At 72.9% G+C, this 110,639-nt stretch carries 105 protein-coding genes, 1 tRNA gene, 2 pseudogenes and 1 riboswitch (2 of these 109 cut by a window edge); of the genes and pseudogenes, 51 read left to right on the plus strand and 57 right to left on the minus strand.

The window, feature by feature from the left end; translation table 11 throughout:
* Window positions 1–657, plus strand: partial view of an NHL domain-containing thioredoxin family protein gene (locus ACFYNX_RS20145; protein WP_388662953.1) — the 3' portion only. 1,167 nt of this gene lie to the left of the window's left edge; the window shows 657 of its 1,824 coding nt (coding positions 1,168–1,824); its start codon lies off the left edge, out of view; its stop codon occupies window positions 655–657.
* On the opposite strand, the gene ACFYNX_RS20150 is transcribed toward ACFYNX_RS20145, so the two are convergent.
* The 3 genes from ACFYNX_RS20150 to ACFYNX_RS20160 form a co-directional block, all read right to left on the minus strand.
* Window positions 654–998: a hypothetical protein gene (locus ACFYNX_RS20150; RefSeq protein ID WP_365539726.1), complete on the minus strand. Its 345-nt coding sequence runs from the start codon at window positions 996–998 to the stop codon at window positions 654–656. The two genes, ACFYNX_RS20145 and ACFYNX_RS20150, sit on opposite strands and share 4 nt — an antisense overlap.
* Before the next feature lie 70 nt (window positions 999–1,068).
* Window positions 1,069–2,376: a M18 family aminopeptidase gene (locus ACFYNX_RS20155; protein WP_365539725.1), complete on the minus strand. Its 1,308-nt coding sequence runs from the start codon at window positions 2,374–2,376 to the stop codon at window positions 1,069–1,071.
* Between the two features lie 237 nt (window positions 2,377–2,613).
* Window positions 2,614–4,443, minus strand: a complete 1,830-nt coding sequence (locus ACFYNX_RS20160) for an acyl-CoA dehydrogenase (RefSeq protein ID WP_388662955.1) — start codon at window positions 4,441–4,443, stop codon at window positions 2,614–2,616.
* A 260-nt stretch (window positions 4,444–4,703) separates the two neighbouring features.
* Between ACFYNX_RS20160 and ACFYNX_RS20165 the strand changes: the two genes are divergently transcribed.
* Window positions 4,704–5,204 carry an SseB family protein gene (locus ACFYNX_RS20165; RefSeq protein WP_388662957.1) on the plus strand — a complete coding sequence of 167 codons (501 nt, stop codon included), beginning with the start codon at window positions 4,704–4,706 and terminating at the stop codon, window positions 5,202–5,204.
* 71 nt (window positions 5,205–5,275) lie between these two features.
* Here the strand turns inward: ACFYNX_RS20165 and gcvH are convergent, their stop codons facing one another.
* The gene (gcvH, locus tag ACFYNX_RS20170; protein WP_365539722.1) at window positions 5,276–5,674 is read right to left on the minus strand and encodes a glycine cleavage system protein GcvH; all 399 of its coding nucleotides are present in this window, start codon (window positions 5,672–5,674) and stop codon (window positions 5,276–5,278) included.
* Between the two features lie 212 nt (window positions 5,675–5,886).
* Here gcvH and ACFYNX_RS20175 point away from each other — a divergent pair, with 212 nt between their 5' ends.
* Entirely contained in the window at window positions 5,887–6,849 is a 963-nt protein-coding gene (locus tag ACFYNX_RS20175; RefSeq protein ID WP_365539721.1) for a pirin family protein, read from the plus strand.
* Between the two features lie 227 nt (window positions 6,850–7,076).
* Window positions 7,077–8,189 carry an AI-2E family transporter gene (locus ACFYNX_RS20180; RefSeq protein ID WP_388662960.1) on the plus strand — a complete coding sequence of 371 codons (1,113 nt, stop codon included), beginning with the start codon at window positions 7,077–7,079 and terminating at the stop codon, window positions 8,187–8,189.
* Window positions 8,190–8,192: 3 nt separating this feature from the next.
* Here the strand turns inward: ACFYNX_RS20180 and ACFYNX_RS20185 are convergent, their stop codons facing one another.
* Window positions 8,193–10,313: a SpoIIE family protein phosphatase gene (locus ACFYNX_RS20185; protein ID WP_365539719.1), complete on the minus strand. Its 2,121-nt coding sequence runs from the start codon at window positions 10,311–10,313 to the stop codon at window positions 8,193–8,195.
* A gap of 137 nt (window positions 10,314–10,450) precedes the next feature.
* Between ACFYNX_RS20185 and aspS the strand changes: the two genes are divergently transcribed.
* A complete protein-coding gene (gene aspS, locus ACFYNX_RS20190) occupies window positions 10,451–12,268 on the plus strand; it encodes an aspartate--tRNA ligase (protein WP_365539718.1) in 1,818 nt (605 codons plus the stop codon).
* 61 nt (window positions 12,269–12,329) lie between these two features.
* Here aspS and ACFYNX_RS20195 read toward each other — a convergent pair whose 3' ends face one another.
* From ACFYNX_RS20195 to ACFYNX_RS20225, 7 genes are all read right to left on the minus strand, one after another.
* Complete coding sequence (locus tag ACFYNX_RS20195) at window positions 12,330–12,662, minus strand: hypothetical protein (protein WP_388662962.1); 333 nt, start codon at window positions 12,660–12,662, stop codon at window positions 12,330–12,332.
* Entirely contained in the window at window positions 12,646–17,370 is a 4,725-nt protein-coding gene (locus ACFYNX_RS20200; RefSeq protein ID WP_388662964.1) for a putative T7SS-secreted protein, read from the minus strand. Before ACFYNX_RS20200 ends, ACFYNX_RS20195 begins: the two co-directional genes overlap by 17 nt.
* Window positions 17,370–18,017 (minus strand): hypothetical protein, encoded by a 648-nt coding sequence (locus ACFYNX_RS20205; RefSeq protein ID WP_388662966.1) that lies wholly within the window; start codon window positions 18,015–18,017, stop codon window positions 17,370–17,372. The genes ACFYNX_RS20200 and ACFYNX_RS20205 overlap by 1 nt, the downstream gene beginning before the upstream one ends.
* A complete protein-coding gene (locus tag ACFYNX_RS20210) occupies window positions 18,014–18,568 on the minus strand; it encodes an SseB family protein (protein ID WP_388662968.1) in 555 nt (184 codons plus the stop codon). The genes ACFYNX_RS20205 and ACFYNX_RS20210 overlap by 4 nt, the downstream gene beginning before the upstream one ends.
* Window positions 18,569–18,811: 243 nt before the next feature.
* On the minus strand, window positions 18,812–19,732 hold the full coding sequence (locus tag ACFYNX_RS20215; RefSeq protein ID WP_388662970.1) for a hypothetical protein: 921 nt from the start codon (window positions 19,730–19,732) through the stop codon (window positions 18,812–18,814).
* A 33-nt stretch (window positions 19,733–19,765) separates the two neighbouring features.
* Entirely contained in the window at window positions 19,766–20,614 is an 849-nt protein-coding gene (locus tag ACFYNX_RS20220; protein WP_388662972.1) for a helix-turn-helix domain-containing protein, read from the minus strand.
* Window positions 20,615–20,760: 146 nt separating this feature from the next.
* Window positions 20,761–21,312 (minus strand): ATP-binding protein, encoded by a 552-nt coding sequence (locus ACFYNX_RS20225; protein ID WP_388662974.1) that lies wholly within the window; start codon window positions 21,310–21,312, stop codon window positions 20,761–20,763.
* Between the two features lie 155 nt (window positions 21,313–21,467).
* On the opposite strand from ACFYNX_RS20225, the gene ACFYNX_RS20230 reads away from it, so the two are divergent.
* Together ACFYNX_RS20230 and ACFYNX_RS20235 are read left to right on the plus strand one after the other, a co-directional pair.
* Window positions 21,468–22,310, plus strand: a complete 843-nt coding sequence (locus ACFYNX_RS20230; RefSeq protein ID WP_388662976.1) for a helix-turn-helix domain-containing protein — start codon at window positions 21,468–21,470, stop codon at window positions 22,308–22,310.
* Window positions 22,307–22,516, plus strand: a complete 210-nt coding sequence (locus ACFYNX_RS20235; RefSeq protein WP_388662978.1) for a DUF397 domain-containing protein — start codon at window positions 22,307–22,309, stop codon at window positions 22,514–22,516. The genes ACFYNX_RS20230 and ACFYNX_RS20235 overlap by 4 nt, the downstream gene beginning before the upstream one ends.
* 24 nt (window positions 22,517–22,540) lie before the next feature.
* Here the strand turns inward: ACFYNX_RS20235 and ACFYNX_RS20240 are convergent, their stop codons facing one another.
* Complete coding sequence (locus ACFYNX_RS20240) at window positions 22,541–22,999, minus strand: PPOX class F420-dependent oxidoreductase (protein WP_388662980.1); 459 nt, start codon at window positions 22,997–22,999, stop codon at window positions 22,541–22,543.
* 209 nt (window positions 23,000–23,208) lie between these two features.
* On the opposite strand from ACFYNX_RS20240, the gene ACFYNX_RS20245 reads away from it, so the two are divergent.
* Window positions 23,209–23,547, plus strand: coding sequence for a DoxX family protein (locus ACFYNX_RS20245; protein ID WP_388662982.1), 339 nt, complete (start codon window positions 23,209–23,211; stop codon window positions 23,545–23,547).
* A gap of 73 nt (window positions 23,548–23,620) precedes the next feature.
* On the opposite strand, the gene metG is transcribed toward ACFYNX_RS20245, so the two are convergent.
* The gene (gene metG, locus ACFYNX_RS20250) at window positions 23,621–25,228 is read right to left on the minus strand and encodes a methionine--tRNA ligase (RefSeq protein WP_388662984.1); all 1,608 of its coding nucleotides are present in this window, start codon (window positions 25,226–25,228) and stop codon (window positions 23,621–23,623) included.
* Window positions 25,229–25,327: 99 nt separating this feature from the next.
* Between metG and ACFYNX_RS20255 the strand changes: the two genes are divergently transcribed.
* Window positions 25,328–25,981 carry a response regulator transcription factor gene (locus tag ACFYNX_RS20255; protein WP_365539695.1) on the plus strand — a complete coding sequence of 218 codons (654 nt, stop codon included), beginning with the start codon at window positions 25,328–25,330 and terminating at the stop codon, window positions 25,979–25,981.
* Window positions 25,978–27,069: a sensor histidine kinase gene (locus tag ACFYNX_RS20260; RefSeq protein ID WP_388662986.1), complete on the plus strand. Its 1,092-nt coding sequence runs from the start codon at window positions 25,978–25,980 to the stop codon at window positions 27,067–27,069. Before ACFYNX_RS20255 ends, ACFYNX_RS20260 begins: the two co-directional genes overlap by 4 nt.
* 3 nt (window positions 27,070–27,072) lie before the next feature.
* On the opposite strand, the gene ACFYNX_RS20265 is transcribed toward ACFYNX_RS20260, so the two are convergent.
* Window positions 27,073–28,749 carry a VWA domain-containing protein gene (locus ACFYNX_RS20265; protein WP_388662988.1) on the minus strand — a complete coding sequence of 559 codons (1,677 nt, stop codon included), beginning with the start codon at window positions 28,747–28,749 and terminating at the stop codon, window positions 27,073–27,075.
* Between the two features lie 258 nt (window positions 28,750–29,007).
* On the opposite strand from ACFYNX_RS20265, the gene ACFYNX_RS20270 reads away from it, so the two are divergent.
* A complete protein-coding gene (locus ACFYNX_RS20270) occupies window positions 29,008–31,059 on the plus strand; it encodes a PhoX family protein (RefSeq protein ID WP_388662990.1) in 2,052 nt (683 codons plus the stop codon).
* A 33-nt stretch (window positions 31,060–31,092) separates the two neighbouring features.
* Here ACFYNX_RS20270 and ACFYNX_RS20275 read toward each other — a convergent pair whose 3' ends face one another.
* From ACFYNX_RS20275 to ACFYNX_RS20310, 8 genes are all read right to left on the minus strand, one after another.
* Window positions 31,093–32,082, minus strand: coding sequence for a hypothetical protein (locus ACFYNX_RS20275; protein ID WP_388662992.1), 990 nt, complete (start codon window positions 32,080–32,082; stop codon window positions 31,093–31,095).
* 27 nt (window positions 32,083–32,109) lie between these two features.
* Window positions 32,110–33,591 (minus strand): APC family permease, encoded by a 1,482-nt coding sequence (locus tag ACFYNX_RS20280; protein ID WP_365539685.1) that lies wholly within the window; start codon window positions 33,589–33,591, stop codon window positions 32,110–32,112.
* A 194-nt stretch (window positions 33,592–33,785) separates the two neighbouring features.
* Entirely contained in the window at window positions 33,786–35,744 is a 1,959-nt protein-coding gene (locus ACFYNX_RS20285) for an FUSC family protein (RefSeq protein WP_388662994.1), read from the minus strand.
* A 55-nt stretch (window positions 35,745–35,799) separates the two neighbouring features.
* The gene (locus ACFYNX_RS20290) at window positions 35,800–36,138 is read right to left on the minus strand and encodes a nuclear transport factor 2 family protein (protein ID WP_388663411.1); all 339 of its coding nucleotides are present in this window, start codon (window positions 36,136–36,138) and stop codon (window positions 35,800–35,802) included.
* A gap of 132 nt (window positions 36,139–36,270) precedes the next feature.
* Window positions 36,271–36,507, minus strand: a complete 237-nt coding sequence (locus ACFYNX_RS20295) for a DUF2630 family protein (protein WP_125663395.1) — start codon at window positions 36,505–36,507, stop codon at window positions 36,271–36,273.
* Between the two features lie 18 nt (window positions 36,508–36,525).
* A complete protein-coding gene (locus ACFYNX_RS20300; RefSeq protein ID WP_388662996.1) occupies window positions 36,526–36,705 on the minus strand; it encodes a hypothetical protein in 180 nt (59 codons plus the stop codon).
* A gap of 5 nt (window positions 36,706–36,710) precedes the next feature.
* On the minus strand, window positions 36,711–37,142 hold the full coding sequence (locus ACFYNX_RS20305) for a hypothetical protein (RefSeq protein ID WP_388662998.1): 432 nt from the start codon (window positions 37,140–37,142) through the stop codon (window positions 36,711–36,713).
* A 5-nt stretch (window positions 37,143–37,147) separates the two neighbouring features.
* Complete coding sequence (locus ACFYNX_RS20310) at window positions 37,148–37,648, minus strand: hypothetical protein (RefSeq protein WP_365539676.1); 501 nt, start codon at window positions 37,646–37,648, stop codon at window positions 37,148–37,150.
* 182 nt (window positions 37,649–37,830) lie between these two features.
* On the opposite strand from ACFYNX_RS20310, the gene ACFYNX_RS20315 reads away from it, so the two are divergent.
* From ACFYNX_RS20315 to ACFYNX_RS20330, 4 genes and pseudogenes are all read left to right on the plus strand, one after another.
* On the plus strand, window positions 37,831–38,238 hold the full coding sequence (locus ACFYNX_RS20315; RefSeq protein ID WP_388663000.1) for a hypothetical protein: 408 nt from the start codon (window positions 37,831–37,833) through the stop codon (window positions 38,236–38,238).
* A 57-nt stretch (window positions 38,239–38,295) separates the two neighbouring features.
* Window positions 38,296–39,324 (plus strand): ATP-binding cassette domain-containing protein, encoded by a 1,029-nt coding sequence (locus tag ACFYNX_RS20320; RefSeq protein ID WP_388663002.1) that lies wholly within the window; start codon window positions 38,296–38,298, stop codon window positions 39,322–39,324.
* Window positions 39,321–40,202 (plus strand): ABC transporter permease, encoded by an 882-nt coding sequence (locus ACFYNX_RS20325; RefSeq protein WP_388663004.1) that lies wholly within the window; start codon window positions 39,321–39,323, stop codon window positions 40,200–40,202. Before ACFYNX_RS20320 ends, ACFYNX_RS20325 begins: the two co-directional genes overlap by 4 nt.
* Window positions 40,203–40,206: 4 nt before the next feature.
* Window positions 40,207–40,407, plus strand: a pseudogene (locus ACFYNX_RS20330) (hypothetical protein); the annotation flags it as partial.
* Here ACFYNX_RS20330 and ACFYNX_RS20335 read toward each other — a convergent pair.
* The 4 genes from ACFYNX_RS20335 to ACFYNX_RS20350 all read right to left on the minus strand — a co-directional run bounded on the left by ACFYNX_RS20335 (window position 40,404) and on the right by ACFYNX_RS20350 (window position 43,143).
* On the minus strand, window positions 40,404–40,778 hold the full coding sequence (locus tag ACFYNX_RS20335) for a VOC family protein (protein ID WP_125663420.1): 375 nt from the start codon (window positions 40,776–40,778) through the stop codon (window positions 40,404–40,406). The pseudogene ACFYNX_RS20330 and the gene ACFYNX_RS20335 overlap by 4 nt on opposite strands.
* A gap of 126 nt (window positions 40,779–40,904) precedes the next feature.
* Complete coding sequence (locus ACFYNX_RS20340) at window positions 40,905–41,342, minus strand: universal stress protein (protein WP_388663006.1); 438 nt, start codon at window positions 41,340–41,342, stop codon at window positions 40,905–40,907.
* Window positions 41,343–41,416: 74 nt separating this feature from the next.
* Window positions 41,417–42,058 carry an FMN reductase gene (locus ACFYNX_RS20345; protein ID WP_388663008.1) on the minus strand — a complete coding sequence of 214 codons (642 nt, stop codon included), beginning with the start codon at window positions 42,056–42,058 and terminating at the stop codon, window positions 41,417–41,419.
* 5 nt (window positions 42,059–42,063) lie between these two features.
* Window positions 42,064–43,143 (minus strand): LLM class flavin-dependent oxidoreductase, encoded by a 1,080-nt coding sequence (locus tag ACFYNX_RS20350; RefSeq protein WP_388663413.1) that lies wholly within the window; start codon window positions 43,141–43,143, stop codon window positions 42,064–42,066.
* Window positions 43,144–43,381: 238 nt separating this feature from the next.
* Between ACFYNX_RS20350 and cbiE the strand changes: the two genes are divergently transcribed.
* Window positions 43,382–44,698: a precorrin-6y C5,15-methyltransferase (decarboxylating) subunit CbiE gene (gene cbiE / locus ACFYNX_RS20355; RefSeq protein WP_388663010.1), complete on the plus strand. Its 1,317-nt coding sequence runs from the start codon at window positions 43,382–43,384 to the stop codon at window positions 44,696–44,698.
* A complete protein-coding gene (gene cobM / locus ACFYNX_RS20360) occupies window positions 44,695–45,444 on the plus strand; it encodes a precorrin-4 C(11)-methyltransferase (protein ID WP_365539659.1) in 750 nt (249 codons plus the stop codon). Before cbiE ends, cobM begins: the two co-directional genes overlap by 4 nt.
* 123 nt (window positions 45,445–45,567) lie before the next feature.
* On the opposite strand, the gene ACFYNX_RS20365 is transcribed toward cobM, so the two are convergent.
* Window positions 45,568–45,642 (minus strand): 50S ribosomal protein bL37, encoded by a 75-nt coding sequence (locus ACFYNX_RS20365; RefSeq protein WP_372460710.1) that lies wholly within the window; start codon window positions 45,640–45,642, stop codon window positions 45,568–45,570.
* A gap of 119 nt (window positions 45,643–45,761) precedes the next feature.
* Between ACFYNX_RS20365 and ACFYNX_RS20370 the strand changes: the two genes are divergently transcribed.
* Both ACFYNX_RS20370 and ACFYNX_RS20375 read left to right on the plus strand, forming a co-directional pair.
* Window positions 45,762–46,040, plus strand: a complete 279-nt coding sequence (locus tag ACFYNX_RS20370) for a CopG family transcriptional regulator (RefSeq protein ID WP_388663012.1) — start codon at window positions 45,762–45,764, stop codon at window positions 46,038–46,040.
* Entirely contained in the window at window positions 46,037–46,450 is a 414-nt protein-coding gene (locus tag ACFYNX_RS20375; RefSeq protein WP_388663014.1) for a hypothetical protein, read from the plus strand. The genes ACFYNX_RS20370 and ACFYNX_RS20375 overlap by 4 nt, the downstream gene beginning before the upstream one ends.
* A 14-nt stretch (window positions 46,451–46,464) precedes the next feature.
* Here the strand turns inward: ACFYNX_RS20375 and ACFYNX_RS20380 are convergent, their stop codons facing one another.
* Window positions 46,465–47,589, minus strand: coding sequence for a cobalt-precorrin-5B (C(1))-methyltransferase (locus ACFYNX_RS20380; RefSeq protein ID WP_388663016.1), 1,125 nt, complete (start codon window positions 47,587–47,589; stop codon window positions 46,465–46,467).
* A 12-nt stretch (window positions 47,590–47,601) separates the two neighbouring features.
* On the opposite strand from ACFYNX_RS20380, the gene ACFYNX_RS20385 reads away from it, so the two are divergent.
* Window positions 47,602–48,327 carry a cobalt-precorrin-6A reductase gene (locus tag ACFYNX_RS20385; protein ID WP_388663018.1) on the plus strand — a complete coding sequence of 242 codons (726 nt, stop codon included), beginning with the start codon at window positions 47,602–47,604 and terminating at the stop codon, window positions 48,325–48,327.
* A 1-nt stretch (window position 48,328) separates the two neighbouring features.
* Here the strand turns inward: ACFYNX_RS20385 and ACFYNX_RS20390 are convergent, their stop codons facing one another.
* The 3 genes from ACFYNX_RS20390 to ACFYNX_RS20400 are packed head-to-tail and all read right to left on the minus strand — an operon-like array spanning window position 48,329 to window position 51,809.
* Window positions 48,329–49,837, minus strand: coding sequence for a precorrin-2 C(20)-methyltransferase (locus ACFYNX_RS20390; RefSeq protein ID WP_388663020.1), 1,509 nt, complete (start codon window positions 49,835–49,837; stop codon window positions 48,329–48,331).
* Window positions 49,834–50,484 carry a precorrin-8X methylmutase gene (locus tag ACFYNX_RS20395; RefSeq protein WP_125663439.1) on the minus strand — a complete coding sequence of 217 codons (651 nt, stop codon included), beginning with the start codon at window positions 50,482–50,484 and terminating at the stop codon, window positions 49,834–49,836. Before ACFYNX_RS20395 ends, ACFYNX_RS20390 begins: the two co-directional genes overlap by 4 nt.
* Entirely contained in the window at window positions 50,481–51,809 is a 1,329-nt protein-coding gene (locus ACFYNX_RS20400; protein ID WP_388663415.1) for a cobalamin biosynthesis protein CobG, read from the minus strand. The genes ACFYNX_RS20395 and ACFYNX_RS20400 overlap by 4 nt, the downstream gene beginning before the upstream one ends.
* 575 nt (window positions 51,810–52,384) lie before the next feature.
* Window positions 52,385–52,464: riboswitch (cobalamin riboswitch) on the plus strand.
* 58 nt (window positions 52,465–52,522) lie between these two features.
* Here ACFYNX_RS20400 and cobN point away from each other — a divergent pair.
* Window positions 52,523–56,131 (plus strand): cobaltochelatase subunit CobN, encoded by a 3,609-nt coding sequence (gene cobN, locus ACFYNX_RS20405; RefSeq protein ID WP_388663022.1) that lies wholly within the window; start codon window positions 52,523–52,525, stop codon window positions 56,129–56,131.
* Here cobN and ACFYNX_RS20410 read toward each other — a convergent pair.
* The gene (locus tag ACFYNX_RS20410; RefSeq protein ID WP_388663417.1) at window positions 56,128–57,681 is read right to left on the minus strand and encodes an ABC-F family ATP-binding cassette domain-containing protein; all 1,554 of its coding nucleotides are present in this window, start codon (window positions 57,679–57,681) and stop codon (window positions 56,128–56,130) included. The genes cobN and ACFYNX_RS20410 overlap by 4 nt on opposite strands.
* 265 nt (window positions 57,682–57,946) lie before the next feature.
* On the opposite strand from ACFYNX_RS20410, the gene ACFYNX_RS20415 reads away from it, so the two are divergent.
* Both ACFYNX_RS20415 and ACFYNX_RS20420 read left to right on the plus strand, forming a co-directional pair.
* Window positions 57,947–58,900, plus strand: coding sequence for a DUF1648 domain-containing protein (locus tag ACFYNX_RS20415; protein WP_388663024.1), 954 nt, complete (start codon window positions 57,947–57,949; stop codon window positions 58,898–58,900).
* Between the two features lie 2 nt (window positions 58,901–58,902).
* Entirely contained in the window at window positions 58,903–59,259 is a 357-nt protein-coding gene (locus tag ACFYNX_RS20420; RefSeq protein ID WP_125667408.1) for a GntR family transcriptional regulator, read from the plus strand.
* A gap of 93 nt (window positions 59,260–59,352) precedes the next feature.
* Here ACFYNX_RS20420 and ACFYNX_RS20425 read toward each other — a convergent pair whose 3' ends face one another.
* Both ACFYNX_RS20425 and ACFYNX_RS20430 read right to left on the minus strand, forming a co-directional pair.
* Complete coding sequence (locus ACFYNX_RS20425; protein WP_365539642.1) at window positions 59,353–60,312, minus strand: D-2-hydroxyacid dehydrogenase family protein; 960 nt, start codon at window positions 60,310–60,312, stop codon at window positions 59,353–59,355.
* Window positions 60,313–60,386: 74 nt separating this feature from the next.
* Window positions 60,387–60,752 (minus strand): MerR family transcriptional regulator, encoded by a 366-nt coding sequence (locus ACFYNX_RS20430; protein ID WP_388663026.1) that lies wholly within the window; start codon window positions 60,750–60,752, stop codon window positions 60,387–60,389.
* 104 nt (window positions 60,753–60,856) lie between these two features.
* On the opposite strand from ACFYNX_RS20430, the gene ACFYNX_RS20435 reads away from it, so the two are divergent.
* Window positions 60,857–61,216 (plus strand): hypothetical protein, encoded by a 360-nt coding sequence (locus ACFYNX_RS20435; protein WP_365539638.1) that lies wholly within the window; start codon window positions 60,857–60,859, stop codon window positions 61,214–61,216.
* A 76-nt stretch (window positions 61,217–61,292) separates the two neighbouring features.
* Here ACFYNX_RS20435 and ACFYNX_RS20440 read toward each other — a convergent pair whose 3' ends face one another.
* The 5 genes from ACFYNX_RS20440 to ACFYNX_RS20460 form a co-directional block, all read right to left on the minus strand.
* Entirely contained in the window at window positions 61,293–61,577 is a 285-nt protein-coding gene (locus ACFYNX_RS20440; RefSeq protein ID WP_388663029.1) for an SCO5918 family protein, read from the minus strand.
* Between the two features lie 48 nt (window positions 61,578–61,625).
* Window positions 61,626–61,883 carry a CBS domain-containing protein gene (locus ACFYNX_RS20445; protein WP_388663031.1) on the minus strand — a complete coding sequence of 86 codons (258 nt, stop codon included), beginning with the start codon at window positions 61,881–61,883 and terminating at the stop codon, window positions 61,626–61,628.
* Between the two features lie 164 nt (window positions 61,884–62,047).
* The gene (locus ACFYNX_RS20450; RefSeq protein WP_388663033.1) at window positions 62,048–63,508 is read right to left on the minus strand and encodes a DEAD/DEAH box helicase; all 1,461 of its coding nucleotides are present in this window, start codon (window positions 63,506–63,508) and stop codon (window positions 62,048–62,050) included.
* A 194-nt stretch (window positions 63,509–63,702) separates the two neighbouring features.
* The gene (locus tag ACFYNX_RS20455; protein ID WP_030206327.1) at window positions 63,703–63,906 is read right to left on the minus strand and encodes a cold-shock protein; all 204 of its coding nucleotides are present in this window, start codon (window positions 63,904–63,906) and stop codon (window positions 63,703–63,705) included.
* Window positions 63,907–64,176: 270 nt separating this feature from the next.
* Window positions 64,177–64,926: a class I SAM-dependent methyltransferase gene (locus tag ACFYNX_RS20460; RefSeq protein ID WP_388663035.1), complete on the minus strand. Its 750-nt coding sequence runs from the start codon at window positions 64,924–64,926 to the stop codon at window positions 64,177–64,179.
* Window positions 64,927–65,388: 462 nt separating this feature from the next.
* Here ACFYNX_RS20460 and ACFYNX_RS20465 point away from each other — a divergent pair, with 462 nt between their 5' ends.
* The 3 genes from ACFYNX_RS20465 (at window position 65,389) to ACFYNX_RS20475 (ending at window position 67,462) form a co-directional block, all read left to right on the plus strand.
* Window positions 65,389–66,777, plus strand: a complete 1,389-nt coding sequence (locus ACFYNX_RS20465; protein ID WP_388663037.1) for a glutamate decarboxylase — start codon at window positions 65,389–65,391, stop codon at window positions 66,775–66,777.
* Window positions 66,778–66,843: 66 nt separating this feature from the next.
* Window positions 66,844–67,254, plus strand: coding sequence for a VOC family protein (locus ACFYNX_RS20470; RefSeq protein ID WP_388663039.1), 411 nt, complete (start codon window positions 66,844–66,846; stop codon window positions 67,252–67,254).
* Between the two features lie 28 nt (window positions 67,255–67,282).
* Entirely contained in the window at window positions 67,283–67,462 is a 180-nt protein-coding gene (locus ACFYNX_RS20475) for a hypothetical protein (RefSeq protein WP_388663041.1), read from the plus strand.
* A 77-nt stretch (window positions 67,463–67,539) separates the two neighbouring features.
* Here the strand turns inward: ACFYNX_RS20475 and ACFYNX_RS20480 are convergent, their stop codons facing one another.
* Together ACFYNX_RS20480 and ACFYNX_RS20485 are read right to left on the minus strand one after the other, a co-directional pair.
* Window positions 67,540–68,142 carry a contact-dependent growth inhibition system immunity protein gene (locus ACFYNX_RS20480; protein ID WP_388663419.1) on the minus strand — a complete coding sequence of 201 codons (603 nt, stop codon included), beginning with the start codon at window positions 68,140–68,142 and terminating at the stop codon, window positions 67,540–67,542.
* A 715-nt stretch (window positions 68,143–68,857) separates the two neighbouring features.
* Entirely contained in the window at window positions 68,858–69,289 is a 432-nt protein-coding gene (locus ACFYNX_RS20485; RefSeq protein WP_388663043.1) for a WXG100 family type VII secretion target, read from the minus strand.
* A 256-nt stretch (window positions 69,290–69,545) separates the two neighbouring features.
* On the opposite strand from ACFYNX_RS20485, the gene ACFYNX_RS20490 reads away from it, so the two are divergent.
* Window positions 69,546–69,761: a DUF6243 family protein gene (locus ACFYNX_RS20490; RefSeq protein WP_365539617.1), complete on the plus strand. Its 216-nt coding sequence runs from the start codon at window positions 69,546–69,548 to the stop codon at window positions 69,759–69,761.
* A gap of 316 nt (window positions 69,762–70,077) precedes the next feature.
* Here the strand turns inward: ACFYNX_RS20490 and ACFYNX_RS20495 are convergent, their stop codons facing one another.
* From ACFYNX_RS20495 to ACFYNX_RS20520, 6 genes are all read right to left on the minus strand, one after another.
* Window positions 70,078–72,063: an acetyl/propionyl/methylcrotonyl-CoA carboxylase subunit alpha gene (locus ACFYNX_RS20495; RefSeq protein WP_388663045.1), complete on the minus strand. Its 1,986-nt coding sequence runs from the start codon at window positions 72,061–72,063 to the stop codon at window positions 70,078–70,080.
* 7 nt (window positions 72,064–72,070) lie between these two features.
* Window positions 72,071–73,675 (minus strand): carboxyl transferase domain-containing protein, encoded by a 1,605-nt coding sequence (locus ACFYNX_RS20500; RefSeq protein ID WP_388663047.1) that lies wholly within the window; start codon window positions 73,673–73,675, stop codon window positions 72,071–72,073.
* 14 nt (window positions 73,676–73,689) lie between these two features.
* Window positions 73,690–74,949 carry an MFS transporter gene (locus tag ACFYNX_RS20505; RefSeq protein ID WP_388663049.1) on the minus strand — a complete coding sequence of 420 codons (1,260 nt, stop codon included), beginning with the start codon at window positions 74,947–74,949 and terminating at the stop codon, window positions 73,690–73,692.
* Entirely contained in the window at window positions 74,942–76,153 is a 1,212-nt protein-coding gene (locus ACFYNX_RS20510; RefSeq protein WP_388663051.1) for an aminotransferase class I/II-fold pyridoxal phosphate-dependent enzyme, read from the minus strand. Before ACFYNX_RS20510 ends, ACFYNX_RS20505 begins: the two co-directional genes overlap by 8 nt.
* A gap of 48 nt (window positions 76,154–76,201) precedes the next feature.
* Window positions 76,202–77,104: a 3-hydroxybutyryl-CoA dehydrogenase gene (locus tag ACFYNX_RS20515; RefSeq protein ID WP_388663421.1), complete on the minus strand. Its 903-nt coding sequence runs from the start codon at window positions 77,102–77,104 to the stop codon at window positions 76,202–76,204.
* Between the two features lie 250 nt (window positions 77,105–77,354).
* Complete coding sequence (locus ACFYNX_RS20520; RefSeq protein WP_388663053.1) at window positions 77,355–78,194, minus strand: helix-turn-helix transcriptional regulator; 840 nt, start codon at window positions 78,192–78,194, stop codon at window positions 77,355–77,357.
* A gap of 584 nt (window positions 78,195–78,778) precedes the next feature.
* Between ACFYNX_RS20520 and ACFYNX_RS20525 the strand changes: the two genes are divergently transcribed.
* Window positions 78,779–80,053, plus strand: coding sequence for a M23 family metallopeptidase (locus tag ACFYNX_RS20525; protein ID WP_388663055.1), 1,275 nt, complete (start codon window positions 78,779–78,781; stop codon window positions 80,051–80,053).
* Window positions 80,054–80,339: 286 nt separating this feature from the next.
* Complete coding sequence (locus tag ACFYNX_RS20530) at window positions 80,340–80,729, plus strand: VOC family protein (RefSeq protein ID WP_388663057.1); 390 nt, start codon at window positions 80,340–80,342, stop codon at window positions 80,727–80,729.
* Between the two features lie 70 nt (window positions 80,730–80,799).
* Here ACFYNX_RS20530 and ACFYNX_RS20535 read toward each other — a convergent pair.
* The 3 genes and pseudogenes from ACFYNX_RS20535 to ACFYNX_RS20545 form a co-directional block, all read right to left on the minus strand.
* Window positions 80,800–81,055: pseudogene (locus ACFYNX_RS20535) on the minus strand (hypothetical protein); the annotation flags it as partial.
* Window positions 81,056–81,075: 20 nt separating this feature from the next.
* Window positions 81,076–81,423 (minus strand): transcriptional regulator, encoded by a 348-nt coding sequence (locus ACFYNX_RS20540; protein ID WP_388663059.1) that lies wholly within the window; start codon window positions 81,421–81,423, stop codon window positions 81,076–81,078.
* A 211-nt stretch (window positions 81,424–81,634) separates the two neighbouring features.
* Window positions 81,635–81,705, minus strand: a tRNA-Gly gene (locus tag ACFYNX_RS20545).
* A gap of 167 nt (window positions 81,706–81,872) precedes the next feature.
* Here ACFYNX_RS20545 and ACFYNX_RS20550 point away from each other — a divergent pair.
* The 3 genes from ACFYNX_RS20550 to ACFYNX_RS20560 all read left to right on the plus strand — a co-directional run bounded on the left by ACFYNX_RS20550 (window position 81,873) and on the right by ACFYNX_RS20560 (window position 83,201).
* Window positions 81,873–82,046, plus strand: a complete 174-nt coding sequence (locus tag ACFYNX_RS20550) for a hypothetical protein (protein ID WP_388663061.1) — start codon at window positions 81,873–81,875, stop codon at window positions 82,044–82,046.
* A gap of 68 nt (window positions 82,047–82,114) precedes the next feature.
* Complete coding sequence (gene dcd, locus ACFYNX_RS20555; RefSeq protein WP_137988410.1) at window positions 82,115–82,690, plus strand: dCTP deaminase; 576 nt, start codon at window positions 82,115–82,117, stop codon at window positions 82,688–82,690.
* A gap of 13 nt (window positions 82,691–82,703) precedes the next feature.
* Window positions 82,704–83,201, plus strand: coding sequence for a phosphoribosyltransferase (locus ACFYNX_RS20560; protein ID WP_388663063.1), 498 nt, complete (start codon window positions 82,704–82,706; stop codon window positions 83,199–83,201).
* Window positions 83,202–83,274: 73 nt separating this feature from the next.
* Here the strand turns inward: ACFYNX_RS20560 and ACFYNX_RS20565 are convergent, their stop codons facing one another.
* The 3 genes from ACFYNX_RS20565 to ACFYNX_RS20575 form a co-directional block, all read right to left on the minus strand.
* The gene (locus tag ACFYNX_RS20565) at window positions 83,275–84,204 is read right to left on the minus strand and encodes a Yip1 family protein (protein ID WP_388663065.1); all 930 of its coding nucleotides are present in this window, start codon (window positions 84,202–84,204) and stop codon (window positions 83,275–83,277) included.
* A gap of 139 nt (window positions 84,205–84,343) precedes the next feature.
* Window positions 84,344–86,620, minus strand: a complete 2,277-nt coding sequence (locus ACFYNX_RS20570) for a (Fe-S)-binding protein (protein WP_388663067.1) — start codon at window positions 86,618–86,620, stop codon at window positions 84,344–84,346.
* 267 nt (window positions 86,621–86,887) lie between these two features.
* Entirely contained in the window at window positions 86,888–87,454 is a 567-nt protein-coding gene (locus ACFYNX_RS20575; RefSeq protein ID WP_388663069.1) for a sugar transferase, read from the minus strand.
* Between the two features lie 261 nt (window positions 87,455–87,715).
* Between ACFYNX_RS20575 and dnaK the strand changes: the two genes are divergently transcribed.
* The 4 genes from dnaK to ACFYNX_RS20595 are packed head-to-tail and all read left to right on the plus strand — an operon-like array spanning window position 87,716 to window position 91,870.
* Complete coding sequence (gene dnaK / locus ACFYNX_RS20580) at window positions 87,716–89,560, plus strand: molecular chaperone DnaK (RefSeq protein WP_125656176.1); 1,845 nt, start codon at window positions 87,716–87,718, stop codon at window positions 89,558–89,560.
* Window positions 89,557–90,219: a nucleotide exchange factor GrpE gene (gene grpE / locus ACFYNX_RS20585; protein ID WP_125656173.1), complete on the plus strand. Its 663-nt coding sequence runs from the start codon at window positions 89,557–89,559 to the stop codon at window positions 90,217–90,219. The genes dnaK and grpE overlap by 4 nt, the downstream gene beginning before the upstream one ends.
* 30 nt (window positions 90,220–90,249) lie before the next feature.
* A complete protein-coding gene (dnaJ, locus tag ACFYNX_RS20590; RefSeq protein WP_125656170.1) occupies window positions 90,250–91,422 on the plus strand; it encodes a molecular chaperone DnaJ in 1,173 nt (390 codons plus the stop codon).
* 4 nt (window positions 91,423–91,426) lie between these two features.
* A complete protein-coding gene (locus ACFYNX_RS20595; protein WP_121830304.1) occupies window positions 91,427–91,870 on the plus strand; it encodes a heat shock protein transcriptional repressor HspR in 444 nt (147 codons plus the stop codon).
* Window positions 91,871–91,971: 101 nt separating this feature from the next.
* Here the strand turns inward: ACFYNX_RS20595 and ACFYNX_RS20600 are convergent, their stop codons facing one another.
* Window positions 91,972–92,955: a helix-turn-helix transcriptional regulator gene (locus tag ACFYNX_RS20600; protein WP_185893237.1), complete on the minus strand. Its 984-nt coding sequence runs from the start codon at window positions 92,953–92,955 to the stop codon at window positions 91,972–91,974.
* A 127-nt stretch (window positions 92,956–93,082) separates the two neighbouring features.
* Between ACFYNX_RS20600 and ACFYNX_RS20605 the strand changes: the two genes are divergently transcribed.
* Both ACFYNX_RS20605 and ACFYNX_RS20610 read left to right on the plus strand, forming a co-directional pair.
* Window positions 93,083–93,322: a hypothetical protein gene (locus tag ACFYNX_RS20605; RefSeq protein ID WP_365539568.1), complete on the plus strand. Its 240-nt coding sequence runs from the start codon at window positions 93,083–93,085 to the stop codon at window positions 93,320–93,322.
* The gene (locus ACFYNX_RS20610; protein WP_030206166.1) at window positions 93,319–93,639 is read left to right on the plus strand and encodes a hypothetical protein; all 321 of its coding nucleotides are present in this window, start codon (window positions 93,319–93,321) and stop codon (window positions 93,637–93,639) included. The genes ACFYNX_RS20605 and ACFYNX_RS20610 overlap by 4 nt, the downstream gene beginning before the upstream one ends.
* 120 nt (window positions 93,640–93,759) lie before the next feature.
* Here ACFYNX_RS20610 and ACFYNX_RS20615 read toward each other — a convergent pair whose 3' ends face one another.
* Window positions 93,760–94,164, minus strand: a complete 405-nt coding sequence (locus tag ACFYNX_RS20615; RefSeq protein WP_388663074.1) for a pyridoxamine 5'-phosphate oxidase family protein — start codon at window positions 94,162–94,164, stop codon at window positions 93,760–93,762.
* A gap of 171 nt (window positions 94,165–94,335) precedes the next feature.
* On the opposite strand from ACFYNX_RS20615, the gene clpB reads away from it, so the two are divergent.
* Window positions 94,336–96,930 (plus strand): ATP-dependent chaperone ClpB, encoded by a 2,595-nt coding sequence (gene clpB, locus ACFYNX_RS20620; RefSeq protein ID WP_388663076.1) that lies wholly within the window; start codon window positions 94,336–94,338, stop codon window positions 96,928–96,930.
* A 551-nt stretch (window positions 96,931–97,481) separates the two neighbouring features.
* Window positions 97,482–98,015 carry a YbjN domain-containing protein gene (locus ACFYNX_RS20625; RefSeq protein WP_365539560.1) on the plus strand — a complete coding sequence of 178 codons (534 nt, stop codon included), beginning with the start codon at window positions 97,482–97,484 and terminating at the stop codon, window positions 98,013–98,015.
* A 64-nt stretch (window positions 98,016–98,079) separates the two neighbouring features.
* On the opposite strand, the gene ACFYNX_RS20630 is transcribed toward ACFYNX_RS20625, so the two are convergent.
* Window positions 98,080–99,249 carry a pyridoxal phosphate-dependent aminotransferase gene (locus tag ACFYNX_RS20630; RefSeq protein ID WP_388663078.1) on the minus strand — a complete coding sequence of 390 codons (1,170 nt, stop codon included), beginning with the start codon at window positions 99,247–99,249 and terminating at the stop codon, window positions 98,080–98,082.
* A 100-nt stretch (window positions 99,250–99,349) separates the two neighbouring features.
* Between ACFYNX_RS20630 and ACFYNX_RS20635 the strand changes: the two genes are divergently transcribed.
* From ACFYNX_RS20635 to ACFYNX_RS20680, 10 genes are all read left to right on the plus strand, one after another.
* Window positions 99,350–99,688 (plus strand): hypothetical protein, encoded by a 339-nt coding sequence (locus ACFYNX_RS20635; protein WP_388663080.1) that lies wholly within the window; start codon window positions 99,350–99,352, stop codon window positions 99,686–99,688.
* A 343-nt stretch (window positions 99,689–100,031) separates the two neighbouring features.
* Entirely contained in the window at window positions 100,032–100,550 is a 519-nt protein-coding gene (locus tag ACFYNX_RS20640) for a DUF2617 family protein (protein ID WP_125656061.1), read from the plus strand.
* A gap of 74 nt (window positions 100,551–100,624) precedes the next feature.
* Window positions 100,625–102,286, plus strand: coding sequence for a polyamine aminopropyltransferase (locus ACFYNX_RS20645; protein ID WP_388663082.1), 1,662 nt, complete (start codon window positions 100,625–100,627; stop codon window positions 102,284–102,286).
* Window positions 102,287–102,385: 99 nt separating this feature from the next.
* Window positions 102,386–103,312 carry an SRPBCC family protein gene (locus tag ACFYNX_RS20650; RefSeq protein WP_388663084.1) on the plus strand — a complete coding sequence of 309 codons (927 nt, stop codon included), beginning with the start codon at window positions 102,386–102,388 and terminating at the stop codon, window positions 103,310–103,312.
* Between the two features lie 74 nt (window positions 103,313–103,386).
* Window positions 103,387–104,172: an aldose 1-epimerase gene (locus ACFYNX_RS20655; RefSeq protein ID WP_365539807.1), complete on the plus strand. Its 786-nt coding sequence runs from the start codon at window positions 103,387–103,389 to the stop codon at window positions 104,170–104,172.
* Between the two features lie 26 nt (window positions 104,173–104,198).
* Window positions 104,199–104,738 carry an orotate phosphoribosyltransferase gene (gene pyrE, locus ACFYNX_RS20660; RefSeq protein ID WP_125667891.1) on the plus strand — a complete coding sequence of 180 codons (540 nt, stop codon included), beginning with the start codon at window positions 104,199–104,201 and terminating at the stop codon, window positions 104,736–104,738.
* Window positions 104,739–104,960: 222 nt separating this feature from the next.
* Window positions 104,961–105,983 carry a class II fructose-bisphosphate aldolase gene (gene fbaA, locus ACFYNX_RS20665; protein ID WP_125667890.1) on the plus strand — a complete coding sequence of 341 codons (1,023 nt, stop codon included), beginning with the start codon at window positions 104,961–104,963 and terminating at the stop codon, window positions 105,981–105,983.
* Between the two features lie 83 nt (window positions 105,984–106,066).
* A complete protein-coding gene (locus ACFYNX_RS20670) occupies window positions 106,067–107,227 on the plus strand; it encodes a MalY/PatB family protein (protein WP_388663087.1) in 1,161 nt (386 codons plus the stop codon).
* A gap of 140 nt (window positions 107,228–107,367) precedes the next feature.
* The gene (locus tag ACFYNX_RS20675; protein WP_388663089.1) at window positions 107,368–109,329 is read left to right on the plus strand and encodes an Ig-like domain repeat protein; all 1,962 of its coding nucleotides are present in this window, start codon (window positions 107,368–107,370) and stop codon (window positions 109,327–109,329) included.
* A gap of 92 nt (window positions 109,330–109,421) precedes the next feature.
* Window positions 109,422–110,639: the 5' portion of an MFS transporter gene (locus tag ACFYNX_RS20680; protein ID WP_388663091.1), read on the plus strand. The gene runs 411 nt beyond the window's last position; the window shows 1,218 of its 1,629 coding nt (coding positions 1–1,218); it begins with the start codon at window positions 109,422–109,424; its stop codon lies off the right edge, out of view.

A 110,639-nucleotide genomic window follows, 5' to 3' on the forward strand; every position in this document is an offset into this window, starting at 1 on the left:
CAGGCGCTGTTCCAGCACCCGCTGGGCGTGACCGCCCTGCCCGACGGCTCGGTCGCCGTCAGCGACACGTACAACCACGCCCTGCGCCGCTACGACCCCGCCACCGGCGAGGTCACCACCCTCGCCACCGACCTGCGCGAGCCGAGCGACGCGGTCCTCGTGGACGGGGACATCGTGGTCGTCGAGTCCGCCCGGCACCGGCTGACCCGGCTGCGGCTGCCCGAGGAGGCCGTGCGGGTCGAGGCGGTCGCCCACCGCACCCGGCGCGAGGCCACCGAGGTCGCCCCCGGCCGCCTCCGCCTCGACGTCGTCTTCCGGGCCCCGACCGGGCAGAAGCTGGACGAGCGCTACGGCCCCTCGACCCGGCTCCTGGTCTCCTCGACCCCGCCGGAGCTGCTGCTCGGCGGCGAGGGCACGGGCACGGACCTCTTCCGCGACCTCGACCTGAACCCGGAGGTCACGGAGGGCGTGCTGCACGTCTCCGCGATGGCGGCCTCCTGCGACGACACCGAGTCCGACAGCGGCTCCGCCGCGGGCGCCAACGAGTACCCGGCCTGCCACGTCCACCAGCAGGACTGGGGCGTCCCGGTGAAGGTCACGGACGCGGGCGCCTCCCGCCTTCCGCTGATCCTCGCGGGCATGGACGAGGCCGTCTAGCGCACGAGCCCCTGGTTCCTGGACGGGCGCCCCGCGGCCCCGTCCAGGCACCCCGCCACCCAGGCGGCCGGATCGTGGACGGCCCGCTCGCCGCCCATGCCGTCCCGCTCCATCCGCGCGCACTCCCCGGCGAGCAGCGCCTTCGTCCGCGACCCGTCCACGTCGTACCCGCGGATCCGGGAGGCCAGGATGAAGCCGCCCTCGTACGCGATGTCGGTGCCCCACGGCGGCCGGTCGTTGTACGAGCCGATGAGCAGCCCCGTCCCGGTCAGGACGAGGAGCACGGCGACGGCGACGGACGGGACGAACTTCCGCAGCGGCGGACCCTCATGACGGTGCATGGGGACGAGCCTGCCGGGCGGGACCTTTCGCGGATGTTTCGCGAGCGGCCCCGGCCGGACGATGCCGGGCTCAGCCCTCCAGGAACGCCACCAGCGCGTTCGCGAGGAGGAACGGGTCCTGCGCGCCGCACAGTTCGCGGGCGCTGTGCATGGAGAGGATCGCGACGCCGATGTCCACGGTGCTGATGCCGTGGCGGGCGGCCGTGATCGGGCCGATCGTGGTGCCGCAGGGCATGTCGTTGTTGGAGACGAAGGACTGCCAGGGCACGCCCGCCTTCTCGCAGGCGGCGGCGAAGACGGCCCGGCCGCTGCCGTCGGTGGCGTAGCGCTGGTTGACGTTCACCTTGAGGATCGGGCCGCCGTCGACGCGCGGGTGGTGCGTCGGGTCGTGCCGCTCCGCGTAGTTGGGGTGGACCGCGTGGCCGGTGTCGGAGGAGAGGCAGACGGTGCCGGCGAAGGCGCGCGCCCGGTCCTCGTAGGAGCCGCCCCGGGCGTAGACCGAGCGCTCCAGGACGTTGCCGAGCAGGGGGCCCTGGGCGCCGGTGTCGGCCTCCGAGCCGTTCTCCTCGTGGTCGAAGGCGGCGAGGACCGGGATGTACGGCAGGTCGTCGCGGCCCGCGAGGGAGGCGAGCGCGGCGGTGGCGGCGTGCACGGAGAGCAGGTTGTCCATGCGCGGCCCGGCGAGCAGTTCGCGGTCGCGGCCCAGGTAGGCGGGGGCCTCGACGGCGTGGACCATCAGGTCCCAGCCGGACACGTCCTCGGCGTCGACGCCGGCCTCGGCGGCGACGAAGGAGATCAGGTCGCCCTCGTGGACGTCCCCGATGCCCCACACGGGCTGCATGTGCCGCTGGCGGTCGAGCTTGAGGCCGTCGTTGGCCTGCCGGTCGAGGTGGATGGCGAGCTGCGGGACGCGCAGCAGCGGCCGGTCGACGTTCACCAGGCGGTGGCTGCCGTCGCGCAGGGTGAGCCGGCCCGCCAGGCCGAGGTCGCGGTCGAGCCAGGTGTTGAGGAGGGTGCCGCCGTAGACCTCGACGGCGACCTGCCGCCAGCCCTGCGCGCCCATGTCGGGGCGCGGCTTCACGCGCAGGTTGGGGGAGTCGGTGTGGGCGCCGACGATCCGGTACGGGGTGTGGGCGGCGGCGCCCTCCGGCACGTACCAGGCGATGATTGCGCCGCCGCGGACCACGTACTTCCCGCCGCTGGTCGCGTCCCAGGCCGCGGTCTCCTCGACCCTCCGGAATCCGGCCTTCTCAAGCCGCTCGGCCGCGTTCGCGACCGCGTGGTACGGCGAGGGGGAGGCCGCGAGGAAGGCCATGAGGTCGTCGGTGTGCCCGCGGTCGAAGGGGCCTGCGGCGGTACGGGAAGCTGCGCTGCTCATGGGGTTCACCTTACGCAGGGGGCCGGTGGGGAGGCCGAGGCGCCCGGGGAGGCGGATGCGCCCGGGAGGGCGGAACGGCCGGGAGGCGGATGCGCCCGGAAGGGCGGAGGGCGCGGAAGGCGGAGGGCCGCGAACGGCGGAGAAGTCCGGGAAGGCGGAACGGCCCGCCCCCCTCCCCGGGGACGAGCCGTTCCTTGTATGGACGAGAAGTGCTCTCGGCCGCTGCGAGCAGCGGTCCTAGAACGCGGCCTCGTCCAGGTCCATCAGCGAGCCCTCGACGGACTCGGCGAGCGCGCGCTCGGTGGAGACGCCCGGCAGGACGTTGGCGGCGAAGAACTTCGCGGCCGCGATCTTGCCCTGGTAGAAGGCGACATCCTTGCCGGAGGCGCCGGCGGCCAGCTTCTCGGCGGCGACGGCCGCGCCCCGCAGGAGCAGGTAGCCGACGACCACGTCGCCGGAGGCGAGCAGCAGGCGGGTGGTGTTGAGGCCGACCTTGTAGATGTTCTTGACGTCCTCGCCGGTGGCGGTGAGGTCGGTGATCATCGTGCCGACGATGGCCTCCAGGTCGACGGCCGCCTTGGCGAGCGCGTCGCGGGCGCCGGCCAGCTCCTCGCCGCCGGTGCCGACCGCGAGGAACTTCTTGATCTCCTCGGACAGCGTGTTCAGGGCCGCGCCCTGGTCGCGCACGATCTTCCGGAAGAAGAAGTCCTGGCCCTGGATGGCCGTGGTGCCCTCGTAGAGGGTGTCGATCTTGGCGTCCCGGATGTACTGCTCGATCGGGTACTCCTGGAGGAAGCCGGAGCCGCCGAAGGTCTGGAGCGACTGCGCGAGCTGCTCGTAGCCCTTCTCGGAGCCGTAGCCCTTCACGATCGGGAGCAGCAGGTCGTTGAGGCCGTGCAGCGCCTTGGCGTCCTCGCCGGCCGCCTCCTTGACCGCGATCTCGTCCTGCACGGAGGCCGTGTAGAGGACGAGGGAGCGCATGCCCTCGGCGTACGCCTTCTGCGTCATCAGCGAGCGGCGGACGTCGGGGTGGTGCGTGATGGTGACCTTGGGCGCGGCCTTGTCCATGAAGTTGGCCAGGTCGGTGCCCTGGACGCGCTCCTTGGCGTACTCCAGGGCGTTGAGGTAGCCCGTGGAGAGGGTGGAGATCGCCTTCGTGCCGACCATCATGCGGGCGAACTCGATGATGAGGAACATCTGGCGGATGCCGTCGTGCTTGTCGCCGATCAGCCAGCCCTTGGCGGGGTGCCTGTCGCCGAAGGTCATCTCGCACGTGTTGGAGGCCTTGAGGCCCATCTTGTGCTCGACGTTGGTGGCGTACACGCCGTTGCGGGCGCCCAGCTCGCCGGTCTCCCAGTCGAACTCGTACTTGGGGACGAGGAAGAGGCTCAGGCCCTTGGTGCCGGGGCCGGCGCCCTCGGGGCGGGCGAGGACGTAGTGGAGGATGTTCTCCTCCATGTCGTGCTCACCGGAGGTGATGAAGCGCTTGACGCCCTCGATGTGCCAGGAGCCGTCCTCCTGCTGGACCGCCTTGGTGCGGCCGGCGCCGACGTCCGAGCCCGCGTCGGGCTCGGTGAGGACCATGGTGGAGCCCCAGCGCTTCTCGACGGCGATCCGCGCGACCTTCTTCTGCGCCTCGTTGCCCTCGTTGTGGAGGATGCCGGCGAAGGCCGGGCCGGAGGAGTACATCCAGACGGCCGGGTTCGAGCCGAGCAGCAGTTCCGCGTAGGCCCAGATCAGGGAGCGCGGGGAGACGGTGCCGCCGATCTCCTCCGGGATGCCCAGGCGCCAGTACTCGGACTCCATGAAGGCGTCGTACGACTTCTTGAAGGAGGCCGGGACCGGCGCGGTGTTGGTCTCCGGGTCGAAGACCGGCGGGTTGCGGTCGGCGTCGGCGAAGGACTCCGCGAGCTCGTTCTCGGCGAGGCGGCGGATCTCGTCGAGGATGCTCTTGGCGGTCTCGACGTCCATCTCCTCGAACGGACCGGTGCCGTACACCTTGTCGCGGCCGAGGACCTCGAAGAGGTTGAACTCGATGTCGCGGAGATTCGACTTGTAGTGCCCCATGGCGACGGCTCCGTAAGGCTCGGGGAGGGAGGTTCCTCGTACACGTACCAGTGAGTAGCAAAACGCTCTCCACGATGATGCTACCCGTGGGTAATAAGGGCAACCCCTGACGGGCATCTGTGACGAGACTCGCCTTCATCCCGTGCCTCCCGCACCTCGTGCGCCCCACGCGTCACACGCCTCCGCGGCCACCGGCGGGCGTACCCACGGGTAAGGGGCACGGGCCCCGGCGGCCCCCCGCCGCTCGCTAGGCTGGGGCCATGTACGGATACGGCCAGCACGCGGACGGTAGTGCCGCCCAGCAGCAGTACATCCCGCCCCAGCAGGGCGGGATGCAGGCCGGTGCGCCGGGCGGCGTGCAGGGCGGTTACGGGCAGCAGGCCCCGCTCTACCCGGAGCCCTCGCCGCCCTCCCTCGCGGACGCCGTGCGCGCCTTCACCACCGGCACCCTGGCCGCCGAGGACTTCCAGCAGATCTTCGCCACCTCGAAGGTCTACTGCCCGCGCGGCGACAACCCCGGCTTCCTGGCCCTGCACAACACCCAGCAGCCGGTCATCCCCATGTTCACCTCGCTCAAGGAGCTGCGGCGGTACGCGGGCAAGGAGTCGAAGTACTTCGTGATCACCGGCGCCGAGGTGATCGACCTGCTGCCGACCGGCTACGGCTTCGTCCTCGACATGGAGGGCGACCACCGCATGGTCTTCGACGCGAAGGCCGTGGAGCAGATGGTCGACTTCGCGATGCGGCGGATGTACGGCTGACGCGGGCGGGACCGGACGGGCCCGGCGCCCCCTTCCGGGGGCGCCGGGCCCGTTCGCGCGCGTACCGGGGCCTATTCGGAGGCGTCCTCGGCGACGTACTCCTCGTACTGCGCGGCGCTGAGCAGCCCGTCGAGGGCGCCCGCGTCGTCGGGCTCGAGCTCGAAGAGCCAGCCGTCGCCGTACGGGTCGTTGTTGACCCACTCGGAGTCGGAGTCGAGGTCGCCGTTCACGGCGGTCACCCGGCCGGTGAGCGGCGCGTACAGCTCGGAGACCGCCTTGACCGACTCCAGGGTGCCGGCCGGATCCCCCGCCTCCACCCGGTCGCCCACCTTCGGGTTCTCCACGAACACGATGTCCCCGAGCTGCTTCTGCGCGAAGTCGGTGATGCCGACGCGTACGCGGCCGTCGCCCCGCCTCTCCACCCACTCGTGTTCCTTCGTGTACTTCAGGTGCTCGGGCGTGGACGACATGCGGGCTCCTCGGGCCGTCGGGGCGCCGGGCGGGGCGCCCGGCGGAGCCAGCGTGCCCGAGCGGCCGGGGGAGCGGAGGGCTCCCTCACCCGTACGGATGAACGACTTCAGGACAGCCGGGGAATTCCTCCCCGCCGGGCCGCGTTCCGGGTGGCAGAAAGTTCAGCGTTCAACTAAAGTGGACGTGCAAGGTCGCCCAAGGAGGTCCCGCCATGCCCGCCGTGACTGTCGAGAACCCGCTCACCCTGCCGCGCGTCGCCGCCCCCGCCGACGCCCCGGCCCGCCCCGTGCTCGCCGTGACCACGGCCCCCTCCGGCTTCGAGGGAGAGGGCTTCCCGGTCCGCCGGGCCTTCGCGGGGATCAACCACCAGTACCTCGACCCGTTCATCATGATGGACCAGATGGGTGAGGTGGAGTACGCGCCCGGAGAGCCCAAGGGCACGCCCTGGCACCCCCACCGCGGCTTCGAGACCGTCACCTACATCATCGACGGCACCTTCGACCACCAGGACTCCCAGGGTGGTGGCGGCACCATCACCAACGGCGACACCCAGTGGATGACCGCCGGCGCCGGCCTCCTGCACATCGAGGCCCCGCCGGAGTCCCTCGTCGTCAGCGGCGGCCTCTTCCACGGCCTCCAGCTCTGGGTGAACCTGCCGGCCGCCGACAAGATGATGGCCCCCCGCTACCAGGACATCCGCGGCGGCCAGGTCCAGCTCCTCACCTCCCCCGACGGCGGCGCGCTGCTCCGCGTCATCGCGGGCGAGCTCGACGGCCACGAGGGCCCCGGCATCACCCACACCCCGATCACGATGATCCACGCCACCCTGCGCCCCGGCGCCGGGATCAGCCTGCCCTGGCGGGAGGACTTCAACGGCCTCGCGTACGTGCTCGCGGGCCGCGGCACCGTCGGCGCCGAGCGGCGGCCGGTCCACACCGGCCAGACCGCCGTCTTCGGCAAGGGCGGCGCCCTGACCGTCCGCGCCGACGAGAAGCAGGACGGCAACACCCCGGACCTGGAGGTCGTCCTCCTCGGCGGGCGCCCGATCCGCGAGCCCATGGCCCACTACGGCCCGTTCGTCATGAACACCCAGGCCGAACTGCGCCAGGCCTTCGAGGACTTCCAGGCGGGCCGCCTCGGCACGGTCCCGGCGGTCCACGGGATGGGCGAGTAACGACGCCGGGGGTACGGGGCCGGGGCGCGCGCTCCGGCCCCGTACGCGTACCCGGTCCCGCGCCGGGTCCCGTACCCGTACCCGGTCCTGAGCCGGCCCCGTACCCGTACCCGGGCTTGCGCCGGCCCCGTACCCGGTCCGCACCCGCGACCGTCCGCTGACGCCCCGTCACCCGTACGGACCGTCAGCGCGCGACGGCGTGCCGGGCGGCGTGGTCCGGTGGTCGGGTGCAGACGCCCACCGCCCGACCGCTCCTCCCCGAAGCCGCCCGCCGGGTCGCCGCCTGGTGCGTCGTCCTGCTGCTCGTCGCCGGGGTCGCCGCCGTCGGCATCCGGCTCTGCGTCGTCCTCAAGACGGCCGTCACGCCCGTCCTGCTCGCGATCCTCGGCACCGCCCTCCTCGGCCCCCTCTACCGGCGCCTGCTGCGGATGAAGGTCCGGAAGTCCCTCGCCGCCGGGCTCACCGTCCTCGCCGTCCTCGCGGTCGTCGGCGGCGCCACGTACATCGTCGTCGCCGCCCTCATCGACACCGGCGACCAGATCGTCGCCTCGCTCCGGCAGGCCGCCGAGGACATCGCGAAGCACTTCGGCGCGGCCGGGACCTCCCTCGACGACCTCAGCAGGAACGCCGGGGACCTCCTCAGGAAGTTCGGCGGCACCGCCGCCTCCGGGGTGATCTCCGGCATCAGCGTCGTCGGGGAGCTGATCGCCACCGCCGTCCTCGCGCTGCTCCTGATCTTCTTCTTCCTGCGCGACTCCGACCGGGCCGCCGGGGCCCTGCGCTCCCTCGTGCCCCGCACGACCGGCGACACCGTCGAGGCCATGGCCCGCCGCGCCTTCGAGGCCGTCGAGGGCTTCATGCGCGGCACGACGTTCATCGCCCTCGTCGACGCGACCCTCATCGGCACCGGACTGCTCGTGCTGCGCGTGCCGGGGGCGGTCGGGCTCGCGGCGCTCGTCTTCGTCACCGCGTACATCCCCTACCTCGGCGCCTTCCTCTCCGGCGCGGTCGCGGTCCTCGTCGCCCTCGCGGACCGGGGCTTCGTCATCGCCCTGTGGGCGCTCGGGGTCGTCCTCGCCGTCCAGGTCATCGAGGGGCACCTGCTCCAGCCCGTGGTGCAGAGCAGGACCGTCCACATGCACCCGGCCGCCGTCATGCTCGCGATCACGGCCGGCGCCTCCGTCGCGGGCATCCTCGGCATGCTCCTCGCCGTCCCCCTGACGGCCGCGGCGACGGGGGTGCTGGGGGAGCTGCGGAGCCGGTACGGGTCGGGGGACGGCCGCCCCGACGCACCCCACGGGCCCGACGCCCCCGACGCGCCATACGGGCCCGGGAGCTAGGTCCTACCCGCAGCAGCCCTCCGTCGTCCCCGGCTCGTTCAGCTCGAACCAGATCGACTTGCCCTCGCCGCGCGGGTCGACCCCCCACGCGTGCGCCAGCATCTCCATCAGGACCAGGCCGCGCCCGCTGGACGCCATCTCGCCCGGCCGGCGCCGGTGCGGCAGCTCGTCGCTGGTGTCGGAGACCTCCACGCGCAGCCGCCGGGACGTCCCGTCGCAGGCGACCTCCGCGACCAGGAGCGCGTCGCCGTCCGTGTGGACGAGGACGTTGGTGACCATCTCGGAGACCATCAGGACCGCCGAGTCGAGCTGGTCCTCGTCCGCCCAGTCGTGCAGGAGCTGCCGCACCTGCTCCCGCGCCTCCGCGATCCGCTCCGGCTCCGCCTGGGCGATCGTCATCAGGGTGCGGCGCGGGGCCTCCCGTACGGTCCCGGCGGGGCGGCGGGAGAGCAGCAGGACGGCGATGTCGTCCTCGCGCCGGTCCGCGAGCGGGCCCGTGGTGTGGTGCGAGCCGGGTCCGTGGACGGCCTCCACGAGGATGTCGGCGAGCTCCTCCAGGTCCTCGCCGTCGTGGGACTCCAGGAGCTTCCTGACCCGCTCCCAGCCGGTGTCCAGGTCGTGCCCGCCGGTCTCCAGGAGCCCGTCGGTGCAGATCATCAGGGTCTCGCCGGGGTCGAGCGCGATCCGGGTGGTGGGGTAGTCGGTGTCGGGTTCGACGCCGAGGGGCAGGCCGCCGGCCGTGGGCCGCAGCAGCACCGTCCCGTCGTTCGTCCGCACCGCCGGGTCGGGGTGCCCCGCCCGCGCGATGTCCACCGTCCCCGTCTCCAGGTCGACCTCCAGGTACAGGCAGGTCGCGAACCGCGGCCCGTGCTCGTCCTCCCCGTCGTCACCGTCCGTGATCCCGTACAGGAAGCGCGAGGCCCGGGAGAGGACCGCGTCCGGCCGGTGCCCCTCCGAGGCGTACGCGCGCAGGGCGATCCTGAGCTGTCCCATCAGGCCGGCCGCCCGCACGTCGTGCCCCTGCACGTCCCCGATGACCAGGGCGATCCGGCCCGCGCCGCCCCCGTCGGGGCGCGAGGCGCCGCCGGGCAGCCGGATCATGTCGTACCAGTCGCCGCCGACCTGGAGCCCGCCGCCGGTCGGCACGTACCGCGCGGCCACCCGCAGGCCCGGGATCCCCGGCCCCAGGACCGGCATCATCGTCCGCTGGAGGCCGAGGGACAGCTCGCGCTCCGACTCGGCCACGCCCGCGCGTGCGAGGGCCTGCGCCAGCATCCGCGCCACCGTCGTCAGCACCGAGCGCTCGTCGGGCGTGAAGGCCACCGGGTGCTTGAAGGCCGCCATCCAGGCGCCCAGCGTGCGCCCGGCGACGACCAGCGGCACGAAGGCCCACGAGCGGCGCCCGAAGCGCTGGGCGAGCGGCCAGGTCACGGGGAAGCGGCGCAGGTACTCCTCGGGCGACGGCAGGTAGATCGCCCGGCCCGTGCGGACCACCTCGGCCGCCGGGTAGTCGGTGTCGAGCGCCATCGACGCGAAGGGCCCCTCGTCGTCGTGGCTCTGCCCGTGGTGCCCGATGATCGTCAGCCGGTCGCCCGCGACCCCGAAGACGGCGAGCCCGTCCGGCGAGAAGCCCGGCATGGACAGGGAGGCGGCCACCCGCAGCACCTCGGCCGTCGACCGCGCCTCGGCGAGCGCCCGGCCCGCGTCGAGCAGGAAGGCCTCCCGGGAGCGGCGCCAGTCACCGGTGACCGGGGTGCGGACGGCGGTGCCCGGCGCCGGCTCGGCGACCTCCTGGAGGGTGCCGACGAGCTGGTGGTCGTTCCCCTCGACCAGCGGCCTGGACCGGCTCCGTACGGTACGGATCACCCGCCCGTGCTCGTCCATGATCCGCAGCCGGGACTCGGCGAGGGTGCCCTCGGCGACGGCGAGGTTCACCACCCCGTCGATCTCGTTCCAGTCGACCGGATGGAAACGGGAGCGTACGGCCGCCTCGCTGAGCCGCACGCGCTCGGCGGGCAGCCCGAGCAGCCGGGCCGCCTCGGCGTCGAGCGAGACGGTCCCGGACGCGTTGTCCCAGCGCCACAGGCCGGTCGCGATCGCGGCCAGGACGTCCTCGGTGCGCATTGCCCCACTTTATGAATACCGGACCGCGGGCCGCCACCGACGGTGTCCGGGGAGCGATCCCGGCCCGGCCGGTAGGCTGGGAAACCTTGACACCGTCAAGCCCTTCACCATCGATCCCGAAGACTGGATGAACGACGATGCATCGGTACAGGTCCCACACCTGCGGCGAGCTCCGCGCCTCTGACGTCGGCACCGACGTCCGGCTGAGCGGCTGGCTGCACAATCGGCGCGACCTGGGCGGCATCCTCTTCATCGATCTGCGCGACCACTACGGCATCACGCAGCTCGTCGCCCGGCCCGGCACCGCCGCGTACGAGGCGCTCGACAAGCTGACCAAGGAGTCCGTCGTCCGCGTCGACGGCAAGGTCGTCTCGCGCGGCGCGGAGAACGTCAACGCCGAGCTGCCCACCGGCGAGGTCGAGGTCGAGGTCGCGGAGGTCGAGATCCTGGGCGCCGCCCAGCAGATCCCCTTCACCATCAACGCCGACGACGGCGTCAACGAGGAGCGGCGCCTGGAGTACCGCTTCCTCGACCTGCGCCGCGAGCGCATGCACCGCAACATCATGCTGCGCTCGGCCGTCATCGCCGCCATCCGCTCCAAGATGGTGGCCCTCGGCTTCAACGAGATGGCGACCCCGATCCTCACCGCGACCTCCCCCGAGGGCGCCCGCGACTTCGTCGTCCCGTCCCGTCTGAACCCGGGCAAGTTCTACGCGCTGCCGCAGGCCCCGCAGCAGTTCAAGCAGCTCCTGATGATCTCGGGCTTCGACCGCTACTTCCAGATCGCGCCCTGCTTCCGCGACGAGGACGCCCGCGCCGACCGCTCGCCGGGCGAGTTCTACCAGCTCGACGTCGAGATGAGCTTCGTCGAGCAGGAGGACGTCTTCCAGCCGATCGAGAAGCTCATGACGGAGCTCTTCGAGGAGTTCGGCGGCGGCCGCCACGTCACCTCGCCGTTCCCGCGGATCCCGTTCCGCGAGTCGATGCTGAAGTACGGCAACGACAAGCCGGACCTGCGCACCTCGCTCGAACTGGTCGACCTCACCGACGTGTTCGCGCACTCCGAGTTCAAGGCGTTCGCCGGCAAGCACGTGCGCGCGCTCGCCGTCCCGGACACCGGCGACCAGCCGCGCAAGTTCTTCGACGGCCTCGGCGACTACGCGATCTCGCTCGGCGCGAAGGGCCTGGCCTGGATCCGCGTCGGCGAGGGCGGCGCCCTCACCGGCCCCATCGCCAAGTTCCTCACCGAGGAGAACGTCAAGGTCCTCACCGAGCGCCTGGGCCTGGAGCCCGGCCACGCCGTCTTCTTCGGCGCCGGCGAGTTCGACGAGGTCTCCAAGATCATGGGCCCGGTCCGGGTCGAGGCCGCCAAGCGCGCCGGGCAGTTCGAGGAGAACGTCTTCCGCTTCGCGTGGATCGTGGACTTCCCGATGTACGAGAAGGACGAGGAGACCGGCAAGATCGACTTCTCGCACAACCCGTTCTCGATGCCGCAGGGCGGCCTGGAGGCCCTGGAGACCCAGGACCCGCTGGACGTCCTCGGCTGGCAGTACGACATCGTCTGCAACGGCATCGAGCTCTCCTCCGGCGCGATCCGGAACCACGAGCCCGACATCATGTTCAAGGCCTTCGAGATCGCGGGCTACTCCCGCGAGACCGTCGAGACCGAGTTCGCGGGCATGCTCCGCGCCTTCCAGTTCGGCGCCCCGCCGCACGGCGGCATCGCCCCGGGCGTGGACCGCATCGTCATGCTCCTCGCGGACGAGCCCAACATCCGCGAGACCATCGCCTTCCCCCTCAACGGTAACGCCCAGGACCTCATGATGGGCGCCCCCACGGAACTGGAGGAGGCCCGCCTGCGCGAGCTGAACATCCAGCTCCGCAAGCCGGTGGAGCCGAAGGTGACGGAGGGCCGCCCGGTGACGGAGTCGGTGCATCCGGACGCGGCGCGGTAAGCGGTAGGTCGTACTGACGAGGGGCCCGGAACCGTGGGTACGGTTCCGGGCCCTATGGATCTCAACTGAAGTCGTCATCCGGAATGGCGTCGGAGTATCCGAGAGATTTCTCTTCAAGCGACACCAGTATCGATCCCTCGCTCAGCCCGGCGAGCGGACGGCCCGACAGGTGCACTCGTGCGTTGTGCGGAGGATCGAAGAATTCGACCCTCCTGTTATACCGATCAATTCGTTCCAGAGTGTACCGCTGAGGTGGTCTGTCTGATTCTTCCCCTTGCGCAACAAAAATCTGTCCGACCCGTGCAACGCCGCCGATGCAGCGAACGACGCAGATGCCACCGTCGGCGTTCTCCTGCTCGATAGAGTAAATCTGCAGCTTACTGGTTTCCGGCATGTCGGTACGACTCCTGGATGAATCTGGCTATCTGCTCGGCGGTCAGTTTAGGCACGTCGAACCTGAGAGCATCACTGATGTCCCCGTAGTTTTTAATCTTTGGGACGTGTACACCCATCTCGGCAAGTATGTCTCTGGCGGTATTGGAAGGGATCGTCGCTCCGGCGCGTCCGGCTAGTTCGGCTGCTGGTAGGCCTACCGCAACTTCTGCCTCTGGTGGAATGAAACCGCGTTCTGTGGGAATCCCCTCCAATGCGCTTCTCGGTATGAGGTGCACCACTGCATCTCCGTATTGCTCCGAGTGTCGGGCGAATACCGTTGCCACCCCAGGATCGGTTGACGTAGGAGTGAAACCTGATGCTGCCGTGCCGTCGCTCGCGCCGAATCCTGTGGTCGTACCGCGAAAGAGGTGTTCCTCGGGGGGACATCCGTCAGGCGCGAGCCCCAGCGGGTCGCCCCACGTGTGTGGGTTGTGGACGTACGTGGCCGGGTTCGGGGCCGGGGCGAGGCCCAGAGGGTCCGTGGAGAGATAGCGGGCGCTTTCCGGGTCGTAATACCGGAAGTAGTTGTAGTGGAGCCCCGACTCCGGGTCGAAGTACTGGCCCGGGAAGCGGAGCGGGGTGTACGTCGTGGCGTCTCGGGTCCAGGTGGTCGTGCCCCAGAGGGTGGAGCGGGTGCGCCAGGCCAGGGCGCCGGACTCGTCGACGAGTTCGGTCGGGGTGCCGATCAGGTCGGTGACGACGGCGAAGAAGCGCTCGTCGTCCGTGTCCGTGCGGCGTTCCGTCTGGGACAGGGGCCGCAGCCCCGCGTGGTCCCAGGTCAGGACGACGTTCTCGGTCGTCTGCTCGCAGAGGGTCGTGCCGTCCCACGTGAAGTGGACCGTCTCGGAAGGGGACCGCTTGGATATGCGGCGGCCCAGCGGGTCGTACGCGTAGCTCCAGACCGTGCCGTCCGGCGTCGTCACCGACCTCAGCCGGTCCTCCGCGTCCCACGCGTACCGCCAGGTGTCGGGCTTCCGCGACAGGCGGGCCTTCCGGCGCAGGACGATCCGGCCCTGCTCGTCGTGCTCGTAGCGGACCGCCCCCGCCCGGGTGATCCGCGTGCCCTCGTACGCGCGCGGACCCGTCGCCGAGTGGGCCGGGTGCCCGGACGGCCACTCCGCCTCCGTCTGGTTGCCGGCCTCGTCGTACGCGTACCGCTCCGTCCACCGGTCCGCCCGCACCGCCGTGACCCGCCCGGCCCCGTCGAGGTCGAAGCGGCGCGTCCCCGAGAGGCCGTCCGTGACGGCGACCAGGCCGCCGTCCGCGCGGTAGTCGTACGCGCGGTGCTGGAGACGGCCGCCGCCCCGGACCGACGTGACCTCCTGCGCCGTCAGCCGGCCCATCACGTCGTACGACGACGTCAGCGACACGAAGTCCGCGACCGAGCGCTCCACCTCCCGCCCCAACGCGTCGAAGGAGAAGGACAGTTCGCGCCCAGACGCGGTGAGGCTCGTCCTGCGTCCCGCCGCGTCGTACGCCCACGTGCTGACCGAACCGCCCGGCGTCGTCCTCCCCACCCGCCGACCCGCCCCGTCGTACGCGTACGACAGCGTCCGCCCGTTGACCGTCTCCGACACCAGCCGGCCGTAACGGTCCCGCAGACGTTCCAGCCGCGCGTCCGGGTTCGTCGCCACGGCCAGCTCGTCGAAGACGTCGTACTCGTACGTGCTGACCGCGCCCTCGGCGTCCTTGCGGACGATCCGGCCGAGCGCGTCCCGCTCGAACCGGACCGTCTGGCCGAGGCCGTTCGTCCGCGCCACCAGCCGGCCCGCCGCGTCGTACGCGTACCCCAGAACCCGCCCGTCGAAGTCCGTCTCGGACAGGGTCCGGCCCGCCGGATCGTAGGCGTAGTCCCAGGTCAGACCCTGCGGGTTCGTCACCCGCGTCAGCCGCAGGTCCGTGTCGTGCGTGAACGCGTACCGCACCCCGTCCGGGTCCGTGCGGGAGGTCAGCAGGTCGAAGTCGGTGTACGTGAAGCGGGTCGTGCCGCCCCTCGCGTCCGTGTGGCTCAGGCAGTTGCCCTCGCCGTCGTACGTCCAGGACTCCACCGTCCCGTCGGGCGCGACGCGCCGGGACGGCAGGCCCTCCACCGTCCACTCCAGGCGTGTGACCGCGCCGAGGGGATCGGTGACCCGGACCGTGCGCCCGAAGGCGTCGTGCTCGTACCGGGTCGTGGCCCCCAGCGGGTCGGTGACCTCGACGGGCAGGCCCCGGACGTCAGGGACGAGCCGGGTGGTGGCGCCGAGCGGATCCGTCACCGAGGTGAGCCGCCCCGCCCCGTCGTACGCGAACTCCGTCCGGGCCCCCGAGGGAGCCGTCACCGACGTGCGGTTGCCGCGTGCGTCGAAGGTCTGGCGCACGGCGTTGCCGTCGGCGCCGACGATCCGCACCGGAAAGCCGTCCTCGTCGTACTCGGCCCGCGCCCGCCGCCCGTCCGGACGCTCCACGGACGTCGGACGGCCCTGCTCGTCGTAGGCGGTGCGGCTGACGTGCCCCAGCGGATCCGTCCGGGACAGCAGGCGGCCCCGGCGGTCGTACGCGAAGCGGGTGGCCGCGCCCAGGGGGTCGATCTCGGCGACGACCTTGGAGCGCTCGTCGACGACGAACCGTTTCGTGTGCCCCTGGCCGTTGGTGAGGGACGTCGTCCTGAGGCCGGTCCCCGGATCGGGGTCCTCCCAGGTGAAGCGGGATTCGACGTGGCCGTTGGTGCCCGTCTGGTAGGTGCAGCGGTCCCGGTCGTCGTAGACGTAGTCGAAGCGGCTGCCGTTGGTGTCGGTCCACGACGTGATGCGGCCGTGCTCGTCGCAGCCGAAGCGCAGGGGCCGCCCGGAGGAGTTGACGACCTCGGTCAGGTGCCCGTCGGTGTAGCCGTAGCGCAGGATCTCCTGGTCGGAGCCGTCCGGCGCCGCGCCTGCGAGGTGGAGGGCGGTCACGCGGCCCTCGTCCGTGGTCAGCCTCAGGTGGTAGCCGCCGTGGTGGACGACCGACGTCGGGGCGCCTGCCCCGTCGTACTCGAAGGCGATCCAGTTGCCGTTGCGGTCGTCGATCTGGACCAGGAGCGCGAGCCCGTCGCCGTGGTCGGCGAAGTGCCGGACCGTGCGGGTGTCGGGGTCGGTGATCGTGTAGCCGTCCCCGACCCGGTCCAGCGGCCATCGCCGGCCGTGCGTGGGCATGACCGGGACCCCGGGAGCGGGGTGCGGGTAGGCGAGGAGGCTGCCCTCGTCGCAACCGAAGACGACGCCCTCCGCGTCGATCTCCAGGCGCTGGTCCACCGTCGACGACCACGTCGGGCCGAACCAGCGACCCGAACGGTGCGAGGAGTCGAAGACGCGCCGGAAGACCAGCGGCAGCGAGCCGGGGAGCGCGATGTCCGTCTGCGGCAGCAGGACGCGGCCGGACGCCATGTCCACCGGGTCGCCGTCGCAGACGTTCTCGCGGCACTTGTTGCTCTGGTTGTCCGGGTCCTTCTCGTGGTCCCCGCGGCTGCTCCCCGGCTTCTCCGGTTCGACGGCGCCGCCCGGCTTCCTCGGCTCGGGCAGGTGCCTGGCCCCGTTCAGGCCGAGCCGTACGCCGCTGCGCGCGAGCCCCGCCCCCTTGGTGCCGATCACCTCCGGCACGAGCCGGCCGAGGAACTCCGACGGGTCGCCCTTCGCCGCGTCCCAGGCGTTCTTCAGGGTCCGGTCGGGGTTCGCCGCCGAGGACACCAGGCCGGCGAGCGTCGTGTTGACGCCCTTGTAGTACTCCGCCGGGTGGGTCAGGTTGTACGAGTCCACCGGGCTCACCGAGCGGACGAAGTTGATCAGCCCGGCCGTTCCCTTGACGATGCCGCCGCCGAAGTGGGCCAGTTCGACGCCCTGGCCCACGCCGTAGTCGAACAGCTCCAGCTCGGCCCGCTCGCGGCCCGTCGGCTCCTTCGGCGCGTGGGCGAGCGCCGCGCGGACCGCCGCCGTCGCCGTCTCCCCGGCCTCGTTGCGGGCCTTGCGCGCGTCGTCCAGGACCTCCCGGGCCCGCTGCCGCTTGGCCTTGCCGGGATCCGAGAACGCCTCGGGGCGGGGCAGCGGACTGTCCCCCTCACGGGCCGCGTTGTAGGCGTCGACCTTCTTGTTGTAGGCGTCGACGGCCTCCTTGGAGTCCTTGTCGCCCTCCTTGTACAGCGCGATCGCCTCGCGGGCCTTGCCCTGCGCGCTCACGACCGCCCTGGAGTACGTCTCCAACGCCTTGGCCGCGTCCTCCATCGCGTCCGCCGCGCGCAGCCAGTCGGTCGGCAGGGCCTGGAACCTCTTCCGGAACGCCTCGGCCGCCTCGCCCTTCCAGTGTCCGGCGTCCAGCTTCCGCATCCCGCCGCCGACCAGGTCGAACGCCTTCTGGAAGTCCCGGAGGTTCTTCACCGCCTCCGCGATCTTCTCCGGCTTGCCGTGGACGAGCTCGTCCGCCTCCTCGCTCTGCCCGAGCTGCTGCTCCCCGACCTGCGCGCCGAGGGAGGAGGCGGTCTCGTCGCCCCAGTCCTCGACCGCGTCCGCCCAGTCGTGCGCCCCCACCTTGTCCAGGGCCTGACCGGTCTTGTCGGTCACGTAGTCGACGCCCTCGCCGACGAGCTCCTTGCCCTTGTCGATGCCGTCACCGACCTTGTCGATGCCCTTGTCGAACAGGCCTCCCCAGTCCGGCATCAGCGGTTCTCCCCCCACCGCGGCTGCTCGGCCTGCTCGACCGTCGCGCTGTCGGGATCGAGGGTGTCCTTGAGCTCCTCGTCCATCGCGTTCCGCAGCCCCGGGTCAAGGGCGCCCGAGCGCTCCATCGAGTCGAGCAGCGCGTCCTCGACGTCGTACGCGGTGTTCTTCCAGGTCTGCTTCACCTCCTGGTGGGCGTCGGTGAACGACTCCTTGCTCCAGTCGGCTCCGTCCCAGGCGTGCTGGTCGCGGACGGTCTCCCAGCTCATCTTCTTGACGTCGTCCTCGGAGAGGTGGGGGTTGCCGTTGACCGAGTTCACCCCGATCTTGAACGAGTCCTTGATGTACCGCTCCTGCTCGGCGAACGAGCCGGCCGACAGACCGACGGCCTGGGCGAAGCCGTTGCCCCGCAGGGTCAGGGCGCGTACGCCCCACTCCCACCGGTCGCAGAAGGTCCCGAACTCCGACGTCAGCCCGCCGTGCCCCAACTCGAGGCCCGAAAGGGCGAGATCGGAGAACCCCCGGCCCACCGACGCCTGACCGGTCATGCCGAGATCCTTCAGCTCGGCGTGCGCCAGGTCGATGCCCTTGGCGATCTCCGCGAGCGCCGCCGTCGGCGCCGCGAGCTCGGGTTCGTTCCCGCTCACTGTTCCCCCGCCCCCCTGTCCGTCTCCCCGAGGTCCACCGCGACCTCGTCCGGCACGATCCCCGCGACCGGCGGGAACAGCGTCCCGTCCGCACTGCCCGCGTCCAGCGCGACCCCGCCCGGGCCGGGCAGCATCGGCACCATCACGTCAAGGAGCCGTGCGCCGAGGATCGTCCGGTACGTCCACGCCCGCCCCGCCTCCCCGCGCGCGACCGCGAACCGCGCCAGCGCCTCCTCGTCCGAGAACGCGCAGATCCACCGCACCCCGTTGAAGTCCGCGGTCCACAGACTCTCCCGCTCGTCGAACGGCACCAGGACGGCGGTGCGCCGGAACTCCCCGAGCAAACGCGCAAACGCGCGCCGGGCCACCGCGATCGTGCCGTCCGGCCCGGCCTGTTCCGAAGCGGCCGGAACCGGCTCCGGTGCCGACGGCGCGAGCGTGGCCGGTGCGGGCGGAACCGGCGTGTCCGCCATCTCCGTCAGCTCTGTCAGTCTCGAAACCCGTCGAGGCTTCGGCACGCCGTCCCCGCTGTCATCCCCGTGGTCCCTCACGCCCGCATGCTGCCATGCGCACGTTCACACGAGCAACGAACAGAAAAACGAGCTTGTCATGTCGGGCGGGCGGCGAAGTGACGGTCCAGGGCGACGTGGAGCCAGCCGCACGGAACCGGCACGCGGATGCGGGGCGTGCGGGAGTTCGTGTCCGGTACGGAGCGACGGCCCCGCCGGGGCGGTCGTGACGGAAGGGTCTGAGGAGGGCGTGCCTCCTCAGACCCTTCCGTCCATCCGACCGGACTACTCCTCCGCGAAGATCTCCTCCGCCGAGGCGGCCGTGACGGCGCGGGCCAGCCAGCCGCGCAGCGTCTCGGGGTCGTCGCAGCCGGTCACACGGGCGCGGACGTCGTCGGACACGTCGAGGCCGCGCTGCTCCAGGACCAGCAGTATGGCGTCGGCGCTCGCCTGGGCGCGTCCTTCGGCCTTGCCCTCGGCCTTGCCTTCGGCTTTGCCCTCGGCCCGGCCTTCGTCCCGGATCTCTTCGGCGAGGTACGACTTGTAGAAGGAGAGGTCCACGGCCACCAGGGTCCTCCAGAGGTCCTGGGCTGGGCGCTTGCTCAGCCCTTGTGCGGTGAATTCGATGATCGGGTCGGCGACGTTCTCGGGAACGTCCCGCAGCGCGGTGGACAGTGCCTTCAGTATGGCACCGATGTCCGGATCACCCGCGTGCGTAACGGCCGACAGGGTGGCCAGCGCCAGGTCCTCGGCGGCCTTGGCCGGGTCGGTGATGACGGGCATGTTGTGCGGGCCCACGACGATCGGCCGGACGCTGAGGGTGGGCATGTAGGCGGGCCCGCTGGAGACCGGCAGACCGGCCCACTCCGCGGTGGCCCGGTCCTGGCAGACCACCAGCAGGACGGTCGGCAGCCCGTACTTCGTCCACAGGTAGGAGACGTAGTAGGCCCAGCTCGCCGGCTTGGACGGGTCCTTCCTGCCCTGTGCCTCGATGGCGAGGAGGAGGGAGCCGTCCTGAGCGCTGTCGAGCCGCAGGAGGGTGTCGACGCGGCGCTCGACCGGCCGCGTCTCGGTGAGGTCGTTCGGTAGGACGACCGCCTCGACGGCGTCCGGGAGGGGGAGGCCCAGCACGTCCCTCAGTCGGCTGAAGAGGTGGAGGTCGTGCCGGAAGATGTGGTGCATCGCTTCGTGCGGTGGGTTGACCATGAAGTTCCTCGGGTGTGGTGTCGCGGAGGACCGTCAGGTGCGGCAGGCGCCGCAGGTGCCGGGTCCGGGAGCGCGGAAGGCGCGGTCGCAGGTGTCGCAGTTCTGGAGGGGGTGCCGGGGGGTCTCTGGGTCCCGGGGGCCGAGCGGGGGCAGGGGCGGGAGCCGGTCGGTCAGGCGGTGGGCCAGGAGGGCGGCCGGGCGGTGCAGGGGTTCCTGGGGCAGGGCGAAGGTCAGGACCCGCTGGACGGCCTCCGGCGTGAGGTCGCGCTCCAGCCAGGCGACGACCCCCGGCGCCAGGTGCTCGGTCTCGGCGGCCGACAGGTGCAGGCGGGGATCCTCGCGCCGCAGGCCGGCGAGGACGCCGAGGGCCGTCTCCAGGAGGTCCGGGGCCGGGTACGCGGGCTGCGGTACGGCGGGCAGGGCCCGGCGCGGGGCCTCCGTACGGCGGGCCGGGGCCCTGCGGACCGCCTCCTCGTCGGCGGCCGACCGCCCCGGGTGGTTGCAGGAGATCGTGCGCGTGACGATCCTCCCGGCCTCGTCCCGCTCCCGCTCGCGGCGCAGGTAGCCGTGGGTCTCCAGCTCGCGCAGCCCGCCGGCGATCCGGCACGCCCCCTCGGGGAAGCGCCTGACGAGGCTCTTGATGTCGACGGGCGCCCCGCCGGGCAGCGACTGGATGTGCACGGCCAGGCCGATGGCCACGAGGGACAGCTCGGCGTGCTGGGAGAGGTGGTTGCCGACCACCGTGAACCGGGTGGTGTGACGGACGTTCTCGTGGATGACGCCACCGGCGCGGACGGACCTCATGCCGAGCTTCACGGGGCGGTTTTGCCTGCCGTTGCGGGACGGGGCGTAGGGGCGCGCGCTAGTGTTCTGGGTACCCATCAGGAAGCCTCTAGTTCCTTGGTGGTCAGGCCCCCGCCTTTGGAATGCCAGTTCCGGCGGGGGCCGACGTATGTCTGCGGGCATATGCCGATCGCGCTGAGGATAGAACCGACAACCCACCCTTCAACCAGCGATTTCGGCGTTATTCACTCCTGAGAGTGAGTGCCCGACGGGGCGGGAAGGGGTGGGGTTCGGTGAGGGTTCTTTCCCTCTCCTCGTTCCTTGGGAAGGCGGCCCGACCCACCGGAGCACGGGTTTCCGTGCTCCGGTCGCGGCGCCAGGTCGAGTTCGGCCCAGACCGTCTTCTGCGGTACGGGGCCCGGCTCGACGCCCCACCGGCCGGCGAGCACCTCCACCAGGAGCAGTCCGCGCCCCGACTCGGCCTCCCGGCATGGTTGTTGCGGCCGGGGGAGTTCGTCGCCCCGGGTGTCCGTCACCTCGATCCGCAGAACCTCCGGCGAGATCCGGAGGGTCAGGCGGAAGTCCCGGCCGGCGACTCGCCCGTGGGTGACGGCGTTCGCCGCGAGTTCCGCGACGACCTGTGCGGCGGCCTCCGTCGTGCCGTACGGCAGCTCGTACTCCCGCAGCCACTCGACGGCGAGCAGCCGGGCGAGCCGGGCGCCGCGCGGCGTCGACGACAGGAGGAGGCCGAAGTCGCGCGTGGGGGAAGGGGATCGGGTGGTGTTCTTCTGGTTCACGTCACCGAGCGTGGCCGCCCGTGGCTACCGTGAACAGTGACTCCACCGGTACGTAGGGTGACTGTCCGGAGCTTGTCCACCGCTGTCCGGTCTGTCCGAAGCCCCGCCACGGGTAGGGGCGACGCGGCCGAACAGGACAGACGGAGGGGTGCGGAATGTCGGTGGAAGAGCCCAGTTGGGAGGTCGACCCGGACGATGACTGGGGTGTCGCCGTCATCGCCACCGTGGGGAGGCAGTTGAGGCTGCGGCGGGAGGCGGTGGGCATGCGGGCCGCCGAGTTCGCCGACGCGGTCGGTTACGGCGAGGACATGGTCTACAAGATCGAGGGCGGGAAGCGGATCCCGCGCTCCGAGTTCCTGGACAGGGCGGACGAGATCCTCGGCGCGAGCGGGCTGCTGTCGGCCATGAAGGACGACGTGGCGAAGGTCCGGTACCCGAAGAAGGTGCGGGACCTGGCCAAGCTGGAGGCTCGGGCGGCCGAGATGCAACTCTACGACCCGCTCAACATCCACGGCCTGCTCCAGACGCCCGAGTATGCGCGCGGGCTGCTTCTGATGCGACGCCCCGCGTACACGCAGGACGAGGTGGAGCGGTACATGGCGGCGCGTGTGGCCCGTAAGGCGGTGTTCGGACGGGACCCTGCGCCGGAGCTGAGTTTCGTACTGGAGGAGTGGACGCTCCGGCGCCCGCTGGGTGGGCGGGAAGCGTTGCGGTACCAACTGGAACACCTCTTGGAGGTGGCCGAGTTGCGGCAGGTGGAGCTTCAGGTGATGCCGATGGCGCGCGAGGAACACGCAGGCCTGGCAGGCGGCATCGAGGTGCTGAAGTTCGAGGACGGGTCGGCCGTCGGACGCTCGCCGGCGGTGGCCAATGGAAGGCCGGTGACCGACCTGCGGCAGCTCCGTATCCTGGAATTGCGCTATGGCATCATCCGGACTCAGGCCCTCACGCCCAGTGAGTCCACCGACGTCATCCAGGGACTGCTAGGAGAGACATGACGCACAACACCTCCACCGGGGATGTCTCTGACCTGGAGTGGTTCAAGAGCAGCTACAGCAGCAGCAGTGAAGGCGACTCCTGCGTCGAGATCGCCGTCACCCCCGCCACCGTCCACGTCCGTGACTCCAAGGTCGCGGACGGTCCGCAGTTCGCGGTCGGGCCCGGCGCGTGGGCCGGGTTCGTGGCGTACGCGACGGGCGGTTGAGGCGGCGGGTCGCCGCGTCCGGGTTCAGGCGTTGACGTCGAGTGCCGTCCCGTAGAGGCGGGACACCTTCAGCCGGATGACCACGCGGCGCTCGGCGACCAGTTGGCTCAGGAACGCCTCCTCGTCCTCGGGCCTCATGGACTCCGGGATCATCGCGAGCAGTTCTCGTCCGACGGCGTCCCCCGGGGCGGTCGTGACCTCGGAGACCTCGGCCTCGCCCTCGGCCACGGCGAACGACCAGACGTCGCCGCCCGGGACGTGCACGGCCGCGCGCGGGTCGCGCCGGAGCTGCTTGACCTTGACGCGGTCGGCGGTGGTGGAGAACCGCACGGTGCGCTCCTCGGCGTCCCAGGCGTAGAGCATGGTCGTCAGGTGCGGATGGCCACTGCTCTTGTTGGTGGCGAGGGTGCCGAACCGCTGCGTGCTCAGGAGCTCGGAGAGCGCGTCGTCGGAGAGGGGCCGGGGGCCGGGGTTCTGAGTCATGTCCGGATCAACTCACCTGCCCGGCAGGGGTATTCCGCGTCACGCAGAAGTTTCTTTGCGGATCTTTTCGTCGCGGAGCGCCGGTGGGACGTCGGCGTGGCCGTCGCGGCCCTCGTCGGGCGCCGGCCGTCACACTTCCCCTCCCCGCTCCGTCAGTGCGGTGTCCGGCCCGGTCGGGTCGGGCGCCGGGAGCGTCGAAGGAGCCCGTCATGTCCACCACCGCCACCGTCGTCACCGCCGTCGCCGCGTTCACGGCCGGGTTCTCCGGGGTCGCGGTCCTCGTGCGGGCCGAGTTCGTCGTCGGGCCGCTCGCCGCGTACGGGGTGCCCCGGGCGTGGTGGAACGCGCTCGGCGCCGTCAAGCTCGCCGGGGCCGTCGGGCTGCTCGTCGGGTACGCCGTACCCGTCGTCGGCGTCCTGGCCGCCGTCGGGCTCGTCCTGTACTTCGCCGGGGCCGTGCTCACGGTCCTGCGTGCCCGCGCGTACGGCCACGTGCCCTTCCCGCTGGTCTACATGGCGCCCGCCGTGGCCGTCCTCGCCCTGGTGTGAGGCGCGTACGGCGAAGGCCGCCGCCCCCTGTACGCACGGGGGGCGGCGGCCTTCGTTCACGGTCGCGGGACCGTCAGTCCTTCTTCGGCTCCTCCAGGCGCGGGAACAGCACCGCGCCCTTCGTCACCGTCGCGCCCGCCGGGAGCTGCCCCCATGTGGCGGAGGACTGGACCGGCTGCGCGGCCAGGGCGCCCAGCGACGCCTCGGCCCCCAGGGAGTCCCAGAGCGCCTGCGAGGTCTCCGGCATGACCGGGTTCAGGAGGACGGCGACCGCGCGGAGGGACTCGGCGGCCGTGTAGAGGATCGTCGCCAGGCGGGCGCGGCCCTCCTCCGACTCGTCCTTCGCGACCTTCCACGGCTCCTGCTCCGTGATGTAGCCGTTGACCTGCTTCACGAAGTCGAAGATCGCCAGGATGCCGGCCTGGAAGTCGAGCTCCTCGCCGATCTTCCGGTCGGCCGTGGCGACCGCCGCCGCCAGGCCGTCCTGGACCGCCTTCTCCGCGTCGCCGTCCGCCGCCGACGCCGGCAGCGCGCCGCCGAAGTACTTGCCGACCATCGCCGCCACGCGCGAGGCGAGGTTGCCGTAGTCGTTCGCCAGCTCGCTCGTGTAGCGGGCGGTGAAGTCCTCCCACGAGAACGAGCCGTCCTGGCCGAACGCGATCGCCCGCAGGAAGTACCAGCGGTACGCGTCCACGCCGAAGTGCGAGGTCAGGTCCTGCGGCTTGATGCCGGTCAGGTTCGACTTCGACATCTTCTCGCCGCCGACCATCAGCCAGCCGTTGGCCGCCACCCGGCCCGGGACCGGCAGGCCCTGCGCCATCAGCATCGCCGGCCAGATCACCGCGTGGAACCGCAGGATGTCCTTGCCGATCAGGTGCACGTCCGCCGGGAACGTCTCCTCGAACTTCGCCGGGTTCTCGTTGTAGCCCACGGCCGTCGCGTAGTTCAGGAGCGCGTCGATCCACACGTAGATGACGTGCTTCTCGTCCCACGGCACCGGGATGCCCCAGTCGAACGTCGAGCGCGAGATGGAGAGGTCGTCCAGGCCCTGCTTGACGAAGTTCACGACCTCGTTGCGGGCCGACTCCGGCTGGATGAAGCCCGGGTTCGCCTCGTAGAACTCCAGGAGCTTCGGGCCGTACGCGCTCAGCTTGAAGAAGTAGTTCTCCTCCTTGAGGATCTCCACCGGCCTCTTGTGGACGGGGCACAGCTTCGTGCCGTCCTCCGCCTCGACGAGGTCGCCGGGGAGCTTGAACTCCTCGCAGCCCACGCAGTACGGGCCCTCGTACCCGCCCTTGTAGATCTCGTCCTTGTCGTACAGGTCCTGCACGAACTCCTGCACGCGGTCGGTGTGACGCTTCTGCGTGGTGCGGATGAAGTCGTCGTTCGCGATGTTCAGGTGCTCCCAGAGGGGCTTCCACGCCTCTTCCACGAGCTTGTCGCACCAGGCCTGGGGCGTGACGTCGTTCGCCTCGGCCGTGCGCATGATCTTCTGACCGTGCTCGTCCGTGCCGGTGAGGTACCACACCTTCTCGCCGCGCTGACGGTGCCAGCGCGTGAGCACGTCGCCTGCGACGGTCGTGTAGGCGTGGCCCAGGTGAGGAGCGTCGTTGACGTAGTAAATGGGGGTCGTGACGTAGAACGCCTTCGTCCCCTGCTTCTCGGATCCAGTGGCCGCCATGGTCGAAATCCTAACGGCCCCGTGAAGATCCACTCACATCCTCAACGCCCCGGGCGACCCGGCGGAGGGGAGGCGGTGCGGCTCGGTGAGGATGGGGGGATGCGTGTACTGGTAGCCGAGGACGAGCGCGTCCTCGCCGGGCTCGTCGCCACCGGGCTGCGGCGGGCCGGATTCGCCGTCGACGCCGTCCACGACGGCGAGGACGCCCTGGAGCGGCTCGGCCTCCACGCGTACGACGTCCTCGTCCTCGACCGCGACCTGCCCCGCGTCCACGGCGACGAGGTGGCCCGGCGGCTCGTCGCCGGCGGCTCCCGCACCCGCATCCTGATGCTGACCGCCGCCACGGCCGTCGAGGACCGGGTGGAGGGGCTCGACCTGGGCGCCGACGACTACCTCGGCAAGCCCTTCGAGTTCCCCGAGCTGGTCTCCCGCGTCCGCGCCCTGCGCCGCCGCTCCGCCCGGCCCCTGCCGCCGCTCCTCGCACGGGACGGACTGCGGATGGACACCGTCCGGCGGACCGCCGTCCGCGACGGACGCGACCTCGACCTCTCCCCCAAGGAGTTCTCCGTCCTCCAGATCCTCCTGGAGGCCGACGGCGCCGCCGTCTCCGCCGAGGAACTCCTCGAACGCGCCTGGGACGCCCACGCCGACCCCTTCACCGGAGCCGTGCGCGTCTGCATGAGCAAGCTGCGGGCCAAGCTGGGGGAGCCGGGGATGATCCGGACCGTGCAGGGCGTGGGGTACGTGCTGTGAACGCGGGGAACGGCGGCTGCCTGGGAGCCGGGTCGACCATCCGCACCCGGATCGCCCTCGTGTACGGAGGGGTCTTCCTGGTCCTCGGCGCGCTACTGCTGCTCGTGGTGAACCTGCTGGTCAGGGCCGGTACGGACGGGCAGGCGGACGCGATCGTGGCGCGGGCGGACGGGAGCGGCGGGGTCGCCGTCGTGGAGGCGTACCGGATCGGGGACGACGTCAGCCGGGCCGCGAACGAGCAGATGCTCATGTGGTCCTGCCTGTCCCTGCTCGTGATCGCCTGCGGCGCCGTGGTCGTGGGCTGGTGGACGGCGGGGCGCGTCCTGCGGCCCGTCCACGAGATGACCGCCCGCGCCCGGCGCCTCTCCGAGCGGAACCTCGACGAGCGGCTCGCGGTGCGCGGGCCCGACGACGAGCTGAAGGAGCTCGGCGACACGATCGACGCGCTGCTCGGACGTCTCGAGGCCGCCTTCGACAGCCAGCGGCGGTTCATCGCCAACGCCTCGCACGAGCTGCGCACCCCGCTCGCCACCCAGCGCGCGGCCCTCCAGGTCGGGCTCGACGACTGCGACGTCCGGCGGATCCTCCTCGACACCAACCGGCACAGCGAGCGACTCCTCGACGGCCTGCTCCTCCTCGCCCGCGGCGAACGGGGACTCGCGGAGCGCGAGGACGTGCCCTTCGCCGAGGTCGTGACGGAGGAGTACGAGGACGCGGCCGTCGCGGAGCACGGCGTCGTACGGGGGAGCCGGGTGCTGCTCCGGCAGCTCGTGCGGAACCTCGTCGCGAACGCGGTCGTCCACAACGTGCCCGGGGGCTTCGTGGACGTGCGGGTGGCGGGCGGCGTCCTGACCGTCGTCAACACCGGGCCCGTCGTCCCGCCGGGCGACGTCGAGGGCCTCTTCGAGCCCTTCCGGCGCGGCGAGGGACGCGACCGGACGGGGCCCGGAGCCGGGCTCGGGCTCTCCATCGTCCGGTCGATCGCCGTCGCCCACGGCGGGAGCGTGACGGCGGTGGCCCGGGGCGCGGAAGAGGGCGGCGGGCTCGTGGTGACGGCGACCCTGCCGGTCACCGTCACCCGCCCTTAGGACCTACAGCTCCAGGCCTTCCAGCAGGCCCCGGTAGAAGGCGGCGTGTGCCGTCCCGGCCGGGGCCGCGCCCGGGAAGTACGCGGCGGTACGGGGGGTGCCGCCGAGCTTCCTGAGGTAGTCGAAGGCCTTGTTGTCCGGCTCGCCCCAGGCCACGAACCGCCAGTGCAGCGGGCGGTCGGCCGCTCCGGCCAGCGCCTGCGTGGCGGCCGTCCTGGCGTCCGGCGCGCCGTCCGTCTGGAAGACGACCAGGGCCGGGCGGGCGGGGTCGGTCTTCTCGTGGTGGGCGAGGACCTCCTCCACGGCGCGGTGGTAGTGCGTGCGGCCCAGGCGGCCGAGACCGGCGTTGATCTCCTCGATGCCGGTGGGGGAGAGCGTGGCGGGGGTCAGCTCGGCGGTGCCGTCGATGTCCGTGGAGAAGAACACGGCCGTGACGGCGGCGTTCTCGTCGAGGTGCGCCGCGAGCGCCACCGTCTGCTCGGCGAGCCGCTGCACGGAGCCGTCCTTGAAGTACCCGCGCATCGAACCGGACCGGTCGACGACGAGGTACACGGCGGCCCGCGCCCCGGTGAGCCCCTGCTTCTTCAGCACGGCCCCGGCGGCCTTGTAGGCGTCGGCGAGGTGCGGGGCGGCGGCCTTGACCCTGGCGAGGGAGAGCGCGGGACCGGCGGCCGCCGGGGCGGGGGCGGCGACGGGCGGGGCCTCGGGCTCCAGCGCGGTGATCACGGGGGCCTCCGGCGTCGGCACGGGAGCGGTCGCCTCCGGGGCCGGGGCGGCCGCCACGACGGGCTCGGGCTCCGGGACGGCTTCGGCCTCCGGCTCGGGGGCAGTTGCCGCGACGGCCTGGGGCTCGGGGGCGGTGGCGGGTTCGGCCTCCGGCTCGGCCGGGCCCTCCGGGGCCGGGGCGGCCGCCACGACGGGCTCGGGCTCCGGGGTGACTTCGGCCTCCGGCTCCGAGGGGACTTCCTCGGCCGGGGCGGTCGCGGGGGTCTCCGCCTCCGCCTGCGGCTCGTCGACGCCGTCCCCGGCCGACTCCTCCGGAGCGGGAGCGGTGGCGGGCTCCTCCGTGGCTTCGGCCTGCGGAGCGGGAGCAGCGGCGGCGGGCTCCTCCGTGGCCTCGGCTTCCGGAGCGTCCTCGGCGGCGGTGGGCGCCTCGGCCGTCCCCGGCTCCGGCGCGGCGGGCACCTCGCAGGTCTTCGGCTCGTCCGTGGTGTCGGGGTACGAGATCTCGACGGCGGCCACCTCCGGGTCCACCCCGGGCTCGTCGTTGCGCTCCTCCGGGAGGGAGACCTCCACGGACTCCGCGACGGAGGCGGCCGCCGTGTCCCGCGCCGCCGCCTCGGCCGCGGCCGAGCGGACGGGGGCCTCTTCCTCCACGACGACAGCCGGCTCCGGTTCCGGTTCCACGACGACAGCCGACTCCGGCTCCGGCTCCTCGGCGGCAGCCGAATCCGGTTCCGCCGACCGCGCCTTGGGGACCTGCGGGTTGTCGAAGGACGCCGCCACCAGGTCGTCCGCCGCCCGGCGGGCCTCCTCCTCCTGAGGCGCGGCCGTCTCCGGAGCCTCCGACGGCTCCAGCGGCTCCACCGTCTCCTCACGCGACTGGGACGGGACGGAGGTCGCCGGGGACTCCTCGCGGTCCCGGCCGAACACCTTGCGCAGCATGCTCCGAATACCCATGGGCGAACCCTTTCGCATGAGTGGGGTGCAGTGTGAATGTCCGTACTGGGCGTTTCGGGACTTTCATCCCTGGCCAGGGCGGATACGTAAGGTTAGCGGCCGCTTCCCGCCACCTCCGTGCCCCGGTCGTCCTCGGTCGCCCCGCATTCATCCGGCGTTCATTCCCCCGCCGCCCCCGTGCCGGAACGCGCACCTAGCGTCACCGCCGAAGACATCCCGACACCATGTCGGCGCAGTGCTGCGCCGGAGGAGGACGACGTGCGCAAACTGCTGCCGCTCCTGAGCACCAACCCGCACGGAGGCGGCCGTTCCGCTCTCACCTGCCGGTACCGCTGCGGCGACGCCTGCTTCCACGAGGTGCCCAACACCAGCGACAACGAGTACGCCGGCGACCTCATAGCCGGTGTCCTCTCCCGCCGTTCCGCGCTGCGCGCCGCCGCCGTGGTCACCGTCGCCTCCGCCGTCGGCGGCGCCGCCGTCCTCGGCGAGGCCCCGGCCGCCGAGGCCCACGGCGGCCACGGCCACCAGCCGGCCAAGGCCGACGGCGCCCGCGGCCTCCGCTTCGCCCCCGTCGCGCCCAACACCGCCGACAAGGTGACCGTCCCCGCCGGCCACTCCCAGAACGTGGTCATCCGCTGGGGCGACCCCATCCTCCGCGGCGCCCCCGCCTTCGACGCCGAGAAGCAGAGCGCGAAGGCCCAGGCCGGACAGTTCGGCTACAACAACGACTTCCTCTCCCTGCTGCCGCTCCCCGGGGAGCGCGACCGCCAGGTCCTCGTCGCCAACCACGAGTACACCGACGAGGTCCTGATGTTCCGCGGGTACGACCCCGCGAACCCGACCCGCGAGCAGGTCGAGACCGCCTGGGCCGCGCACGGCCTGTCCGTCGTCGTGGTCCAGGAGGAGCGCCGTACGGGCAGGCTGACGCCGGTCTCCCGCCACCACCTCAACCGGCGGCTGCACACCACCAGCGAGTTCCGGGTCACCGGTCCCGCCGCGGGCAGCGACCTGCTGAAGACCTCCGCCGACCCGGCCGGCCGCACGGTCCTCGGCACGCTCAACAACTGCGCCGGCGGCACCACCCCGTGGGGCACCACCCTCCACGGCGAGGAGAACTTCAACCAGTACTTCGCCAACGGCTCCAGCGCCACCGACAAGCGCTACGGCGTCGGCACCGGCGCCACCGAGCGCAAGTGGGAGCGGTTCGACAAGCGCTTCGACCTCCGGCAGGAGCCCAACGAGGTCCACCGCTTCGGCTGGGTCGTCGAGCTCGACCCGTACGACCCCGACTCCACGCCCCGCAAGCGCACCGCGCTCGGCCGCTTCAAGCACGAGGCCGCGCAGCCCCGCCTCACCGCCGACGGCCGCCCGGTCGTCTACATGGGCGACGACGAGCGCTTCGACTACTTCTACAAGTTCGTCTCCGGCAAGCGGATGAAGAAGGGGAGTTCGCGGGCCGCCCGCGAGCACAACCTCACCCTCCTCGACGAGGGCACGCTGTACGTCGCCAAGCTGACCGGCGACTCCCCGGCCGCCGAGGTCGACGGCACCGGCAAGCTCCCGAACGACGGCGAGTTCGACGGCTCCGGCGTGTGGATCCCGCTCGCCACCGGGAACGTCTCGCACGTCCCCGGCATGACCGCCGAGGAGGTGTACGTCTTCACCCGCCTCGCCGGCGACAAGGTCGGGGCGACGAAGATGGACCGCCCCGAGGACGTCGAGCCGTCCCCCCGCACCGGCCGCGTGTACGTCGCGCTCACCAACAACACCGACCGCGGCAAGGCCGGCAAGGCGGGCGCGGACGAGGCCAACCCGCGCAACCTCAACAAGCACGGGCAGATCCTGGAGCTGGCCGAGCACTGGGACGACCCGTCCTCGGACGGCTTCGCCTGGCGCCTGTTCCTCGTCGCGGGCGACCCGGACGACCCGGCCACCTACTTCGCCGGCTTCCCCAAGGAGAAGGTCTCCCCGATCTCCTGCCCGGACAACGTCGCCTTCGACCCGCACGGAAACCTGTGGATCTCCACCGACGGCAACCAGCTCGGCTCGCACGACGGCCTGTTCGGCGTCGCCGTGCAGGGCGAGCGGCGCGGTGAACTGAAGCAGTTCCTGACCGTGCCGACCGGCGCCGAGACCTGCGGCCCGCTCGTCCAGGACCGGCGCGTGCTCGTCGCCGTGCAGCACCCGGGCGAGGTCGACGGCGCGTCCGTCGAGAAGCCCGCGTCGACCTGGCCCGACGGCCCCGGGAAGATCGTCCGTCCCTCGGTCGTCGCCGTCTGGCGCACGGACGGGCGCGACATCGGCGTCTGACCGGGCCCTGTCCGGTCGTGGGCCCGGGGGCGGTCACTCCACCCCCAGGCCCTCCCTGAACCGGGTGAACTGCTCCTCCGGGTCCCCGGTGTACGCCCACGGCACCCACGCCGCCCGCCGCCCCAGCATCCCGAGCAGCTCCCTGGCGACGTCCACCTGGCCCGCGTAACAGGCCGCGTGCGTCAGGAAGTTGAGGTCGCCGACCTCCTCGGGCGCCACCGGGCTCCCCGGGTCGCGGCCGCCGATCCAGCGGGCGTGCGTGCGGCGCAGCTCGGTCACCGCCAGCTCGTGCTTCCAGTGCTGGTCGAAGCCGCGCACCGGGCCCCGGCCCAGGGCGCCGTCCGCGATGTAGCGGTACTCCTCGACCCGGGCCACCTGCACCAGGACCGGCAGCGAGGAGCCGGGCGGCGCCACGCCCGCCGCGTCGCGGGCGAAGTCGTACATGCTGCCGTGCGTGCCGTGCCACCGCGCCGACCAGTACCGCAGGACCTGGATGTGCCCCTCGGTGTTGTACGGGTCGCGGCGCCGCAACTCGTCGAACCAGTGGCGCAGTTCGCGGCGGGGCACCCCGCCCTCGTACAGCCTGGCCACCGAGAGGAGCGACACCCACGGCATGGGGTCGGCGGGCGCCGCCCCGGCCGCGCCCCGGCAGGCGTCCACGGCCGCGTCGATCCGGCCCCGGTCGACGGCCGCGCCCCGGCCGGCCGCGATGGCCGCGTCGAAGACCCGCACCACCTCGGTCGCGGCCCGCAGCACGGCCGCGTCCGGGTTGCCCGGCTCGGCGGCCCACCAGGTCTCGACGGTGGAGCTGCCCGCGGCGGCGTGTGAGAGGAGCCGGATCCGGTGGGTGCGGCGCGCCCAGTCGTCGCCGGTGGCGGCGAGCAGGTCCCGCACGCCCTGCCAGCGGCCGATGACGATGTCGTGGCGCGCCTCGGTCAGCGCCCGGTCCCCGAAGTCCGGGTCGAAGTCGGGCACGAAGCGCTCGGGGCGTTCCGGGCGCGAGGAGCGGCGGCGTACGGCCATCGGGGCCTCCTTCTGGTTCGGCTGCCGTCAGAAGTCCGTCGCGTAGCTCTTGTCCCGGCCGCCCGTGCGGGCGCCCGGGGTGGACGCGCCCGCGGCGGCCGAGGCGGCGAGGGCGCGGACGGCGTCGAGGCGGGCCGGGCGGCGGTAGTAGTCGCTGCCCCTCCTGCCGTACACGGCCAGCGGGACCACGCCGAGGAGCAGGCCGCCGAGGCCGATGGCGAGGGCGGTGGTGGAGAGTTCGCCGAGCGACTCGACGAAGGCCCACAGCATGAACGCCGAGCCGAGCAGCGGCCACAGGCCGCCCACGAGCAGGTTCTTCACGGAGCGGAAGAGCAGGCCCTTGTAGGCGACGACGGCGGCGATGCCCGCCAGGCCGTAGTAGAAGGCGATCTGGAGGCCGATCGCGGAGACGGCGTCGCTGAGGACCTGCTGCACGGACCCGGCCGCCGCGGCGGCGGCGAACAGCAGCAGCGCCGCCGTGCCGACCGTCGCGATCGCGACCCACGGGGTGTTCCAGCGGCGGTGCACGGTGCCGAGCGCGGCCGGCAGGGTCCGGTCGCGGCCCATCGCGAAGAGCGAGCGGGTGACCTGGATGAGGGTGGTCTCCAGGGTGGCGACGGTCGACAGGAGGACGGCGACGACGAGCAGCTTGCCGCCCACGCCGGGCCAGACCTCCTGGCCGACGACGGCGAGGACGTCGGGTCCGGCGCGGCGGATCTCCTCCGAGCTGAGCAGGACGTTGACGGCGACGGTGATGGCCTCGAAGAGGACGAAGACGAAGCCGAGGCCGACGAGCGCGGCGACCCCGGCGGTCCTGCGGCTGTCCCGGGTCTCCTCGCTGAGGTTGCTGGTGACGTCCCAGCCCCAGTAGTAGAACGCGGCGATGAGCGCCCCGGCGGCGAACCCCTCGGGCCCGTCGAACCGGGCGAGGCCGAACCAGGACCAGTCGAAGGCGGTGGCGTGGCCCCGGTGGGCCACGGCGGCGAGGACGAAGCCGACCAGGATCAGCATCTCGACCCCGGACATGACGAGCTGCGCCCGTACGGTGAGCCGGGCGCCGCCCAGGACGACGAGCAGCATCACCAGGAACCAGCAGGCGCCGACGGCCGCCGCGAGCGCGGTGTGACCGGCGAGGCCCGGGGCGACCAGGGCGAGCGTGAGGGACCCGGCGGGCAGCGAACCGGCCACCATGAAGACGGTGGTGGAGAAGACGAGCGCCCAGCCGGAGAGGAAGCCGAGGAAGGGGTGGAGGGTGCGGCCCACCCAGGAGTACGCGGCACCGGCGTTGACGTCGATCCGGCCGAGCCGGGCGTACGCGAGGACGATGCCGAGCATGGGTATCGCGCAGTACAGCAGGGCGGCGGGGCCGCCGACGCCGACCGCGCCGAAGAGGACGGCGGTGGTCGCGGCGAGCGAGTAGGCGGGGGCGCTGCCGGCGACGGCCATCACGATCGTGTCGAAGGTGCCGAGGACATTGGGCTGGAGCCCTCTGCTGGTGGTGGTGCGCATGGCGGATCCTCGGGGCGCGGGGGGTGAGGCAGGGCGAAGTGGCGCGTCCACCGGGCCGGTTGCCGGCGGCGGCGGGCGCGGATCACCGTGAATGGGCGCATCGTAGTCGCCGGGACGGTTTCCGGTAACGGCGGTGGGGAGGGTTCCGTTCCGTGACCGCCGGTAAGTTCTCCCGTACGCCCCCCGGGGGAGGTTTACCGCAGGTCGGGACCGGCGATGGCGCGGGCCGCGCGGACCTCCTGGCGGAGCGGTTCGAGGACTCCGTTCTCGTCCCCGGGCAGCTCGGTGCGGACCTCCACGAGGGTGTCGTCCGCCCGCAGCCCCTCGGCGAGTTCGCGCAGTTCCCGCTCCACCTCGGCGGCCTCGGCGGGGTCCGGGGCGGGGGCGCCGTGGTCGATGCGGATGCGGGCGGCGGTGGTGGCGTCCACGATCCGTTCGACGGCGACGACCAGCGGCCACCAGGCGGCGGCGCGGGTGCCGGTCGGCGGGGGTTCGGTCAGGGCCCGCTGGAACTCGGAGCGGACGGTCGACAGGTCCCGGTAGAGCGCCCGGCGGGCCCGCAGCCGGGCGTGCGGGTCGGATCCCTCCTGTCGCGCGAAGGCGCGGGCCACGTAGTCGGCGGTGTCGGAGACGGCGTCCGCGAGCCGGTCCCCGATCCGGGCGTGCCAGGACTCCGGCCAGAGCAGGTAGCCGGCGACGAGGGCGATCCCGCAGCCGACGAGCGAGTCGTAGAGGCGGGGCAGGACGAGGCCGAAGCCCTGGTGGTTGAGGGTGTCGGAGAGCAGCAGGATCACCGGGGTGATGGCCGCCGTCTGGAAGGCGTACCCCTTCGCCGAGAACGCCGGGATCAGGGCCGCGAGCACCGTCATCACGGGCACGTCCCACCAGCCCCGGGGCACCTCGGCGAGGACGAGGGCGGCCAGCAGGATGCCGAGGGCGGTGCCGAAGGCGCGGAGCACGGCCCGGGAGAAGACCGAGCCGAAGTCGGGCTTCATGACGAAGGTGACGGTGAGGGCGACCCAGTACGAGCGGGGCACGGCGATCAGCGACACCAGGGCCTGTGCGAGGCCGATGCAGAGCGCGAGCCGCAGGCCGTAGCGCCAGGAGGCGCCGGAGAGCAGGACGGCGCGGGTGGTGCGGCGGATCCGGACGCGGAGCGCGGCGGGCCGGCCGAGCCGGTCGTCGACATGGTGTCCCTCGGGGTCCGTCTCGTGGACGACGTTCACCGCGTGCCGCAGCGCGTGGTCGACGGCCTTCTCCGAGGGCAGCTCCGGGGCTGGCAGGTCGAGGACGGGGGCGTCGGCGCGGTCCCCGGCGACGGCGTCCGCGAGGTCCCGCACGGCCGCCGGGACCCCGGCGGGCTGCGGGCCGGTGATCCGGGACCGCAGGTGGGCGGCGGGCGCGGCCTCGACGAGCGGGACGACCACGTTGAGCAGGGCGAGCAGCCGGACCAGGGCGGGGGCGCGGCCGTGCTGCCGGGCGCGGCGGGCCAGGACCAGGTCGTACGCGTGGTTCAGGGCGGCGGTGACGGCCTGCCGTCTCTCGTCGTACGCGGACGTCCCGGCGGCTTCGTAGAGGTCGGCGACCGCCCGGTAGGTGGCGGCGACGGCGGCCCGCTCGGGGGCGGCGCGGCGCAGCGGCCAGCCGAGGAGGGTGAGGGCGAGGACGACGAGCCCGCCCAGGGCGAGCAGGAGCGGCGCCGTCCACCAGGGGTCGGGCATGGGCAGGCCCGCGCCGACGACGGCGTTGAGCAGCAGGAGCAGACCGGAGACGGAGGCGACCGCGCCGATCGAGGAGATCATCCCGGAGACGAGCGCGACGCAGGTGAGGACGGCGACGGCGGCCCAGCCGTGGCCGAAGACGAGGGTGCCGAGGGTGACGCCGACGGCCCCGAAGAGCTGCGGCACGGCGATGTTGAAGACCCGCATCCGGTAGGCGTCGGCGGTGTCCCCGATGACCCCGGACAGGGCGCCCATCGACACGAGCGCCCCGTACGCGGGCCGGTCGGCGGCCAGGCCGACGGCGAGCGGCGCGGACAGGGCGACGGAGGCGCGCAGCACGGCGGCCCACGGGACCGGCGCGGGGGCGGGCCGCATTCCGGCGGTCAGCCAGGCGGGCGGGGCGAGCCGTCCGGCTCCTCGGGATCGCGCCATGCCCCCCAACGTACTGGCGGGGCGTCCGCGCCGCCCGGGCACGGGTGCCGCGCCGTCACATCGGCTCGACGAAGGGGGCGCGCCGGGCGGGGCGGGGGTCGGAGCCGGGGCTCGTCCAGTACTCCGTGCCCCGGACGACCAGGCCGTCGCGGACGGTCCAGAACGACACCGCGCGGAACGTCCCGACGCCCTCGTGCGGGACCTCGACCTCGGAGACGGCCTCGCCGTCCCCGGCGACGATCCGGAGCACCCGGACCGACCAGCCCCCGGGGTACGCGCGGTTCACCGCGACGTAGTCGTCCCGGCCCGTGATCCGCTCACCGCTGACCGGCCACTCGACGACGGCGTCCCGCGCGAACAGGGCGGCCAGGCCGCCCCGGTCCCGCGCCTCCATCCGCTCCCACAGCGCCCCGACCACGTCCGCCGCGTCCGTGCCCGACGCGCCCGTGCCCGGCGTTTCCACGTTCGACGGTTCCATGCCGGGCACTCTGTCAGAGGGGTCCGACAACCGGCCTTCCACCGGAGGTCAGTTGCGGTACGACTCCACCTCGGCCGCCGGACGGAGGGTCGCCGTGTCCGGGTCCTCGCCGAACTCCGCCTTGGCGCGGCGCTGGCGCAGCAGGTCCCAGCACTGGTCGAGGCGCACCTCCAGTTCGGTCAGGCGGGCGCGTTCCTCGGGCAGGAGGCCGCCGGTGCGCTGCCGCAGGGCGCGCTCCTCCTCGACGAGGGCGCCGATGTCGTCCAGGATCTCCTCGTTGTCCATGCCTTCCAGCGTGGCCGATCAGCGCTCTCCCCGCAGGTCGAGATCGGCGAGGACGGCCCGGTGGCCGGTGCCGGCGAGGCCGGGGAAGCGGACCCCCGCCACGCCGAACTCGTCGCTGACCAGGACGTGGTCGATCCGCACGTACGGCGGGGCGGGCGTCCGCGCGGGGGCGGCGGCGAGGACGGGGTCGGGGTCCACGCGGTTCAGTGCCGCAGGGCCCGGCCGATCTCCGTCTTCGTCACGCCCGAGAGCTGCCGGTTGCTGCGGGCCGTGCCGGACTTGGACGTCCCCGGGGCCACGGCGTCGATGTTCAGGACGACGGCGTCGAGCAGCTTCCCGTCGCCGTCGCGGAAGTCGACCATGACCGTGTAGTCGGCGTCCTTGTCATCCGGGTTGGTCGCGGTGACCTCCGTGACCGTCCGGTCCCCGTCGGCGCGGGGCTCCCCGGTCTTCACGTCCCCCTTCGCGTCCACCCCGTCCTCGACCTCGTCCATCTTCCGCTCGGCGGCCGAGGCGACCGCGGCCGTCGCGGAGGAGACGGCACCGCCGACCGCGTCCCCGGCGGAGTCGCAGCCCGCGGTGAGGGCGAGGGCCGCGGCGAGGCCGAGGACGGTTCCGGCGGCGGTGCGTCCCATGCCGTTCAGTACCTCTCGTCCGGGCCGTACGCCTCGTCCGAGGCGAGCGCCCAGATCACGAAGATCGAGACGGCCATGGAGAAGAGCGCCCACCAGGGCTGGTAGGGCAGGAAGAGGAAGTGGAAGAGGACGTTGAGCGCGGCGAGCGTGATGCCGGCGACCCGGCCCCACTCGGCGCCCTTGAGGATGCCGTAGCCGGCGATCACGAGGATCACGCCCAGGATCAGGTGGATCCAGCCCCAGGCCGTCAGGTTGAACTTGAAGACGTAGTCGCCCACACGCGTGTAGACGTCGTCCTGGGCGATGCCCGCGATGCCCTGGAAGACGTCCATGAAGCCGATGACCAGCATGAGGACACCGGCGAAGAGGGTGCCGCCGGAGGCCCAGGCACCGGCGGTGCTCTGCTTGCGGGGCGGGGCGGCGTTCGGGTTGCGGGGCGGCGCTGCGTGCTGGCCCTGGCTCTGGCCCTGGCCCGGACGCGCGGTCCCGTCGTCGTTCTGGCTCATGGCCCCATCGTGGGAGCGCCCGCGCGAACCGGCCTCCCGGCTGACCCGAACGGGTGAACCGGGCCCGTGGCCCGGACCCGGCTGATCCACTTGCGGCGCGCGGGCCGCGGGTGTGCCCTGGAGGGTGCGGGAACCAGGGGGTGAGAGGCGCCGGAGGCGCCAGAGACGAAGGAGCTCCTGCCATGGCCGCACACGCAGCGGTGCCCGCCCGGCGGCGCCACGTCAGCACCCACGGCTGGGCCGTGCCGATCACGATCGGCGTCCTGTACGGCTTCTACGCCGAGACGAACGCCCGCCACGGCGGCCCCCTCGCCCTGAGCCAGCTCTGGATCGGCCTCGTCTCCGCCGTCGTGCTCGCCGTGGCGATCCACGCCCTCCACCGCTACGGCCGGGCCCTGCCCCGCCTGCCGCGCGCCGCCGCGTGGGGCGCCCTGGTGGGCATCTCGGTCGGCTACGCCTACAGCCTCACCAACGCCACCGTGCTCTCGTCGAGCGGCCTCGGACTGGCGTCCGCCCTGGCCACCACGGTCGCCGCCCACTACTTCTTCTACACCCACGAGGGCGCGGCGGCCCGTCCGGCGACCCGCTGACCGGGACGGGGCCGCCGGAGCCGCCGGGGACGACGCGGGGACGACGGAGGAGACCGCATGACCGACCTCGCCATCGAGACCGAGGGCCTGGTCAAGGTCTTCGGCACCGACCGCGCCGTCGACGGCGTCGACCTGCGCGTCCCCGCCGGAACCGTCTACGGGGTCCTCGGGCCCAACGGCGCCGGCAAGACGACCGTCGTCAAGGTGCTCGCCACCCTGCTCCGCCCCGACGGCGGCCGGGCCGACGTCTTCGGCAAGGACGTCGTCAAGGACGCCGACGCGGTGCGCGGGCGCGTGAGCCTCACCGGCCAGTACGCCTCCGTCGACGAGGACCTGACCGGTACGGAGAACCTGGTCCTCCTCGCCCGGCTGCTCGGCCACACCCGGCCCGCCGCCCGCGCGCGCTCGGAGGAGCTGCTGGCCGCGTTCGGGCTCGCGGAGGCCGCCGGCCGGCAGATCAAGAACTACTCGGGCGGCATGCGGCGCCGCATCGACATCGCCGCGTCCCTCCTCAACACCCCCGACCTGCTCTTCCTCGACGAGCCGACGACCGGCCTCGACCCGCGCAGCCGCAACCAGGTCTGGGACATCGTCCGCGCGGTGGTCGCCCAGGGCACCACCGTCCTGCTGACCACCCAGTACCTGGACGAGGCGGACCGCCTGGCCTCCCGGGTCGCCGTCATCGACCACGGCCGGGTGATCGCGGAGGGCACCAAGGGCGAGCTGAAGGCCTCGGTCGGCTCGGGCTCGGTGCACGTACGGCTCCGGGACCCCGAGCGGCGGCGGGAGGCCGAGGCGGTCCTGCGCGGCGCGCTGCGGGCCACCGTCCAGCTCGACCCGGACCCGGTCGCGCTCACCGCCACCGTCGACGGCCACGGGACGGACCTCGGCGCCGCCGAGCAGGCGGCGCGGGCGCTCGCGGAGCTGGCGCGGGCCGGGATCACGGTCGACAGCTTCGCCCTCGGCCAGCCGAGCCTCGACGAGGTGTTCCTGGCGCTGACGGACGGGGCTCCGGTGGGCGGGGCCCCGGCGGACGGCGCACCTGCGAGCGGGGCATCGGCGGACAGGAAAGGAACGGCGGCATGACCACCGTCTCCACCGGCAAGGACACGCGCACGGCCGACCTCGACTTCGAGGCCCCCCGGGCGGAGGAGCTGGCCGCCCTCCTCGTCCGGCGACCACGGCCGCCCCGCCCCGGCGCGCTCTCCGCCTCGCTGACGTTCGGCCGGCGGGCCATGCTGAAGATCAAGCACGTGCCGGAGCAGCTCTTCGACGTGACGGCGTTCCCGATCATGATGGTGCTGATGTACACGTACCTCTTCGGGGGCGCGCTGGCCGGCTCGGTCTCCTCGTACGTCCAGTTCCTGCTGCCGGGCATCCTGGTGATGAGCGTCGTGATGATCACGATGTACACGGGGGTGTCGGTCAACACCGACATCGAGAAGGGCGTCTTCGACCTCCCCCAGAGGGGGGACCCCCACCGCACGCTGCCGATCTGGCGGCCGGCGCCGATGGTCGGCTACCTCCTCGGCGACGTCGTGCGCTATCTGATCGCCTCGGCCGTGATGCTGACGGTCGGCGTGATCATCGGCTACCGGCCGGAGGGCGGGTTCCCGGGCGTGCTCCTCGGGGTCGTGCTGCTCCTGGTGTTCTCGTTCGCCTTCTCGTGGATCTGGACCATGTTCGGCCTGCTGCTGCGCAGCGAGAAGTCCGTCATGGGCGTCTCGATGATGGTGATCTTCCCGCTGACCTTCCTGTCGAACGTCTTCGTCGACCCGAAGACCATGCCGGGCTGGCTCCAGGCCTTCGTGAACAACAACCCGGTGACCCATGTGGCGAGCGCGGTGCGGGAGCTGATGGCGGGCCGGTGGCCGGGCGCGGAGATCGCGTGGTCGCTGGGCTGGTCGGCGCTGTTCGTGCTCGTCTTCGGATGGGTCACGATGCGGCTGTACAACCGCAGGTAGCGGGCGGCCCGGGGACCGCTGGCTGCTGTGCACGGACGGCCTGTCGGCGGTCGTGCCGGAGGCGGAGCTGCGCGCCGCCCTGGCGGCCGGGGCCGGGCCCGAGGACACGGCCAGGGCCCTGCTCGCCCTCGCCGACGGGCGGGGCGGCCCGGACGACGCGTCGTGCGTGGTGGCGGACGTCCTGCCGTCGGGACGGGCCGCCTAGGAGGCCGTGCGCGGGACGGTCTGCTGGACCGCCCAGCGGTTGCCGTCGGGGTCGGCGAAGTGGACGAAGGAGCCCCAGGGCAGGTCGTCGATGTCGCTGACCTCGATGCCGCGCGCGGCGAGGTCGTCGTGGGCCTCCTGGATGTCGGCCACGACGACCTGGAGGTTGTCCAGGGAGCCCGGCTCCATTCCGGTGACGCCCTTGCCGAGGGCGATCGAGCAGGCCGAGCCGGGCGGGGTGAGCTGGACGAAGCGGACGTCCTCGCTCACGGTGACGTCGTGGTCGGCGTGGAAGCCGGCCTTCTCGTAGAAGGCCTTGGCCCGGTCGACGTCGGTGACGGGGACGCCGATCAGCTCCAGCTTGATGTCCATGGCGGGTTCCTCGGGCTCCTCGCGCTCTCGCGCTCCTCGCGGGCGGGGCCCGTACCGCGCGGCCCCACCGGCATCATGCGCCGGGAGGCCGCGCGCCGCCGCTCGGGAAGGTCCGGGGCCGGCCCCTCACCCGCCCTGGGGCTCGCCCCGGACGACCACCACCGGGCAGGGGGCGTGCTGGGCGACCTGGGTGGAGACCGAGCCGAGGACGGCCGCCCGGAAGCCGCTGTGGCCGCGGTCGCCGACGACGAGGAGGCTCGCGCCCTTCGCCGTGTCCACCAGGGCCTGCGCGGCGTTGCCGCCGACCACCGTGCGGACGGCGTCGGCCGCCGCCTCCGGGGTGAGCGCGTCGGCCAGGGCCTGGTCCAGGATCTGCGCGGCGAGCCGCTCGGGGTCGAACTCCGGCGGCACGCCCGGCATCAGCGTCGCCCACGAGGCCGGGTACTCCCAGGCGATGACCGCCTCCACGGAGTCCCCGGTCAGGGCGGCCTGCCCGGCCGCCCACCTCAGGGCCTCCAGGGAAGGCTCCGACCCGTCCACGCCCACCACGATCCTGCCGGCCATCGCCGACCTCCGTCCGTCGTACGGCACCTCTGTGCGATCCGCCTCCAACGTAACAAAAGGGACGCCGCGGCCCGTCAGTCGAGGCGCAGATCGGCCAGTTGGCGTGCGAACGGCACGACCTCGTCCTCGTTCGCCGCCCGGACCGGCCGGGCCGCGACCGCGTCCGCGAACTCGTACCCGGCCCGGTTGATCCGGGTGGGCAGGCCCTCGCCCCCGAAACCGGTCGGGGAGGCCTCGCCGCCGCCCGAGCCCCAGTCCTCCGAGGCCGCGTAGACGGCGGTCGGGACGGTCAGGGCCCGCAGGTAGGCGAAGAGCGGCCGCAGGGCGTGGTCCAGGACCAGCGAGTGGCGGGCGGTGCCGCCGGTCGCCCCGATCAGGACCGGGGTGCCGGTCAGCGCCGTCGGGTCGAGCAGGTCGAAGAACGACTTGAACAGACCGCTGTACGAGGCCGTGAAGACGGGGGTCACCGCGATGACGCCGTCCGCGCCGGTCACCGTGTCGATCGCCTCCTGGAGCCGCCCGGAGGGGAAGCCGGTGACGAAGTGGTGGGCGATGTCGACGGCCAGGTCGCGGAGTTCGACCACCTCGACGTCGACCGCGTACTCCTGCTCGGCCAGCCGGTAGCGGGCGGCCTGGAGGAGCCGGTCGGCGAGGAGCCGGGTCGAGGAGGGGCTGCCGAGTCCGGCCGAGACGGCGACCAGCTTGAGCGTGCGCATGACGGTTACGCCTCCTTGGCGGTGGTGACGGCGGGGTGGAGCGGGGCGGTGTCCGGGACGCCGGCCGGGCGCAGGTTCGCGAACTCCTTGCGCAGCACCGGGACGACCTCCTCGCCGAGGAGGTCGAGCTGCTCCAGGACGGTCTTCAGGGGCAGTCCGGCGTGGTCGACCAGGAAGAGCTGGCGCTGGTAGTCGCCCACGTAGTCGCGGAAGGACAGGGTCCGCTCGATGACCTCCTGCGGGGAGCCGACGGTCAGCGGGGTCTCGCGGCTGAACTCCTCCAGGGAGGGGCCGTGGCCGTAGACCGGCGCGTTGTCGAAGTACGGGCGGAACTCCCGTACCGCGTCCTGCGAGTTCTTGCGCAGGAAGACCTGGCCGCCGAGGCCGACGATCGCCTGCTCGGGGGTGCCGTGGCCGTAGTGCGCGTACCGCTGGCGGTAGAGCCGGACCATCTTCTCGGTGTGCTGCCTGGGCCAGAAGATGTGGTTCGCGAAGAAGCCGTCGCCGTAGTAGGCGGCCTGCTCGGCGATCTCCGGGGAGCGGATGGAGCCGTGCCAGACGAACGGCGGGACGCCGTCGAGCGGGCGCGGGGTGGAGGTGAAGCCCTGGAGGGCGCTGCGGAACCTGCCCTCCCAGTCGACCACGTCCTCCCTCCACAGCTTGTGGAGCAGCGCGTAGTTCTCGATGGCGAGCGGGATGCCCTGGCGGATGTCCTGGCCGAACCACGGGTAGACCGGGCCGGTGTTGCCGCGGCCCATCATCAGGTCCACGCGGCCGTCGGCGAGGTGCTGGAGGGTCGCGTAGTCCTCGGCGATCTTCACCGGGTCGTTGGTGGTGATCAGGGTCGTGGACGTGGACAGGATCAGGTTCTCCGTGCGGGCGGCGATGTGCCCGAGGAGGGTGGTGGGGGACGACGGGACGAACGGCGGGTTGTGGTGCTCCCCGGTCGCGAAGACGTCGAGGCCGACCTCCTCCGCCTTGAGCGCGATGGCGACGGTGTTCTTGATCCGCTCGTGCTCGCTGGGGGTGCGGCCGGTGGTGGGGTCGGTCGTCACGTCGCCGACGGTGAAGATCCCGAACTGCATCGTGCTCACCTCTCGCGTTCCCGGGGTGCCTTTCCCGGCTAGTGGTTGAAGCTTAAACTATCCCGTCCAACGGTGTCACCCGCCCGGGTATTCCGCGTGCTCCGCCCCTGGTGCGCGGCCCGGACGTGACCACGCCCACGAGGAAGGGGGACCCGGGGCTCCCGTAGAGTTCGGCGGCGTGAACGGTGCGGGTGTGAACGGTGCGACGGGTGCGACAGCGGGGGCGACACCGGACGCGGTGTCGGACGCGGTGGCGGTCGTCGGGATCGGCGCGGACGGCTGGGACGGGCTCCCCGAGGCCTCCCGCCGCGTCCTGCGCGCCGCCGGGGTCCTGATCGGCGCCCCCCGCCAGCTCGACCTGCTGCCCGGCGGCGACTGCCCCGGCGAGCGGGTCGCCTGGCCCTCCCCCCTCCGCCCGGCCGTGCCCGGCCTGCTCGCCGCCCACGCGGGACGCGCGGTCGCCGTCCTGGCCAGCGGGGACCCCTCCTTCTACGGCATCGGCCGCACCCTCGCGGAGACCGTCGGCGCCGGCCGGCTCCGGATCCACCCACACCCGTCCTCCGTCTCGTACGCCTGCGCCCGGCTCGGCTGGCCCCTGGAGGAGACCGAGACGGTGTCCCTGGTCGCCCGGCCGCTCGCGGCCCTCGCCGCCGTCCTGCACCCCGGGCGCCGGATCCTCGTCCTGGGCGAGGGCCCCGGGACCCCCGCCGACGTGGCCGCGTACCTCCGCGACACCGGTTGGAGCGGCACCCGGATCCGGGTCCTGGAACAGCTCGGCGGCCCCCGCGAGCGGCTCCTCGACGCGACCGCCGGGGCCTGGCCGTACGAGCGGACCGACGCGCTGCACGTCCTCGCGCTCGACTGCGCGCGCGACCCGGACGCCCTGCGGCTCGGCGCCGCGCCGGGCCTTCCGGACGAGGCGTACGAGCACGACGGGCAGCTCACCAAGCGGTACGTGCGCGCCGCCACCCTCGCCGCGCTCGCCCCCGCCCCCGGCGAACTCCTCTGGGACGTCGGCGGCGGCTCCGGCTCCGTCGGCATCGAGTGGATGCGGACCCACCGCGCCTGCCGGGCCGTCGCGATCGAGAAGAGCCCGGAGCGGGCCGCCCGCATCGCCCGCAACGCCGACGCGCTCGGCGTCCCGGCCCTGAAGGTCGTCACCGCCCCGGCGCCGGAGGGCCTGGCCGGCCTCCCCACCCCGGACGCGGTCTTCGTCGGCGGCGGCCTGACCGCACCCGGCCTGCTCGCGGCCTGCTGGGACGCGCTGCCCGCCGGCGGCCGGCTCGTCGCCAACACCGTCACGCTCGAATCCGAGGCGCTGCTCGCCGAGGCCCACCGCCGCCACGGCGGGGAACTCGTCCGGCTCGCGGTCGCCACCGCCGTCCCCGTGGGCGGCTTCACCGGCTGGCGGCAGGCGATGCCGGTCACGCAGTGGTCCGTCACGAAGCGGTCCGCCACGGAGGGGGCCGTCACGGAGGGATCCGTCACGGAAGGGTCCGCCACGGAGGGGGCCGTCACGCGGCGGCCCGTCACGAAAGGTTCTGAAGAGGGATGACCGTCTACTTCATCGGCGCGGGCCCCGGCGCGGCCGACCTGATCACCGTGCGCGGCGCGCGGACCCTGGCGACGTGCGGGGTCTGCCTCTACGCCGGCTCCCTCGTCCCCGTCGAGCTGCTCGCCGAGTGCCCGCCGGACGCGCGGCTCGTCGACACGGCCCGGATGGACCTGGACGGGATCGTGGCGGAGATCGCCGCCGCCCACGAGGCGGGGCAGGACGTGGCCCGGCTGCACTCCGGGGACCCGTCGGTGTTCAGCGCGGTCGCGGAGCAGATGCGCCGCCTGGACGCGCTCGGCATCCCGTACGAGGTCGTCCCCGGCGTCCCGGCCTTCGCGGCGGCGGCCGCCGCGCTGAAGCGGGAGCTGACCGTCCCCACGGTCGGCCAGACGGTCATCCTCACGCGGATCGCCCAGCAGGCCACCCCGATGCCGGAGGGCGAGGACCTGGCGACCCTGGGCCGCAGCGGCGCCCTGCTCGTCCTCCACCTCGCCGCGCGGTACGTCGACCGGGTCGTCGCCGAGCTGGTCCCCTCCTACGGCGCGGACTGCCCGGCCGCCGTCGTCGCGATGGCCAGCCGCCCCGACGAGGTCGTCCTGCGCGGCACCCTCGACGACATCGCGGAGCAGACGAAGGCGGCCGGGATCACCAAGACGGCCGTCATCATCGTCGGCCGCACCCTCGCGGCCTCCGAGTTCCGCGACAGCCACCTGTACGACCCGGCCCGCGACCGCCACGCCTGCTGACGGCCGCACGCGGAGGGCGACCGGCCCACGCGGGAAGCGACCGGCCCGCGCGGAGGGCGACCGGCAGACACGCGGAGGGGCCCCGGGGAGATCCCCGGGGCCCCTCCGTCACCACGGCCCGGCTCAGGTGTTCGGCCGCTTGCCGTGGTTCGCGCCCTTCTTCTTCCGGGCCCGCCGCTTGTTGCCACGCTTCGACATGAGACTCCCTCTCGGTTTCTCGGTCGGGTGTTCGCCGCCAAGCCTAGAGGTGGAGAGTCGGGTCCGCATGTGGACCGAAAACCGGTACGGCGTCCAGTACGGGGAGTATGGTCGCTGGTATGGCCACGAAGAAGGTGACGGTGACGATCCCGGAGGAGCTCCTGGAGGAGGTCCGGGCCGAGGCGTCCGAGTACGGCTTGTCGGCGTACGTCGCGGAGGCGCTGCGGTTGCGTCGTGACCGCGACAGGCTGCGGGAACTGGTCGACTGGCTGGAAGAGGAGCACGGACCGATCACGGAGACCGAGCGTGCCGACGCGCACGCCGAGCTGGACGAGCTCGACGCCGAGCACGAACGCCGTCGGCGGGCGCGGGAGGCGCGCGCGGGTGAGGCCGCGTGACGAAGCGGACGGACCGGCAGCTCAGGATCTTCGTCCTGGACAGTGAGGCGCTGTCGCTCGCGGTCCGGGGAGACCGCGCGATGATCAACCGCCTCGGCCTGGCCGCACGCGGGGAGGCCGAGGTGATCACCTCCCCGCTGACCCTGGTCGAGGCGTACGACGGCAGGACGACCGAGCAGCGCTGGGACTGGGTGCTGTCCCGCGTCCGGGTCGCGGACATCGGCAGGGACGAGGCCCGCCTGGCCCGCCGCCTCCTGGCCGACACCGGACTGCACGGCCACAAGTACGCCATCGACGCCGTCCTCGCGGTCGTCGCACGGGCGCAGACGGGCGACGTCACGGTCTTCACGTCCGATGTGGACGACCTGGAGAAGCTGGTTACCGACCGGATCGTCGTCGTCAAGGTCTGACGGCCCGGCCCGCCCTACGCCCCCGGCCCCCGCACCGACGACCGCCCCACCACCGCTCCCGCCCGGTCGACGCAGATCACGTCCACCGCGACCGGGGCGCCGCGCAGGACCGTCAGGGACTCGTCGCGGGCGCGGGCGGCGACGAGGTCGCCGAGGGGGACGCCGGCGGCCTCGCAGAGGCGGAGGGCGGCCAGGCCCGTGTTCGCGGCGGCGATCTCCGCCGCCAGGGTCTCGGACGCGCCGCCCGTGCGGGCCAGGTCCGCCAGGAAGCCCTTGTCGACCTGGGAGCGGGCCGAGTGCAGGTCCAGGTGGCCGGCGGCGAGCTTGGAGAGCTTCGCGAAGCCGCCGCAGACCGTCAGGCGGTCCACCGGGTGGCGGCGAATGTACTTGAGGACCGCGCCCGCGAAGTCGCCCATGTCGAGCAGGGCGATCTCCGGCAGGTCGTACAGGCCCGTCACCGTCCGCTCGGAGGTCGAGCCGGTGCAGCCGGCGACGTGCGTGAGGCCGCCCGCGCGGGCCACGTCCACGCCCCGGCGGATCGAGTCGATCCAGGCCGAGCAGGAGTACGGGACGACGACGCCGGTCGTGCCGAGGATCGACAGGCCGCCGAGGATGCCGATCCGGGGGTTCCAGGTGGAACGGGCGATCTCGGCGCCGCCGTCCACGGAGATCGTGATCTCGACGTCGCCCGAGCCGCCGTGCGCGGCGGCGACCCGCGCCACGTGCTCGCGCATCAGTTGCCGGGGCACGGGGTTGATCGCCGGCTCGCCCACGTCGAGGGGAAGCCCGGGGAGGGTGACCGTGCCGACGCCCTCGCCCGCCCGGAAGACCACCCCGGAGCCCGGCGGCAGGAGCCGTACCGTCGAGCGGATCACGGCCCCGTGCGTGACGTCCGGGTCGTCGCCCGCGTCCTTCACCACCGCCGCCATCGCCGCGCCCCCGGCGTGCTTCTCGGCCGTGAGCGCGAACGACGGCGTCTGCCCCTTCGGCAGCGTGATCGTCACCGGGTCCGGGAAGTCCCCGGTCAGCAGGGCCGTGTACGCGGCCGTCGTCGCCGCCGTCGCACAGGCACCGGTCGTCCAGCCCGGGCGCAGACCGGTGTGCTTGAGTTGGGCCTCGCGCCCGCCGCCTGAACTCACGAAGGGGCTCCTGTGCACGTACTCATTCTCGGCGGGACCACCGAGGCCCGCGCCCTCGCGGGACTGCTCCACCCCCGCGTCCGGGTCACCAGCTCGCTCGCGGGCCGGGTCGCCCGGCCCCGGCTGCCCGAGGGCGAGGTCCGGATCGGCGGCTTCGGCGGGGCGGACGGGCTCGCGGCGTGGCTGGGGGAGCACGCGGTGGACGCGGTCATCGACGCCACCCATCCCTTCGCCGAGCGGATCAGCTTCCACGCGGCCCGGGCGGCCGCCACCGCCCATGTTCCCCTGCTCGCGCTGCGCCGTCCCGGCTGGGGGCCCGAGGAGGGCGACGACTGGCGCGACGTCGGCTCCCTGGCGGAGGCCGCCGCCGCGCTGGACGCTCTCGGCGACCGCGTCTTCCTCACCACCGGCCGCATGGGCCTCGCCGCCTTCGCCGACCGCCCGGAGTGGTTCCTGGTCCGCTCGGTCGACGCCCCGGAGAGGGCGGTGCCGGCCCGCGCCGAGATCCTCCTCGACCGGGGCCCCTTCACCCTCGACGGCGAGCGCGAGCTGCTGCGCCGCCACCGGATCGACGTCCTGGTCACCAAGGACAGCGGCGGCGCGGCCACCGCCCCGAAACTGACCGCCGCCCGCGAGGCCGGGATCCCGGTCGTCGTCGTCCGCCGCCCGCCGGTCCCGGAGGGCGTACGGACGGCGACGACTCCCGAGGAGGCCGCCGCCCTGGTCCTCGACGGCTGACTCAGCCGTACCGGCGCGGCGTCCACGCGATCGTGCGGCCGTCGCCCCGTTCCACCGTCCGGGTCTGCGAGGAGCCGATCAGGAGGAGGGTGCGCATGTCGACCTCGGACGGGTCCAGGGCCTTCAGGGTCAGGACCCGGACCGACTGCCCGGGGCCGCCGACGTCGCGGGCGACGACCACCGGGGTGTCGGGGGAGCGGAGCTCCAGGAGGAGGTCGCGGGCGGCCGCCACCTGGTGGGTGCGGGACCTGGAGCCCGGGTTGTAGAGGGCGATGACCAGGTCCGCGCCGGCCGCCGCGCGCAGCCGGTCCGCGATGACGTCCCAGGGCTTGAGGCGGTCGGAGAGCGAGATCGTCGCGTAGTCGTGGCCGAGCGGGGCGCCGGCCGCCGCCGCGGCCGCGTTGGCGGCGGTCACCCCCGGCAGGACCCGTACGGGAACGTCCGCGTACTCCGGTTCCGACGCCACCTCCAGGACCGCCGTCGCCATGGCGAAGACGCCCGGGTCGCCGCCCGAGACGACCGCGACCCGGTGCCCGCGCCGGGCCAGGTCGAGGGCGAACTCGGCGCGCTCCGACTCCACCTTGTTGTCGGAGCCGTGCCGCCGCTGCCCGGGGCGCAGCACCGGCACCCGGTCCAGGTAGGTGGTGTAGCCGACCAGGTCGTCCGCGTTCAGCAGGGCCCCGCGCGACTCCGGCGTCAGCCAGGGCGCGCCCGCCGGGCCCGTACCGACCACGACGACCTCGCCCCGCTCCCGTACGGGGGGCTCCTCGTCGACGCGGGAGGGCAGCACGGCCACCGAGAAGTACGGGACGGACTCCGGGTCCACGTCCGCCAGGCGCTCCGTCCGCTCGCCCGCCATGAACGCCCGCTCCACGTACCGCGCGTCCTCCAGGCGGCCCGCCCGCTCCAGGGCCCGCCGCACGGTGGGGAAGGTGCGGCCCAGCTTCATCACGACCGCCGAGTCCGTGCCCGCGAGCCGGGCCGTCAGCTCGTCCTCCGGCAGCGTGCCCGGGACGATCGTCAGGACCTCCTCCGCCTCGCACAGCGGCTCCCCGAGCCGGGCGGCGGCGGCGCTCACCGAGGTCACGCCGGGGATGACGGTCGTGTCGTAGCGGTGCGCGAGCCGCTTGTGCATGTGCTGGTACGAGCCGTAGAAGAGCGGGTCGCCCTCGGCGAGGACCGCGACCGTGCGGCCCGCGTCCAGGTGGGCGGCGAGCCGGGCCGCCGCCTCCTCGTAGAAGTCGTTCAGGGCGCCCCGGTAGCCGCCGGGGTGGTCCGTGGTCTCCACCGTGAGCGGGTACACCAGGCGCTCCTCGACGTGGTCCTCGCGCAGGTGCGGGGCCGCGATCGAGCGGGCGATGGAGCGCCCGTGGCGGGCCGAGTGGTAGGCGACCACGTCGGCGGACGCGATGGCCTTCACGGCGGCGAGGGTCAGGAGGTCCGGGTCGCCGGGCCCGAGCCCCACGCCGTACAGCTTGCCGACGGTGCTTCCGGCCGGGTTCCCGGTCACTGCTGGATCTCCGCTTCGTGCGCGAGGGCGTTGATCGCGGCGGCCGTCATGGCGCTGCCGCCGCGCCGGCCCCGGACGACGAGGTGTTCGAGGCCGAGGGTGTTGGCCGCGAGGGCGTCCTTGGACTCGGCGGCGCCGATGAAGCCGACCGGTATGCCGAGGACGGCGGCGGGCCTGCCCGCGCCCTTCGCGACCATCTCCAGGAGGTGGAAGAGGGCGGTGGGCGCGTTGCCGACGGCCACGACGGAGCCTTCGAGGCGGTCGCGCCACAGCTCCATGGCGGCGGCGGAGCGGGTGGTGCCCAGCTCGGCGGCGAGGGCCGGGACGGCCGGGTCGGAGAGCGTGCAGACCACCTCGTTGTCGGCGGGCAGCCGCTTGCGGGTGACGCCGCTGGCGACCATCTGCGCGTCGCAGAGGACCGGCGCGCCCGCCCGGAGCGCGGCGCGGGCGCTCGCGACGACGCCCGGCGAGTACGCGATGTCCTGGACGAGGTCCGTCATGCCGCAGGCGTGGATCATCCGGACCGCCACCTGGGCGACGTCGGCGGGCAGGCCCGTGAGGTCCGCCTCGGCGCGGATCGTGGCAAAGGAGCGGCGGTAGATCTCCGTGCCGTCCTTCTCGTAGTCGAACATCCTGTTCTCGCTCATCTCGTTGTGCGGGGCGCGGTGCGGGCCGTGGTGACCGCGGGGATCAGATCGGTACGGGGGACGGGGACGCCGTCGACGAGGTAGCCGCCGCCGGGGGCGGCGAGGACGTCGACCCAGTCGCCGTGCGGGTGGCCGCAGCGGCGCTCGCACCCGGAGTAGTGGACGGGCAGGCCGGGGCGGCCGGGGACCGCGTCCGCCCGGACGTCCGCGAGGGACTTGGCGCAGCCGGGCCGCCCGGTGCAGGCGCTGACGCCGGTCCAGGGGGAGTCGGGCCGGGTGATCAGGCCGCACGCCTCCAGGGCGGGCAGCCGCCCGGGGTCCGCCCCGGCGACGACGACCCCGCGCCAGGGCGTGAACCGCACCTCGTCGGCGGGCAGCAGGGCCCGCGCTTGGGCGGCGGTGAGACGGCCGAGGGGGGCGAGGACGTGGAACGCGGCGGGGCCGAGGGGGCCGGGGGGAGCCCCCTGGGCGGATCCGGGTTCCCGTACGGGCTCCGCCGGGAGTGCCGTGCGGGACGGTACGGGGCCCGCCGCGTGTGCTTCGCGGGGCGGTACGGACTCCGCCGGGCGTGCCCCGTGCGCCGGTACGGGCTCCGCCGCGATCCCGGCCGCCGCGAGCGCTCCCCGTACGTCCGCCTCGTGGCCCTCCGGCAGCTCCCGGACGCGCCAGGCGCCCGTACCGGCCGCGCGGGCGGCGGTCAGGAAGGCGCGGGCGGCGGCGAGGGCGGCGCGCGGGGCGTCGGCGGCGGCCACGCGCACGGTCCGGTCGCCGAGGCGCAGGAGCGCGGCGCCGGGGGCCACTGCGACCAAGGTCACATCCCCGCCGAGGCCGGTGACGTCGCCGCGGCCGTCGTCCAGGACGAAGAGGAAACGGCCCGAGAGCGCGGCGGCCCAGGGCGCGGCGCAGAGCCGTTCGTCCAGCTCGCGGGCCCACAACTGCACGTCGGCCGCGCCGAGTCCGTCGAGGCCCGAGGCCGGGGAGGCGACGATGTTGCGGACGCGCTCGTGGGTGGGGGAGGGCAGCAGGCCCGCCTCGGCCAGGAGCGCCGCCAGCTCCGCCCCGCAGTCGCCGGCCAGGCCGCGCAGCTCGGCGTTCCCGCGCGAGGTGACGCTGATCCGCCCGTCGCCGAGGGCCTCCGCCGCGTGCGCCAGGACCTCGACCTGACGGGGCGTCAATCTCCCTGCGGGCAGCCGCAGTCGGGCAAGGTGCCCGTCGTCGGCGGAGTGCAGCCGCAGCGCCCCGGGGCAGGCGTCACCGCGCTCCCGCACACGGGGTGCGCCGGGGGCGGGCGTCGGGGCCGGGGTGGGCGGCATGGCGGCGAGCATACCCACGGGAAAACCGGCGGTCGGCGGGGTGTGACCGGCCTGACTCGGAGCACCGGGGCGGGGGTGCGCGAGCCGGCTGTCCGGACTCCCGGCGGGGGTGCGGCGGCGGGCCGGCCGGTTCTCCGGCGGGGGCGCGGCGACCGGCTGTCCGGCGGGGACGTGCCGGCCGGTCGCCTGGGTCTCCGGCGGGGACGTATCGGTCGGTCGGCCGGGCTTCCGGCGGGGATGTGTCGGTCGGCCGGGCCTCTGGTGGGGATGTGTCAGCCGGTCGGCCGGGTTTCCGGCGGGGATGCGCTGGTCGGTCGGGCTCTCGGCAGGGACGTGCCGGTCGGTCGGCCGGGCCTCCGGCGGGGACGTGCCCGCCGGTCGCCCGGCCCTCCGGCGGGGACGCGGCAGCAGGTTTCCCGGCCCTCCGACAGGGGCGTGCCGACCGGTCGCCCGGGTCCCCGGTGCGGAGGCGCCGTCCCGCCGCCCGCCCCGGGGCCCGGTGTGATCCGTCCGACCCTCCCGCTCCCTCCAGCCCCCGGAGCGCACGATCTAGGATGCGAGACGGCATGGGGTCCCAGGACCCCGGGGAGGAAGCCCGGTGAGATTCCGGCGCGGTCCCGCCACTGTGAGCCGGCCCGGCACCCCCGGGCCGGTGAGTCAGGAACTCCCGCCGTACACACGACCACCCGGGGCGCGGACAACCCCGAGGAAGGGCCTGCCTCGCCATGCTCCTGCTGCTGTCGCACTCCGACACCGACCTGCTCAGCGCCCGCGCGGCCGGCGGCCCGGTCGCGTACCGGTTCGCCAACCCCTCCCGGCTCCCGCTCGCCGACCTCCCCGCGCTCCTCGACGGCGTCGAACTCGTCGTCGTCCGGCTCCTCGGCGGGCTCCGCTCCTGGCAGGACGGGCTCGACGCGATCCGCGCCGCCGGAAAGCCGGTGGTCGTGCTCAGCGGCGAGCAGGCGCCCGACGCGCAGCTCATGGAGGCGTCCACCGTGCCCGTCGGCGTCGCCACCGAGGCGCACGCCTACCTGGCGCACGGCGGCCCCGCCAACCTGGAGCAGTCGGCCCGCTTCCTCTCCGACACCGTCCTGCTCACCGGCCACGGCTTCGAGGCCCCGGCCGCCGCCCCGACGTGGGGCCCGCTGGAGCGGACCGCCCGGGACGGGGACGGCCCGACGATCGCCGTGCTCTACTACCGCGCCCACCACATGAGCGGCAACACCGCCTTCGTCGGCGCCCTGTGCGACGCGGTCGAGGACGCCGGCGCGCGGGCCCTCCCGCTGTACGTCACCTCCCTGCGCGCCCCCGAGCCGGAGCTGATCGACGTCCTCCGCACCGCCGACGCCGTCGTCACCACCGTCCTCGCGGCGGGCGGCACCAAGCCGGCCGAGGCGCAGGCCGGCGGCGACGAGGAGGCCTGGGACGCGGGCGCGCTCGCCGCGCTCGACGTGCCGATCCTCCAGGCCCTGTGCCTGACCGGCTCCCGCGCGGCCTGGGAGGAGAACGACGAGGGCCTCTCCCCGCTGGACGCCGCCGGCCAGGTCGCCGTCCCCGAGTTCGACGGGCGCCTGATCACCGTCCCGTTCTCCTTCAAGGAGATCGACGAGGACGGCCTGCCCGCGTACGTGGCGGACGCCGAGCGCGCGGCCCGCGTCGCCGGGATCGCCGTGCGGCACGCCCGCCTCCGGCACATCCCGAACGCCGAGAAGAAGCTGGCGCTGGTCCTCTCCGCGTACCCCACCAAGCACTCCCGCATCGGCAACGCCGTCGGTCTCGACACCCCCGCCTCCGCCGTCTCCCTCCTGCGCCGCCTGATCGAGGAGGGGTACGACTTCGGCCCCGCCGAGGACCTCCCCGGCCTGGTCTCGGGCGACGGCGACGAGCTGATCTACGCCCTCATCGAGGCCGGCGGCCACGACCAGGACTGGCTGACCGAGGAGCAGTTGGCCAGGAACCCGGTCCGCATCCCGGCCGCCGACTACAAGCGCTGGTACGCCACCCTCCCCGAGGAGCTGCGCACGCGGGTCGAGGAGCACTGGGGCCCGGCGCCCGGCGAGATGTTCCTGGACCGGTCGCGGAACCCGGAGGGCGACATCGTGCTCGCCGCCCTGCGGCGCGGGAACCTCCTCGTCCTCATCCAGCCGCCGCGCGGCTTCGGCGAGAACCCGATCGCGATCTACCACGACCCGGACCTCCCGCCGTCCCACCACTACCTGGCGGCCTACCGCTGGATCGCGGCCCGCGCCGAGGACGGCGGCTTCGGCGCCGACGCCATGGTGCACCTGGGCAAGCACGGCAACCTGGAGTGGCTGCCCGGCAAGAACGCCGGCCTGTCCGCCGCCTGCGGCCCGGACGCGGCCCTCGGCGACATCCCGCTGGTCTACCCGTTCCTGGTCAACGACCCGGGCGAGGGCACCCAGGCCAAGCGGCGCGTGCACGCCACCCTGGTCGACCACCTGGTGCCGCCGATGGCCCGCGCCGACTCGTACGGCGACATCGCGCGCCTGGAGCAGCTCCTCGACGAGTACGCGCAGATCTCCTCCATGGACCCGGCGAAGCTGCCCGCGATCCGCGCCCAGATCTGGACCCTGATCCAGGCCGCGAAGCTCGACCACGACCTGGGGCTCGAAGAGCGCCCGGAGGACGACGGGTTCGACGACTTCCTGCTGCACGTCGACGGCTGGCTGTGCGAGGTCAAGGACGCCCAGATCCGCGACGGCCTGCACGTCCTCGGCGGCGCCCCGACCGGCGAGGCCCGGGTCAACCTGGTCCTCTCCATCCTGCGCGCCCGCCAGATCTGGGGCGGCACCCAGGCCCTGCCCGGTCTGCGCGAGGCGCTCGGCCTGGACGAGTCGGCCGCGACCCGCACCACCGCCGACGAGGCGGAGGCGAAGGCGCGCGAGCTGGTCGAGGCGATGGAGGCCGCCGACTGGGCGGTCGGGGCCGTTCCCGCCGACCAGAGCCCCGAGGTCCGGGCCGTGCTGCGGTTCGCCGCCGAGCAGGTCGTGCCGCGCCTGGCCGCCACCACCGACGAGCTGGCGCACGCCGTGCACGCGCTCGACGGCGGCTTCGTCCCGGCCGGTCCGTCCGGCTCGCCCCTCCGCGGTCTGGTCAACGTCCTGCCGACCGGCCGCAACTTCTACTCCGTCGACCCGAAGGCCGTCCCCTCCCGGCTCGCCTGGGAGACCGGCCAGGCGCTCGCGGACTCGCTCCTGGAGCGCTACCGCACCGACAACGGCGACTGGCCGACCTCCGTGGGCCTCTCCCTGTGGGGCACGAGCGCGATGCGCACCGCCGGCGACGACGTGGCCGAGGCGCTGGCCCTGCTCGGCGTCCGCCCGCTGTGGGACGAGGCCTCGCGCCGCGTGAACGGCCTGGAGCCGATCCCGCTCGCCGAGCTCGGCCGTCCGCGCATCGACGTCACCCTGCGCATCTCGGGCTTCTTCCGCGACGCGTTCCCGCACGTCATCGGCCTCCTGGACGACGCCGTACGGCTCGTGGCCGGTCTGGAGGACGAGTCCGCGTCGGACAACCACGTACGGGCCCACGCCCAGGCCGACCTCGCCGAGCACGGCGACGAGCGGCGCGCCACGACCCGCATCTTCGGCTCGCGGCCGGGCACGTACGGCGCGGGCATCCTCCAGCTCATCGACTCGCGCGACTGGCGCACGGACGCCGACCTGGCCGAGGTCTACACGGTGTGGGGCGGTTACGCTTACGGGCGCGGGCTCGAAGGACGCCCGGCGCGGGCCGAGATGGAGACCGCGTACAAGCGGATCGCGGTGGCCGCGAAGAACACGGACACGCGCGAGCACGACATCGCGGACTCGGACGACTACTTCCAGTACCACGGCGGCATGGTGGCGACCGTCCGCGCGCTCAAGGGCACGGCCCCCGAGGCGTACATCGGCGACTCGACCCGCCCCGAGACCGTCCGCACCCGCACGCTCGTCGAGGAGACCTCCCGGGTCTTCCGGGCCCGCGTGGTCAACCCGCGCTGGATCGAGGCGATGCGCCGCCACGGCTACAAGGGCGCGTTCGAGCTGGCGGCGACCGTCGACTACCTCTTCGGGTACGACGCCACGACGGGCGTGGTCGCGGACTGGATGTACGACAAGCTGACGCAGGAGTACGTCCTCGACCCGGAGAACCAGGCGTTCCTGAAGGAGGCCAACCCCTGGGCCCTGCACGGCATCGCGGAGCGCCTCCTCGAAGCCGAGTCCCGGGGCATGTGGGAGAAGCCGGACCCGGAGACGCTCGCCGCGCTGCGGCAGGTGTTCCTGGAGACGGAGGGCGACCTGGAAGGGGACGCGGACTCCTCCGACGACTAGGACGTCAGGGCGGCTTCCGGGGCCAGTGCGAGCACGCGGCCCCGGAAGCCCGCCCGCAGTCGCCGGTCGTGGCTGACGACGACCAGCGTGCCCCGGTAGGCGGCGAGGGCTGCCTCGATCTCCTCCACCAGGCCCGGGGCCAGGTGGTTGGTGGGCTCGTCGAGGAGGAGCAGGTCGGCGGGCGAGGTCACGAGCCGGGCCAGCTCCAGCTTGCGGCGCCGGCCGACGGACAGGTGCCGGACGGGGGTCGTCAGGTCGCGGGCGGCGAAGAGGCCGAGGGCGACGAGCTCGTCCGCGCGGTCCGCCCCGAAGGCCTCGGCCACCGTGCGGGGGTCGGTGGGCGGGGCCGTCTCCTGGCGGAGCAGCCCGACCCGGGCGGGCGCGCCCACGAAGCCGCCGTCCGGGGCGAGTTCGCCCGCGAGGACCTTCAGGAGGGTGGACTTCCCGGCGCCGTTCGGACCGGTGACCAGGAGCCGTTCGCCCGCGTCGAGGTGGAGGGCGTCCAGCCGGAGCCGCCCCTCCACCCGGACGTCCACGAGGTCCACGGGCGCGCCCCCGCCCGCGAGGTCCGCGCGGAACCGGAGCGGCTCCGGGGGCGCGGGCACGGGGTGGGCGGTGAGCCGGGCGAGCCGCTCGCGGGCGGCCCGGACGCGGCTCATGGCGCCGTGCGCCCGCGACCGGGCCCGGAAGGCGCCGGCCCCGCTGAACGCGGCCGGGGCCTTGCGGGGGATCGCCGAGAGCCGGTCGACGTGGGTGTCCGCGAGGGCCGTGTACCGGGCGAGTTCGTCCTTCCACTCCTCGTACTCCCGCACCCTGCGCGCCCGTTCGGCCGCCCGTCCGGCCAGGTAGCCGCCGTAGCCGTTGCCGTGGCGGCGCAGGGTGTGGCGGTCCTCGTCGACCTCCAGGACGGCGGTGGCGACCCGGTCGAGGAAGACGCGGTCGTGGGAGACGGCGACGACCGTGCCCCGGTGGGCGCGCAGCCGCTCCTCCAGCCAGGCCACGGCCTCGTCGTCGAGGTCGTTGGTGGGCTCGTCGAGCAGCAGCAGCTCGGGTTCGGCGGCGAGCACGGCGGCGAGGGCGAGCCGGGAGCGCTGTCCCCCGGAGAGCGTCCCGAGGGGCCGGGCGCGGTCGAGCGGCCGCCGCTCCCCGAGCCTGTGCAGCGTCGTCTCCACCCGCCGGTCGGCCCCGGCGCCGCCCCGGGCCTCGTACGCGGCGAGCAGCCGGGCGTACCCGTCGAGGTCGCCGGTCGCGGCGAGGTCCGCCTCGGCGGCCCGAACGGCCCGCTCGAGGTCCCGCACCTCGGCGAGAACGTGGTCGACGGCGTCCCCGACGGTGGCGTCCGGGGGGAGGTCCAGGGTCTGGGCGAGGTGCCCGAGGCCGCCGGACGCCTCGACGTCCACGCTGCCGTCGTCGGGGGCCTCCAGGCCGGCGAGGAGCCGCAGCAGGGTGGACTTGCCGGACCCGTTGTCCCCGACGACCCCGAGCCGCTCGCCGGGGCGGACGGTGAGGGAGACCCGGTCGAGCACGGTGCGGAACCGGGCGTCCGGCAGGACGTGGTGCCGGGTGACGTCGGTGAGTTGGGCACGGAACAAGGGCGTTCTCCTGTACGTGGACGACGGGGGCGACGTGGACGGCGTGGGTGACGCGGGTGACACGCCCGAAGCTGGACGAGACGTCTCGTCTCGCTTCGTTGTGACGACCGTACGGCATGGCCGGACCCTTCGCAAGACGTTCCGTCTCGTCGATTTCGCCGCACGGTCAATGGGCTGCCCGTGAACTCATTGTTCTAGTAGAGTGCGAACAAGGGAGGTTTCCATGAACCGTGCCACACCCCGTCTCCGCGTGCTCGCCGCGCTCCCCTTCGTCCTCGTGCTCGCCGCGTACCTGCTGGTGTTCGCCCTCTGGTACGACCGGCTCCCCGATCCCCTCGCCACCCACTTCGGAACCGAGGGCGGCGGCCGCGCCGACGGCTTCACCGGCCGCACCGCCTACGCGTTCGTCAGCGCGGCCCTGCTCCTCGGCGCCGCCGTCGGCTGGAACCTCTTCGTCCGCCGCACCGCCCTGTGGGGCGCGTGGGCCACGGCCGGCTTCACCGGGGCGCTGCTCGTCCTGATCCTGCGGGACAACCTGGACGCCGCCGACGCGGCCCGGGTCGTCTCCCCCCTGGCCGACCTCGCCGTCGCGGCCGGTACCGCCGCCGTCCTCGCCCTCGCGGGCCTGGCCCTGGCCCGGACCGTCCCCGAGGAGGAGCGGACCCCCGGCCCCGGCGCCACGGACGGCCCCCGGCTCCCGCTCGGCCCGAGCGAGGTCGCCGGCTGGTCCCGCGCCGCCGGCTCCCGGACCCTCACCGTCCTCGCGGTGCTCGCCCTCGCCGCCGTCCCCGTCGCCCTGCTCCTGGCCCCCTGGCCCGCCGCCTGGCCCGCCCTGCTCGGCCTGGTCGTCGGGGTGCCGGGGCTCGCCCTCGCCCGCGTCCGGGTCACCGTCGACCGGCGCGGCCTCACCGTCCGGCCCGCCCTCGTGCCCCGGCCCCGCGTCCGCGTCCCGCTCGACGAGGTCACCGGCGCCACCGTCCGCGACGTCGACCCCCTCGCCGATTTCGGCGGCTGGGGCTACCGGGTCCGGGCCCGCCGGACGGGCGTCGTCCTGCGCTCCGGCGAAGCCCTCGTCGTACGGCGCGACAGCGGGCGCGAGTTCGCGGTCACCGTGTCCGACGCGCACACCGCGGCCGCCCTCCTCAACACCCTCGTCGAACGGCGTGGGAGGCTCTGACCGTGCTCTTCCGCGTCGACCCGGCCTCGGCCGTCCCCCTCGGTGACCAGATCGCCGCCTGCGTCCGGGGGGCGCTCGCCGACGGCTCGGCCGCCCCCGGCGAACGCCTCCCGGCCGCCCGGGAGCTCGCCGACTCCCTGGGCGTCAACGTCCACACCGTCCTCCGCGGCTACCAGCGGCTCCGCGAGGAGGGCCTGATCGAACTCCGCCGGGGCCGGGGCGCCATCGTCGTCCCCGGCGCCACCGCCCCCGACCGCGCCCGGCTGGTCTCCCGGCTGCGCGAGGCGGCGGCGGAGGCCCGCGAACTGGGCCTCTCGGAGGCGGAGTTCCTGGACCTGGCGCGGACGAGCATGGGGTAGGGGAACCCCTCCTCGCGCCTCGGGCCCGGACGAGCTCGCGGACCGGCTCCCCTTGCGGCTCGGGCGAGTTCACGCACCGGCGCGCCTCGCGGCTCAGACGATCTCGCGCACCGGCGCCCCCGCCAGGAACGCCTCGACGTCCTCGACCGCCTGCCCGAAGTACCGCCCGTAGTTCCCCTCCGTCACGTACCCGAGGTGGGGGAGGGCCAGGACGTTCGGCAGGGTCCGCAGCGGGTCGTCGGCGGGCAGCGGCTCCGTGTCGTAGACGTCGAGGCCCGCCCCCGCGATCCACCCCTCGCGCAGCGCCCGCAGCAGCGCCCCGCCGTCGACCAGTCCGGCCCGTGAGGTGTTGACGAGGTACGCGGACGGGCGCATCGCCCGCAGCTCGGGCTCCCCGACCAGACCCCGGGTGCGGTCGGAGAGCACCAGGTGCAGGGAGACGAAGTCGCCCTCCGCCAGCAGTCCCCGCAGGTCCTTCGCGCACCGCACCCCGTGCGCGGCCGCCCGCTCCTCCGTGAGGTTCGGGCTCCAGGCGGCGACGTCCATCCCGAAGGCGAGGCCGATCCGGGCCACCCGGGCGCCGATCTTGCCGAGGCCGACGAGCCCCAGGGTCCGGCCGGCCAGGTCGGCGCCGACGGTGGACTGCCAGGGCCCGCCCTCCCGCACCGCCCGCGCCTCGGCCGGCACGTGCCGGGCCAGGCCGAGGAGCAGTGCCCAGGTCAGCTCGGTCGGCGGGGTGGGGCTGCTCTCCGTGCCGCAGACGGTGACGCCCCGGGCGCGGGCGGCGGCGACGTCGACCGAGGCGTTGCGCATGCCGGAGGTGATCAGGAGCCGCAGCCGGGGCAGCCGGTCGAGGAGCGCCGCGTCGACCGGCGTCCGCTCCCGCATGACGACGAGGACCTCGCAGTCCCCGACGGCGGCGGCCAGCGCGTCCCGGTCGCCGAGGTGCTCGCGCAGGACGCGCACCTCGACGCGGTCGGCGAGCGGGCTCCAGTCGGCGGAGGAGAGGGCGACGCCCTGGTAGTCGTCGAGTACGGCGCAGCGCAGCTTCATGGGGGCATGATCGCGCACGTCCGCCGCGGACGGGAGGCCCCGGGGGGTCCGGCGGCCGGGAGGGAACGGGCCGGTCAGCCGTGCTCGTGGCGCCCCGCCGGGGGTTCCGCCCGCCCGGTCGACTCCTCCGCCGCCCGCCGGTACTCCGCGTTGATGCGCTGGGCCTCCTCCAACTGGTCCTCCAGGATGACGATGCGGCAGGCCGCCTCGACCGGAGTGCCCTGGTCGACCAGTTCCCGGGCGCGGGCCGCGATCCGCAGTTGGTAGCGGGAGTAGCGGCGGTGGCCGCCCTCGGAGCGGAGCGGGGTGATCAGGCGGGCCTCGCCGAGGGCGCGGAGGAAGCCCGGGGTCGTGCCGAGCATCTCGGCCGCCCGTCCCATGGTGTAGGCCGGGTAGTCGTCGTCGTCGAGTCGGTCGCCGAGCGGATTGTCCGCTGTCATCTGCACCTCTTCTGGGGGCCGCTTCGGGGCCCGGGTGCCGCACGGCACCCGGGCCCCGGGGGAAATTCAACCACCGGTGGGCGCGCCGCCTAGAATCGGCTCTCATGTCGAAGCCTGACGAACTGCTGATTGACATTGCCGCCACGGTGGAGTCCGGGCAGAGCAATCAGATGTCCCTGACCGTGGTCGCGGGGGGCGTGGTCATCACCGGGCGCCTGGCCCCCGAGGCCCTCTGGAGAGAGCGGGTGTCGGAGGTCCTGACGGACTCCGCCCGGCTCGGCGAGTTCTCCGGGGTCTTCACGCCCTCCGACCGGAAGGACGACCCGCCGACGCACCTCCACTTCCACCTGGCCCGGATCCTCCAGGGCACGGTGGGCATCCCCGAGACCGGCGGGATGTACCGCGTCGCGCTCGCCGACGTCAGCGCTTGGACGGTGGGCGACTTCAGGTACTCCGACCACTGAGCCGCCGGCGGCGGAACGACGACGGGGCCCGACCGGTACGTACACCGGTCGGGCCCCGTCGTCGTTCTCCGGACGGTCAGACGATCGCGGTGGTCGCGGTGCTCGCGGCGGTCTCGACGGTCGCGGCGGGGAACGTGCCGCAGGTGAAGCCGAGGCGGGTCATGGCCCGTACGACCTCCTGGGCGCTGAAGTCGCGCCGGTCCTGACGGGTGAGGACCTCGCCGACCTGCTTCGCGGGGTACTGGCGGCGGCCGACGGTGACGAACTCGCCGGTGCCCGGCTCGGGCTTGACGCCCTTCATCGAGTCCAGCACGCCGCTCTTCGTCAGGTCGAAGGGGAAACGGGCGATGACACAGCGCATGATGCCTCTCAGGGGTGGCAGGGGAGTACGGGCGTGAGGGGGAGCGGCTCAGCGGGCGGGCGCGGCGGCGCCGACCACGTCCCGGAGCCTGAGCCGGTCGGTGTACGAGGAGGCGGCGCGGGCGGCGGCGAGCTGGGCCCGGGTGACCAGGCCGGTGGGCCGGTCGTCGCCGTCGCAGACGAGCAGGCGCCCGGTCCGGTCGGCGGCCATGACGGACAGGGCCACCTCGACGGTCATGTGGTCGGAGGCCCGCGTCGCGGCCTCGTCGGGCGAGGTCCTGCGGAGCTGCGTGCGGAGCGGTGTCACGAGGTGCCTCCTGCGGGGAAGTGACGGGGGGACGCCGTACGGGGACGCCCTGGGGCGGTGCCGTACGGGGGACGCCCTACGGGGGAGCGCGACCGGTCCGGGCGCGCCGGGTGCCCGGACGCGCTGGGTCCCGGGGCGTTTCCCGGCGGTCGTGCGCGGAGGCGCTACGCGGCGGCGGGGCGGCGGTCGGCCCCGCGGGGCCGGCGGCTCCGGCGGGAGCGGGCGGGGGCGCCGTCGCGGCGCCGTTCGGCCGCGGGGGCCGTGATGACGACGGGGACGCCGGACGGGGTCCGCGCGCCGGTGATGCGGCGCAGCTCGTCCCCGCCGGAGCGGACCTCGGTGACGCGGGGCCGGATGCCCGCGTCCGCCATGAGGCGGACCATGCCGCGGCGCTGGCCCGGGGTGACCAGGGTGACGACGCTGCCGGACTCGCCCGCACGGGCGGTGCGCCCGCCGCGGTGCAGGTAGTCCTTGTGGTCGGCCGGCGGGTCGACGTTGACGACGAGGTCGAGGTGGTCGACGTGGATGCCGCGGGCGGCGACGTTCGTGGCGACGAGCACGGAGACGTGTCCGGTCTTGAACCGCGCCAGGGTGCGGGTGCGCTGCGCCTGCGACTTCCCGCCGTGCAGCGCGGCGGCCCGTACGCCGCTGAGGAGCAGGTCGTGGGTCAGCCGGTCGACGTCGTGCTTGGTGTCGAGGAACATGATCACGCGCCCGTCGCGGGCGGCGATCTCCGTCGTGGCGGCCCGCTTGTCGGAGCCGTGGACGTGCAGCACGTGGTGCTCCATCGTCGTGACCGCGCCGGCGGACGGGTCGACCGAGTGGACGACGGGGTCGTTCAGGTAGCGGCGTACGAGCAGGTCGACGTTGCGGTCCAGGGTGGCGGAGAACAGCATCCGCTGCCCCTCCGGTCGCACCTGGTCGAGGAGCGCGGTGACCTGCGGCATGAAGCCCATGTCGGCCATCTGGTCGGCCTCGTCGAGGACGGTGGTCGCCACGTGGTCGAGCAGGCAGTCGCCGCGGTCGATGAGGTCCTTGAGGCGGCCGGGGGTCGCGACGACGACCTCGGCGCCGGAGCGGAGCGCGTGCGTCTGACGGCCGATCGACACCCCGCCGACGACGGTGGCCGTCCGGAGCCGGAGCGAGCGGGCGTACGGGGTGAGGGCGTCGGCCACCTGCTGGGCCAGCTCGCGGGTGGGCACGAGGACCAGGGCGAGGGGCCGCCGGGACTCGGCGCGCTTCCCGGCGGTCCGGGCGAGCAGCGCCAGGCCGAAGGCCAGGGTCTTGCCGGAGCCGGTCCGGCCGCGTCCCAGGGCGTCGCGGCCCGCGAGGGTGTTCGGCAGGGTCGCGCCCTGGATCGGGAACGGCACGGTCACGCCCTCGGCGGTGAGGGCGGCGAGCAGCGGGGCGGGCAGGTCGAGCGCGGCGAACGTCTCGACGGCCGGCAGCGCGGGGGTGACCGTCCGGGGGAGTGTGAACTCGGCCGGCGGCCCCGAGGGCGCCCGGCCCCCGCCCCGGGGACGGGAGCGGCCGGAGGCCTGAGAACGGCCGGAGGGCTGCGATCGATCGGAGGACTGCGAGCGGGCGGAACGGGCGGAATGCGCGTGCGTGCGTGTGCGGTTCATGGCGAACCTTCCTCGATGCGGCGCGTATCAAGGAATTTCCGCGGCAGAAATGCGGCACGGACAATTGCGAGACAAGCCGGACCGAAATGGGGGGGCCTTCTATGCAAAGAGCTGGGGCCCGCACCCCAAGGTGCGGGCCCCAGCTCGTGCCGCGCGCGGCGCTCCGTGAGAAGCGCCGCGCGGCGGTGACAGCGTCAGGCGGAGACGATGTTCTCCGCGGTCGGGCCCTTCTGGCCCTGCGCGATGTCGAAGTTCACCTTCTGGCCCTCCTGGAGCTCACGGAAGCCCTGGGAGGCGATGTTCGAGTAGTGGGCGAACACGTCGGGGCCGCCACCGTCCTGCTCGATGAAGCCGAAGCCCTTTTCCGCGTTGAACCACTTGACGGTACCGGAAGCCATGTCTTTTCTCCTTCGGGGCAGTGCTCGGAAATCCACACCGTGCGGATTCCGTGTCGCCGCGATGATCGCCCCAGCCGGAAAAGACCGGCACTTCTCATGACCGTTGATGCTCATGCTTCGGGAACCACAACTGCAACTGCTTTCGACAGTAGCACGGTGGATGGCGGGCTGCGGTGTGAGTAATTCTTTCCGCGTGGTCCGGTGAGAAATCCTCACGGCGCGTACTGCTGAATTCTCACTTCGCGGCGACAGATTTCTTCGTCCGGCCCGTCACTCCTTCACCCCGGAGACCACGAGGAACGGCGGGTGGCCGGCCTCCGCCGGGCGGTTCCCCAGGAGGGCCGAGTGCCGGGGGAGCACGGGCTCGTGGACGTCCAGGTCGGTGAAGCCGGCCTTGCCCAGGACGTCGAGGTAGGTCTGGCACGGCCAGTGGTGGTCGGTCAGGTCGAGCCGTCCGCCGTCCGGGAGGTCGAGGCGGGTCGGCCTCGGCTCGCCCTTGGTGTAGACGCGGCCGGGGTCGCCGGTGCGGAAGGTGGAGAAGCGGACGCCGGTGCTGCGCGGGTTGGCGTCGAGCACGGCGTACCGGCCGCCGGGGCGCAGGACGCGGTGGACCTCGGCGGCGATGTCGTGCAGGTCCTCGACCCTCCCGGTGGTGACGTAGACGAAGCAGGACATGGCGGCGTCCACGGAGCCGTCGTCGAGGAACGCGAGCCGGCCGTCCTCGATCAGCCGGTGCTCGATCCTCGGGTGCGGGTGCCGCTCGCGGGCGACGGCCAGCATGTGCGGCGAGACGTCGGCGGCCACGACGCGCGCGCCGGAGGAGGCCTCGACGACCCGGACGGCGACCTTGCCGGGTCCGCAGCCGTGGTCCAGGACCGTGCGGACGGCCGAGGAGCCGATGCCGAGGGCGTGGAAGACGGCCGGGTAGCCGATGAGGCGCTCGGGGAGGTCGTCGTAGGAGTCGTAGTTCTCGGCGGCGTCGCCGGAATCGGCTTCCTTCCATGCGGTGCTGTCGCTCATGCGGGTCGCCTTTCGGCCTCGGCTGGCAGGGGGGAGCACCGACGGTGATCCACTTCTCCCGGAACGTACTGCTTGTCCCGTGGTGCCGGTATCCGTCCGACCGGCCGTGTCGCATTGCCCCGGGGACGCCGTCCCCGCAGGTCGGAGCGGGTACGGCGGGCCCGCCGGGGGGCGGTGCCGCCAGGACGCCACCCGTCCAACGGGTGAACCACCGATCCGGCCCGTCGTACGGAACCGCAGGTCGGAGGGGGTGGGGCCGTCAAGGCGACGCGTGAAGGGGCCCCGGGGGCGCCTTCTCACCCACCCGGGCCAACGGCCGCCCCCGCTGCCGGGCGCCGCCCCCGGCCCCGTGGGTTGATGGGAGGCACGGGCCCGCCCGCCGGGGGCGCGCCGTCGAGCCGTCGAGCCGTCATGCCGTCGTGCTGCCGAGCTGTCGAGCTGTCGAGCGAAGGGGAAGCCGCCGTGGCGCTCCACGAGATGAAGGCCCCGACGAGGGCCGACGCGAGGACGGACGTGTTCGCCTCCCCCCTCAGCGAGCGGGTCCTGCCGAAGTACCGCATGCCCGAGGAGCCCTCCCTGCCCGAGGCCGTCTACGCGATGCTCCACAACGAGCTGCTGCTCGACGGCAACGCGGCGCAGAACCTGGCGACGTTCTGCACGACCTGGTCGGACGACGAGGTCCGCCGCCTGATGAATGAGTGCCTCGACAAGAACATGATCGACAAGGACGAGTACCCGCAGACCGCCGAGATCGAGGCGCGGTGCGTGAACATCCTGGCCGATCTGTGGAACGCCCCGGAGGTCCCGGGCCGCGGGGCCATGGGCTGCTCCACCACCGGCTCCAGCGAGGCCGCCATGCTGGGCGGCCTGGCGCTGAAGTGGCGGTGGCGGGAGCGGCGCAGGGCCGAGGGCAAGCCCGTCGACCGGCCCAACATCGTCGCCGGGCCCGTGCAGATCTGCTGGGACAAGTTCGCCCGCTACTTCGACGTCGAGCTGCGCCAGGTCCCCCTGGAGGAGGGCGCGACCGGCCTGCGGCCGCACCAACTGCGCGCGTACGTCGACGAGAACACGATCGGCGTCGTCGCGATCCTCGGCGTCACCTTCACCTGCGACTACGAGCCGGTCGCGGAGATCGCCGCCGAGCTGGACCGGATCCAGGAGGAGACGGGGCTCGACGTCCCGATCCACGTGGACGCCGCCAGCGGCGGTTTCGTCGCGCCCTTCCTCCACCAGGACCTCGTCTGGGACTTCCGCCTCGAACGGGTCTCGTCCATCAACGCCTCGGGGCACAAGTACGGGCTCGCGCCCCTCGGCGTGGGCTGGGCGGTCTGGCGCACCGCCGACCTGCTGCCGAAGGACCTGGTGTTCGACGTGACCTACCTCGGCGGCGACCTGCCGACCTTCGCCCTCAACTTCTCCCGGCCCGGCGGCGAGATCGTCGCCCAGTACTACAACTTCCTGCGCCTGGGGCGGGCCGGCTACCGGCGCGTCCAGGGGGTCTGCGCGGAGACGGCCCGGTACCTGGCCGGGCAGGTGGCGGAGATGGGCCCGTTCACCCTGCTGTACGACGGACAGGGGGCGCTGCCGGCCGTCTCGTACACCCTCACCGACCCGGCGGGGGCGGGCTTCAGCCTGTACGACCTCTCCGACCAGCTCCGGATGCGCGGCTGGCAGGTCCCCTCGTACCCGCTGCCCGCCGACCGGCAGGAGACCGTGATCCAGCGGGTGCTCGTCCGGCACGGGGTGGGCCGGGACGAGGTCGACCTGCTCGCCCGGGACATGCGGCACTCCCTGGAGCGCCTCACGCGGGGCAAGCCGGCGGACTCGGAGCGCGCGGGCTTCCACCACTGACCGGGCCGGGAGACCGGTCAGGATTCGAGAAGCGGCTTCCGGGCGGGCGTCGTTAGCGTGGTGCGCATGGACATCACCATCCACACCACCGCCCTCCCGCACGACGACCCGGACGCCGCCGTGGCCTTCTACCGCGACGCCCTCGGCTTCGAGGTCCGCAGCGACGTCGGGCAGGGGAACATGCGCTGGATCACGGTCGGCCCGGCCGGGCAGCCCGGCACGTCGATCCTGCTCGCGCCGCCCGCCGCCGACCCCGGCGTCACGGAGGAGGAGCGCCGCGTCATCACCGAGATGATGGCCAAGGGCACGTACGGCTGGATCCTCCTCGCCACCCCCGGCCTCGACGCGGTCTTCGAGAAGGTCCGGGCCGCCGGCGCCGAGGTCGTCCAGGAGCCGACGGAGCAGCCGTACGGCATCCGCGACTGCGCCTTCCGCGATCCGGCGGGCAACCTGATCCGCGTCCAGGAACTCCGCTGATCCGCCGGGCCGGAGGGAGGAGTCCGCGATGTGCCACCCCGCCTGGGCCCGCGCCCGCACCGAGGCGCAGCGCCAGAAGGACCTGACCGGGGAGGAGGGGGCCACGACGACCGCCGAGGCCGCCGGGACCGCCGGGACCGCCGGGCAGAAGGCCGGGCGTACGGCCGGCCGAACCGGAAGGCCCGTTCCGGTGGTCCGACGGGGGTAGGGGCCTGGAGAACGCCTGAGTCCGGGACGCCCGTCGTGGCGGCCCCGTACTCCAGCGGCTCGGCCCTCCCGACCGGCTCAGGCGCCGGACAGCGTCGCCGCCACCGACCGGAACCAGGCGCCGTGGGAGAACGGCGCGGGCGGGTTGACCTCCATGCCGAGCTCGGCCGCCGCCAGGGCGTAGTCCCCCTCGTCCAGGGGAAGGGCGAGCAGTTCGTGGAGCTCCCCGACGAGGCGGGCCACGAGCTGCGGATGGGGCGTGGCCGCGTAGTCGGCGACGGCGGCCTCGTGGTCGGGGAACTCGTCGACGACGTCCTGCGAGAACCAGCCGCCGAGCAGTTGCGCGGTCTCGGGGAAGCGCGCGTGCCACTCCCAGTGCGTCCGCGGGGACGACGGCTCCGGGACGTCCCCCTCCTCGACGCTCCTCTTCAGGTGGTCGGCCAGCACCCCCAGCCAGTCGCCGATCTCCGACTGCGGCTTTCCGGTGTCCGGGACCGAGTAGAACTCGCCCAGCTCCCGCCGGACGCGGCCCGGGGGGTTGCGGCCGTACTCGCGCAGTTGGCGCTCCGCCTCCGCGACGGCCGGGGGGCGGGTGTGCCAGGTGTGCCGGAGGTACGCGTCGAGGGCGCGGCTGCGCCGCTCCGGGGTGTCGTCGGCCGGCTGTCCCAGGTACGCGCGCATCACCTGGTCCAGCTCGCCGTACCGGCGGTCGTGTTCGAGGGGCTTCACCCTCCCGACCCGGAACACGTTCTTGCACAGTGGTTGGAGGACGTCCCGGACGATCTCGGGGATGCCCTCCATCAGACCGCGCAGGAAGTCGTCGCCGCCGTCGTCGTCGCCCCACTTGATGTCGGGGACCGAGCCGAAGTCCGGGGCCCTGTCGACGACCACGGGCAACGGCCGCTGCTCGGCCGGCTTGCCCTGGGGGTGGGAGGCCGCGTCCGCCTTCGTGTAGGCGTTGGCCGTCTCGGTGAAGCCGACGGCGACGCCGCCGACGCCGAGCACGGAACGGCCCCAGACCTCCAGCCAGCGGTCGCCGATCTTCTTGTACGCCTGGGCGAACTTCCGGGCCTCGGTGCCCGCGCCCCAGCCCTGGAGCACCGATCTGTTGGCCGCGGCGTAGTTGAGGTGGCCCTTGGTCACGACCTCGTGGAGCCAGGCCTGCGCGGCCTTGAGGTCGTCGGCGTCGTGGCTCCACCGGTCCAGCTCGTCGATGAAGGTCTCGCGCGCCTCGCCGTCCCAGTCCAGGACGGCCTTGGAGACGCGCCCGTAGAGCACGTCCGGCTTCTCGTTCAGGGTGCGGAGGATCTCCTCCAGGTCGCCCGAAAGGCGCTGCAGAGCGGTGAAGTCGACGGTGATCCGGTCGTCGTCCGGCAGGCTGCTGATCCCCCGTGGTTCAGATCGCGTCGAGGCGGCTCTTCGGCCGGCCCTCGTCCTGTGCGGGCGCCGGGTCGGGCACGGTGAGGTCGCGGGCGGCGGCCGACACGTCCTCGCCGCGCTGCGTCTGCCGGAGCCGGGCCAGGAGGTCGAGCTCCTGCTGGGTGAAGCCGTCGCGGGAGGCGCGCGTGGCGGCCTCCAGGAGGACCAGCACCTGGCGGATGCGCACCGCGTCCTCGGCGACGCCGCGGTGCAGGGAGCGGTACGCGGTGGCGGTGGGTCCCTGCCAGCCCGCGGCGATCCTGTCGACGACCCCGTCCATGGCGCGGACCTGCTTCTCCAGGTGGCGCTGCATCCCGTCGAGGTCGTTCGCCAGCGTGGTGAGGTTGTCCTCCGACACGCCCAGATCGGCGTTCTGCGTCCCGGCCCCCGCCCGTCGCACTGTCCGCACGCGTGTTTCCGCGTACGGATGTTCACCCTGGTGAACGCCCGAGGGAGGCGGCGCAGGCGTCCCGGCGGTCATCGGCCTCGGCCGGGGCCGGCGGAACCGGGTAACGTCCTCGTCGTGTTCTCCAAGGCACCGGTCCGCGCGTGAGGGTGTGAGGGGCCCGGCCGACGCCCTTCGGCGTCGCCGCCCGCCCCCGCCGGTGGATCCGTGGACCACTCCGCTTCGCTCCACTTCGCCTCACTCACGACCGGGAGACCCCGTGACCGACAGCAAGAACATCAACAACCCCGTGGGCCAGGGCGGCGGCCAGCGCAAGAAGCTGTCCCGCGCCGAACGGCAGAACAACGGCCCGCACCGCAACCTCGACCGCCAGGGCGCCGCCGACCGCAAGGCGGAGCTGGTGCGCAAGATGCGCGAGAAGGTGGGCACGACCGAGAACACCGACGAGACGGACGACACCACCGCCCAGGCCTGACGCACCGCCGCCGCGGGGCGGCGAGGGCTCGTACGGATCGGAGGACTTCCTCGCGCGTCCGACCGCCGACCGCCTCTTCATCCGCCGCCGGGACCACACCGCCGGGACCGGTCGACCGCCGTGACGAGGGGGCGGGCAGAACGGACGGCGCCCGTACGACTCGGTGGGCAGCGCCCGGACGACGACGAAGCCCCAGGTCCCTGACCTGGGGCTTCGCGCAACAGCGGAGGACGGGGATCGGACCCGCGCCGCGAGTTCGGCGACGACCACCGCTCACCGTTCCGAAGGGCACGACCGGGGCGCCGCGCCCCGGTCGTCAGGAGCCGGGGGCCGGGTCCGCGTCCGAGGTCAGGACGGCGAGGATCTGGTCGGCCGAGACCGTGCCGTGCAGGGTGCACCGGACGTCCTCGATCACTCCGGCAAAGGGGGCGAGGACGCGGTTCTCCATCTTCATGGCCTCGACGACCATGAGCACGGCCCCCTTCTCGACCCGGTCGCCCACCGCGCAGGAGAGGGCCACCACCGTGCCCGGCATGGGTGAGCGCACGGTGTCGTCGGCGGCGTCGGCGTCGGTCTCGGTGTGGGTCCTGGTGGTCAGGGCCGTCCGGTGGCCGTCGAGGACCAGTTCGAAGCGGTCGGCGGTGCGGTGGCCGACCCAACCGCGGTCGGCCACCCTGCCCCGGAACAGTCCGTCGCGGTGGGAGACGGTGACGCGGAACGCGCGGTCGTGGACCAGGACCTCCACCGCGCCGCCGCGGGCTCCCGTCAGACGGGCCTCCAGTTCCTGGCCGCCGTCGCGCAGGACGAGGCGGCCGAGGGGCGCGTCGGGGTCCAGGGACCGGCGGTCGAGGGGCCCGACGGTGCCGGCCCAGGGCGAGGCGGACGGGTCGCCGGGAGGCGGGACCTCCATGGCAGCCGCGCACGCGGCGGCCGCGGCGGACAGGGCGCGGGGCGGATTCCCGGCGACGAAGGCGTCGACGAGGTGGGTGTCGAGGCGCCCCGCGACGACCCGGGGGTCACGGAGCAGGTCCGCGACGAAGCCGAGGTTGGTGGTCAGACCGACGACCGCGGTGGTGCGCGCCGCGTCGGCCAGACGGCGCAGGGCGGACGCCCGGTCCGGACCCCGGGCGATCAGCTTGGCGATCATGGGGTCGTAGAAGGCCGGGACGTCCCCGTACGCGTCGAACGCGGCCTCCACGCGTACGTCGGGCACGTCGGCGGGCCACTCGACCACGTCCGCCCGTCCGGGCGCCGGCCGGAACCCGGCGTCCGGGTCCTCGGCGTAGACGCGGCACTCGACGGCGTGACCGGTGGCGGTGATCTCGTGCTGGGCGAGCGGGAGGCGCTCCCCGGCCGCCACGCGCAACTGCCATTCCACGAGGTCGACACCGGTGATCTCCTCGGTGACCGGATGCTCGACCTGGAGGCGCGTGTTGACCTCCAGGAAGTAGAACCGGTCGTCGGTGTCGAGGATGAACTCGAAGGTTCCGGCGTTGACGTACCCCAGGGCCTCGGCGCCCCGGACGGCCGCGTCGAGCAGCGCCGCGCGGACCTCGGGGCGCAGGCCGACGGCGGGCGCCTCCTCGACGATCTTCTGGTGGCGGCGCTGGAGCGAGCACTCGCGCTCGAAGAGGTGGACCAGCGCGCCGTGGGTGTCGCCGAACACCTGGACCTCGATGTGCCGGGGGCGGGGCACGTAGCGCTCGGCCAGGAGCCGCCCGTCGCCGAAGTTGCCCCGGCCCAGGCGCACGGCCTCGGCCACGGCGTCGGCCATGTCGGCCTCGGCCTCGACGACCCGCATGCCCTTGCCACCACCGCCGGCCACGGGCTTGAGGATCACCGGGTAGCCGATGCGGCGGGCGTCGGCGACCAGTCGGTCGACCGATTCGGTGGCGTCCTCGGAGCCGGGCAGGACGGGGACGCCCGCCTCGGCCATGAGGGCCCTGGCGGTCGCCTTGTCGCCCATGGCCGCGATCATCGCGGCGTCCGGGCCGACGAAGGCCAGACCGGCGTCGGCGACCGCCGAGGCGAACCGGTGGTTCTCGGAGAGGAAGCCGTAGCCCGGGTGGACGGCGTCGCAGCCCGTCCGGAGCGCCGCACCGACGATCGACTCGATGTGCAGGTAGCTGTCGGCGGCGGCCTCCGGGCCGATGCGCACGGACTCGACGGCACCCTCCAGGTGGGGCGCCGACCGGTCGGCGTCGGAGTACACGGCGACGTACTCGACGCCGAGGCGGCGGCAGGTGCGGGCGATGCGGCGGGCGATTTCGCCGCGGTTCGCGATCAAGAGGCGTTTGAGCATGTCTTCGTCACATCCTGAACACGCCGAAACGTGTCTCCTGCTGGGGGGCGTCCGCGGCGGTCGCCAGACAGAGCGTCAGCCACTCACGGGTGTCGGTCGGGTCCACCACGGCGTCCACCCACAACCTGGCGGCGTAGTACAGCGGATGGGACTGCCGTTCGTACGTCTCGATGATGGGGCGCCTGATCGACTCCTCTTCCTCGGCGGAGAGGGTCTTGCCCTCCTTGGCGAGCTGGTCGCCGCGGATCAGCGCCATCACCGTCGCGGTCTGCTCCGCGCCGACGGCGGTGGACTTGGCGTTCGGCCACATGGCCATCAGCCGGGGGCCCATGGACCTGCCGCACATCGCGAAGTTGCCCGCCCCGAAGCTGCCGCCGACCACCAGGCTGAACTTGGGCACCTTGGCGCACGAGACGGCGTTGACGAGCTTCGCGCCGTGCTTGGCGATGCCGTCGGCCTCGTACTCGGCGCCGACCATGAAGCCGTTGATGTTGTGCAGGAAGAGCAGCGGGATGTCGCGCTGGGCGCACAGTTCGATGAAGTTCGCGCCCTTCTGCGCGCTCTCCGGGAACAGCACGCCGTCGTTGATCACCACCCCGACCGGGTAGCCGCCGATGTGGCCGGTGCCGCAGACGAGGGTGGGGCCGTACCGGGCGCGGTACTCGGCGAACTCGCTGCCGTCGAGGAGCCGGGCGAGGATCTCGCGGGCCGGGATGTGCTCGCGCAGGTCGGCGCTCAGGATGCCGGGCAGCTCGGCCGGGTCGTACAGGGGCGGCCGGGGGGTCCGCGGCGGCGGCGACACCGGGCCGGGCCCGGTCCGCCGCACGATGTCCCGTACCAGCTCCAGGGCGTGTTCGTCGTTCTCGGCCAGGTGATCGGCGACGCCGGTGACCCGGGTGTGCAGGTCCGCGCCGCCGAGGGTCTCCGCGTCGACCACCTCACCGGTGGCCGCGCGGACCAACTGGGGACCGCCGAGGAAGATGGTGCCGTTGCCCCGGACGATGACCGCCTCGTCGCACATCGCGGGGATGTACGCGCCTCCGGCGGTGCACGAGCCCATGACGGCCGCGATCTGGGGCAGCCCGAGCGCCGAGAGCTCGGCGATGTTCCGGAAGACGCGCCCCAGGTGGTACTCGTCGGGGAACAGGTCCTCCTGGAGCGGGAGGTAGATGCCGCCCGAGTCCACCAGGTAGACGCAGGGCAGGCCGTTCTCGCGGGCGATCTTCTGGGCGCGCAGGTGCTTCTGCACCGTGAGCGGGAAGTACGTGCCGCCCTTCACGGTCGCGTCGTTGGCGAAGGCCATGACCGGCCGGCCGCCGACCACGCCGATCCCGGTGACCAGCGCGGCCGAGGGGACCGGCTCGTCGTAGACGTCGTGGCCGACCAACTGCCCGATCTCCATGAACGGGGTGCCGGGGTCGAGCAGGTGGAAGACGCGTCGGCGTGCGGTGAGTTTGCCGCGTTCGGCATGGCGGCGGTGGGCCCGGGCGTCCCCGCCGGCGACGGCGGCCGCCCGCGCTTCGGCGATGACCTGCCGCTTGTGCGCGAAGGCTTCGGCGTTGCGGTGGAACACCTCTGACGAGGTGTCGATGTGGGAGCGAAGTGTCGTCATGGTCTCTGGTCGGGTCAGCCTTCGGTGGGGGTGGCCGCCGTGCGCCGTGCGGGGGCGTCACGGCGTACGAGGAGGTAGGCCAGGGCGCTGAGCGCCGCGGCGACGCCCGCCCAGACGAGGTCGGCGTGCAGCAGGACCGCGAAGGTCGCCACGACGCCGGCGATGGACTGGGCGAGGAACCCGCACAGGGCGACGGCGTACGCGCCGTGGTCCTTCACGGCGCTCACCGCGACGGCCATGCTGCTGGGGAACAGCGCCGCCTGTCCGAAGGTGACGGCGCAGTACAGGGCGGTGAACACCACGAGCGCGGCCGTCAGCGGCACGGACGGCAGCAGCCAGAGGACGACCAGCAGGAGGCCGGCGCCGGTCATGATCAGGGCGCCGGTCCGCATGAGCCGGCCCGAACCGGCCGCGGCGACGCGCCGGTTCACCATGACCGCGCCCGCGAAGTACGCCAGCCCGAACAGCAGCCCCGTGTTGCCGTACGCGTCCACGCCCAGGCCGAAGTGGTCCTGGAAGACGAAGGGCGCGACCTCCTGGAGGAGGACGATCGTGGCGAAGCCGAGCCCGCCGGCGACGGTGGGCAGCAGGAAGGCCGGAACGGTCAGGATGCGCAGGTAGATCCGGATCATGTTCGTCTGCTCGGCGCGCCCCCGGCCGGGGTCCAGGGGCAGCGTCACCGCCCCGGCCGCACCGACGGCCCCGACCACGGCCAGCACGACGAAACCCGACTGCCAGTGGGCGTACCTGCCGATGAGGCCGCCGAGGAACTGGCCACCGCCGAGGGCGGTGACGAAGGCGATCGACAGCACCGAAAGCCGGCGGGCGAGCGCGTCGCCGCCGCCGAGGTCGCGTACGAAGATGCGGGCGATGATGGCCGCGCCGCCCGCGCCGATGCCCTGTGCGCAGCGCAGGACCAGCAGGGCCTCGGCGGAGGGGTTCACGGCCAGCAGGGCGCTGGAGACGACGAACAGCGCGAGGGCGGCGAGCAGCGAGGCGCGGCGCCCGTACCGGTCCGCCGCACGCCCCCACAGCACCACGGGCGCCGCGGCGCCGATGACGAAGAGGGACACGGACAGCGCGGCGAAGCTGCGGGAGACGCCCAGGTCGTGCTGGACCGCGGGCAGGGACGGCAGGTAGATGGTGGTGGCCATCTGCGCCATGAACACCAGCAGACAGCCGACGGCCATCGTGCGGCGCTCCGGCCCGCGGGCGGACGCGCCGGGCGGCACCTCGGCCGTCGGTGACGCGCCCGTGGACCGGTCCTCAGACATGCCGGTCCCGCAGTTCCCCGAGCTGCCGGCAGAAGTCCTCGATCTCGGCCGTGCTCATGTTCGCGCGGAGCATCAGCCGCAGGCCGGCCTTCCCGCGGGCGATGACGGGGAAGAAGATCGGGGAGGCGTAGTAGCCGCGCTCCAGCAGCGCCTGGGCCAGGTGGACGGTCGCGTCCTCGGAGCCGACGTCCACGAAGCGGATCGGCAGGCCGTCGCCGCTCAGCCCGGTCGGGAGCAGGCGGTCGAAGAGGTCGATGTTCTCCTGGAGCCGGCGCTGGAGCTCCGGGAGCTCGTCCGAGCGGTGCAGGTCGACCGAGGCCAGGACGGCGCCGAGGCCGGCGGTGTTGATCCGCTGCGACCACATCAGCGGGCCGCCGTTGCGCAGGGCGACGTCGCGCCGGTCCTGCGAGCCCTTGCGGCCGAGGAAGATCGCGCCGCCCGAGGCGCCGAAGCCCTTGTTGAGGGACGTGATGATCAGCGTCCGGTCGTTGATCCCGCCCATGGCCTCCAGGACCGCGCCCCGACCGCGCTCGCCGACGGTGGAGATGCCGTGGGCCTCGTCGAAGAACAGGAACAGGCCGTACTTCTCCTGGAGCCGCAGCAGTTCCCCGATCGGCGCCTTCCCGCCGGTGCTGTACACGCCGTCGGCGACGTACGCGACCAGGGGGTGCTTCTTGCAGAGGTCTTCGAGGGCCTCGATGTCGTCGTGCCGGATGGTGGTGAGGGGGGCCTCGTCGGCCACGTTCGCCTTCATCGCGTTGAGGCAGAAGTGCGCGTTCTTGTCGAAGACCATCAGCGGCGGTTCGCCGCCGGTGAGGAGCCCCGAGGCGAGCAGGGGCAGGCTCGCCCAGGCCGCCGCGGCGCAGGAGGCCACGGTCACGGCCTCCACGTCGAACAGCTCCGACAGGGCGTCCTCGGCGTCCTTCAGCGCGGCGAAACGTATCCGCATGCGGGACGTCGAGGTGTTGAGCGCGCCCTCCGCCAGCACGGCGTCGACCGCGCCCTGGACGATCTTCGGGTGGGTGTCCAGGCCGAGGTACGAGTACGAGGACATGTTGACGAACTCGTGCCCGTCGGTGAGCGACCGGTGGCGCCCCCCGCCCAGACCGGCCGCGACGATGTCGAACATGCCGGCCTTGGTGGTGGTCTCCCAGAAGTCGTGGCTGATCCGCGCCGACTTCTTGATGTTCATATACGCGTGCATGCGTATGCTCCTGAAATCCGTGAGCTGGACTGAGTGCTTTTCCGCGAGCTACGCGTACGCATAGAATCCGCGGCCCGTCTTCCTGCCGAGGAGTCCGGATTCCACCATGCGCGAGAGAAGTGACGGCGGAGCGTAGAGGGGCTCCTTGAATTCCTCGTACAGGGAATCGGCGGCCGCCGCGACGACGTCGAGGCCGATGAGGTCGCACAGCCGCAGGGGGCCCATGGGATGGGCGCAGCCGCGTTCCATTCCGCGGTCGACGTGCTCGACCGACGCGAAGCCCGACTCGACCATGCGGACGGCCGACAGCAGGTAGGGGACGAGCAGCGCGTTGACCACGAAACCGCTGCGGTCCCCGGCCGGGATCGGGTCCTTGCCGAGCGTCTCGGCGACGAAGGTCTCCGCGCGCCGGAGGACGCCCGGGTCGGTGAGCAGCGTCGGGACCAGTTCCACCAGGGGCAGCGAGACGACCGGGTTGAAGAAGTGGATCCCGATCACCCGGCCCGGGTGCGCCGTGGCACGGGCCAGCCGGGTGATGGTGATCGCCGAGGTCGTCGAGGCCAGGAGCGCGTCCGTGTCCACGACCTTGTCGAGCGTGGCGAACAGGTCGAGCTTGAGCTCCTCGTCCTCCGGGACGGCCTCGATCACGAGCTGGCGGTCGCTCAGGTCCCCCAGGTCGACGGTGACGGAGACCCTGGACAGCGCCGCGTCCCGTTCCGCCCCGGAGAGCCGGCCCTTGGCCACTCCCCGGTCCAGGGACGCCGCGAGGCGACGGGGTGCGGAGACCAGCGAGGACTCCCGGGACACCGCGAGCCGGACGTCCAGGCCGCGCAGGGCGCACAGCTCGACGATGCCTCCGCCCATCGTGCCCGAGCCGACCACGCCGACGCGCCGGACGGGGCGGGCGGTGGGCTCCGGTCGTACGGCGGCTTCGCGGGCGGTGTCCTCGATCGGGAGGGCGCCCCAGACGCCGTCTCCCAGGAATGACTTCTCGTTGTTCGTGAACACCCGCAACACCGATCTCCGGATTCTCTCTCCACGGGACGGCCTGAACACGTCCCGGAGAAATCGAGAAAACCCGCAAGTGGTTCCGGGTGTCAACGGATCCGAACCGGCAAAGATCTGCCGGTGCCGGAATCGGCGACCGGCAGATCTTTGCCGGTCGCCGGGTATTGATCCGCGGGGTTGCGGTGGTGTGTGATCAGTCGTCGGACGGGGACGACGCCGCGCTCCCGAGAACGACGAACCGCAGCCCCGGCTGTCCGGCGGGCAGCAGGACCTGCGTCACCACGTCGATGGTGCCGGGCGAGACGTGCGGAAGGCTCAGCCGGAAGCGGTGGCCGTCCCGGTTGCCGACGATGCACGTCCGCTCTTCCCACAGGCGCCGGCAGGTGGGGTCCTGGAGGACCTCCCGCAGCAGCGCCGAGAGTCCCGGCTCGTCCGGGCGCTCGGCCATGGCGAAACGGATCATGGCGAGGTAGATGTACGCGTGCCGGGGCCAGTCCACGAGCTGCTCACGGGCCTCCTGGGTGGTCAGCCCCCATCGGATGAGGTTGGCGTCCCGGGCGAGGACCCAGGGGAACCACTCGGCCATGGCGCTGTTGTACGTGACGATGTCCCAGCGGGTGTCGGTCACGTAGGCGGGGCGGGGCAACTGCCGGTCGACCTGCTGCTGGAGGGCGGGCAGACCGGCCGGGTCGCCGGCGTGCGGCCGGGGCGCGTACGGGGTGCCGCCGAAGGCGTGGAAGTGCAGCGCCGCGCGTTCGTCCACGTCGAGGCCGAGGACGTCCGCCAGGCGGGAGAGCACGCGGGGGTCGAGGCGCGGGGTCGTGCCGCGTTCCAGGTCGCGGTACCAGCGCACGCTCATGCCGATGTCGTCGGCCACCTCGCTCTGGGGCAGGGGGGCGCCGAGGCCGCGCCGCTGCCCGGCGCGGACGCGCCAGCTCCGCAGCAGGACCGCGAGCCCCGCCACGTCCGCCGGGGCCGGCCCACCGGGGCCCTGACCAGGAGTGAGTCCGGTACCGCGTTCCCGCCCAGCCATTCGACACTTCCCCCGTGCAGTCGTTCGAAGCAGTGATGTTACTGAAGGGTATGGGGCGTCGGGATCGGACGACACCACCGGTGAGCTGCGCTGTTCACCCCTCCTGACCCCCGCAGGGCACACCTCGTGACCGGCCGTCACGGCCGGGCCCGACCGCGACGGCCTTCCCCTCGTGCCCGGCACCGGGGACCACGGCGCCGCGGTGCGCCGGCACGCGGACCCCGTCCGGACCGAAGTCCGTCACCTTCCCCACGACCCGGCCCCCGGCGACCGCCCCGGTGCCCACGAGGAGGCCGCCGTCGACGAGAACCTCGACGCCGGGGCCGGCGCGGACGCGGGGCCTTCCGGGCCGGGCCCGGTGTCCAGGACCCCCAGGAGCGCTGGGGTGCCGGTGTCGCAGACCCGGGGCTCCGCGTGCCGACTCCTGCCCGGCGGTCCGGTGCGGCTGGACGGGTGGAGTTCGCCACCCGCCCCCGGCGCCGTACGCCCGGAGCGGCGCGGCGCCGGATTACATGGCCCTGCGCCTCGGCGCGGGGCGTGCCGGTGTCCCTCACGGCCCCGGATCCGACGACTGGAAGAGCACCATGGCAGAGCGTGCCCCCCGCAAGCACACCGGCCGCGGCCCCCTACGTCGCGGGCTCGCCACCGCCGCGCTCGCAGTCGGCCTGCTGGCGGCCTCGACGGCACCCGGATACGGAACCGGACCGGCCGGGCCGGAGTCCGGCCCGCAGTTCACGCCGTTGACGGCGGCGGTGATGACCGAACCGGCGCCGTTCACCGCCACGGACGGCAGGACGCACCTCTCGTACGAACTGCTCACCACGAGCGCCCTGCCCGGCAGCACGCGGGTGCGGCTCGACCGCGTCGAGGTCCGGGACGCCCGCACGCACCGGGTGGTGGGCTCGCTGAGCGGGCGGGCGCTGGCCGATGCCGCCAACCCGGTGGGCGACCCACTGCCGGGCGCGGACGGGTACGCCCCGGCGCCCCCGGCGCCGACGCCGACCGTCATCCCGGGCTCCCAGCAGTGGGTCATCTGGCTCGACCTGGTCCTCGACCGCGGCCAGCGGGTGCCCAAGGTCCTCGAACACCACCTCTCGGGCGCCGTCCTCGCCGCCTCCGGGCCCTCCGCGTTCGAGGAGACGGTCCAGGTCACCCCGACCGACCGCACCGAGCCGCTGAACCTGGACGCGCCGGTCCGCCCGGGCACCTGGTACTCCAGCGAGTCGTGCTGCGGCAACACCCACCACCGGCGCGGGCTCGCCCCGATCGACGGCCGCTTCGACGTGCCGCAGCGCTTCGCGATCGACTGGTACCGGGTCGGCGAGCGGGGTCGGACCTGGGAGGGCGACCCCGCCCGGCTCACCAGCTACCTGAGCTACCGGCAGCCGGTCGTCGCCGCGGCCGGCGGCAGGGTGGTGGAGGTCCGGGACGGGATCCCGGACAACGTGCCGCCCGTCGCACCGCCGATCCCGCCGATCGACGAGACCGTCGGCAACCACGTCACCGTGGAGGTCGCGCCGGGCCGCTACCTGCTCTACGCCCACCTGACGCCCGGCTCGCCCAGGGTCCGGGAAGGCGACCACGTCGAACCCGGCCGGGTCCTCGGCCTGATCGGCAACAGCGGCAACTCGACCACGCCGCACCTGCACTTCCAGGTGATGACCACGCCCGAGTTCTTCCCCACCGACAGCCCGCCGTTCACCTTCCGGGAGTTCCGCGTCGTCGGACGGGTCGAACCCCGCGTCTGGGACGACAACCTGGGCCTGCAACCGACCGGCGTCCTGCCGATCACGCCCTCCCCGTACGAGGGCACCCACCACGCCCGGTACCCGCTCGACCGCGAGGTACTGGAGTTCTGACCGCTTCTCGGCGGACGGACCCGCACGACGACGAAGCCCCGGGTCGCCGACCCGGGGCTTCGCACAAGAGCGGACGTCGGGAAAGGAAGGCCCCGTGGCCCACACGCCGGCCGCTCCCCACGACACCACTTCGGCCGTGTCCCCGCCCCGGTTCCTGCAACCGTGACCGTCGTCAACTGCCGTTGATCCACTGGATAGATGGAGATAGGGTCTACGGCGACATCGCGTGTCGGTCACCGGCTGGGTGAGGCATGGAGGTGTCGGGACATGCCCTCGGAGGCATTCCTTGTCAGTCGAGTTGAACCACACGATCGTCCACGCCCGGGACAACCGGGAGTCCGCCGAGTTCTTCGCGGACCTCCTCCCTCTCGAAATCACCGCCGAGTGGGGTCCGTTCATCGCGGTCGACCTGGCCAACGGCGTCACCCTGGACTTCGCCACCGTCCCCGCGGACAGCATCACCCCCCAGCACTACGCCTTCCTGATCTCCGAGGAGGAGTTCGACGCGGCGTACGCGCAGATCAGACGGCGCGGCATCGAGCACTACGCCGACCCCCGGCGGAAGCAGCCCGGCACGATCAACCACAACGACGGCGGCCGCGGCGTGTACTTCATGGACCCGACGGGCCACGCCATGGAACTCATCACCGTGCCGTACGGCGGCCGGCCCTCGTAACCCCACGCGCCGACGGATCCGAGTATGAAGAAGGCCCAGGTCACTGACCTGGGCCTTCGAACGAAGCGGGTCAGTCTTCGGGCGGCTCCTCCAGCGCTTCCCGTTCATGGAGGCGCTCGGCGATGTCGTCAGCCCATGCCTGTGGCCCACTGGCGGAGTTCGCTGATGCCCCGGCCGTCGAGTCCGTACGCGGCGAACTCGGTGTCGTCGATCCAGTCGGCTCCGGCGAGCCGGGACTGGAGATCCGTGAGGTCGAAGGTGTCGCGGGCGTGGCGGCGGCCGAGCTCCTCGAGCTCTGTGTGACTCCAGCGGCTGGTCGCGGCTCGGCGGTGCAGGTCCGTGAGGTTCACGCGGCCGCCTGGGTGCCGGAACCCAGCTCGTTGAAGGCGCTCTCCCGGACGTCGCGGATGTCCCGACTGATCAGCGTGCGCAGGATCGGCCACATGCCGATGAGCAGTTCCTTGTTCAGGTGGCGGACCAGGTCGTCGTGGTGTCCCTCGGCCAGGACGATTCGGTAGCAGCTCATCCGCGACCGGGGCTGGTCGAGATCGAACCGGGGCAGGCCTGACCACACGAGGTGCAGCGGCAGGTCGACGATGCCGTGCGTGGGGCCGTCGAGCTCCGAGAGCTCGAGGGGAAGCCGCTGGGCGAATCTGGCGCGGCGGACCTCGGAGACGCTGGGCGTGGCTGCCATGCCTTGATCATTCCGCAGTCGGTCCGAGCGGCCGGGCGGAACCCGCACAGTGACGCACGCGATGCGAACGCGTGATCCCCAGGGCTTGTGGATGCCGTGTGGCAGGGGCCGCGAAGAGCTGGGCTCGGGTGGTGCGGAGGTGGTGCGCTGCATCTGAGCCAGCCCGCGCAACGACGAAGCCCCAGGTACCTGACCTGGGGCTTCATGCAAGAGCGGATGACGGGAATCGAACCCGCGCTATAAGCTTGGGAAGCTCATGTTCTACCATTAAACTACATCCGCACAGCGGCCGGATGACCGGTGCCGCATCGTTGCACACTGTACCCCATGCGCCAGTTGAGGCGAAGTCGCCGCCCCCGTCGGGCGTGTGCGGAGTGCCGTCCCGGAGTGGGGGCCGCGGTCGCCTAAGGTGGCTGCTCGTCCACCGCATGTGTAGGGGAAGGGACTTGATGGGTTCCATGGAGCGCACCGTCGTCCGTTGTGCCGAGGGGCACGTGTTCAGTACCGCCTCGTTCCCGCTCCAGCAGCTCGGGGCCGGGCGGATCGGGCCCGGGCGGCTCATCCGGTGTCCGCGGTGTGCGCGGCTGCGGCACGCGGTGCCGGTGGAGCTCGAGCGGCGCTGAGCCGGGAGCGCCGGGGCGCGGGCCCCGCCGATTGGGGCAGGTCCGCGCCCCCTGCGTATCGTGGGGGCGTGCTTCTCTCAGACAAGGACATCCGGGCCGAGATCGATGCCGGGCGGGTGCGCATCGACCCGTACGACGAATCCATGGTGCAGCCCTCGAGCATCGACGTGAGGCTTGACCGCTTCTTCCGGGTGTTCGAGAACCACCGCTACCCGCACATCGACCCCGCCGTCGAGCAGCTCGACCTGACGCGCGAGGTCGAGCCGGAGGGCGACGAGGCGTTCATCCTCCACCCGGGTGAGTTCGTGCTCGCCTCCACCTACGAGGTCATCACCCTCCCGGACGACATCGCGTCCCGGTTGGAGGGGAAGAGCTCGCTCGGGCGGCTCGGGCTCGTGACGCACTCCACCGCCGGGTTCATCGACCCCGGGTTCTCCGGGCACGTCACCCTGGAGCTGTCGAACCTCGCCACCCTGCCGATCAAGCTCTGGCCGGGGATGAAGATCGGCCAGCTCTGCATGTTCCGGCTGAGCTCGCCCGCCGAGCACCCGTACGGGAGCGAGCGGTACGGCTCGCGGTACCAGGGGCAGCGGGGGCCGACGGCCTCCCGCTCGTACATGAACTTCCATCGGACCCAGGTGTGAGGCGGTCGCAGTCATGAGTGAAGTACGCGAGAACCTGACGTACGAGGGGTTCGGGCAGGCCGTCCGCGAGCTGGCGCAGACCATCGCCGACGACGGCTACGAGCCCGACGTCGTGCTCTCCATCGCCCGCGGCGGCGTCTTCGTCGCCGGCGGCCTGGCCTACGCCCTGGACTGCAAGAACATCCACCTCGTGAACGTGGAGTTCTACACCGGGGTCGGCACCACCCTGGAGATGCCGGTCATGCTGGCGCCCGTCCCCAACGCGATCGACTTCAGCGACAAGAAGGTGCTCATCGCCGACGACGTCGCGGACACCGGCAAGACCCTGAAGCTCGTCCACGACTTCTGCGTCGACCACGTCGCCGAGGTCCGCTCGGCCGTCGTCTACGAGAAGTCCCACTCCCTCGTGAAGTGCGAGTACGTGTGGAAGAAGACCGACGAGTGGATCAACTTCCCCTGGAGCGTCGAGCCGCCCGTCGTCCGTCGTGAGGGTCAGGTCCTCGACGCCTGAGTCCCCGCCCCAGGACGTGGGGAAGGCCCCCGCCGACACCCGGCGGGGGCCTTCCCCGTGTGCGTGCGCGTTCCTACAGCGTGCCCAGCTTGATCAGGCTCAGGAGCGCCACGAGCTGGATCGCCGACGCGCCCAGGGCCTTCGGCCACGGGAGGTCGTGGGAGCGGCTCACCATCACGGTGAAGAGGGCGCCCGCCGCCAGCCAGGTCAGCCAGCCGATGACCTGGACCAGGCCGTTCTCGCCGCCCAGGAAGAGGGCGAAGACCAGGCGGGGCGCGTCCGTGATCGACATGATCAGCATCGACAGGCCGACGGTCGGCTGCCAGGACCCGTCGCCGCCGAGCTGGCGGGCCAGGGTGTGGGTGACCGCGCCCAGGATCAGTCCGCCGACGACGAAGCCGAGGGCGGTCATCAGGACGTACGGGACCGCCGTCGACAGGGTCGCGTCGATCGCCTCTTCGCGGGCCGTGTCGAAGCCGAAGATCGCGAGCAGGCCGTAGAGGAAGGTGACGATCAGCGCCGGACCCCAGACGGCGTGGTCCCGCGTCCGCAGGAACGTGTCCGCGGGCCGCAGCACGATGCCGCTCAGGAGCGCCTTCCAGGGGAGCCGGGGGCCCATCGGGACGGGGGCCGCGCCGGCGTGGTGGTCCGTGGCCGGGCCGTACGGGTCGTCCACGCTGAACATCTGCGTGTGGCCCGGGTTGTTCGCCGTGACCGCGTGCGGGTGCTGCTGCTGCCCGTAGGGGTCGCCGAAGTACTCCGGCTCGCCGTAGGGCTGCTGCCCGGCCCCGTGACCGCCCTGATGGCCGCCCTGCTGCCCGCGTCCCTGCTGCCCGTGTCCGTGCTGCCCCTGCTGCCCGTACGGCGGCTGCCCCTGGCCCTGCTGGGGCCACTGCTGCCGTGCTCCTGGCGGCGGGGCCGCGTCGTACCCGTACGGCGCCTGCTGCGGTCGTCCTTGCGGGGGGCGGTTGTCCCGGCCGCGTCCGTTCCTGAATCCAGCCACGTCAATGAACGTACCCGCTTCCGCCGGTCGGGCGCTCCTTTGCGGCTGACCTGTGACATCCCCTAAGGGACGGTACGTACGGGAACGGCCGCCCCGCACAGGACGTGCGGGGCGGCCGTTCCTTCCGTACGCGGTGCCGTTACGCGGCGGGCTCCGGCTCCGGCGCGGTCTCCTCCGCCGGCTCCGGGTCGACCGGGGTCTTCACGGAGTCGAGGAGGAGCTGGGCCACGTCCACGACCGTGACGGACTCCTTGGCCTTGCCGTCGTTCTTCTTGCCGTTGACCGAGTCGGTCAGCATGACGAGGCAGAACGGGCAGGCGGTGGAGACGATGTCCGGGTTCAGGGACAGGGCCTCCTCGACGCGCTCGTTGTTGATGCGCTTGCCGATCCGCTCCTCCATCCACATCCGGGCGCCGCCGGCGCCGCAGCAGAAGCCGCGCTCCTTGTGGCGGTGCATCTCCTGCTGGCGCAGGCCGGGGACGGCGGACATGATCTCGCGCGGCGGCGTGTAGACCTTGTTGTGACGGCCCAGGTAGCAGGGGTCGTGGTAGGTGATGAGGCCCTCGACCGGGGTCACCGGGATCAGCTTGCCCTCGTCGATGAGGTGCTGGAGCAACTGGGTGTGGTGGATGACCTCGTAGTCGCCGCCGAGCTGCGGGTACTCGTTGGCGATGGTGTTGAAGCAGTGCGGGCAGGTCGAGACGATCTTCTTGGCCGACTTCGGCTTCTTGGTGGACTCGTCCACGCCCCCGTCCTCGTCGAGGGACTCGCCGAACGCCATGTTCAGCATCGCGACGTTCTCGGCGCCCAACTGCTGGAACAGCGGCTCGTTGCCCAGGCGGCGGGGGGAGTCACCGGTGCACTTCTCCTCGCCGCCCATGATCGCGAACTTGACGCCCGCGATGTGGAGGAGCTCGGCGAAGGCCTTGGTGGTCTTCTTGGCGCGGTCTTCCAGGGCGCCCGCGCAGCCGACCCAGTACAGGTAGTCGACCTCGGTGAGGTCCTCGACGTCCTTGCCGACGATCGGGACCTCGAAGTCGACCTCCTTGGTCCACTCGACGCGCTGCTTCTTCGCCAGGCCCCAGGGGTTGCCCTTCTTCTCCAGGTTCTTGAGCATCGTGCCCGCCTCGGACGGGAACGCGGACTCGATCATCACCTGGTAGCGGCGCATGTCGACGATGTGGTCGATGTGCTCGATGTCGACCGGGCACTGCTCGACGCAGGCGCCGCAGGTGGTGCAGGACCACAGGACGTCGGGGTCGATGACGCCGTTCTCCTCGGCGGTGCCGATGAGGGGGCGCTCGGCCTCGGCCAGGGCGGCGGCGGGGACGTCCTCGAGCTGTTCCTCGGTCGCCTTCTCGTCGCCCTCCATGGTCTTGCCGCCGCCCGCGAGCAGGTACGGCGCCTTGGCGTGCGCGTGGTCGCGCAGCGACATGATCAGGAGCTTGGGGGAGAGGGGCTTGCCGGTGTTCCAGGCGGGGCACTGCGACTGGCAGCGGCCGCACTCGGTGCAGGTGGAGAAGTCCAGGAGGCCCTTCCAGGAGAACTGCTCGACCTGGGAGACGCCGAAGACGGCGTCCTCGGCCGGGTCCTCCCAGTCGATCTCCTTGCCGCCGGTGGTCATCGGCTGGAGGGCGCCGAGCGCGGTGGAGCCGTCGGCCTTGCGCTTGAACCAGATGTTCGGGAAGCCGAGGAACCGGTGCCAGGCCACGCCCATGTTGGTGTTGAGCGAGACGACGATCATCCAGATGAACGACGTGCTGATCTTCACCATGGCGGTGAAGTAGATGAGGTTCTGGAGGACGACCGGGCTCAGGCCCTTGAAGGCCAGGACGAGCGGGTACGAGGCGAAGTACGCGGCCTCGTAGTGCTCGACGTGGTGGATCGCGCCCTCCAGGCCGCGCAGCACGTAGATCGCCAGGCCGATGGTGAGGATGACGTACTCGACGAAGTACGCCTGGCCCGCCTTGGAGCCGGCGAAGCGCGACTTGCGGCCCGCCCGGCCCGGGAGGCTGAGGAGGCGGATCACGATCAGGGCCGCGATGCCGAGGATCGTCATCACGCCGATGAACTCGATGTACAGCTCGAACGGCAGGAAGCCGCCGATCACCGGCAGCGTCCAGTCGGCCTGGAAGAGCTGGCCGAAGGCCTGCGCCAGGGTCGGCGGCAGGGTCAGGAAGCCGACCGCGACGAACCAGTGGGCGAAGCCGACGATGCCCCAGCGGTTCATGCGCGTGTGGCCGAGGAACTCCCTGACCAGGGTCACGCTGCGCTGGTACGGGTTGTCGGTCCGGGTCCCGGCCGGGACGGGCTGGCCGAGCTTGAAGTACCGGACGAACTGGCCGATGGCACGAGCCAGCAGGGCAACGCCGACCACGGTCAGCGTCAGCGACACAATGATCGCGGCGAGTTGCATGACGGGCTCCTCGAGCGGGCCCGCTCAGTGCCTGAGCTGAGCCTACTAAGCGGTAACTTATTTAGTCCGTGCTGAGATTACCCGTTCGGGGCCCGCTGATGCAGGGGACCCCGCGGTGATCTGTGTCGCTCAGGCAACCCTTGCCGGAGCGCGGATCGCCCTTGCCGGAGGCCGGGTGACCCCTGTCGGGGGCCGGGTGGCCCCTGCCGGAAGCCGGACGACAAGCCGGACGGCTCCCGCCGGAGCCCGGACGGCTCCCGCCGGAGTTCACGCGGTCCTCGCCGGACGGGTCGCCGCGCGACCTGCCGCACGGCGTCTGCGCACTGCTGGAAGCGTACGCGCCAGGACGAGCAGGTCCGTCCCCAGCCAGTGGTGGTCCACGTAGTGGAGGTCGAGCAGCTCCCGCTCCTCCCACGGCAGCTCCGAGCGCCCGCTGATCTGCCACGGTCCGGTGAGCCCCGGCCGTACGGAGAGCCGGCGGCGGCCCTCGCCCGCGCACTCCCGGTGGCCCGGGGTCAGCGGACACGGCCCGACCAGGGACATCCGGCCCGTCACGACGTGCAGCAGCAGGGGCAGCGCGGCCAGCGGGCTCCTGGTGCGGAAGGTCAGCATCGTGAAGGGCCGCCCCGTCAGGCCCGCCACCGTCCGGCGGCGCAGCACCCCGCGGCCGGGGGCCGCCGAGCCGAGCGCGACCGAGAGGGCGACGGCGGCGAACAGGGGGGACAGGACGGCGAGGAGGGCGAGCCCGCCCACGACGTCGAAGGCGCGCTTGGCCGCCGCGCCCCTGCCGGCCGCCGTGCTCCCGTGGACCGCCGCGCTCCCACCGACCGCCATTCCCCCACATCCTTCCGCGTGAGAATCATGGGATATTCGTGGAATATGCCCGCTTTGCCCGGGAAGGGGCACCCGGACTCTCTCACGGGTCGCCCTCCCGGGAAGGGGAATGACGCGCTCCTCCACCCCTCCGGAGCTGCCCCGTGAGCGGATGGCCGGACGAAGAGTTGAGTCGACTCGGCTCATGTCTGTTGACTCGGCACCCGAGGTCGTGCATCCTTGAGTCAGTACCACTCAAGTCAGGTAGCTGGAGGAATCGAAATGGCACGTGCGGTCGGCATCGACCTGGGCACGACTAACTCCGTCGTCAGCGTTCTGGAAGGCGGCGAGCCCACCGTCATCACCAACGCCGAGGGCGCCAGGACCACGCCGTCCGTCGTCGCCTTCGCGAAGAACGGCGAGGTGCTCGTCGGCGAGGTGGCCAAGCGCCAGGCCGTCACCAACGTCGACAGGACCATCCGGTCGGTCAAGCGCCACATGGGCACCGACTGGAAGATCGAGATCGACGGCAAGAACTTCAACCCGCAGCAGATGAGCGCCTTCATCCTGCAGAAGCTGAAGCGGGACGCCGAGGCCTACCTGGGCGAGAAGGTCGTCGACGCGGTCATCACCGTCCCGGCGTACTTCAACGACTCCGAGCGCCAGGCCACCAAGGAGGCCGGTGAGATCGCGGGCCTCAACGTCCTGCGCATCGTCAACGAGCCGACCGCGGCCGCCCTGGCCTACGGCCTGGACAAGGACGACCAGACGATCCTCGTCTTCGACCTCGGTGGCGGCACCTTCGACGTGTCCCTCCTGGAGATCGGCGACGGCGTCGTCGAGGTGAAGGCCACCAACGGCGACAACCACCTCGGTGGCGACGACTGGGACCAGCGCGTCGTCGACTACCTGGTGACGCAGTTCCAGAACGGTCACGGCGTGGACCTGGCCAAGGACAAGATGGCCCTCCAGCGTCTGCGCGAGGCGGCCGAGAAGGCGAAGATCGAGCTCTCGTCCTCGACCGAGACCACGATCAACCTGCCCTACATCACGGCCTCCGCCGAGGGCCCGCTGCACCTGGACGAGAAGCTCACGCGCGCCCAGTTCCAGCAGCTCACCTCCGACCTGCTCGAGCGCTGCAAGGTGCCGTTCCACAACGTCATCAAGGACGCGGGCATCCAGCTCTCCGAGATCGACCACGTCGTCCTCGTCGGCGGCTCGACCCGCATGCCGGCCGTCGCCGAGCTCGTCAAGGAGCTGACCGGCGGTCAGGACGCCAACAAGGGCGTCAACCCGGACGAGGTCGTCGCCATCGGCGCCGCCCTCCAGGCCGGTGTCCTCAAGGGCGAGGTCAAGGACGTCCTGCTCCTCGACGTGACCCCGCTGTCCCTCGGCATCGAGACCAAGGGCGGCATCATGACCAAGCTCATCGAGCGCAACACCACGATCCCGACCAAGCGGTCCGAGATCTTCACGACGGCCGAGGACAACCAGCCGTCCGTGCAGATCCAGGTCTACCAGGGCGAGCGCGAGATCGCGGCGTACAACAAGAAGCTCGGCATGTTCGAGCTGACCGGCCTCCCGCCGGCCCCGCGCGGCGTCCCGCAGATCGAGGTCGCCTTCGACATCGACGCCAACGGCATCATGCACGTGACCGCGAAGGACCTGGGCACGGGCAAGGAGCAGAAGATGACCGTCACCGGCGGCTCCTCGCTGCCGAAGGACGAGGTCGACCGGATGCGCCAGGAGGCCGAGCAGTACGCGGACGAGGACCACCGCCGCCGCGAGGCCGCCGAGTCCCGCAACCAGGGCGAGCAGCTCGTCTACCAGACGGAGAAGTTCCTCAAGGACAACGAGGACAAGGTTCCCGGCGACGTCAAGGACGAGGTCGAGGGCGCCCTCGCCGAGCTGAAGGAGAAGCTCAAGGGCGAGGACACCGCCGAGATCCGCACCGCCACCGAGAAGGTCGCGGCCGTCTCGCAGAAGCTCGGCCAGGCGCTGTACGCCGACGCCCAGGGCGCCCAGGCGGCCGGCGGCGACGCCGGTGCCGGCCAGGCCAAGGCCGACGACGACGTCGTCGACGCCGAGATCGTGGACGACGAGCCCAAGAAGGGCGGCCAGGCGTGACCGAGGAGACCCCGGGCTTCGAGGAGAAGCCCGACGTCCCCTCCGGCGCCACCCCTGACGACGCCGCCGAGGCCGTCGAGGACTCCGCCCAGGAGGACGCGACGGCCCCGGCCGGGGACGCAAGCAGCCAGAAGCCGGCCGGTGCCGCGGGCCTCACCGCCCAGTTGGACCAGGTGCGCTCCGCGCTCGACGAGCGCACCGCGGACCTCCAGCGGCTCCAGGCCGAGTACCAGAACTACCGCCGCCGCGTGGAGCGGGACCGGGTCACGGTCAAGGAGATCGCCGTCGCGAGCCTCCTGTCCGAGCTCCTGCCCGTGCTCGACGACGTCGGCCGGGCCCGGGACCACGGCGAGCTCGTGGGCGGGTTCAAGTCGGTGGCCGAATCGCTGGAGACCGTCGTCGCCAAGATGGGTCTGCAGCAGTTCGGCAAGGAGGGCGAGCCCTTCGACCCGACGATCCACGAGGCCCTGATGCACTCGTACGCGCCGGACGTCACCGAGACGACCTGCGTGGCGATCCTGCAGCCCGGGTACCGGATCGGCGAGCGGACCATCAGGCCCGCGCGCGTGGCCGTCGCCGAGCCCCAGCCGGGCGCGGCCCCGGCCAAGGACGAGAAGAAGTCGGCCGACGAGGAGAGCGGTGCCCCCGAGGAGGGGTGACGCAACGATCGTCCGGAAGGAGGGACGTCGATGAGCACGAAGGACTTCGTCGAGAAGGACTACTACAAGGTCCTCGGCGTCCCCAAGGACGCCACCGAGGCCGAGATCAAGAAGGCGTACCGGAAGCTCGCCCGCGAGAACCATCCGGACGCCAACAAGGGCGACACCAAGGCCGAGGAGCGCTTCAAGGAGATCTCCGAGGCGAACGACGTCCTCGGTGACCCCAAGCGGCGCAAGGAGTACGACGAGGCCCGCGCGCTCTTCGGGAACGGCGGCCTCCGGGCCGGCGGTCCCGGCGGAGGCTCGTTCAACTTCGACCTGGGCGACCTCTTCGGGGGCGCCCAGGGCGGGGCCGGCGGCTTCGGCGGCGGTGGCGGCGGCATCGGGGACGTCTTCGGCGGCCTGTTCAACCGCGGCGGTGGCGGCGCCCGCACCCAGCCGCGGCGCGGCCAGGACATCGAGTCCGAGGTGACCCTCAGCTTCACCGAGGCCATCGAGGGCGCGACCGTGCCGCTGCGGATGTCCAGCCAGCAGCCGTGCACGGCGTGTTCGGGCACCGGCGACAAGAACGGCACCCCCCGGGTGTGCCCGACCTGCGTCGGCACCGGGCAGGTCTCGCGCGGCAGCGGCGGCGGCTTCTCGCTCACCGACCCCTGCGTGGACTGCAAGGGGCGCGGCCTCATCGCCGAGACCCCCTGCGACGTCTGCAAGGGCAGCGGCCGGGCCAAGTCCTCCCGCACCATGCAGGTCCGCATCCCGGCCGGCGTGAGCGACCACCAGAAGATCCGGCTGCGCGGCAAGGGCGCGCCGGGCGAGCGCGGCGGGCCCAACGGCGACCTGTACGTCGTGGTGCGCGTCGACGCCCACCCGGTCTTCGGCCGCAAGGACGACAACCTCACCGTCACGGTGCCGGTCTCCTTCACGGAGGCGGCGCTCGGCGGCGAGGTCAGGGTGCCGACCCTCGGCGGCCCCGCGGTCACCCTCAAGCTGCCCGCGGGCACGCCGAACGGCCGGACCATGCGCGCCCGGGGCAAGGGCGCGGTCCGCAAGGACGGCACGCGCGGCGACCTGCTCGTCACGGTCGAGGTCGCCGTGCCGAAGGAGCTGGACGACAAGGCACGCGAGGCCCTGGAGACCTACCGCGAGGCGACCGCCTCCGAGGACCCGCGGGCCGAGCTGTTCCAGGCCGCGAAGGGAGCGTGACCCGGTGGAAGGGCGCCGACGCAATCCGTACGAACTGACCGACGAGTCGCCGGTGTACGTCATCTCGGTGGCGGCCCAGCTCTCCGGTCTGCACCCCCAGACCCTGCGTCAGTACGACCGGCTCGGCCTGGTCTCCCCGGACCGCACGGCGGGCCGGGGGCGGCGCTACTCGGCCCGTGACATCGAACTGCTCCGCCAGGTGCAGCAGTTGTCGCAGGACGAGGGCATCAACCTGGCCGGGATCAAGCGCATCATCGAACTGGAGAACCAGGTCGCGGCGCTCCAGAGCCGGATCGCCGAGCTGTCGGCGGCCGTGGACGGGGCCGCGGCGGCGATGCGGCAGCGCGAGGCCCAGGTGCACGCCTCGTACCGGCGCGACCTCGTGCCGTACCAGGACGTGCAGCAGGCGAGCGCGCTGGTGGTCTGGCGCCCCAAGCGCGGCGAGTAGCACCGCCGTTCACCGTGCCGTGGAGCCCTGTGCCGCGAGGCCCCGTCGTGAGGCCCCCTCCACTTCCGTGGAGGGGGCCTCACGCGTGCTCCGGACACCCCCTAGTCGTCCCGGTCGAGGATGCCCGACTGGGCGATGAGGTAGCCGAGCTGGGCCCGGCTGCCGCTGCCGAGGGTGGCGGCGAGCTTGGCGATGTGGGCCCGGCAGGTGCGCACGTTCATCCCGAGCCGGCGGGCGATGGCCTCGTCCACGTGCCCCTCGACGAGGAGCCGGGCGATGGAGCGCTGGACGCCGCCGATGCCGTCCACGGAGGGCCGGTAGGGGACTTCCTCCTCCCAGGGGACGCCGTGCAGCCAGAACTGCTCGAAGACGCCGACGAGATACTGGACCAGCCCCTCGTGCCGCAGTTCCAGGGCGACCTGGCGGTCGCTGCGCGCCGGGACGAACGCCACCTTCCGGTCGACGATGATCAGCCGGTCGATGATCTCCTCGAGGGTGCGCAGGACGAGCCCGTAGGGGGCGACCCGCTCGACGTAGGCCAGGGTGGCGGGGTGGTGCCGGGCGGTGTGCTGGTAGAGCGTGCGCATGCGGACGCCCCGGTCGAGCAGGGGCTCCATGCGCCGCAGGGCCGCTTCGAGGGTGTCGGGGCGCCGTCCGCTGCCCGGCTGGACGGTGAGGAGTTCCACCGTGCACTCGCTGATGACCCGGTCGAGGGTGGCGTTGATGACGCTGAGGCCTTCGAGGACGGTGATCGCCTGGGTGGCGGAGGGGTCCGGCGTGTGGATGGCGAGGAACGGCTCGAACACGTCGGCCAGGGCGATGGCGTGCTGGCGGCGTGCCTGGATCTCCTGCTCTATGGGGTGGATGAGCTGGTTGAGGGCGATCGTGGGCGGGATCGGGTGCAGCCACTCGCTGTCGTCCGGGTCCGGGTGCAGGAGCGACAGCTCCTTCAGGCAGGGGGCGGCCGTGACCTCCGCACGGGCTATCCGACCCGTGCGAAGGGCCTTCGCGTACAGCTCCTTGCCCACGTCGCACAGTTCCCCGTGACTGTGCTTATGTCCGGAACCGTCACATTCAAGCCCCATTTACACCCCCTCAGGGTCATGCATTACAGGAACATGATGCCCGGCTTGGGTAGTGAAAAGGAGCGGGTGTGAGCCATCGTCTAGAGCGCGGGGGGGAGGCAGTGATCAAAAGAGGTGGAGATCGGCCATGACCAGGATGGTTCGTGCACTTGGCGCCATAGCCGTTGCGGCGGCTGCTCTCGGTGCGCTCGCCGTGGGCGAGCCCTCGTGGGAGGCGCACCCGGTGCATTCGGTGGCGGGGCAGAACGAGCCCTCGTGGGAGACCGCTCCGGCGGTGCTCGCCAAGCCCGGTGAGCCCTCGTGGGAGGTCGCCCCGCTGGAGGGCGAACCCTCGTGGGAGGTCGCGCCCAAGGACGCCGGCGCATGAGCGTCCCGCCGGACGACCGCAGGTTCCGCCGCGAGATGGCCTCGGCCTACCGATCCGGCTGGCACTTCGTCGACCTCGCCACGGCCATCCCCCACCGCGGCGACTCGCTGAAGGTCACCCTCTTCGGAGAACCGATCGTCGTCGCACGGGAGCAGGACGAGGACGTCCGCGCCTACCGGTGCCTGCGCCGCCCGCGCGGAGCGCCGCAGCCCATCCGCTGTGCCATCCGGTACGGCATGATCTTCGTCAACCTCGACCAGCGCGACCACCAGTTGATCGAGCCCGAGACCATCACCGCCACCCCCCGCAGTGCCTGAGCGATCCCCCCGTCGTTGTAGGTCGCCCAGGTACTTCCCCCACACAGCGGCGCCATCGCGGACCTGAAACGCGATGGCGCCGCTGTGCTGTGCCCGTGTTCCCTCCGGGCGCCCCGCGCGTCAGGCGCGGCCCATCGCCCGGGTGAGGGCGATCTCGATCACGACCCGGTCCGGGTTCGGCGCCGGCGTGCGCCCGTAGCGCTCCGCGTAGCGGGTGACCGCGTCCGCGACGACCTCCGGCTCCGTGCGGATCCGGGCGACGCCCTCCAGGGTGGCCCAGCGCCCCTTGTCGACCTGGCAGACCGCGACCCGCGCGCCCTCCGCGCCCGCCGCCAGGACGTTCGCGACCTTCCGGCTGTTCCTGTTGGTGATCACGCGCGCGCACCCGCCCTCGGGGTCGTACGTGACGCCGACCGCGACCACGTGCGGGGTGCCGTCCGGGCGCGGGGTGGTCAGGGTGCTCATGTGGTACTCGCGCCAGAAGCGGAGATACGACTCGCCGGGGTTCCTGGGATCCGTTGCCATGCCCGGAAACTACCCGGGGAGGACTCCCGTCGTTAACTTGAGCGGTATCGACTCAACTTTGTGTACTCTAGAAGGGTCACGGAAGTCGTGGAGACGTCGTGGGACGACGTCGTGGAGTGGATCCGTACGGGATCCACGGAGGCACCCGCACGCCGAGGAGGAGCACCGCACATGGACGCCGAACTGACCAACAGGAGCCGGGACGCGATCAACGCGGCCACCAGCCGGGCCGTGTCCGAGGGGCACGCGGACCTGACCCCGGCCCATCTGCTGCTCGCCCTCCTCGCCGGTCAGGACAACGAGAACATCACCGACCTGCTCGCCGCCGTCGAGGCCGACCAGGCGGCCGTGCGCGCCGGGGCCGAGCGGCTCCTCGCCGCCCAGCCGAGCGTCGCCGGGTCCACGGTCGCGCCCCCGCAGCCCAACCGCGAACTGCTCGCGGTGGTCGCGGACGCCGCGAAGCGGGCCGAGGAGCTCGGGGACGACTTCGTCTCCACCGAGCACCTCCTCATCGGCGTCGCGGCCCAGGGAGGCCGCGCCGGTGAGATCCTCGACCGGCAGGGCGCGAGCGCGAAGAGGCTGCTGGACGCCTTCGAGACGAGCAGGGGAGGACGCCGGGTGACCACACCCGACCCGGAAGGGCAGTACAAGGCGCTGGAGAAGTTCGGCACGGACTTCACCGCCGCCGCGCGCGAGGGCAGGCTGGACCCGGTCATCGGCCGCGACCACGAGATCCGGCGCGTGGTCCAGGTGCTCTCCCGCCGCACCAAGAACAACCCGGTCCTCATCGGCGAGCCGGGCGTCGGCAAGACCGCCGTCGTCGAGGGCCTCGCCCAGCGGATCGTGAAGGGCGACGTCCCCGAGTCCCTCAAGAACAAGCGGCTCGTCTCGCTCGACCTCGGCGCGATGGTCGCCGGCGCGAAGTACCGCGGCGAGTTCGAGGAGCGCCTGAAGACCGTCCTCTCCGAGATCAAGGAGAGCGACGGCCGGATCATCACCTTCATCGACGAGCTGCACACGGTCGTCGGCGCGGGCGCCGGCGGCGACTCCGCCATGGACGCGGGCAACATGCTCAAGCCGATGCTGGCCCGCGGCGAGCTGCGGATGGTCGGCGCCACCACCCTCGACGAGTACCGCGAGCGGATCGAGAAGGACCCCGCCCTGGAGCGCCGCTTCCAGCAGGTCCTGGTCGCCGAGCCGACCGTCGAGGACACCGTCGCGATCCTCCGCGGCCTCAAGGGCCGGTACGAGGCCCACCACAAGGTGCAGATCAACGACTCCGCCCTGGTGGCCGCCGCGACCCTCTCCGACCGGTACATCACCTCCCGCTTCCTGCCCGACAAGGCCATCGACCTCGTCGACGAGGCCGCCTCCCGGCTCCGCATGGAGATCGACTCCTCCCCGGTCGAGATCGACGAGCTCCAGCGCTCCGTGGACCGCCTCCGCATGGAGGAGCTGGCCCTGAAGAACGAGACGGACGCGGCGAGCAAGCAGCGCCTGGAGAAGCTGCGGCGCGACCTCGCGGACCGCGAGGAGGAGCTGCGCGGCCTCACCGCCCGCTGGGAGAAGGAGAAGCAGTCCCTCAACCGGGTCGGCGAGCTGAAGGAGCGCCTGGACGAGGCCCGCGGCCGCGCCGAGCGCGCCCAGCGCGACGGCGACTTCGACACCGCCTCCAAGCTGCTCTACGGCGAGATCCCGGCCCTGGAGCGGGAGCTGGAGGAGGCCTCCGAGGCCGAGGCCCAGCAGGAATCGGCCAAGGACACGATGGTCAAGGAGGAGGTCGGCCCCGACGACATCGCGGACGTGGTCGGCTCCTGGACCGGCATCCCCGCCGGCCGTCTCCTGGAGGGCGAGACGCAGAAGCTGCTCCGCATGGAGGAGGAGCTCGGCAAGCGGCTCATCGGCCAGTCCGAGGCCGTCCGGGCCGTCTCCGACGCGGTGCGCCGCACCCGCGCCGGGATCGCCGACCCCGACCGGCCCACCGGCTCCTTCCTCTTCCTCGGCCCGACCGGCGTCGGCAAGACCGAGCTGGCGAAGGCGCTCGCGGACTTCCTCTTCGACGACGAGCGGGCCATGGTCCGCATCGACATGTCGGAGTACGGCGAGAAGCACTCCGTCGCCCGGCTCGTCGGCGCGCCCCCCGGCTACGTCGGCTACGAGGAGGGCGGCCAGCTCACGGAGGCGGTCCGCCGCCGCCCGTACAGCGTGGTCCTGCTCGACGAGGTGGAGAAGGCGCACCCGGAGGTCTTCGACGTCCTGCTCCAGGTCCTCGACGACGGCCGGCTCACCGACGGACAGGGCCGGACGGTGGACTTCCGCAACACCATCCTGATCCTGACCTCGAACCTGGGCAGCCAGTACCTGGTGGACCCGGCGACCCCGGAGGACGTGAAGAAGCAGCAGGTCCTGGAGGTCGTGCGGGCCAGCTTCAAGCCGGAGTTCCTCAACCGGCTCGACGACCTGGTGGTCTTCTCGGCCCTCGACCGGACCGAGCTGGGCCGGATCGCGCAGCTCCAGATCGGCCGGCTCGCCAAGCGGCTCGCCGAGCGGCGCCTCACCCTGGACGTCACCCCGGAGGCCCTGGAGTGGCTGGCCGACGAGGGCAACGACCCGGCGTACGGCGCCCGCCCGCTGCGCCGCCTGATCCAGACGGCGATCGGCGACCGGCTCGCCCGCGAGATCCTGGCGGGCGAGGTCCGCGACGGCGACACGGTCCGGGTGGACCGGTTCGAGGACGGCCTGATCGTGGGGCGGGCGGCCCGCTGACCGCAGGTCGGACGCGTACGAGGGCGGTCTCCCCGTCCTCGTACGCGATCGTGACGTCCACGAACAGCACCTCGTCGTACGACGCCCGCACGCACACGTTCACCTCGCAGGAGTACGCGGGCTCCCCGGCCGGACAGGTGGCGGCCAGCCAGGCCCCGACCCCGGCCCGGTCCGTCCGGAACTCGGCCACGACCCGCGTCTCCTGCCAGTGGGCCGCCGTGCACCGGGCGTCCCGGGCGTCCACCGGGAGGGTCCCCCGGGCGAAGGTCATCACTTCGGCGCAGCCGGCCGGCTTCGGCTCCCCGATCCCGTCCCAGGCCGCCGCTCCCCAGGCCGACAGGGCCATTGGTCCGCCGCAGACCACCGTCATCAGGGCCGTGGCCCGGACCCAGGTCCACGGCCGCGTCCTCACCGGTTTCCGTCACGGCACCGTCTCGTCACCCATGGGCACCAGATCTTGTCAGCCCGCAGCGGATCGCGGGAGCAGGGGTTGCCACGGACCGCCCGGGATGGGAGAGGATGGCGAGCATCCGTACGAAGGGAAATACACGGTGAGCATCGACCCGTCCTCGATTCCGAATTTCGGGGGCCAGCCCCAGCCTCAGGCCGCAGGACCGGCGGGCCCCGTCGTCCCCGACCAGGACCTCGTCAAGCAGCTCCTCGAGCAGATGGAGCTGAAGTACGTCGTCGACGACGAGGGTGACCTCGCGGCGCCGTGGGAGGAGTTCCGCACCTACTTCATGTTCCGCGGCGAGGACGAGCAGCAGGTCTTCTCGGTCCGGACGTTCTACGACCGCCCGCACTCGGCCGACGACCGCGCGCGCGTCCTCGACGCGATCGACGACTGGAACCGCCGCACCCTGTGGCCCAAGGTCTACACCCACCTGCACGAGGAGGAGGACGGCTCCGCCACCCTCCGCCTCATCGGCGAGGCCCAGATGCTGATCGGCACCGGCGTCTCCCTGGAGCACTTCGTGTCCTCCACGGTGAGCTGGGTCCGCGCCTCCATCGAGTTCGACAAGTGGATCGTGGAGCAGTTCGGCCTGGAGTCCCCGGAGGACAAGGCCGAGGGCGACGAGGCCTGAGTCCCGCCCGAGCGCGAAGGAGCCCGGCCCCCGGAAAGGGGGCCGGGCTCCTCGCTTCCCGCCCTCAGGCCAGTCGCTTGAGGCGGGAGACGGCGTCCTCCAGGACCTCGGTCCGCTTGCAGAAGGCGAAACGGACGAAGGGGGCGCCCGCCTCGCGGTGGTCGTAGAAGACGGCGTTGGGAATGGCGACCACCCCGGCCCGCTCCGGCAGGGAGCGGCAGAAGGCGAAGCCGTCGGTGGCGCCGAGGGGGCGGATGTCGGTGGTGACGAAGTAGGTGCCCGAGGGGCGGTAGACCTCGAAGCCCGCCTGCGCGAGGCCCTCGCTCAGCAGGTCCCGCTTGGCCGCCAGGTCGGCGCGCAGGCCGTCGAAGTACGCGGCCGGGAGCCGGAGCGCCTCGGCGACCGCGTACTGGAACGGCCCGGAGGAGACGTACGTCAGGAACTGCTTGGCCGCGCGGACGGCCGAGATCAGCTCCGGGCTCGCGGTGACCCAGCCGACCTTCCAGCCCGTGAACGAGAACGTCTTGCCGGCCGAGGAGAGGGTGACCGTGCGCTCCCGCATGCCCGGCAGGCTCGCGAGCGGCACGTGCTCGGCGCCGTCGAAGACCAGGTGCTCGTAGACCTCGTCCGTGACGACGAGCAGGTCCCGCTCGACCGCGAGCTCGGCGACGGCGGTCAGCTCGGCCCGGGTCAGGACGGTGCCGGTGGGGTTGTGCGGGGTGTTGAGCAGGATCAGCCGCGTCCGGTCGGTGACGGCGGCCCGCAGCTCGTCCAGGTCGAGGACGTAGGCGCCCTCGTGCGGGCGGAGCGTGACGGGGACGCGGGTGCCGCCGGCCATCGCGACGCAGGCCGCGTACGAGTCGTAGTACGGCTCCAGGGCGATCACCTCGTCGCCCGGCTCGACCAGGGCGAGGAGCGAGGCCGCGATCGCCTCGGTGGCGCCCGTCGTGACGAGGACCTCCGCGTCGGGGTCGTACTCCAGGCCGTACCGCTCCCGCTGGTGGTCCGCGATCGCCGTCCGCAGCTCGGGGACGCCCGGCCCCGGCGGGTACTGGTTGCCCCGGCCCTCCCGCAGGGCGCGCACCGCCGCCTCCCGGACCTCCTCCGGGCCGTCGGTGTCGGGGAAGCCCTGACCGAGGTTGATCGCCCCCGTCCTGGCGGCGAGCGCGGACATCTCCGCGAAGATCGTCGTGCCGAACTCGGCGAGGCGGCGGTTGAGCGGCGGTCGTGTCATGCCCGCCATCCTGGGGCCAAGCTCTGGACTTGCTCAAGTGTGCTTTGGGCCGGGAACGGCATGGGAATCTCCCTCGCACAGAAGAACGGGGGCAGTACTCATGGCACTCATCATCGGCACCTTCCTCGTGGTGGCGGCCGTCGTCGTCACCGGACTCGTCACCACCGCCGAGAAGCGGCGCAAGGCCGCCGCCCGGCGCGCGGCCATCCGCAAGGCACTCACCGCGTACCGCGTCGCCGCCGCCCGCTCCGGGAGCGGGAAGCGGAGCGGCCGGCGGAAGAGCAGCAGCGGCGGCGACGGCGGCGGTGGTGGCTGGATCGGCAGCTCCTGCGGATCCAGCAACTCCTGTGGTTCCGGCAGTTCCTGCGGTTCCGGCAGCTCCTGCGGGGGCGGCGGATCGAGCTGCGGGGGTGGCGGCGGCTGCGGCGGCGGCAGTTGAGCGGGCGGGCCGCCGGCCACGGGGGTGTCGGCGGCCCGCCGGTACGAGCACGCGGGCGGGCGGGCTCCGGCCGCTACGAGCACACGGGGCCGCCCGCCGGCGTGCGCCCCGGCGATCGATTCCGGTTGAACAAGTGAACTGTGGGCTCCCCGAAGGGGTTGGAAACCACGGCAAGTTGGGTAAAAACGCTGCGAGTCGTCCGGCGTCCGTGGTTCTCTCGCTCCTGTCAGAGACAGCCCTCGGACCGTGTGTGGACCCGAGCCGGCGATTCCCCACTCCCGTTGAAGTCCTTCACCGGGGCGCCCCCGGCCCACCCGTCAAACCGTGTTTGCGGAGCCGACCCATGCTCACCACCCTGAAGACCTCCTACACCGATACGCGCGCGGCCGACCTGGCCTGGGCGCTCGGGCGCGAGCCGCTGCCCGCCCTCGCCGTCCTCGACCTCGAACTCTCCGGCGCAAAGCTCCAGTTGAGGCTGCTCGGCGCCTCCCACCAGGTCCTCCTGGAGGAGGAGGGACGCACCTGTTCGGAGACCGTGGCGTGCATGCCCGGCAGCAGCACCCCGCTCCCGCTCGGCGTCTCCAAGCGCGTCGGCGGCTGGGAGTACGAATTCGCCGCGCGCGTCGAGACGCTCTCGGACGGCTCCTTCGCGGGCCGCGCCCAGGAGTTGCTCGCGCTCGTCGCCGACCACCCCCACGGACTCGCCGGCACCTTCCCCGGCTCCCCGCACGCCTTCACCGCCCTCCTCGCCCAGCGGCACGAGGGACAGGTGCGGTGGCGCACCTGGCACGCCTACCCGCAGGAGGGACAGTTGGTGGTGACCAGGACCAGGGTCGGCGTGCGCATGCCCGCCGCACTCTGATGCGCCCCCCGAAAGCCCCATGTGCACCCGTGCGGGTGACGAGGGGCGCTCGGGACGCGACGTAGCGTTACCGCATGATCGAGCCGACCGTGACCATGCGACCCCAGGAGCGGGTGGGGCGGGCGCCCGCGCGGCGGCCCGTCCGGCCCCGCGAGGCGGTGCGGTTCCCGGTCCTCGCGGTGGTCTTCGTCTGCGCCGCCTGCGGCCTGGTCTACGAGCTCGAACTGGTGGCGCTCTCCTCGTACCTGATCGGGGACTCGGTCACCCAGGCCTCCGTCGTGCTCTCCGTGATGGTCTTCGCGATGGGTCTCGGCTCGCTCCTCGCCAAGCGGCTGCGCTGCCGCGCCGCCGTCGGCTTCGGCCTGGTCGAGGCCGCGCTCGCGCTGGTCGGCGGCTGCTCGGCGATGGTGCTGTACGCGGCCTTCGCCTGGTTCGGCGAGTCGCGGTACGTGGTCGTGGCGTTCTCGCTCGCGATCGGGGTCCTCATCGGCGCGGAGATCCCCCTCCTGATGTCGCTGATACAGCGGACCGGAGGGAGGGGGGCGCCCGGGGAGCAGGACGACGCGGCCGGGACGGTCGCCGACCTCTTCGCCGCCGACTACGTCGGCGCGCTGGTCGGCGGCCTCGCCTTCCCGTTCCTGCTGCTCCCCTGGCTCGGCCAGCTCACCGGCGCGCTCGTCACCGGCGCGGTGAACGCCGTCGCGGGCGGCGGGCTCGTCCTCTGGGTGTTCCGCCGCGACCTGACCGCCCGCTCCCGGGCCCTGCTCCTCGCCGTGAACCTGGGCGTCCTGGCCGTCCTCGCCACCGCGACCGTCCTCGTCGACGACTTCGAACAGGCCGCGCGCCGGGCCGTGTACGGGGAGCACGTGCGGGTCGCCGTCCACACCGACCTCCAGGAGGTCGTGGTCACCGGGGGCCCGGAGGGGCCGCCCGACCTGTTCCTCGACGGCCGGCTCCGGGTCTCCGGCGAGGACGAGTACCGCTACCACGAGGCGCTCGTCCACCCCGCGATGAACGGCCCGCACGCGCGCGTCCTCGTCGTCGGCGGCGGGGACGGGATGGCCGCCCGCGAGGTGCTGCGCCACCCCGGCGTCCGGTCCGTGACCGTCGTGGAGCTCGACCCCGGGGTCGTCCGCCTCGCCCGCACCGATCCGGCCCTCGCCCGGCTCAACGGGCGGGCCTTCCGCGACCCGCGCGTCCGGGTGGTCCACGAGGACGCCTTCCACTGGCTGCGGGGAGCCGCCGACCGGGTGCGGGAACGTTACGACGTGGTGATCTCCGACCTGCCCGACCCCGGGATCACCCCCAGCACCAAGCTGTACTCGGAGGAGTTCTACGGGCTCGTGGCCCGGGTCCTCGACCGGTCCGGGCGGTTCGCCGTCCACGCCGGCTCGGTCACCGACCGGCCCCACACCTACTGGACGGTCGACTCCACCCTGCGCGCCGCCGGCTTCGCGACCCGGCCCTACAGCGCGAGCGGCCGCACCCCCGGCTTCGCCGCGGGCCCCGACCGCGCCGACCGCGCCGCCGGTACGGGCCCCGGGCCCTGCGACTGGGGCTTCCTCCTGGCCGTCCCCGGCGACCGGCCGCCCGTCCTCGGCCTCGACCCCGACGGGCCCCGGCCGCGCTCGCTCGACGCGGACGCCCTGGCGGCCGACGCCCGCCGCGCCGAACGGACCCGGAGCGCCCAGGCCCCGCCCTCCTCGACGCTGGTGCACCCGCGGTACGGCGACTGAGGGGCGGGAGCGCCCTCGGCACGGCGACCGAGGGGCCGGGGCCTCCGGTGCGGGGCGAACAGGCGACGCGGGGCCCCGGTCTGAGTAGGCTCGGCTTCCATGGAGCATGAGGTGTTCGTCCCGGTACCGGCCGAGGCCCTGCGCGCGACGCTCACGGACCCGGCCCGCGTGGTGCGCTGCGCGCCCGGTCTCCAGCGCGACGCCGACGCGGAGGGGGACCCCCTCGGGGGCCGCCTCAAGGTCCGGATCGGCGGCCACACCATCACCTACCGGGGCGCGCTGCGGATCGTCGAGCGGGACGGCGCCATCACCTACGAGGGCGAGGGCGTCGAGGTCCGGGGCAAGGGCGGGGCGGAGCTGTCGCTCACCGTGGTCCTCACCCCGGTGGCCGAGGGCACGAACCTGAGCTTCACGGGCGCCCTGTCGGCGACCGGCCGGCTGGCCGACGAGACGGACGGGACCCGGGCCGCGACGGGCGCCCGCCTGCTCGACCGGTTCGTGGAGGCGCTGGTGGGGGAGGCGGGGGCGCCCCTGGAAGGGGGCGCGGACGCCGGTGCCGTCGCCGATCCCGTACGTGACGCGCCTGACGCACCCGATGCGCCCGACGTGCGCGACGCGCCCGGCGTACTCGATGGCGAAGGCGCCGACCGTCTCGACGACGGCAGCCGTCTCGACGACAACGACGGTGTCGACGACGGCGTGGAGGAGCCCGACGCCCGCGGCTCCGTCTTCGACGCACCGGTGCCGCCCCCCGCCCTCGACCCCCTCGCCGACGAGGGCTTCGGGGACGTGCCGGTCGAGTTCCCCGCCCCGCAGCCCGCCGCCGAGGCCGCCCACGCGCGCCGGACCATGATCGGCCGGAGCGCCGAGGAGGTCGACCACGCGCCGCCGCGCGGCCGGTACGCCCCCGTCCCCGCCCCGGAGGCGGGCGGCGCCGGGGCCACCCTGCGCTGGATCGCCCCGGCTGCGGCCCTCGCGCTCGCCTCCGCCGTCGTCGTGGGCCGGGCCCTGCGGCGCCGCCGCTGAGAACCCGCTCGGCGGCGCCGCCGAAACGGTCGGCCGCGTTCCGTGGTCCACGGGCTTAGGGTCGAAGCGTGAGCATGCAGACGCGACTGACGGCGGGCGACGCCGAGTTGACCATCAACCCCGACAACGGCTGCCGGATCGAGGGCCTGCGCATCGGCGGCACCGAGGTGCTGCGCCAGGGCGAGCGGTACGGAAGCTTCCCGATGGTGCCCTGGTGCGGGCGGACCGAGAACGGGCGCTTCCGCAACGGCGCCACCACCCATCAGCTCCCGGTCAACGCGCCCCCGCACGCCATCCACGGCACCGTCCGCGACCTCGCCTGGAAGACCGCCCGCACCTCCGCGACCGAGGCCGTCCTCGTCTGCGAGCTGGGCGACCCCTGGCCGTACGGGGGCCGGGTCACCCAGGTCTTCGAGCTGGCCGAGGACTCCCTCACCCTCCGCTTCGGCGTCGAGGCCTACGACGACTCGTTCCCGGCCCAGGCCGGCTGGCACCCGTGGTTCCTGCGCAACCTCGGGCGGGGCGGCCAGGACGTACGGGTCGACTTCGCGCCCGCCTGGCAGGAGGAGCGCGGCGCGGACCACCTCCCCACCGGCCGCCGGATCGACCCCCTCCCCGGCCCCTGGGACGACTGCTTCGGCATGCCCGGCGGCGTCGACGTGACCCTCACCTGGCCGGAGGAGCTGGAGCTGAAGGTCACCAGCCGCGCCGAGTGGGTCGTGCTCTACGACGAGCAGGCGGAGGCCGTCTGCGTCGAGCCGCAGTCCGGCCCCCCGAACGGCCTCAACACCCACCCGCGCCTGGTCACCCCGATCGACCCCCTGGAGATCGGGAGCACCTGGAGCTGGCGCCGCCTCTGACCAGCGGGCCCCTTAAGCTCAGCAGCATGACTGACGTACGCGCTGAGCTGCTCCAGCAGATCAAGGACAAGGCCGTGGTGCACGGCAAGGTGACCCTCTCCTCGGGTCTGGAAGCCGACTACTACATCGACCTGCGCCGGATCACGCTGGACGGCGAGGCCGCCCCGCTGGTGGGGCAGGTCATGCTCGACCTCACGGCCGACCTGGACTTCGACTGCGTCGGCGGCCTGACCCTGGGCGCCGACCCGGTCGCCACCTCGATGCTGCACGCCTCCGCCGCGCGCGGGCAGCGCCTGGACGCCTTCGTCGTGCGGAAGGCGCAGAAGGCGCACGGCATGCAGCGCCGCATCGAGGGCGCGGACGTCAAGGGCCGCCGCTGCCTCGTCGTCGAGGACACCTCCACCACCGGCGGCTCGCCGCTGACCGCCGTCGAGGCCGTCCGCGAGGCGGGCGGCGAGGTCGTCGCCGTGGCGACGATCGTGGACCGGGGAGCCTCCGGTGCCATTGCCGGGGCGGGGCTGCCGTACCTCACCGGCTACCACCTGGGCGATCTCGGCCTGGCGTAACTGCCGCGAAGTCGTGACGTAGGTCCCGGGTCGGGGGTAGAGCGGCTCTGACCTGCACTTTCTTCCAGGGGCGGGGTGTTTCACGTGAAACACCCCGCCCCTCGGCGTGCCGGGCCCATGGGAGCCCGGACGAGAGTCTGGAAGGATGGGGGCGACGATGACGTCGCCCCCAGGTCAGGGACAGCAACAGCACACACCCCGCACATCACAAGGAGCGGACGAATGCCCATCGCAACCCCCGAGGTCTACAACGAGATGCTCGACCGGGCGAAGGCAGGCAAGTTCGCCTACCCGGCCATCAACGTGACCTCGTCCCAGACCCTGCACGCTGCTCTGCGCGGCTTCGCGGAGGCCGAGAGCGACGGCATCATCCAGATCTCGACCGGCGGCGCCGAGTTCCTGGGCGGTCAGTACAACAAGGACATGGTCACGGGCGCCGTCGCCCTGGCCGAGTTCGCGCACATCGTCGCCGCGAAGTACGACATCACGGTCGCCCTGCACACCGACCACTGCCCGAAGGACAAGCTGGACGGTTACGTCCGTCCGCTGCTCGACGTCTCCGCCGAGCGCGTCGCCCGGGGCGACAACCCGCTGTTCCAGTCGCACATGTGGGACGGCTCCGCCGAGACCCTCGCGGACAACCTGGCCATCGGCCAGGAGCTGCTCGCGAAGGCCGCCGCCGCCAAGATCATCCTCGAGGTCGAGATCACCCCGACCGGCGGCGAGGAGGACGGCGTCACCCACGAGATCAACGACGAGCTGTACACCACCGTCGACGACGCCATCCGCACCGCCGAGGCCCTGGGCCTGGGCGAGAAGGGCCGTTACCTGCTCGCCGCGTCCTTCGGCAACGTGCACGGCGTCTACAAGCCGGGCAACGTCGTGCTCCGCCCCGAGCTGCTCAAGGACCTCCAGGCCGGCGTCGCCGCGAAGTTCGGCAAGGCCGACCCGTTCGACTTCGTCTTCCACGGCGGCTCGGGCTCCACGGCCGAGGAGATCGCCACCGCCCTGGAGAACGGCGTCGTGAAGATGAACCTCGACACCGACACCCAGTACGCCTTCACCCGTCCGGTCGTGGACCACATGTTCCGCAACTACGACGGCGTCCTGAAGGTCGACGGCGAGGTCGGCAAGAAGTCCACCTACGACCCGCGCACCTGGGGCAAGCTGGCCGAGGCGGGCATGGCCGTCCGCGTGACCGAGGCGTGCGCCGCGCTGCGCTCGACCGGCACCAAGCTGAAGTAAGCGTGTGAGGGGCGAAGGGCCCGGCACCCCGCTCCCGGGGTGCCGGGCCCTTCGCGTGCCGACGAGGAGGGTGAGAGGGCCTGATGTACGACTTCGACCGGGAGATCGACCGGCGCGGGACCTGGTCCGTCCAGTGGGACGGGATCGCGGACCGCTTCGGCGTGTCCGACCTGCTGCCCTTCACCATCTCCGACATGGACTTCGCCTCCCCGCCGGAGGTCCTCGCCGCCCTGCGCGAGCGCGTCGGCCACGGGGTCTTCGGCTACACGGACTGGCGGCTCGGCGACTTCCGCGAGGCGATACGCCACTGGTACGCGACCCGGTACGACACCGCGATCGACCCGGACTCCCTGGTGTACGCGCCCTCCGTGCTCAACCAGCTCTCGCAGCTCCTGCGGATGTGGACCGCGCCCGGTGACGGCGTGGTCGTCCACACCCCCACGTACGACGGCTTCCGCAAGGCCGTGACCGGGCTCGGGCGCGAGCTGCGCGGGGTCCCGGTCGGGGACGCGGAGGCCCTGGAGCGCGAGCTGGCCCGGCCGGACAGCCGGATGCTGCTGCTCTGCTCCCCGCACAACCCGACCGGCCGGGTGTGGACGGAGGCGGAGCTGACCGCCTTCGCGGAGCTGGCCGAGCGGCACGGCGCGAGCGTCGTCAGCGACGAGATCCACGCGGACCTGACCGGCGAGGGCCACCGGCACGTGCCGTGGACCCGGATCGCCGAGCGGGGCCGGGGGCGCCGCTGGGCGCTGGTCACCTCGGGCACCAAGGCCTTCAACTTCCCCGCGCTCTCCGGCTCGTACGGGATCGTGGGCGACCCCGACGAGCGCGAGGCGTTCGTGCGGCGCATGGAGACCGGCGAGGGGCTCGCCTCGCCCGCCGTGCTCTCGCTGACCGCCCACATCGCCGCGTACCGGCACGGCGCGGCCTGGCTGGACGAACTGCGCGGCTACGTCGCGGGCACGATGGAGCTGGTCCGGGAGCGGTTGGCCGAGGGCCTTCCCGGGGTGGTCTGGGAGCCCCCGCAGGCCGGCTACCTGGCCTGGATCGACCTGCGGCCCCTCGGGATCGAGGAGACCCGGCTCCAGGAGGAGCTGGTGACGGCGGAGAAGGTCGCGATCATGCCGGGCGGGACGTACGGCACGCCGGGCTTCGTCCGGCTGAACGTGGGCTGCCCCCGGAAGAAGGCGGAGCGGGGCGTGGAGGCCCTGGTCAGGACGGCCGGGCGGCTGCGGAGGAGCTGAAGGGGCGTCGGGCGGCGGGGCCGGCCGGCCCGCGGAGGCGATACCGGGGGGGCGGAGTGTCGCAGGCGTGTTCTAGTCTTCGTGCACCGTGCCCCGCTCTGAGGGCCGGAGACCATGGTTTTCTGGGGGGTCTCTTCATCGTGCGCAAGCGCACTCTCTCCGCCGCGACCTCGCTCGCGGTCCTCTTCGCCTCGGCGGTACTCGTCGCGGGCCCGGCCGGACCGGCCGCCGCGGACGCGGTCGTACCGCTGAACGTGGAAACGGTCGGTGACATGGTCATCGACGACGTCCACAAGCACCTCTACTTCAGTGACACGTACAAGAACCGCATCGTCGTCACCGACCTGAACGGCACGTTCCTCAAGGCCGTCGACAACCTTCCCTACGTCCGCGACCTCGACCTCTCGGACGACTCGGCCACGCTGTACGCGGCGGTGTCCGGCGGCGACAAGATCGTCGCCATCGACACCGCGCAGACCGTCGTCACCGCCGAGTACGCGACCGGCGGGGGCAGCCGGCCCTCGACCGTCACGGCCGCCGGCGGCCGCCTCTGGTTCGGCTACGGGGAGAACTGGGACTCGGACCTCGGCTCGGTCGACCTGACCACGCCGACCCCGACGGTCTCCCTGAAGCTCTCGGCGGGCGCCGACTGGTCCTCGCCGCCCGCGGTCCACACCGATCCGGCGGCGCCCGACACGCTCGTCGCCGCCGACGGCGCCATCAGCTCGGGCCCGATCGTCGTGTACGACACCGCGTCGGGCACGCCGGTCGTCCGCACTTCCGCCGAGCGCCAGGGGTTCGTGAAGGACCTGGACTTCGCCCCCGACGGCAAGAGCATCGTCGCGGCGGACCGGGTCACCTCGCTGACCCGGCTCAGCCTGACCGACCTCTCCGAGCTGGAGCACTTCCCGGTGTCCTGGTCCGCGGAGGGCGTGGACGTCGCCCCGGACGGGACCGTGGCCGCAGCGACGGACGACCGCGACGACGTGGGCGACATCTTCGTCTTCGCCGGCGGGTCCAAGGCCCCCGCGAGCGTCCGGGACACGCGGTCCTGGATGGTGCCCCGCGCGATGGCCTGGGCCTCCGACAGCACCCGGCTCCTCGTCCCGGCGCAGACGCCGGGCCAGTCGGAGCACACGCTCCGGGTCTTCTCGACGCCGAAGTACCACACCACCGGTGTCACGGCGAAGGCCCCGGCCACGGTGGCCGTCCTCAAGCCGGTCACCCTCTCCGGCACGGTCGCCTCGACCCTGCCGCTGCCGGCCGGCACGCCGGTCACGGTCACGCGGTACGACGCCGACTTCCCGAAGGGCAAGGTGGTCGGGACGGCGAAGCTCGGGGCGAAGGGCGCGTTCTCGTTCTCCGACACCCCGACGGCGGCCGGAGGCATCAAGTACTGGGTGACGTACAAGGGCGACGCCCGGCACGCCCCCTCCAGCGGCTCGGCCGTCGTCAAGGTGACGCCGTTCAAGACGTACCTGAAGCTGGACCGGCACGGCAGCACCGTCGACTACAACACCAGCGTGACGTACACGGCCTCCCTCGGCTGGTCGTACCGCAACCGCGTGGTGGAGATCTGGGCCGACCCGTACGGCCCCGAGCCGAAGCGGCTGCTCAAGCGCGGCACGGTCAACTCCGCCGGCAAGCTGTCGGTGGCGCTCAAGATGACCCGTGACACCTACGTGTCCGCGGTCTTCGCCGGCGACACCCGTTCCGGCGCGGCCGTCGCCACGTCCGCGGTGAACACGCGGGCCGGCGTGACGACCGCGCTCTCCCGCCACTACAAGTGGACGAAGATCGGCGGCACCTGGTACCAGACGTACCACCAGACCGCCGACCCGCTGGTCACGGCGTGGCACAACCCGTACCCGGGCCGGAAGACCCGGTACGAGCTCCAGGTCTGGTACGCGGGCGCCTGGCGCTACGGCGCCACGGACCTGGTCACGCTGAACCGCGGCGGCATGGCGTACATCGCCTTCGAGGGCGACGGCGCGGCGGGCTACCGCTGCCGGATCCGCACGTCGTACATCGACGACGTGTCCGGCGACCGCGTGAACAGCACCGTCCACGGCGCGTGGAAGTACTTCAACTTCACCCGCTGATCCCCACCCGCCGATCCGGATCCGCGCGATCCAGGGGCCCCGTCCGCCGCTTCCGGCGGGCGGGGCCCCGTCGTTCGCGGGACCATACGGGCATGGGCGAGCGGGACGTACGGATGGCCTCCGGGGCCGGGCGGTGGATCGTCCTCACCACCGTCCTGGGCTCGGGGATGGCGCTGCTCGACTCCACCGTCGTCAACGTCGCCCTGCCGCACATCGGCGAGGACCTGGGCGCCGACCTGGCCGTCCTCCAGTGGACGGTCAACGCCTACATGCTGACCCTGGCCGGGCTGATCCTGCTCGGCGGGTCGCTCGGCGACCGGTTCGGACGGCGCCGGGTCTTCGTGACCGGGGTGGTGTGGTTCGCCGCCGCCTCGCTGCTCTGCGGCCTCGCCCCGGACGCCGGGGTCCTGATCGCGGCCCGCGCCCTCCAGGGCGTGGGCGGGGCGCTGCTCACGCCCGGCTCGCTCGCGCTGATCCAGGCGAGCTTCCACGAGGACGACCGGGCCAGGGCCGTCGGGCTCTGGTCGGGCTTCGGCGGGGTGGGCGCGGCGATCGGGCCGTTCGTCGGCGGCTGGCTGGTGGACGGGCCGGGCTGGCGGTGGGTGTTCCTGCTCAACGTGCCGCTCGCCCTCGTCTGCGTGCCGGTCGCCCTCCGGCACGTGCCGGAGTCGCGGGACGAGGCGGCGCACGGCCGCTTCGACGTGCTCGGCGCGGTCCTGGGCGCGGCGGCGCTCGCGCTCGTGACGTACGCGCTGATCGGCTCGGCCTGGTGGGCGGGGGCGGCGGGGGTCGTGGTCGGGGCCTGCTTCGTGGGGGTGGAGCGGCGGCGCGGGGAGGCGGCGATGGTGCCGCCGTCGATCTTCCGCTCGAAGACCTTCACGGCCGTCAACCTCGTCACCCTCTGCGTGTACGCCGCTTTCGGCGGGTTCTTCTTCCTGGCGGCCCTCCAGCTCCAGGTGGTCTCCGGCTACTCGGCGCTCGCCGCCGGTACGGCCCTGCTGCCGACGACCGTGCTCATGCTGCTCCTCTCGGCGAAGTCCGGGGAGCTGGGGGAGCGGATCGGCCCCCGGATCCCGCTCACGGCCGGGCCGTTGCTGTGCGCCGCCGGGATGCTGCTGATGCTGCGGGTGGGGGAGGACGCCTCGTACGTACGGGACGTGCTGCCCGCCCTGCTCGTGCTCGGGCTCGGCATGACGGCCCTGGTCGCCCCGCTGACCGCGACCGTCCTCGCCTCGGTGGACGTGTCCCGGGCGGGCCTGGCGAGCGGGATCAACAACGCGGCGGCCCGGGCGGCCGGGCTGCTCGCGGTG

The sequence above is a fragment of the Streptomyces sp. NPDC007872 genome (genome assembly GCF_042868165.1).
Classification (GTDB): domain Bacteria; phylum Actinomycetota; class Actinomycetes; order Streptomycetales; family Streptomycetaceae; genus Streptomyces.

What these genes read in the sequence shown, in the direction of transcription:
- ACFYNX_RS20150 (WP_365539726.1), bottom strand. Translation starts at nt 998, where the DNA reads ATGCACCGTCATGAGGGTCCGCCGCTGCGGAAGTTCGTCCCGTCCGTC.
- ACFYNX_RS20155 (WP_365539725.1), bottom strand. Translation starts at nt 2,376, where the DNA reads ATGAGCAGCGCAGCTTCCCGTACCGCCGCAGGCCCCTTCGACCGCGGG.
- ACFYNX_RS20160 (WP_388662955.1), bottom strand. Translation starts at nt 4,443, where the DNA reads ATGGGGCACTACAAGTCGAATCTCCGCGACATCGAGTTCAACCTCTTC.
- ACFYNX_RS20165 (WP_388662957.1), top strand. Translation starts at nt 4,704, where the DNA reads ATGTACGGATACGGCCAGCACGCGGACGGTAGTGCCGCCCAGCAGCAG.
- gcvH (WP_365539722.1), bottom strand. Translation starts at nt 5,674, where the DNA reads ATGTCGTCCACGCCCGAGCACCTGAAGTACACGAAGGAACACGAGTGG.
- ACFYNX_RS20175 (WP_365539721.1), top strand. Translation starts at nt 5,887, where the DNA reads ATGCCCGCCGTGACTGTCGAGAACCCGCTCACCCTGCCGCGCGTCGCC.
- ACFYNX_RS20185 (WP_365539719.1), bottom strand. Translation starts at nt 10,313, where the DNA reads ATGCGCACCGAGGACGTCCTGGCCGCGATCGCGACCGGCCTGTGGCGC.
- aspS (WP_365539718.1), top strand. Translation starts at nt 10,451, where the DNA reads ATGCATCGGTACAGGTCCCACACCTGCGGCGAGCTCCGCGCCTCTGAC.
- ACFYNX_RS20195 (WP_388662962.1), bottom strand. Translation starts at nt 12,662, where the DNA reads ATGCCGGAAACCAGTAAGCTGCAGATTTACTCTATCGAGCAGGAGAAC.
- ACFYNX_RS20200 (WP_388662964.1), bottom strand. Translation starts at nt 17,370, where the DNA reads ATGCCGGACTGGGGAGGCCTGTTCGACAAGGGCATCGACAAGGTCGGT.
- ACFYNX_RS20215 (WP_388662970.1), bottom strand. Translation starts at nt 19,732, where the DNA reads ATGGTCAACCCACCGCACGAAGCGATGCACCACATCTTCCGGCACGAC.
- ACFYNX_RS20220 (WP_388662972.1), bottom strand. Translation starts at nt 20,614, where the DNA reads ATGGGTACCCAGAACACTAGCGCGCGCCCCTACGCCCCGTCCCGCAAC.
- ACFYNX_RS20230 (WP_388662976.1), top strand. Translation starts at nt 21,468, where the DNA reads ATGTCGGTGGAAGAGCCCAGTTGGGAGGTCGACCCGGACGATGACTGG.
- ACFYNX_RS20235 (WP_388662978.1), top strand. Translation starts at nt 22,307, where the DNA reads ATGACGCACAACACCTCCACCGGGGATGTCTCTGACCTGGAGTGGTTC.
- ACFYNX_RS20240 (WP_388662980.1), bottom strand. Translation starts at nt 22,999, where the DNA reads ATGACTCAGAACCCCGGCCCCCGGCCCCTCTCCGACGACGCGCTCTCC.
- ACFYNX_RS20245 (WP_388662982.1), top strand. Translation starts at nt 23,209, where the DNA reads ATGTCCACCACCGCCACCGTCGTCACCGCCGTCGCCGCGTTCACGGCC.
- metG (WP_388662984.1), bottom strand. Translation starts at nt 25,228, where the DNA reads ATGGCGGCCACTGGATCCGAGAAGCAGGGGACGAAGGCGTTCTACGTC.
- ACFYNX_RS20255 (WP_365539695.1), top strand. Translation starts at nt 25,328, where the DNA reads ATGCGTGTACTGGTAGCCGAGGACGAGCGCGTCCTCGCCGGGCTCGTC.
- ACFYNX_RS20265 (WP_388662988.1), bottom strand. Translation starts at nt 28,749, where the DNA reads ATGGGTATTCGGAGCATGCTGCGCAAGGTGTTCGGCCGGGACCGCGAG.
- ACFYNX_RS20275 (WP_388662992.1), bottom strand. Translation starts at nt 32,082, where the DNA reads ATGGCCGTACGCCGCCGCTCCTCGCGCCCGGAACGCCCCGAGCGCTTC.
- ACFYNX_RS20280 (WP_365539685.1), bottom strand. Translation starts at nt 33,591, where the DNA reads ATGCGCACCACCACCAGCAGAGGGCTCCAGCCCAATGTCCTCGGCACC.
- ACFYNX_RS20285 (WP_388662994.1), bottom strand. Translation starts at nt 35,744, where the DNA reads ATGGCGCGATCCCGAGGAGCCGGACGGCTCGCCCCGCCCGCCTGGCTG.
- ACFYNX_RS20290 (WP_388663411.1), bottom strand. Translation starts at nt 36,138, where the DNA reads ATGGAGGCGCGGGACCGGGGCGGCCTGGCCGCCCTGTTCGCGCGGGAC.
- ACFYNX_RS20295 (WP_125663395.1), bottom strand. Translation starts at nt 36,507, where the DNA reads ATGGACAACGAGGAGATCCTGGACGACATCGGCGCCCTCGTCGAGGAG.
- ACFYNX_RS20305 (WP_388662998.1), bottom strand. Translation starts at nt 37,142, where the DNA reads ATGGGACGCACCGCCGCCGGAACCGTCCTCGGCCTCGCCGCGGCCCTC.
- ACFYNX_RS20310 (WP_365539676.1), bottom strand. Translation starts at nt 37,648, where the DNA reads ATGAGCCAGAACGACGACGGGACCGCGCGTCCGGGCCAGGGCCAGAGC.
- ACFYNX_RS20315 (WP_388663000.1), top strand. Translation starts at nt 37,831, where the DNA reads ATGGCCGCACACGCAGCGGTGCCCGCCCGGCGGCGCCACGTCAGCACC.
- ACFYNX_RS20320 (WP_388663002.1), top strand. Translation starts at nt 38,296, where the DNA reads ATGACCGACCTCGCCATCGAGACCGAGGGCCTGGTCAAGGTCTTCGGC.
- ACFYNX_RS20325 (WP_388663004.1), top strand. Translation starts at nt 39,321, where the DNA reads ATGACCACCGTCTCCACCGGCAAGGACACGCGCACGGCCGACCTCGAC.
- ACFYNX_RS20335 (WP_125663420.1), bottom strand. Translation starts at nt 40,778, where the DNA reads ATGGACATCAAGCTGGAGCTGATCGGCGTCCCCGTCACCGACGTCGAC.
- ACFYNX_RS20340 (WP_388663006.1), bottom strand. Translation starts at nt 41,342, where the DNA reads ATGGCCGGCAGGATCGTGGTGGGCGTGGACGGGTCGGAGCCTTCCCTG.
- ACFYNX_RS20345 (WP_388663008.1), bottom strand. Translation starts at nt 42,058, where the DNA reads ATGCGCACGCTCAAGCTGGTCGCCGTCTCGGCCGGACTCGGCAGCCCC.
- ACFYNX_RS20350 (WP_388663413.1), bottom strand. Translation starts at nt 43,143, where the DNA reads ATGCAGTTCGGGATCTTCACCGTCGGCGACGTGACGACCGACCCCACC.
- cobM (WP_365539659.1), top strand. Translation starts at nt 44,695, where the DNA reads ATGACCGTCTACTTCATCGGCGCGGGCCCCGGCGCGGCCGACCTGATC.
- ACFYNX_RS20370 (WP_388663012.1), top strand. Translation starts at nt 45,762, where the DNA reads ATGGCCACGAAGAAGGTGACGGTGACGATCCCGGAGGAGCTCCTGGAG.
- ACFYNX_RS20395 (WP_125663439.1), bottom strand. Translation starts at nt 50,484, where the DNA reads ATGAGCGAGAACAGGATGTTCGACTACGAGAAGGACGGCACGGAGATC.
- ACFYNX_RS20400 (WP_388663415.1), bottom strand. Translation starts at nt 51,809, where the DNA reads ATGCTCGCCGCCATGCCGCCCACCCCGGCCCCGACGCCCGCCCCCGGC.
- cobN (WP_388663022.1), top strand. Translation starts at nt 52,523, where the DNA reads ATGCTCCTGCTGCTGTCGCACTCCGACACCGACCTGCTCAGCGCCCGC.
- ACFYNX_RS20415 (WP_388663024.1), top strand. Translation starts at nt 57,947, where the DNA reads ATGAACCGTGCCACACCCCGTCTCCGCGTGCTCGCCGCGCTCCCCTTC.
- ACFYNX_RS20425 (WP_365539642.1), bottom strand. Translation starts at nt 60,312, where the DNA reads ATGAAGCTGCGCTGCGCCGTACTCGACGACTACCAGGGCGTCGCCCTC.
- ACFYNX_RS20430 (WP_388663026.1), bottom strand. Translation starts at nt 60,752, where the DNA reads ATGACAGCGGACAATCCGCTCGGCGACCGACTCGACGACGACGACTAC.
- ACFYNX_RS20435 (WP_365539638.1), top strand. Translation starts at nt 60,857, where the DNA reads ATGTCGAAGCCTGACGAACTGCTGATTGACATTGCCGCCACGGTGGAG.
- ACFYNX_RS20440 (WP_388663029.1), bottom strand. Translation starts at nt 61,577, where the DNA reads ATGCGCTGTGTCATCGCCCGTTTCCCCTTCGACCTGACGAAGAGCGGC.
- ACFYNX_RS20450 (WP_388663033.1), bottom strand. Translation starts at nt 63,508, where the DNA reads ATGAACCGCACACGCACGCACGCGCATTCCGCCCGTTCCGCCCGCTCG.
- ACFYNX_RS20455 (WP_030206327.1), bottom strand. Translation starts at nt 63,906, where the DNA reads ATGGCTTCCGGTACCGTCAAGTGGTTCAACGCGGAAAAGGGCTTCGGC.
- ACFYNX_RS20460 (WP_388663035.1), bottom strand. Translation starts at nt 64,926, where the DNA reads ATGAGCGACAGCACCGCATGGAAGGAAGCCGATTCCGGCGACGCCGCC.
- ACFYNX_RS20470 (WP_388663039.1), top strand. Translation starts at nt 66,844, where the DNA reads ATGGACATCACCATCCACACCACCGCCCTCCCGCACGACGACCCGGAC.
- ACFYNX_RS20475 (WP_388663041.1), top strand. Translation starts at nt 67,283, where the DNA reads ATGTGCCACCCCGCCTGGGCCCGCGCCCGCACCGAGGCGCAGCGCCAG.
- ACFYNX_RS20480 (WP_388663419.1), bottom strand. Translation starts at nt 68,142, where the DNA reads ATGCGCGCGTACCTGGGACAGCCGGCCGACGACACCCCGGAGCGGCGC.
- ACFYNX_RS20495 (WP_388663045.1), bottom strand. Translation starts at nt 72,063, where the DNA reads ATGCTCAAACGCCTCTTGATCGCGAACCGCGGCGAAATCGCCCGCCGC.
- ACFYNX_RS20500 (WP_388663047.1), bottom strand. Translation starts at nt 73,675, where the DNA reads ATGACGACACTTCGCTCCCACATCGACACCTCGTCAGAGGTGTTCCAC.
- ACFYNX_RS20505 (WP_388663049.1), bottom strand. Translation starts at nt 74,949, where the DNA reads ATGTCTGAGGACCGGTCCACGGGCGCGTCACCGACGGCCGAGGTGCCG.
- ACFYNX_RS20510 (WP_388663051.1), bottom strand. Translation starts at nt 76,153, where the DNA reads ATGCACGCGTATATGAACATCAAGAAGTCGGCGCGGATCAGCCACGAC.
- ACFYNX_RS20520 (WP_388663053.1), bottom strand. Translation starts at nt 78,194, where the DNA reads ATGGCTGGGCGGGAACGCGGTACCGGACTCACTCCTGGTCAGGGCCCC.
- ACFYNX_RS20525 (WP_388663055.1), top strand. Translation starts at nt 78,779, where the DNA reads ATGGCAGAGCGTGCCCCCCGCAAGCACACCGGCCGCGGCCCCCTACGT.
- ACFYNX_RS20540 (WP_388663059.1), bottom strand. Translation starts at nt 81,423, where the DNA reads ATGGCAGCCACGCCCAGCGTCTCCGAGGTCCGCCGCGCCAGATTCGCC.
- ACFYNX_RS20550 (WP_388663061.1), top strand. Translation starts at nt 81,873, where the DNA reads ATGGGTTCCATGGAGCGCACCGTCGTCCGTTGTGCCGAGGGGCACGTG.
- ACFYNX_RS20560 (WP_388663063.1), top strand. Translation starts at nt 82,704, where the DNA reads ATGAGTGAAGTACGCGAGAACCTGACGTACGAGGGGTTCGGGCAGGCC.
- ACFYNX_RS20570 (WP_388663067.1), bottom strand. Translation starts at nt 86,620, where the DNA reads ATGCAACTCGCCGCGATCATTGTGTCGCTGACGCTGACCGTGGTCGGC.
- ACFYNX_RS20575 (WP_388663069.1), bottom strand. Translation starts at nt 87,454, where the DNA reads ATGGCGGTCGGTGGGAGCGCGGCGGTCCACGGGAGCACGGCGGCCGGC.
- dnaK (WP_125656176.1), top strand. Translation starts at nt 87,716, where the DNA reads ATGGCACGTGCGGTCGGCATCGACCTGGGCACGACTAACTCCGTCGTC.
- dnaJ (WP_125656170.1), top strand. Translation starts at nt 90,250, where the DNA reads ATGAGCACGAAGGACTTCGTCGAGAAGGACTACTACAAGGTCCTCGGC.
- ACFYNX_RS20600 (WP_185893237.1), bottom strand. Translation starts at nt 92,955, where the DNA reads ATGGGGCTTGAATGTGACGGTTCCGGACATAAGCACAGTCACGGGGAA.
- ACFYNX_RS20605 (WP_365539568.1), top strand. Translation starts at nt 93,083, where the DNA reads ATGACCAGGATGGTTCGTGCACTTGGCGCCATAGCCGTTGCGGCGGCT.
- ACFYNX_RS20610 (WP_030206166.1), top strand. Translation starts at nt 93,319, where the DNA reads ATGAGCGTCCCGCCGGACGACCGCAGGTTCCGCCGCGAGATGGCCTCG.
- ACFYNX_RS20615 (WP_388663074.1), bottom strand. Translation starts at nt 94,164, where the DNA reads ATGGCAACGGATCCCAGGAACCCCGGCGAGTCGTATCTCCGCTTCTGG.
- clpB (WP_388663076.1), top strand. Translation starts at nt 94,336, where the DNA reads ATGGACGCCGAACTGACCAACAGGAGCCGGGACGCGATCAACGCGGCC.
- ACFYNX_RS20630 (WP_388663078.1), bottom strand. Translation starts at nt 99,249, where the DNA reads ATGACACGACCGCCGCTCAACCGCCGCCTCGCCGAGTTCGGCACGACG.
- ACFYNX_RS20635 (WP_388663080.1), top strand. Translation starts at nt 99,350, where the DNA reads ATGGCACTCATCATCGGCACCTTCCTCGTGGTGGCGGCCGTCGTCGTC.
- ACFYNX_RS20640 (WP_125656061.1), top strand. Translation starts at nt 100,032, where the DNA reads ATGCTCACCACCCTGAAGACCTCCTACACCGATACGCGCGCGGCCGAC.
- ACFYNX_RS20645 (WP_388663082.1), top strand. Translation starts at nt 100,625, where the DNA reads ATGATCGAGCCGACCGTGACCATGCGACCCCAGGAGCGGGTGGGGCGG.
- ACFYNX_RS20650 (WP_388663084.1), top strand. Translation starts at nt 102,386, where the DNA reads ATGGAGCATGAGGTGTTCGTCCCGGTACCGGCCGAGGCCCTGCGCGCG.
- ACFYNX_RS20655 (WP_365539807.1), top strand. Translation starts at nt 103,387, where the DNA reads ATGCAGACGCGACTGACGGCGGGCGACGCCGAGTTGACCATCAACCCC.
- pyrE (WP_125667891.1), top strand. Translation starts at nt 104,199, where the DNA reads ATGACTGACGTACGCGCTGAGCTGCTCCAGCAGATCAAGGACAAGGCC.
- fbaA (WP_125667890.1), top strand. Translation starts at nt 104,961, where the DNA reads ATGCCCATCGCAACCCCCGAGGTCTACAACGAGATGCTCGACCGGGCG.
- ACFYNX_RS20670 (WP_388663087.1), top strand. Translation starts at nt 106,067, where the DNA reads ATGTACGACTTCGACCGGGAGATCGACCGGCGCGGGACCTGGTCCGTC.